The sequence below is a fragment of the Streptosporangium sp. NPDC005286 genome, assembly GCF_040607515.1.
GTDB lineage: Bacteria > Actinomycetota > Actinomycetes > Streptosporangiales > Streptosporangiaceae > Streptosporangium.
Genome location: NZ_JBEXGU010000014.1, coordinates 1 through 91358, shown reverse-complemented (window position 1 = coordinate 91358; position 91358 = coordinate 1). Strand labels below are relative to the sequence as shown.

Annotated in this window: 82 protein-coding genes; 41 read left to right on the top strand and 41 right to left on the bottom strand. The window is 70.6% G+C overall.

What is annotated here, in order from left to right; genetic code table 11:
• Positions 1–43 precede the first annotated feature (43 nt).
• Both ABZU75_RS08330 and ABZU75_RS08325 read right to left on the bottom strand, forming a co-directional pair.
• On the bottom strand, positions 44–1498 hold the full coding sequence (locus ABZU75_RS08330) for a leucyl aminopeptidase (protein WP_355550831.1): 1455 nt from the start codon (positions 1496–1498) through the stop codon (positions 44–46).
• 193 nt (positions 1499–1691) lie between these two features.
• Positions 1692–1859, bottom strand: a complete 168-nt coding sequence (locus tag ABZU75_RS08325; protein ID WP_084195322.1) for a DUF3117 domain-containing protein — start codon at positions 1857–1859, stop codon at positions 1692–1694.
• A 189-nt stretch (positions 1860–2048) separates the two neighbouring features.
• On the opposite strand from ABZU75_RS08325, the gene ABZU75_RS08320 reads away from it, so the two are divergent.
• Together ABZU75_RS08320 and ABZU75_RS08315 are read left to right on the top strand one after the other, a co-directional pair.
• Positions 2049–2831, top strand: coding sequence for a PaaX family transcriptional regulator C-terminal domain-containing protein (locus tag ABZU75_RS08320; protein ID WP_355550828.1), 783 nt, complete (start codon positions 2049–2051; stop codon positions 2829–2831).
• A gap of 33 nt (positions 2832–2864) precedes the next feature.
• Entirely contained in the window at positions 2865–3647 is a 783-nt protein-coding gene (locus tag ABZU75_RS08315) for an enoyl-CoA hydratase-related protein (protein ID WP_355550826.1), read from the top strand.
• A gap of 115 nt (positions 3648–3762) precedes the next feature.
• On the opposite strand, the gene ABZU75_RS08310 is transcribed toward ABZU75_RS08315, so the two are convergent.
• A complete protein-coding gene (locus tag ABZU75_RS08310; RefSeq protein ID WP_355550824.1) occupies positions 3763–4341 on the bottom strand; it encodes a DNA-3-methyladenine glycosylase I in 579 nt (192 codons plus the stop codon).
• Positions 4338–5093, bottom strand: a complete 756-nt coding sequence (locus tag ABZU75_RS08305) for a hypothetical protein (protein WP_355550822.1) — start codon at positions 5091–5093, stop codon at positions 4338–4340. Before ABZU75_RS08305 ends, ABZU75_RS08310 begins: the two co-directional genes overlap by 4 nt.
• 41 nt (positions 5094–5134) lie before the next feature.
• Between ABZU75_RS08305 and ABZU75_RS08300 the strand changes: the two genes are divergently transcribed.
• On the top strand, positions 5135–5566 hold the full coding sequence (locus ABZU75_RS08300; RefSeq protein ID WP_355550820.1) for a hypothetical protein: 432 nt from the start codon (positions 5135–5137) through the stop codon (positions 5564–5566).
• On the opposite strand, the gene ABZU75_RS08295 is transcribed toward ABZU75_RS08300, so the two are convergent.
• From ABZU75_RS08295 to ABZU75_RS08280, 4 genes are all read right to left on the bottom strand, one after another.
• A complete protein-coding gene (locus tag ABZU75_RS08295) occupies positions 5543–6130 on the bottom strand; it encodes a TIGR00730 family Rossman fold protein (RefSeq protein ID WP_355550818.1) in 588 nt (195 codons plus the stop codon). The two genes, ABZU75_RS08300 and ABZU75_RS08295, sit on opposite strands and share 24 nt — an antisense overlap.
• Positions 6131–6162: 32 nt before the next feature.
• On the bottom strand, positions 6163–6933 hold the full coding sequence (locus ABZU75_RS08290) for a TIGR00730 family Rossman fold protein (RefSeq protein WP_355550816.1): 771 nt from the start codon (positions 6931–6933) through the stop codon (positions 6163–6165).
• A gap of 258 nt (positions 6934–7191) precedes the next feature.
• Positions 7192–8253, bottom strand: a complete 1062-nt coding sequence (dapE, locus tag ABZU75_RS08285; protein ID WP_355550814.1) for a succinyl-diaminopimelate desuccinylase — start codon at positions 8251–8253, stop codon at positions 7192–7194.
• 123 nt (positions 8254–8376) lie between these two features.
• Positions 8377–9237 carry a 2,3,4,5-tetrahydropyridine-2,6-dicarboxylate N-succinyltransferase gene (locus ABZU75_RS08280; RefSeq protein WP_355550812.1) on the bottom strand — a complete coding sequence of 287 codons (861 nt, stop codon included), beginning with the start codon at positions 9235–9237 and terminating at the stop codon, positions 8377–8379.
• A gap of 69 nt (positions 9238–9306) precedes the next feature.
• Here ABZU75_RS08280 and ABZU75_RS08275 point away from each other — a divergent pair, with 69 nt between their 5' ends.
• A complete protein-coding gene (locus tag ABZU75_RS08275) occupies positions 9307–10128 on the top strand; it encodes a hypothetical protein (RefSeq protein WP_355550810.1) in 822 nt (273 codons plus the stop codon).
• A 45-nt stretch (positions 10129–10173) separates the two neighbouring features.
• Here ABZU75_RS08275 and ABZU75_RS08270 read toward each other — a convergent pair whose 3' ends face one another.
• From ABZU75_RS08270 to fdxA, 3 genes are all read right to left on the bottom strand, one after another.
• Entirely contained in the window at positions 10174–10842 is a 669-nt protein-coding gene (locus ABZU75_RS08270) for a DUF4178 domain-containing protein (RefSeq protein WP_355550808.1), read from the bottom strand.
• Positions 10843–10853: 11 nt separating this feature from the next.
• Positions 10854–11933 carry a succinyldiaminopimelate transaminase gene (gene dapC / locus ABZU75_RS08265; RefSeq protein ID WP_355550806.1) on the bottom strand — a complete coding sequence of 360 codons (1080 nt, stop codon included), beginning with the start codon at positions 11931–11933 and terminating at the stop codon, positions 10854–10856.
• Between the two features lie 296 nt (positions 11934–12229).
• Entirely contained in the window at positions 12230–12556 is a 327-nt protein-coding gene (fdxA, locus tag ABZU75_RS08260; protein ID WP_030910647.1) for a ferredoxin, read from the bottom strand.
• A gap of 160 nt (positions 12557–12716) precedes the next feature.
• Here fdxA and ABZU75_RS08255 point away from each other — a divergent pair, with 160 nt between their 5' ends.
• The 8 genes from ABZU75_RS08255 (at position 12717) to ABZU75_RS08220 (ending at position 23818) form a co-directional block, all read left to right on the top strand.
• Complete coding sequence (locus ABZU75_RS08255; RefSeq protein WP_342666812.1) at positions 12717–12902, top strand: hypothetical protein; 186 nt, start codon at positions 12717–12719, stop codon at positions 12900–12902.
• 112 nt (positions 12903–13014) lie between these two features.
• Positions 13015–14076: an extracellular solute-binding protein gene (locus ABZU75_RS08250; RefSeq protein ID WP_355550803.1), complete on the top strand. Its 1062-nt coding sequence runs from the start codon at positions 13015–13017 to the stop codon at positions 14074–14076.
• 126 nt (positions 14077–14202) lie between these two features.
• Positions 14203–14958, top strand: coding sequence for a methyltransferase domain-containing protein (locus ABZU75_RS08245; RefSeq protein WP_350921759.1), 756 nt, complete (start codon positions 14203–14205; stop codon positions 14956–14958).
• Positions 14959–15069: 111 nt separating this feature from the next.
• Positions 15070–17331, top strand: coding sequence for a hypothetical protein (locus ABZU75_RS08240; RefSeq protein WP_355550801.1), 2262 nt, complete (start codon positions 15070–15072; stop codon positions 17329–17331).
• 3 nt (positions 17332–17334) lie between these two features.
• The gene (locus ABZU75_RS08235; RefSeq protein ID WP_355550798.1) at positions 17335–19392 is read left to right on the top strand and encodes a UvrD-helicase domain-containing protein; all 2058 of its coding nucleotides are present in this window, start codon (positions 17335–17337) and stop codon (positions 19390–19392) included.
• A gap of 49 nt (positions 19393–19441) precedes the next feature.
• Complete coding sequence (locus ABZU75_RS08230) at positions 19442–21289, top strand: sigma factor-like helix-turn-helix DNA-binding protein (protein ID WP_355550796.1); 1848 nt, start codon at positions 19442–19444, stop codon at positions 21287–21289.
• Between the two features lie 103 nt (positions 21290–21392).
• Positions 21393–22772 (top strand): cysteine--tRNA ligase, encoded by a 1380-nt coding sequence (gene cysS / locus ABZU75_RS08225; protein WP_355550794.1) that lies wholly within the window; start codon positions 21393–21395, stop codon positions 22770–22772.
• 134 nt (positions 22773–22906) lie between these two features.
• Entirely contained in the window at positions 22907–23818 is a 912-nt protein-coding gene (locus tag ABZU75_RS08220) for an aldose 1-epimerase family protein (protein ID WP_355550792.1), read from the top strand.
• A 102-nt stretch (positions 23819–23920) separates the two neighbouring features.
• On the opposite strand, the gene rraA is transcribed toward ABZU75_RS08220, so the two are convergent.
• Positions 23921–24400, bottom strand: coding sequence for a ribonuclease E activity regulator RraA (gene rraA / locus ABZU75_RS08215; protein ID WP_355550790.1), 480 nt, complete (start codon positions 24398–24400; stop codon positions 23921–23923).
• A gap of 108 nt (positions 24401–24508) precedes the next feature.
• Between rraA and ABZU75_RS08210 the strand changes: the two genes are divergently transcribed.
• Positions 24509–27043 carry a penicillin acylase family protein gene (locus ABZU75_RS08210; RefSeq protein WP_355550837.1) on the top strand — a complete coding sequence of 845 codons (2535 nt, stop codon included), beginning with the start codon at positions 24509–24511 and terminating at the stop codon, positions 27041–27043.
• Positions 27044–27100: 57 nt separating this feature from the next.
• Here the strand turns inward: ABZU75_RS08210 and ABZU75_RS08205 are convergent, their stop codons facing one another.
• From ABZU75_RS08205 to mshB, 4 genes are all read right to left on the bottom strand, one after another.
• Positions 27101–28297 carry an MBL fold metallo-hydrolase gene (locus ABZU75_RS08205; protein WP_355550788.1) on the bottom strand — a complete coding sequence of 399 codons (1197 nt, stop codon included), beginning with the start codon at positions 28295–28297 and terminating at the stop codon, positions 27101–27103.
• A gap of 68 nt (positions 28298–28365) precedes the next feature.
• A complete protein-coding gene (locus ABZU75_RS08200; protein ID WP_355550786.1) occupies positions 28366–28791 on the bottom strand; it encodes a hypothetical protein in 426 nt (141 codons plus the stop codon).
• 82 nt (positions 28792–28873) lie between these two features.
• Complete coding sequence (locus tag ABZU75_RS08195; protein WP_355550784.1) at positions 28874–29365, bottom strand: DUF6113 family protein; 492 nt, start codon at positions 29363–29365, stop codon at positions 28874–28876.
• A gap of 14 nt (positions 29366–29379) precedes the next feature.
• On the bottom strand, positions 29380–30285 hold the full coding sequence (gene mshB, locus ABZU75_RS08190) for an N-acetyl-1-D-myo-inositol-2-amino-2-deoxy-alpha-D-glucopyranoside deacetylase (protein WP_355550781.1): 906 nt from the start codon (positions 30283–30285) through the stop codon (positions 29380–29382).
• Positions 30286–30383: 98 nt separating this feature from the next.
• Between mshB and ABZU75_RS08185 the strand changes: the two genes are divergently transcribed.
• The 3 genes from ABZU75_RS08185 (at position 30384) to ABZU75_RS08175 (ending at position 35038) form a co-directional block, all read left to right on the top strand.
• Positions 30384–32444: a prolyl oligopeptidase family serine peptidase gene (locus ABZU75_RS08185; protein ID WP_355550779.1), complete on the top strand. Its 2061-nt coding sequence runs from the start codon at positions 30384–30386 to the stop codon at positions 32442–32444.
• Between the two features lie 546 nt (positions 32445–32990).
• The gene (locus ABZU75_RS08180; protein ID WP_355550777.1) at positions 32991–34094 is read left to right on the top strand and encodes an FAD-dependent oxidoreductase; all 1104 of its coding nucleotides are present in this window, start codon (positions 32991–32993) and stop codon (positions 34092–34094) included.
• A 122-nt stretch (positions 34095–34216) separates the two neighbouring features.
• On the top strand, positions 34217–35038 hold the full coding sequence (locus ABZU75_RS08175) for a L,D-transpeptidase family protein (RefSeq protein WP_355550775.1): 822 nt from the start codon (positions 34217–34219) through the stop codon (positions 35036–35038).
• A 36-nt stretch (positions 35039–35074) separates the two neighbouring features.
• Here the strand turns inward: ABZU75_RS08175 and ABZU75_RS08170 are convergent, their stop codons facing one another.
• Both ABZU75_RS08170 and ABZU75_RS08165 read right to left on the bottom strand, forming a co-directional pair.
• Entirely contained in the window at positions 35075–36820 is a 1746-nt protein-coding gene (locus ABZU75_RS08170; protein WP_355550773.1) for an ABC transporter ATP-binding protein, read from the bottom strand.
• Positions 36817–38508 (bottom strand): ABC transporter ATP-binding protein, encoded by a 1692-nt coding sequence (locus tag ABZU75_RS08165; RefSeq protein ID WP_355550771.1) that lies wholly within the window; start codon positions 38506–38508, stop codon positions 36817–36819. Before ABZU75_RS08165 ends, ABZU75_RS08170 begins: the two co-directional genes overlap by 4 nt.
• A gap of 115 nt (positions 38509–38623) precedes the next feature.
• On the opposite strand from ABZU75_RS08165, the gene ABZU75_RS08160 reads away from it, so the two are divergent.
• Positions 38624–38857 (top strand): RNA polymerase subunit sigma-70, encoded by a 234-nt coding sequence (locus tag ABZU75_RS08160; protein WP_350921694.1) that lies wholly within the window; start codon positions 38624–38626, stop codon positions 38855–38857.
• 2 nt (positions 38858–38859) lie between these two features.
• Positions 38860–39411 (top strand): Clp protease N-terminal domain-containing protein, encoded by a 552-nt coding sequence (locus tag ABZU75_RS08155; RefSeq protein WP_355550769.1) that lies wholly within the window; start codon positions 38860–38862, stop codon positions 39409–39411.
• 252 nt (positions 39412–39663) lie between these two features.
• On the opposite strand, the gene ABZU75_RS08150 is transcribed toward ABZU75_RS08155, so the two are convergent.
• From ABZU75_RS08150 to ABZU75_RS08140, 3 genes are all read right to left on the bottom strand, one after another.
• Positions 39664–40401: a succinate dehydrogenase/fumarate reductase iron-sulfur subunit gene (locus tag ABZU75_RS08150; protein WP_355550835.1), complete on the bottom strand. Its 738-nt coding sequence runs from the start codon at positions 40399–40401 to the stop codon at positions 39664–39666.
• 84 nt (positions 40402–40485) lie between these two features.
• Positions 40486–42414 (bottom strand): fumarate reductase/succinate dehydrogenase flavoprotein subunit, encoded by a 1929-nt coding sequence (locus ABZU75_RS08145; RefSeq protein ID WP_355550766.1) that lies wholly within the window; start codon positions 42412–42414, stop codon positions 40486–40488.
• 56 nt (positions 42415–42470) lie between these two features.
• Positions 42471–43232, bottom strand: a complete 762-nt coding sequence (locus tag ABZU75_RS08140) for a succinate dehydrogenase cytochrome b subunit (protein ID WP_355550764.1) — start codon at positions 43230–43232, stop codon at positions 42471–42473.
• 198 nt (positions 43233–43430) lie between these two features.
• Here ABZU75_RS08140 and ABZU75_RS08135 point away from each other — a divergent pair, with 198 nt between their 5' ends.
• The 8 genes from ABZU75_RS08135 to ABZU75_RS08100 all read left to right on the top strand — a co-directional run bounded on the left by ABZU75_RS08135 (position 43431) and on the right by ABZU75_RS08100 (position 51942).
• Positions 43431–44363: a LysR substrate-binding domain-containing protein gene (locus ABZU75_RS08135; RefSeq protein ID WP_355550762.1), complete on the top strand. Its 933-nt coding sequence runs from the start codon at positions 43431–43433 to the stop codon at positions 44361–44363.
• Between the two features lie 149 nt (positions 44364–44512).
• Complete coding sequence (locus ABZU75_RS08130; protein ID WP_355550760.1) at positions 44513–45667, top strand: SpoIIE family protein phosphatase; 1155 nt, start codon at positions 44513–44515, stop codon at positions 45665–45667.
• Positions 45664–47268, top strand: a complete 1605-nt coding sequence (locus ABZU75_RS08125; protein WP_355550758.1) for an ATP-binding protein — start codon at positions 45664–45666, stop codon at positions 47266–47268. Before ABZU75_RS08130 ends, ABZU75_RS08125 begins: the two co-directional genes overlap by 4 nt.
• Positions 47268–47717 (top strand): response regulator, encoded by a 450-nt coding sequence (locus tag ABZU75_RS08120; protein WP_350921681.1) that lies wholly within the window; start codon positions 47268–47270, stop codon positions 47715–47717. Before ABZU75_RS08125 ends, ABZU75_RS08120 begins: the two co-directional genes overlap by 1 nt.
• A 361-nt stretch (positions 47718–48078) precedes the next feature.
• Positions 48079–48864: a hypothetical protein gene (locus ABZU75_RS08115; RefSeq protein WP_355550756.1), complete on the top strand. Its 786-nt coding sequence runs from the start codon at positions 48079–48081 to the stop codon at positions 48862–48864.
• Between the two features lie 9 nt (positions 48865–48873).
• Positions 48874–50766, top strand: coding sequence for a fumarate reductase/succinate dehydrogenase flavoprotein subunit (locus tag ABZU75_RS08110; protein WP_355550754.1), 1893 nt, complete (start codon positions 48874–48876; stop codon positions 50764–50766).
• A 2-nt stretch (positions 50767–50768) separates the two neighbouring features.
• The gene (locus ABZU75_RS08105; RefSeq protein ID WP_350921675.1) at positions 50769–51530 is read left to right on the top strand and encodes a succinate dehydrogenase/fumarate reductase iron-sulfur subunit; all 762 of its coding nucleotides are present in this window, start codon (positions 50769–50771) and stop codon (positions 51528–51530) included.
• 49 nt (positions 51531–51579) lie between these two features.
• On the top strand, positions 51580–51942 hold the full coding sequence (locus tag ABZU75_RS08100; RefSeq protein WP_355550751.1) for a hypothetical protein: 363 nt from the start codon (positions 51580–51582) through the stop codon (positions 51940–51942).
• Between the two features lie 128 nt (positions 51943–52070).
• Here ABZU75_RS08100 and ABZU75_RS08095 read toward each other — a convergent pair whose 3' ends face one another.
• The 12 genes from ABZU75_RS08095 to ychF all read right to left on the bottom strand — a co-directional run bounded on the left by ABZU75_RS08095 (position 52071) and on the right by ychF (position 69806).
• Positions 52071–53576 (bottom strand): hypothetical protein, encoded by a 1506-nt coding sequence (locus ABZU75_RS08095; protein WP_355550749.1) that lies wholly within the window; start codon positions 53574–53576, stop codon positions 52071–52073.
• Positions 53577–53693: 117 nt separating this feature from the next.
• Positions 53694–55832, bottom strand: coding sequence for a hypothetical protein (locus tag ABZU75_RS08090; RefSeq protein WP_355550747.1), 2139 nt, complete (start codon positions 55830–55832; stop codon positions 53694–53696).
• A gap of 77 nt (positions 55833–55909) precedes the next feature.
• Positions 55910–56308 carry a (deoxy)nucleoside triphosphate pyrophosphohydrolase gene (locus tag ABZU75_RS08085; RefSeq protein WP_350921668.1) on the bottom strand — a complete coding sequence of 133 codons (399 nt, stop codon included), beginning with the start codon at positions 56306–56308 and terminating at the stop codon, positions 55910–55912.
• Positions 56309–56485: 177 nt separating this feature from the next.
• On the bottom strand, positions 56486–57583 hold the full coding sequence (locus tag ABZU75_RS08080) for a bifunctional lytic transglycosylase/C40 family peptidase (RefSeq protein WP_355550744.1): 1098 nt from the start codon (positions 57581–57583) through the stop codon (positions 56486–56488).
• 13 nt (positions 57584–57596) lie between these two features.
• Positions 57597–58265, bottom strand: a complete 669-nt coding sequence (locus tag ABZU75_RS08075; RefSeq protein ID WP_355550742.1) for a hypothetical protein — start codon at positions 58263–58265, stop codon at positions 57597–57599.
• A gap of 2 nt (positions 58266–58267) precedes the next feature.
• Positions 58268–60583, bottom strand: a complete 2316-nt coding sequence (locus ABZU75_RS08070; RefSeq protein WP_355550740.1) for a type IV secretion system protein — start codon at positions 60581–60583, stop codon at positions 58268–58270.
• Positions 60580–63072 (bottom strand): ATP-binding protein, encoded by a 2493-nt coding sequence (locus ABZU75_RS08065; protein ID WP_355550738.1) that lies wholly within the window; start codon positions 63070–63072, stop codon positions 60580–60582. The genes ABZU75_RS08070 and ABZU75_RS08065 overlap by 4 nt, the downstream gene beginning before the upstream one ends.
• Before the next feature lie 106 nt (positions 63073–63178).
• Positions 63179–65590 (bottom strand): TcpE family conjugal transfer membrane protein, encoded by a 2412-nt coding sequence (locus ABZU75_RS08060; protein ID WP_355550736.1) that lies wholly within the window; start codon positions 65588–65590, stop codon positions 63179–63181.
• Between the two features lie 47 nt (positions 65591–65637).
• Positions 65638–65913, bottom strand: coding sequence for a hypothetical protein (locus tag ABZU75_RS08055; protein ID WP_037970213.1), 276 nt, complete (start codon positions 65911–65913; stop codon positions 65638–65640).
• A 151-nt stretch (positions 65914–66064) separates the two neighbouring features.
• Positions 66065–67096: a conjugal transfer protein gene (locus ABZU75_RS08050; protein WP_355550733.1), complete on the bottom strand. Its 1032-nt coding sequence runs from the start codon at positions 67094–67096 to the stop codon at positions 66065–66067.
• A 451-nt stretch (positions 67097–67547) separates the two neighbouring features.
• On the bottom strand, positions 67548–68237 hold the full coding sequence (locus ABZU75_RS08045) for a hypothetical protein (protein ID WP_355550731.1): 690 nt from the start codon (positions 68235–68237) through the stop codon (positions 67548–67550).
• Positions 68238–68717: 480 nt separating this feature from the next.
• Entirely contained in the window at positions 68718–69806 is a 1089-nt protein-coding gene (ychF, locus tag ABZU75_RS08040) for a redox-regulated ATPase YchF (RefSeq protein ID WP_355550729.1), read from the bottom strand.
• Positions 69807–70052: 246 nt separating this feature from the next.
• On the opposite strand from ychF, the gene ABZU75_RS08035 reads away from it, so the two are divergent.
• Complete coding sequence (locus tag ABZU75_RS08035) at positions 70053–71357, top strand: DNA recombination protein RmuC (protein WP_355550833.1); 1305 nt, start codon at positions 70053–70055, stop codon at positions 71355–71357.
• 128 nt (positions 71358–71485) lie between these two features.
• Complete coding sequence (locus tag ABZU75_RS08030) at positions 71486–72010, top strand: DUF6542 domain-containing protein (protein WP_355550727.1); 525 nt, start codon at positions 71486–71488, stop codon at positions 72008–72010.
• Between the two features lie 102 nt (positions 72011–72112).
• On the opposite strand, the gene ABZU75_RS08025 is transcribed toward ABZU75_RS08030, so the two are convergent.
• The gene (locus ABZU75_RS08025) at positions 72113–73081 is read right to left on the bottom strand and encodes a 4-hydroxy-3-methylbut-2-enyl diphosphate reductase (RefSeq protein ID WP_355550725.1); all 969 of its coding nucleotides are present in this window, start codon (positions 73079–73081) and stop codon (positions 72113–72115) included.
• A 112-nt stretch (positions 73082–73193) separates the two neighbouring features.
• Between ABZU75_RS08025 and ABZU75_RS08020 the strand changes: the two genes are divergently transcribed.
• Entirely contained in the window at positions 73194–74414 is a 1221-nt protein-coding gene (locus ABZU75_RS08020; protein WP_355550723.1) for a hypothetical protein, read from the top strand.
• A 27-nt stretch (positions 74415–74441) separates the two neighbouring features.
• On the top strand, positions 74442–75650 hold the full coding sequence (xseA, locus tag ABZU75_RS08015; protein ID WP_355550721.1) for an exodeoxyribonuclease VII large subunit: 1209 nt from the start codon (positions 74442–74444) through the stop codon (positions 75648–75650).
• On the opposite strand, the gene ABZU75_RS08010 is transcribed toward xseA, so the two are convergent.
• Positions 75628–76098 (bottom strand): GNAT family N-acetyltransferase, encoded by a 471-nt coding sequence (locus ABZU75_RS08010; protein WP_355550719.1) that lies wholly within the window; start codon positions 76096–76098, stop codon positions 75628–75630. The two genes, xseA and ABZU75_RS08010, sit on opposite strands and share 23 nt — an antisense overlap.
• 138 nt (positions 76099–76236) lie before the next feature.
• On the opposite strand from ABZU75_RS08010, the gene ABZU75_RS08005 reads away from it, so the two are divergent.
• Entirely contained in the window at positions 76237–76467 is a 231-nt protein-coding gene (locus ABZU75_RS08005; protein WP_355550717.1) for an exodeoxyribonuclease VII small subunit, read from the top strand.
• 127 nt (positions 76468–76594) lie between these two features.
• Here the strand turns inward: ABZU75_RS08005 and ABZU75_RS08000 are convergent, their stop codons facing one another.
• Entirely contained in the window at positions 76595–78013 is a 1419-nt protein-coding gene (locus ABZU75_RS08000; RefSeq protein WP_355550715.1) for a PLP-dependent aminotransferase family protein, read from the bottom strand.
• An 82-nt stretch (positions 78014–78095) separates the two neighbouring features.
• On the opposite strand from ABZU75_RS08000, the gene ABZU75_RS07995 reads away from it, so the two are divergent.
• The 3 genes from ABZU75_RS07995 to ABZU75_RS07985 all read left to right on the top strand — a co-directional run bounded on the left by ABZU75_RS07995 (position 78096) and on the right by ABZU75_RS07985 (position 80287).
• Positions 78096–78668: a TIGR03086 family metal-binding protein gene (locus ABZU75_RS07995; protein WP_355550713.1), complete on the top strand. Its 573-nt coding sequence runs from the start codon at positions 78096–78098 to the stop codon at positions 78666–78668.
• Positions 78665–79510, top strand: coding sequence for an SGNH/GDSL hydrolase family protein (locus ABZU75_RS07990; protein ID WP_355550711.1), 846 nt, complete (start codon positions 78665–78667; stop codon positions 79508–79510). The genes ABZU75_RS07995 and ABZU75_RS07990 overlap by 4 nt, the downstream gene beginning before the upstream one ends.
• A 447-nt stretch (positions 79511–79957) precedes the next feature.
• Complete coding sequence (locus tag ABZU75_RS07985) at positions 79958–80287, top strand: hypothetical protein (protein WP_355550709.1); 330 nt, start codon at positions 79958–79960, stop codon at positions 80285–80287.
• Between the two features lie 78 nt (positions 80288–80365).
• On the opposite strand, the gene ABZU75_RS07980 is transcribed toward ABZU75_RS07985, so the two are convergent.
• Together ABZU75_RS07980 and ABZU75_RS07975 are read right to left on the bottom strand one after the other, a co-directional pair.
• Positions 80366–80899 (bottom strand): DUF4245 domain-containing protein, encoded by a 534-nt coding sequence (locus ABZU75_RS07980; protein ID WP_355550707.1) that lies wholly within the window; start codon positions 80897–80899, stop codon positions 80366–80368.
• A 38-nt stretch (positions 80900–80937) separates the two neighbouring features.
• The gene (locus ABZU75_RS07975; RefSeq protein ID WP_355550705.1) at positions 80938–81543 is read right to left on the bottom strand and encodes a TetR/AcrR family transcriptional regulator; all 606 of its coding nucleotides are present in this window, start codon (positions 81541–81543) and stop codon (positions 80938–80940) included.
• 82 nt (positions 81544–81625) lie between these two features.
• On the opposite strand from ABZU75_RS07975, the gene glpX reads away from it, so the two are divergent.
• A complete protein-coding gene (gene glpX, locus ABZU75_RS07970; RefSeq protein ID WP_355550703.1) occupies positions 81626–82660 on the top strand; it encodes a class II fructose-bisphosphatase in 1035 nt (344 codons plus the stop codon).
• Positions 82661–82669: 9 nt separating this feature from the next.
• On the opposite strand, the gene ABZU75_RS07965 is transcribed toward glpX, so the two are convergent.
• Positions 82670–83275: a DUF1707 domain-containing protein gene (locus ABZU75_RS07965; protein WP_355550701.1), complete on the bottom strand. Its 606-nt coding sequence runs from the start codon at positions 83273–83275 to the stop codon at positions 82670–82672.
• 268 nt (positions 83276–83543) lie between these two features.
• On the opposite strand from ABZU75_RS07965, the gene ABZU75_RS07960 reads away from it, so the two are divergent.
• From ABZU75_RS07960 to ABZU75_RS07945, 4 genes are all read left to right on the top strand, one after another.
• A complete protein-coding gene (locus ABZU75_RS07960; RefSeq protein WP_355550700.1) occupies positions 83544–83906 on the top strand; it encodes a YbaB/EbfC family nucleoid-associated protein in 363 nt (120 codons plus the stop codon).
• A gap of 55 nt (positions 83907–83961) precedes the next feature.
• Positions 83962–84867, top strand: coding sequence for a hypothetical protein (locus tag ABZU75_RS07955; RefSeq protein ID WP_355550698.1), 906 nt, complete (start codon positions 83962–83964; stop codon positions 84865–84867).
• A 21-nt stretch (positions 84868–84888) separates the two neighbouring features.
• Complete coding sequence (locus tag ABZU75_RS07950) at positions 84889–85323, top strand: WXG100 family type VII secretion target (protein WP_355550696.1); 435 nt, start codon at positions 84889–84891, stop codon at positions 85321–85323.
• A gap of 166 nt (positions 85324–85489) precedes the next feature.
• On the top strand, positions 85490–86626 hold the full coding sequence (locus ABZU75_RS07945; RefSeq protein WP_355550694.1) for an MFS transporter: 1137 nt from the start codon (positions 85490–85492) through the stop codon (positions 86624–86626).
• Here ABZU75_RS07945 and ABZU75_RS07940 read toward each other — a convergent pair.
• The gene (locus ABZU75_RS07940; RefSeq protein WP_355550692.1) at positions 86579–88120 is read right to left on the bottom strand and encodes a PLP-dependent aminotransferase family protein; all 1542 of its coding nucleotides are present in this window, start codon (positions 88118–88120) and stop codon (positions 86579–86581) included. The genes ABZU75_RS07945 and ABZU75_RS07940 overlap by 48 nt on opposite strands.
• A gap of 67 nt (positions 88121–88187) precedes the next feature.
• Between ABZU75_RS07940 and ABZU75_RS07935 the strand changes: the two genes are divergently transcribed.
• Positions 88188–89117, top strand: a complete 930-nt coding sequence (locus ABZU75_RS07935; RefSeq protein WP_355550690.1) for a DMT family transporter — start codon at positions 88188–88190, stop codon at positions 89115–89117.
• Here the strand turns inward: ABZU75_RS07935 and ABZU75_RS07930 are convergent.
• Positions 89044–89391 carry a hypothetical protein gene (locus tag ABZU75_RS07930; RefSeq protein ID WP_355550688.1) on the bottom strand — a complete coding sequence of 116 codons (348 nt, stop codon included), beginning with the start codon at positions 89389–89391 and terminating at the stop codon, positions 89044–89046. The genes ABZU75_RS07935 and ABZU75_RS07930 overlap by 74 nt on opposite strands.
• 251 nt (positions 89392–89642) lie before the next feature.
• Between ABZU75_RS07930 and ABZU75_RS07925 the strand changes: the two genes are divergently transcribed.
• A complete protein-coding gene (locus ABZU75_RS07925) occupies positions 89643–91295 on the top strand; it encodes a fumarate hydratase (protein ID WP_350926667.1) in 1653 nt (550 codons plus the stop codon).
• Positions 91296–91358 lie beyond the last annotated feature (63 nt).

Genomic DNA, 91358 nt, shown 5'->3' with positions numbered 1-91358 from the left:
GGACGGTGACACCGTCGGTGACACCGTCCCGCCCGCCGCGCGATCACCGCTCCTGGAGCCCCGCCAGCCATTCGAGCAGCAGGCGCACGCCGTATCCGGTGGCTCCCTTGCTGAACAGGCCCTCGTCCGCGCCGCTACGGCCGACGCCGGCGATGTCCAGGTGTGCCCAGGGCCGCCCGCCGGTGAACTCGCGCAGGAACAGCGCCGCGGTGACGGAACCCGCGCCGTAGGTCGATCCGGCCTCGATGTTGGTCAGGTCGGCCACCGACGAGTCGAGCGCGGGAAGGTAGTCCTCGATCAGCGGCATCCGCCAGAGCCGCTCCCCACTGACCTCCCCCGCCTCGACCAGCGCGCCTGCCAGCGCGTCCTCGGAGGCGAAGACCGCGCCGAGACTCTTGCTCAGGGCCACGCTGATCGCCCCGGTCAGCGTGGCGATGTCCACCATGACGTCCGGGTCCAGCTCCGCGTCGGCGTAGGCCAGCGCGTCGGCCAGCACCAGGCGGCCCTCGGCGTCGGTGTTGAGCACCTCCACGGTCCGGCCGCCGTACTGCGTGATCACGTCCGAGGGGCGCTGGGCCGTACCGGAGAAGGAGTTCTCGGCGGCGGCGATCAGGCCGGTGACCCGGATCGGCACGCCGAGCGAGGCCAGCGCGCCCAGGACCGCGATGACCACCGCTCCGCCGGCCATGTCGGTCTTCATGAACACCATGCCGGCGGTCGGCTTGAGCGACAGGCCGCCGGTGTCGTACGTGATGCCCTTGCCGACCAGGACCACGTGGCGCGTCGCGCCCTCGGGCCGGTAGGAGAGCTGGATCAGCCGGGGCGGGTTCACCGACCCCTTCCCGACGGCGAGGATGCCGCCGAACCCGCCGGAGCGCAGCTCCCGCTCGTCCCACACCCGCGCGGCGACGCCCTGCTCGGCGGCGCGCTCGGCGAGCCAGGCCGGTGACTTCACCGAGGAGGGGGTGTTGGTCAGGTCCCTGGCGAGCGCGACGGCCCCGGCGATCACCTCCGCGCCGGCGACCTCCGCCTCGACCCCGTCTCCGACGAACTCGAGCGTCGTCACGGGGGACTTCGCCTCGCCGACCCTGAAGGTGTACGTGGCCAGCAGCGCGCCCTCCACGAAGGCGGCCACCGGCCCGCCGGGCAGCACGATCCTGATGGCGTCCTTGCCCTTACCGCGCCGCGCCACCGCCGCGCCGGCCTTGCGCAGGGCCGTCGCCGAGCCGTCTCCGACTCCGTAGAGGAGCACCCGGCCCACGGCGTCGCCGTTCGCGACGGGAACCTCGACGATCTCACCCGCCTCGCCCTTGGCCTGGTAGTGGGCGAGCAACGCCGCCACGGGCACCGGCAGCTCGATCTCGGGTGCGAGATCCTCGGCGAAGGGAACGGCGAGCAACTCGGCGTCGCCGAAGGACTCGGTCTCAGCGTCCTCCCCGGCGGACAGCCCCTGGGCATAGGGCACGCGGGGCAGGAGCAGGTAGGGGGAGATGGGCATGGGTGACTCCAGTCGTCAGGCCCGGCAGGAGAGAAACGCCGGGGAGAACACCGCGGCCCTGGCGCGAGCCGCCGCAAGGCGGTCCGACGGCCAGGGCCGTGTTCATCGTCGGTCGCGCGGGCCATCGCAGGTGTCATGCTCCCCGAGCAAGCTCAAATAGGGCCCGGCTCCGCCACTCTGTCTTAGATCGGTATTAACCGACGATTTTCTTCAGTTCCTCACCAAGGGCGCTTGCCTCGTCCGCGGAGAGCTCAACGACGAGACGGCCGCCACCCTCCAGAGGAACCCGCATGACGATCCCCCTGCCTTCCTTGACGACCTCCAGCGGACCATCACCGGTCCTCGGCTTCATAGCCGCCATGCGTGTATCCCTTCCTGCTTCGGGCTCCGGATCTCCGACTGACCCGAGGGTGGCCGACGCATTCACGTCTTCTGTGATGTCCTATTATCCCGCCTCCGCACGGAGAATGGGAACGATCAGTCTCAGCGTCGGCTCATCCGGCGATCAAGACCGTTGTCCGAGACCCCCCGGACGGCCAAACTTGTCCTCGTGAACGCCCGCGCCGCGCTCTTCGATCTGTACGGGGACCACCTCAGATCCCGAGGCGGCCGCGCGTCCGTGGCCGCCCTCGTCCGCCTGCTCGCCCCGCTGGACATCGCCGCTCCGGCCGTGCGCACCGCCATCTCGCGGATGGTACGGCAAGGCTGGCTGGCGCCCGCCCGGCTGCCCGGAGGCCCCGGCTACGAGGTCACCCCCAAGTGCGTGCACCGTCTCGACGAAGCCGCGTTGAGAATTTACCGAGTTGGGACGATCACCTGGAACGGCCGGTGGCACGTCCTGGTGCTGGAGCCCGTGCGCGAGCGGTCCAGGAGGGAGCGCCTCCGGGCCGAGCTGTCCTTCATCGGGTACGCGCCCCTGTCCGAGACCACCTGGATCGGCCCCCGCCCCTCCCCCGAGCTGGAGACGATCCTCAGCGGCGAGGGCGTCGGCGCCGAGCGGTTCGACGCGGTGCTCGACGGCGACCCCGCGGCACTGGCCGCCAGGACATGGGACCTGGGCGGCATCGGTGCCGCCTACCAGAGATGGCTGGCCCAGGCGATGGACCTGGTCGGCGAGCTGCCCGGCAACGCGAGCGACGCCCGGGTGTTCGCCGTCCGCAGCAGGCTGCTGCACGGCTGGCGCAACTTCCTGTTCCGCGACCCCGGGCTCCCAACCGAGCTCCTGCCGCGAGGCTGGCCGGGGGAGCAGGCCAGAATCTACTTCGAACACGAGGCCGGACGGCTGCTCCCAGCCGCCGCCGCCTTCGTCGACCGCCACCTCGGCGAGCCGTAGCACGCGGAGCCGGGAAGCCTGAAGGAGCCCTTGTTGAACGACGTTCTCTACTCCGTCGATGACGCCGTCGCCACCATCGTCATCAACCGGCCGGAGGCGATGAACTCGCTGACCTCCCGGGCGAAGACCGCCCTGCTCGAGGCGGTGACCGCGGCGTCGCGGGAGCGCGCCGTGCGGGCGGTGCTGCTGACCGGGACGGGGCGGGCGTTCTGTGCCGGCCAGGACCTGAGCGAGCACGCCGCGAACCTGGAGGCCGGGCGGGGCCTGGACGACACGGTACGTACCCAGTACAACCCGATCGTCCGCACGATCACCGAGATGGACAAGCCGGTCGTCGCGGCGGTGAACGGCGTCGCCGCGGGCGCGGGCGCCGCGCTGGCCTTCGCCTGCGACCTGCGAATCGCCTCGGAGAAGGCCAGGTTCGCGATGGCCTTCTCCGGCATCGCCCTGGCCCCGGACTCGGGCGCCTCCTGGACCCTGCAGCGCCTGGTCGGCGCGGGCCGCGCGGCGGAGCTGCTACTGCTCGGCGAGCCCATCGGCTCGGCCCGCGCGCTCGAACTCGGGATCGTCTCCCAGGTCGTCCCCGCCGACGAGCTGGACATCGCGGCCCGCGCACTGGCCGTACGGCTGGCACAGGGGCCCACGAGCGCCTACGCGGCCACCAAGCGCGCCCTGCGGTTCGCCTCGACCGGTTCGCTGGCCGAGGCCCTGGAGCTGGAAGCCGACCTCCAGGACGCCTGCGCCAAGACCGACGACCACCTGAACGCGACCCGTGCCTTCCTCGCCAAGGAGCGCCCGGTCTTCCAGGGCCGCTGACGTCCCTTGGCCGGTCTCGGGGGATTCCGCGAAACCGCCGCGTACGTGCGGGGACTTCCGGCGTCAGCGGGGCCCGGCCGCGCGGAGTTCCCCCTCGCCCGCGAGGGGGAGGCCGTCAGGCCCGGCGCGTCCAGCAGTCGGCCAGGTGGTCGTTGACGAGGCCGATGGCCTGCATCAGCGCGTAGGCGGTGGTCGGGCCGACGAAACGGAAGCCGTGTGACTTGAGCTCCCTGGCCAGCGCCTTGGAACCGGGGGTCTGGGCGGGCAGGTCCGCCGGGGTCTTCGGAACCGGCGAGCCGGGGTCCGCGTGACTCCAGACGAGGTCGGACAGGCCGATGCCGAGCGCGGCCCTCGCGTTGGCGATCGTCGCCTCGATCTTGGCCCGGTTCCTGACGATGCCTGCGTCGCCGAGCAGGCGTTCGACGTCCTGCTCGCCGAAGGCGGCCACGGCCGGAATGGAGAACCCCTCGAAGGCGGCGCGGAAGTTCTCCCGCTTGCGCAGGATGGTGATCCAGGACAGGCCGGACTGGAACGCCTCCAGCGTGATCCGCTCGAACACCCGGTCGTCGCCGGTGACCGGGCGGCCCCACTCCTCGTCGTGATAGGCGATGTAGTCGGGGGCCGCGCTCACCCACCCACAGCGCACGAGCTCCACGGGTGCCGCGGGCACGACGGGTCGCGAGGTCTCGGTCAACGGGACTCCTCCTTGTTGTCCTTCCCCGGCCGCTCACCGAGGTGGACGCCGACGGTACCGGAGGACGGCTCCGGCGAGGCCCCGGAAGGGGACGGGGAGTCCGGCACCTGGGACGGCTCGGACGGCGAGGAGACCCGCGACGCGCCGGGCGGCTTCTCCGCCACGGAAATCTCATCCGCCTCGGGGAGCCCATCGGCCCCCTCCGGCCCGTGCTCGACCCGTGGAACGGCCGGTGACCCGCCGGAATCCCCTCCGTCCGGCACGGGGTCCGGCACGGGCTCGGCCGCGTCGGGGAGCCGGTGCGGCGCCTCGCGCTCGGTGAGTGAAACGGCGGACGACCCGCCGGACCGCTCCTTGCCCGCCGCGGGCCTGCCGTGGCCGGAGAGCTCGTACGGCGCCTCAAGCTCGCGCAGGGTGGCGGGCAGGCCGCCCTTGAGCTCGTGGCGGGCCTGGAGCCTGCCGGCGAGCAGCTCGGCCACCCGCTGCTCCAGCACGGCGATCCTGGTGTCGCGCTCGCTCAGGGCTCCGGCGACCCGGTTCAGCGCCTCGTCCACGCTCTGGGTGTGATAGCCGACGAGGCTCACCGGGAGCTGGAGCGCCATGAAGTCGACGGCACCGAGCTGGCCGCCCTTGGGCAGGTCCAGCGGAGGCACGTCGGGAGCGAACTCGCTCAGCTCACCCCCCCGCCCCATGGCGACCACCGTGACACTGGCGATGACGGCTACGGCAGCGAGGGCTAATACGACCAGCACATACGAATCGTGCCACAACTCCGCTGACCTAGGATCAGGTCGTGACTCCTCCGTTCCCTGAAGAGAGCAGCCTCCCGCCCGCCTCCGCCGAGGTGGGCGACGGCCGGGCTCCGGCCTCTCCGAGCGGGCGGACCGGGGCGGTCCCACCGGTCCCGCCGACGGCCCCCCTCGTGCTCGGACCCGGCGATCCGGGCGAACCCCGCTGGGTCGAGGCCCACTCGATCGGGGAGGTCGAGGAGCTCGTCCGCGCCGGGCGCACCGTGGTCGTCACCCCCGCCAGGCTGGCCGCCGCCACCGCCGGAGACGAGCGGGACGCCGAGGCCGCGGAGCTCACCGCGGCCTCGATCTGTGCCTGGGCGGGTGCCCGCGTGTTCCGTACGGATCGCCGGGAACAGGTGCGACTCGCGGTCGAGATGACCGACTCCCTCGCCGGGCGGCGTCCACCCGCGCTAACCCGCCGTGGCCTCGCCTAGTTCCTCGGCGCTCGGTTCCAGATGCCTGGTCGACTTCTCCAGCAGCCGGAACGCCTCGTCGACCGTGGCGGTCCAGGAGATGGCGTCGAAGACGTTCGGCCGGGTGAAGCCCGCCTCCTGCATGCCATCGACCAGGTCCCGCAGCGGCCGGTAGATGCCCCACGGGTCGAGGACCACCAGGGGCTTGTCGTGCAGGCCCAGCGTGCGGGACGTCCAGATCTCGAACAGCTCCTCCAGCGTTCCGATGCCGCCCGGCAGCACCAGGAAGGCGTCGGAGCGGGCGTCCATGACCCCCTTGCGCTCGCGCATGTCGCCAGTGATCACCAGCTCGTCGGCGTGCTCGTCCGCGAGCTCGATGTCCACCAGTGACTGGGGGATCACGCCCACGGTACGGGCGCCGCCCGCGCGGGCCGCTCGGGCGATCGCGCCCATGCAGGAGACCTTGGCCCCTCCACTCACCAGGTCGTGCCCGCGCCTGGCGAGTTCCGCACCGACCTCCTCGGCCAGCTCCTGGTACTTCTTGTCGATTCTCTGACTAGACGCGAGGAATACACATATGAACACGCCCCGACCTTATTCGGCATCGCCGGCCAGGGTCATGGGCTTCTCCGCTCGTCCCTGGCCCGCCCGCCCCTGGTGCGGTCGGCCTCCACGATGATCCGGACCGCCTCCTCCACGTCGTCGGTGACGTGGATGAGATCCGCGTCCCGGGCGGAGATCTTGCCGGTCCGCACGAGGGTGTTCCTGATCCAGCCGATCAGGTCGCCCCAGAACTCGGTGCCCATCAGCACCACGGGGAAGGAGGTGACCTTCCCCGTCTGGACCAGGGTGAGTGCCTCGAACAGCTCGTCCAGGGTGCCGAACCCGCCGGGCAGCGTGATGAAGCCGCAGGAGTACTTCACGAACATGGTCTTGCGCACGAAGAAGTAGCGGAACTCGATGCCGAGGTCGACGTACTCGTTCATGCTCTGCTCGAAGGGCAGCTCGATGCCCAGGCCGACCGAGACACCGCCGGACTCCGCCGCCCCCTTGTTGGCGGCCTCCATGCAGCCGGGGCCACCACCGGTGATCACGGCGTAGCCCGCCTCGGAGAGGCTCTTGCCCAGCTTGATCCCCATCTCGTACTCGGGGGTGCCCGCGGGGGTGCGCGCGGATCCGAACACGGTCACCGCCTGGGGCAGCTCGGCGAGCTGTCCGAAGCCCTCCACGAACTCGGCCTGGATCCGCATCACCCGCCAGGGGTCCATGTGCAGCCAGTCGGCCGGCCCTCTCCGGTCAAGAAGCCGCTGGTCGTAGGTGGAGTCGGAGACGAGGTCACCGCGGACCACCGCGGCTCCCTGGCGGCGTTCAGGACGTGTTTTCTTCATGCGGGACACCGTAGTGCCGTCCCAGAAAAATCTTGAAAAATCTCTATGAAAACATGGAACCGAATTTTGACGAGGGCGCGTCTAACTGCCGAGGGTGCTGCTCGGGACTGAAAGTGGCTTTCCCCGCCAAATGGCCGGCGAGGAAAGCCACTTTCATTTGCGCCCGGCACCGCTCCGGCCCCTCGTGGGGTAACCGCCCACGTCAGGGCGGAGCGGATCCGCCGTGAGCGGCACACCTGACCGGATGACTCCGGCCTTTCACGACAGCCAGCCGAGCATTCCGCGCTCGCAGTCGGCGATCTTCTTCAGTGAGACGAACTCCCCCTGCTGGTGCGCCATATTCGGGTCTCCGGGGCCGTAGTTGACGGCGGGCACGCCGAGACCGGCGAAGAGCGAGACGTCGGTCCAACCGAGCTTGGCCCTCGGTGTGCCGCCCACCGCGTCGACGAAGGCCGCCGCCACCGGATGGGTCAGGCCGGGCCGCGCGGCGGCCGCGCCGTCGGTGAAGCGGACCTCGTACCCCTCGAACACCTCGCTCACGTGGGTCCGCGCCTCCTCCAGCGACAGGTCGGGGGCGAAGCGGTAGTTCACCGTCACCACGCACTCGTCCGGGATCACGTTGCCCGCGACGCCACCGCCGATGCCCACCGCGTTCAGGCCCTCGTGGTACTCCAGCCCGTCGACGACGGGCAGCCTCGCCTGGTAGGCGTTCAGGATCGCGAGCACCGGCTGGGCGGCGTGGATCGCGTTGACCCCGAACCAGGACCTGGCGCTGTGCGCCCGCTTGCCCCGGGTGACGATCTGGGCCCTGAGCGTGCCCTGGCAGCCGCCCTCGATCGTGCCGTCGGTGGGTTCCATGAGCACCGCGAAGTCCCCGGCGAGCCAGTCGGGGTGCCTGCGGCTGAGCCTGAGCAGGCCGTTGCGCTCGGCCTCGATCTCCTCGCAGTCGTAGAAGACGTAGGTCACGTCCCTGCTGGGCTCCGGGAGGGTCGCCGCCAGCTTCAGGGCGACCGCGACGCCGGCCTTCATGTCCGAGGTGCCGCAGCCGTAGAGCAGGTCGCCCTCGACCCGGCTGGGCAGGTTGCCCGCGACGGGGACGGTGTCCAGGTGTCCGGCGATCACCACCCGCTCACCGCGGCCCAGATGGGTACGGGCCACGATCGACTCGCCGTCGCGCTCGACCGTCAGGTGCGGGAGGAGCCGGAGGGCCTCCTCCACGGCGTCGGCCAGTGCCTTCTCGTCGCCGCTGACCGACTCGACGTCCACGATCCGGGCGGTGAGCTCCCCGACATCCTGTGTGAGATCCAGACGCGTACTCATGCCCGCGACCCTAGTGCCCGCGCGGGATCCGGACGAGCCCGCCCCCGCCGCCGCCAGCCGTGTCCGCGCGGCATCCGGTCGAGTTCGGCACGGGGGCCGGACGACCCCTGCCGGGCGGAGCGCCTATCCGTGTCCGTGCAGCATCCGGTCGAGTTCGGCCCCGCCGGGCCTGCGGCCCTCCTCCAGGCGCTCAAGCACCAGCACGCAGCGCAGCCCGAAGGTACCGCCGGGAAACTCGCGCCGCCGGGTCCCCCCTGCCACCACACACCAGTCCGGGACGCGACCACGGCCGAGTTCCTCTCCCGTCCGCACGTCGACGACAGGGGTCGAGCCCGACAGGATCGTCCCGGCGCCGACCACGGCGCCCCGGCCCACCCGGGCCCCCTCGGCGATCACCGCACGGCGGCCGATCAGCGCGCCGTCCTCGACGACCGCGGGTGCGGCCCTCGACGGTTCCCCCGCGGCGCCGGAGCCCTCCTCGCCGTCCTGGCCGCCCGCCGCTCCGACGCCGACCCCGCCGGCCAGGTGGACGTTCTTGCCGATCTGGGCGCACGAACCGATCGAGACCCAGGTGTCCACGGTGCTGCCCTCGTCCAGGTGGGCGCCGATGTCGACGAACGAGGGCATCAGCACCACGCCTCGCGCCAGGTAGGCGCCCCAGCGGGCGATCGCCCCCGGCACGACGCGTACCCCGTCGACGGAGGTCTTCAGCGGAAGACGGTCATGGTGATGGAAATCACCCACCTGGGACCTGGCCATGCCGAGCACCCGGAAGGCGAGCATGACGGCCCGCCGGGCGCGCTCGTCCACGACCACCTCGCCGGTGGGGGAAACCTCCGCCACCCGGGCCTTTCCGCCGTCGAGCATGTCCACCGCGCTCACCACGACGGCGCGGGCCTCGGCGTCGGCGGGGCTCAGTTCGGCCCGGCGTCGCCACAGCTCGTCGACGGCCGCGGGCAGCGGGCTGGCATCGCTCTGGGTCATGGCCCGGAGCCTAGTGTTCACAGCGTTATCACAGGCTGAGCAATCGCGGGGACCGGTAGGTTCTTGACCGTGCGAGGGCGCTTCTCAAAAGGGGTTATCGCGATCATCGCGATCGTGGTCGTGCTCGTGGTGGCCATCACCGCGGGTCTGTTCACCCTGCTCAAGCGGGCGAAACCGTTCGTCGACCTCGGCGAGGGGTGCAGGATCACGACTCCGGAGGGCTCGCTGGACCTGGACATCGCGCAGGCCCAGGTGGCGGCGGCCATCGCGGCCGTGGCGGCCCGCAGGAAGCTGCCCGAGCGGGCCGCCGTGATCGCCTACGCCACCGCCATCCAGGAGTCGAAGCTGGAGAACCTGAGGGGCGGCGACCGCGACTCGGTCGGCGTGTTCCAGCAGCGGCCCTCCCAGGGTTGGGGAAAACCCAGCCAGCTCATCGATCCCGTCTACGCCTCGGAGAAGTTCTTCGCCGCGCTGGTGAAGGTGAAGGGATACCGGAAGCTGCCGCTGCACGAGGCGGCCCAGGCGGTGCAGCGCTCGGCCGACGGGTCGGCGTACGCCCAGCACGAGGAGGACGGGAAGATCCTCGCCGCGGCGTTCACCGGACGCGTCCCCAAGGCCGTGCACTGCTGGTTCCCCGTTCCCTCGGGCAAGAGCCCGCGCCCCGACACGGGTGCGGCGAAGAGCGAGCTCACCAGGGCGCTCGGGGCCGCGTTCGAGGCCCCGTCGCGCAGGCGCGGCTGGCTGGTGGCCGGCTGGTCGATCGCCCACGCCAAGGAGTTCGGGCTGACCAGGATCCGCTACGACGGCCAGTCGTGGGTCTCCGCGAACGGCCACGACGGCTGGAAGGCCGACCCCAAGGTGCCCGCGGGGAAGGTCGAGATCTCCCAGTGATCCGGTGCCGCCTCCGGATCACTCCCCTGCTCACGCCCGCGGGGCTCAGCCCTTCTTCTCGATCCTGATCGTGCCGGGGGCCAGGGGCTGGGCGTGTGAGGCTCTCCAGCGCTGGCCCTGCAGGCGTTCGAAGCTGAGCAGGCGGCCGTCGGCCGCCCGGTAGTCGGCGAAGTCGAGCAGGCCCCGCTCGGGCATCGAGGTGACGCCCTCGCCGCGGAAGGCCGCGGTGCCACGGTCGATGGGGAGGAAGTCGACCCCCTCAACGCTCAGGGTGGTCTTGGCGGGGATCATGCCCTCGGTGGGCACCTGCGTCCACAGCAGCACCTCCAGGTGCGGCGGTTCGCCGGTCGTCAGGCCGTCGTGCATCTGGATCGAGAGCCACTGGTAGCGGCGGGTGCCGTCGTCGAGAAGGTACTCGGTCCACTGGGTGCCCTGCCACGACAGGTACAGGGCGCCGAGAACGCGGCTGCGCACCCCCTGGCATTCGATCGTGTCGCCGACCTTGATCGTACGGGGGTCGGGATAGTCGATACCGACATGGCCCATGGCCGGTTGGGGCGGCTGCGCGGCCCCAACCGAGGAGGGGTGGGTCTCGCCGGGAGGCTCGGGATCGTCGGCCCCCCTGTCCTGACGCGTCGTCGCGAAGAACGCGCCGAGCAACAGGACAAGGGTGACCACACTCAAACCGAGTATCACGGCGACCTCGGGGGTCATGCCGCGCGATCCTACTGGAGGCGGCGCACCGCCGCACTGATGCGTTCGTCACCGGCCGTCACGGCGACCCTGACGTGCCCCTCACCCGCGGTCCCGTAGAAGTCGCCGGGGGCGACCAGGATCCCCCTGTCGGCCAGCGCGCGGACCTGCTCCCAGCAACCCGTCCCGTTGGACGCCCACAGGTACAGACCCGCCGTGGAGTGCTCGATCTTCCAACCGGCCGCCTCCAGGGCGGGACGGAGCGCCGCGCGGCGGGCGGCGTAGCGGGCCCGCTGCTCCTCGGCGTGCTCGTCGTCGTCCAGCGCGACGGCCATCGCCGCCTGGACCGGCGCGGGCATCATCATGCCGGCGTGCTTGCGTATCTCCAGCAGCCGCTTGATCAGCGCGGGGTCGCCGGCGACGAACCCGGCGCGGTAGCCGGCCAGGTTGGAGCGCTTGGACAGCGAGTGCACCGCCAGCAGGCCCTCGTGCGAGCCGCCGCAGACGTCCGGGTGCAGGATCGAGACCGGCTGCTCCTCCCAGCCCAGCTCGATGTAGCACTCGTCGGAGGCCACGACCGCGCCGTGCTCGCGTGCCCACGAGACGACCTTGCGCAGGTGCTCGGCGGGCAGGACCTTACCCGTCGGGTTGGACGGGGAGTTGACCCAGACCAACGGCACCCGCTCCGGCCCGAGCGCGAGCAGCCCGTCGGCGGCGTACGGCTCGGCGCCCGCGAGGCGGGCCCCCACGTCGTAGGTGGGGTAGGCCAGCTCGGGGAAGATCACTCGTTGCCCCGCCCCGACACCGAGCAGTGTCGGCAGCCAGGCCACCAACTCCTTGGAACCGATCAGCGGCAGCACGTTCGCCTGATCGAGGATCACTCCGTGCCTGCGCCGCAGCCATCCGGCCGCGGCCGAGCGGAGGCGCTCGGAACCGTGGGTCTGCGGGTATCCGGGGCTGTCCGAGGCGTCCGCGAGCGCCTGGCGCACGATGGCGGGCACCGGATCGACGGGGGTGCCCACCGAAAGGTCGACGATCCCGTCGGGATGCGACGCCGCCAGTTCCTTCAGCGGCGTGAGCCGGTCCCACGGAAAGTCCGGCAGGCCGATCATCGGAGCCTCGCGGGCACGTTCGGGTTCTCTGACCGGTTAGGAGTGGCGCTCACTTGATTCAGCCGTCGTCTTTCGCTCTGTCGGATCTGCCGGTGACACGCACCGGAGGAGCGATTTCTCACCCCTCCGGCATCGGACCCCGGGCACCGTCCTTTGGATCTTTCGCCCACCGCGGCCGGTCAGGCGGCACCCCGCCGCGTTGTCGCCGGTCGCCGCGGCACGCCGCGGCGACCTCCTTCGCTCCACGAGGCGGCAGCCGACCGATCCTCGCCGCGGCAAGATCTGCCCGACAGGACCTAGTGGCTCTCGGCCTGCGGGGGCAGAGCCTCGACGACCGGGTGGTCCTTCTCGATCTTGCCGACCTTGGAGGCGCCGCCGGGCGATCCCAGGTCCTCGAAGAAGTCCACGTTCGCCTTGTAGAATTCCTTCCACTGCTCGGGAAGGTCGTCCTCGTAGAAGATGGCCTCCACCGGACAGACGGGTTCGCACGCGCCACAGTCGACGCATTCGTCGGGGTGGATGTAGAGCATCCGTCCCCCCTCGTAGATGCAATCGACAGGGCACTCCTCGATGCATGCCTTGTCCAGGACGTCCACGCAAGGCTGCGCGATGACGTAGGTCACCTCGGGCTCCTTCTTCTTTACGCACCTAGGCACGACTTCGACCGCGGGTTGCTTAGCCCTAGTATTGCCGGGCCTGCCACGTGTCTGAAACGGGAGGGGGCAAAAGTCGATGGCCCTTGGTTTCGGTGCTCGCCTAAATATCACCATAACCCCCTCTGACGTGGGCAAAAGAGTCACCACGCGGAGACGGGTTCCCGAGGGATTCCGGGACGCGGTGGGCGAGTTGGAGTTCTGGCGGGACGGCGTGCTCGGCGTACGCAAACGGGACGGCACGCTGGTCGAGATCGGCGAGGAGACGCTCGCCGCGGCGAAGGTGGTCCAGGAGCCGCGACCCCCGCGCGCGTGAGGCGCCCACCGGCACGTTCGGGTAAGCCGCTCGCCAAGACACGTATAAGCCGTCCGGTAGGAAGGGCCGCGCCTGCTCGACCGGACGAATGACAGCGGAGAGTATTTTCTCCGTGACCGTACGTACCAGCGCCGCAGCCGCCGTGATCCTCACGGCCACGATCGCCGGATGTGGCGCCCCGGCTCCTCAGAACATTCAACTCCCGCCGGTCAACACCCGGGCCGCCTCCATGAAGGAGGGCTTCTCGACGATGGAACGCCTCGTCGAGGCGGCCAAGAAGGAGGGGACCCTCACAGTGATCGCGCTACCGCGCGACTGGGTGAACTACGGCGAGATCATCGACACCTTCGCCGAGGAGTACGGAATCAAGGTCGACCAGCTGGAACCCGGCGCGAACAGCGCCAGGGAGATCGCGGCCATCCCCGCGCTCAAACCCGACGTGTTCGACCTGAGCATGGACGTCGCCGTGTCCAAGTCCGACCTCTTCGCCCCGTACCGGGTCCAGGGCTGGCAGGACATCCCCGACCATCTCAAGGATCACCGGGGCACCTGGTACGCCGGGTACGGCGGCTACATGTCCATCGGCTACGACCCGAGCAAGGTCGCCGCCCCCGCCTCCTTCTCCGACCTGCTGAAGCCCGGTCACAGCGTCTCGCTGCCCGGCGACCCCCGGGAGGTCTCGGCGGCCTTCAACGGGGTGATGGCCGTCTCGCTCAGGGGCGGCGAGGCAAGGGCGGAGCGGGGCGTTGAGTTCTTCCACCGCCTCAAGGGCGCGGGCAACCTCGCGGCGACCCCCAAGGCGGCCTCGGTCGTCGTCGACTGGGACTACCACAACGCCGAGCGGGCGGCCGCCGGCAAGGACTGGAAGGTCGCGATTCCCGGCGACGCCGTGCTCGGCTCGTACTACGTCCAGGCCATCAACAAGCAGGCCCCGCACCCTGCCGCCGCCCGGCTCTGGCAGGAGTTCCTGTTCTCCGACAAGGGCCAGAACCTCTTCCTGAAGGGCTATGCCCGCCCGATCAGGATGGAGGCCCTCCAGATGCGCGGCACCCTGGACGACGAACTCGCGGCCAAGCTCCCCGCCACCAGCGGGAGGCCCGTGATCCTCACCGTCTCGGAGATCGACAGGGCCAGGGCCTACCTCCAGCGCGAGTGGGCCAGAAAGGTGAGATGAGGGTGGGGCTGATGAGACTGATATGTCGTGACTTCCCAGAGGCTCTAAAGTGTCTGGAGAGTACCGATAAGAGACCTTGGCGTCTCAGAATGTGAGCTGATCGTCTTGCGATACGACGCGCCTAGCTTGACGAGGTGGAACGCTCGCGCCTACGACAGCAGCTTCGGGTACGTTTCAGCACATGGCGCCCCCCTGGTCGAACTACTCGACCCGCAGCCGGGCGAGCGCATCGTGGATCTCGGCTGCGGCACGGGGACGCTGACCGCCGAGATCACCTCCCGGGGCGCGCACGTCCTGGGGATCGACGGATCGCAGGCGATGATCGAAAAAGCCCTGGCGCAGTACCCGGGGCTGGACTTCATAGTCGGCGACGGCCGCGACTTCACGGTGGCCCAGCCCTACGACGCGGTCTTCTCCAACGCGGCCCTGCACTGGATGGGCCAGGAGCCGGACGCGGTGATCACCAGTGTCCGCGAGGCCCTCGCACCCGGCGGACGGTTCGTGGCCGAGATGGGCGGCGCGGGCAACTGCGCCGCGCTGACGGCGGCGCTGTCCACCGCCTGGCGGGAGTACGGGCTCCGTGAGCCCGGCCTGCCGTGGTACTTCCCCACCCCCGCCGAATACGCCACAAGGCTGGAGAAGGGCGGCTTCACGGTCCGCCTGCTGGAATACTTCGATCGGCCGACCCCGCTCGACGAGTGCCCCAACGGGGCGGCCGACTGGGTGCGGATGTTCGCCGGTTCGCTGCTCCAGGAAGTGCCGATGGAGATGGTCGACTCGCTGCTCCACCGGGTGAACGAGCTGGCCGCCCCCGCCCTGCGGCGGGAGACCGGCTGGATGGCCGACTACGTGCGACTGCGGTTCGCGGCTGTACGCCGCTGAACCGACCCAATGCGCCGTGGCGATTTGCCAGACTATGGTCTGTTCCATGAGTCTCGTTCCCCGGCCACATGGAGTGTCTCGGGCGGCTTAAGGGGCTGGTGAAGGGAACGGATGAACTTCTGTCTGAGTGACCTCGTGCCGCCGCTACGCTGGAGCGACGCGGCCACGATCCCACTTCTGCGCGACCAGCCTGACCTGCCGGACGCCTGGTGGCGGAGCCTGCCGATGGCCCGCGTGCTCGCCGTGCTGCCTCCTGAGCGGCTGGCCGAGATCCTCACCGCGCTCGCCCTGAACCACTGGCCTGCCGCTACCGTGGGCGACGTGCTGCCCGCACTGCACGTCCTGGACCCGGACGAGGCCGACGAGCCCTGTACGGCCATAGCCCTCGACCGCGCGGGATCCTGGCCGGGTCTCCTCGCGCTGACCGGCCACGACCTGCGCGACCAGCCGTTCATCCAGCCGGTCCCGCTACTGCACGCCCTCTTCACGGCGGTCTTCGCACGCCTGGCGACCCCGCTCCCGGCGGCTTCGGTTCAGGCGGTTTTGGTTCCGGTGGCTTCGGTTCCGGTGGCTTCGGTCCAGGCGCCCGCCGCGCGGAGCGAGTCGGCCCCGGGCGAGTCCGATGCCATACCGGATGAGTCTGAAGCCGTCCCCGCGCCGGAGACCGCGCCGGGGACCGGGCCGGGTGTCGTGGCGGAGTCCCCCGCAGAACCCGCTGCCGAACCCGCTGCCGAACCCACTTCAGGGCCCACTTCAGGGCCCACTTCAGGGCCCACTTCAGGGCCCACTTCAGGGCCCACTGCCGAGAGCACGGCCGAGAGTGTGGAGAGCGCCGGGGACGCCGTGCCGGAAGCCCTGCCGGTGCCCGAGGCACGTCGTGCGGCTGAGGCTGAGGCTGAGCCCGCCGCCGTCCCTGAATCGCTCTTCCAGCCGGCCCCGGCGAGGAGCGATCCGCCCGTGACCGACGCGGAGGCTCAGGCCGCCGCGCCCGGCGCCGCGTTCGAAGAAGTCCGGGAGTCCCCCGCCGAGAGCGTGCCCGAGGCCGAGGCGGCTGCCGCCGCTCCGGTTGAGGCGGTCGCCGAAACCGGCGACGACCCCATCGACGACCCCATCGACGACTCCGCACCCGCCGCCGCCCCGGAGGCGGCGGGCGCCCCCGAGCCGGAGGAGGCCGCGCGGAGTCATCGGGCCGGGCAGCCTGTGGAGAACCTGCACGCGCTGGTGGACGGTGTCTTCGCCAACGTGGAGGACAAGCGCTGGGCGGTGGCGCAGAACAGGCTGTTCAGCGACACCCCGGCGAGCGCGGAGGCGCTGGCCAAGCTCTTCGCGGTGCGGCCGGAGGTCATCTTCGGCATCGAGGTCGACCTGCGCCGGGAGCTCGGGGAGTGGATCGCCTCCGACGAGGCCGCCCCGTACCGGGAGCACCTGGAGGAGATGAGAAGGGTGCTCGGCAGGGCGGCGCCCAAGGAGCGGCTGATCAACGCCGCCGACTGGCACACCCTGGAGCTGCACTCTCTCGACATCCCGGCCTGGCAGTTCGTGCTGGCCACGCTCCCCGGTTACCACCTGGTCGACGAGTGGCTGGTGGAGGGCGACATCGCCGAGCTCCGCCATCGCACCCGCGACATGCTCAGCGACGCCCAGCCGCCGCTGACCATCAACAAGGCCCTCGACATGGTCTCCTCGCTGGGCATCCACCCCGAGGTGTCCAAGGAGTGGCTGGAGAACGTTCCGCAGCTCCGCATCCTCGGCGCGGGCGAACGGCCTCCCCAGCGCCCGAACGGCGCCCCGGCCCTGATCGCGGAGAAGCCGCCCGGCGCGCCGCGGGAGAACGGGGAACCGGCGAAGGCCCCCTTCCGCCCGCTGAAGGACGTCTCGCTGACCAGGCGCTGCTTCCGCCAGCCCGACGGCCGCTGGTGGCTCCGGATCGACGTCACCTCCGACCACCTGCGAGGCGCCGAGTGCTCGCTGCCCAGCGGGTTCGCCGCCTACCTCGGGATGTCACCCGGTGAGGGCCGCACGGTCAGCAGCGCGGTCGGCGATCTGGTCCTCAGCTGGCACGACAGGCCCGTGCTCGAGTCGCTCAGAACGCTCCTGGAGGACGTGGGGGCCAAGGAGGGCAGCCACCTGTTCCTCACCCTCTCCGACGAGGGAGTCCTGCGGGCCAGGCACCTACCGTCCGCCGGGGGCGAGGGGGAGGCGACAGCCCAGGCGCTGAGACTCGTCGGCTACACCGCCTCGGGCGGCACCCCGGAACAGGCCGGGCGGGTCATCGCCACCCGGGTCGGCATGACGGGCCCCGTGGGCATACCCGACCTTCTCACCCGGCTACGAGAACGCGGGGACCGCGATCTCCTGTCACTGTTGGCCTAGCTCATGCCCCGCCTCGCCATCTCCCCGGACTTCCCCGTCGAACTCGGCGCCCTGGCCCAGCCGGTGCGCCGGGACATCGTGGTCTCGGCGCGCAGGTTCCTGCAGAACGTGGCGGGTGCTCCGCACCCCGAGCGGGTCAGGGGGGCCAGGGACCCCCGGGTCGCCACCCTGAGGCTGGCCGACCGGTACCGGGGCGTCGTGGTCAAGCAGCGGGACGTCTACTGGCTGCTGACCGTGCTGCCGGACGCGGAGGCGTGGGCGTACGCCCAGCGCTACCGGTTCGGCGTCAACACCGCGCTGGGCGTGGTCGAGATGTGGGACGCCGAGGCGCTGGACCAGGTACGGCCCGCGGTGCGCAGGGCGGCCGAGGCGTCCACGACGCGGCTGTTCTCCGAGATCTGCGACAGCGACCTGGCCGAACTGGGGGTGGACGGCCGGTTCCTGCCGCTGGTCAGGCAGATCACCGACCAGCTCACCCTGGAGGCGCTCGAACCGCTGCTGCCCCCCACGCAGTACGAGCCGCTGGCGGCGCTCGCCAGGGGCGAGTCGATGGCCGGGGCCTGGCGGGAGCTGGAGAACTGCCGCGCCGTCGCCGCGGGACCCGAGCCGATCAACCCCGAGGACTTCGGCGCCGCGCTCCTGCGCAGCCCGGACCGGGCCGTCTTCACAGACCACCCGCGCGAGCTGAACCGCGTGCTCGACGCGCCCGGCTGGTGCGTGTTCCTGCGGCCGCCGCAGCACCGGCTGGCGTACTGGGAGTCCTACCAGCAGCCGACGCTGATCACCGGTGGCGCGGGCACCGGAAAGACGCTCGTCGCCCTGCACCGGGCGGCCCACCTGGCCAGGCGCGCGAGCGGCCAGATCCTGCTCGTCACCTTCTCCCAGGGGCTGAGCGCCGAACTCGCGACCAGGCTCGACCTGCTGGTCGAGGACGAGACGATCCGCAAGCGGATCGAGGTCGGCAACGTGGACCGGCTGGCCCACCGCATCGTCGCGGAGGCCGAGGGCCGTCCGCCCTCGCTGGTCGGCGCCGCCGAGCTGACGGCGCTCTGGGAGGAGACGGCGGCCGGCCACAGCCCGGCGTTCCTGCTGCGCGAGTGGGAGCAGGTGGTGCTGGCGCAGAACCTCCGGACCCTTGAGGAGTACCTGGACACCCCCCGCTCGGGCCGCGGCGTCGAGTTGTCGGCCGAGGAGCGCGGCGCCGTCTGGGACGCGATCGGGCACGTCACCGGACGGCTGCGAGAGCGCGGCAAGCGGACCCTGCTGCAGCTGGCCTCCGAGGCGTCGGTGCTGCTCGGCCAGACCACGGGAGACCTGCTGGAGGAGGCGGAGCCCATGCGGGAGCCGTACCGGCACATCGTGGTGGACGAGGCGCAGGACCTGCACCCCGCGCAGTGGCGGCTGCTGCGGGCGGCGGTGCCGCACGCCCGCGACGACCTGTTCATCGTGGGCGACCCGCACCAGCGCATCTTCGACACGAGGGTGACGCTCAGCGCCGTCGGGATCGACGCGATCCAGCAGCGTCTGCAGGTGTCGTACCGGCTCCCACAGGAGATCCTGTCCTGGGGAGTCCGGTTACGCGGAGGCGGTCCCGCCGACGGGCTCGTCGACGGTGTGCAGGAGCTCTACGGCTTCCGGAGCACCCGGCACGGGCTCAGGCCGATGGTCCGAGCCTACGATTCACCGCAGGATGAGCTGACGGGGCTGGTGGCACAGGTGGGAGAGTGGGTGAATGAGGGCGTGATGCCCGAGGAGATAGCGGTGGCCGCCAGGACCGCCGGCCTCGTGCGTGACGCGCGGACCGCTCTGCGCGAGCTGGGGGTGCGAGTGACGACGCTGCACGGCATGAAGGGACTCGAGTTCCGGCGGGTCGCGGTGATCGGCGTGGGCGAGGGAATCGTGCCCGCCCCCGACTCGCTGACCCCTGTCGGCGAGGATCCGGCGGCCAGGGCCCACGATCTCCAGCGGGAGCGCGGCCTGCTCTATGTCGCCTGCACCCGGGCACGAGAACTCCTTTACGTATCCCATTCCGGACGGGCAAGTCCCTTCCTTCCCAACTGACCACATAGTCTGAACTGCGGATGTAATCCCCTTTGCCGGTTGGACCTCAATGAACCTCAGCCTGAGCGACATCGCGCCACCTTTGCGCTGGACCTCTCCCGGCCAGGTAGCGCCGATCGCAACCGATCCACGCCTCCCAGAGGCGTGGTGGCAGGCGCTTCCGCTCGACAGGGCCTGCTCCACCATCGGGACGTCCGAGGTCGCCGGACGCCTGACCGACCTCGCCCTGGCGTGCTGGGGTCACCTGATGCTCGGTGACGTCCTCCCGCTGCTCAGGTTCGCCGACCCCGCCTCGAGCGTACGCACGCCCGAAGGGCTCGGCCGCGAGACGGTGCACAAGCTGTTCACCGGGGTGCTGGAGCGGCTACTCGAACCGGTCACCGAGGAGAGCGTCGCCCGGACCCGCCCGGCAAAGCCCGACCGGCCACTGCCCGAGCTGATCGACGAGGTCTTCGCCACGCTGGACGAGCGGCAGCGGGCCATCGCCAGGGACCGGCTCTACGCCTCCCAGCGGGCCACCCTCGACGACCTGGCCCAGCGCTTCTCCGTCACCAGGGAGCGCATCCGGCAGATCGAGCGTGACCTGCGCGACCATGTCGAGGCCTGGCTCGCCAAGGATGACGCGGCCCCGCTGACCGGCCACGTGTCCTGGCTGCGGGGCCGGCTGGGCTCCGCCGTGCCCGCCGACGACCTGGCCGCGGCGGTGCCCTGGCACCGCACCGACCTGGCCACGCTGGGCATCCCCTCCTGGCGGTTCGTGAGGACGCTGCTGAGCGGCTACGAGCAGGTGGACGGCTGGCTGGTCGCGGGCGGTGCGGACGAGCTCAGGGAGAAGACCAGGCAGCTGTTCACGGACGGGCCGCGCCCGCTGGACGAGGCCGTCACGCTGGTCAGCCAGCTCGGCATCCGCGAGGACGTGGCCGAGCGCTGGCTCATCGCGGTGCCCCAGCTGCGGGTGCTGGAGAACCACGTGGTGCCCTGGCCGCGCAGCGTCAACGACAAGGCCGAGGCCGTGCTCGCGGTGGCGGGCAACCCGCTGACGCCCGAGGAGATCCAGGAACGCATCGGCGAGGACTACAGCCTCGTCGGCATCCGCAACCAGCTCACCGCCGACGACCGGTTCCTGCGGGTCGACCGGAACAAGTACGGGCTGTCGCGCTGGGGTGGCGAGCAGTATCTGGGCATCCGGGAAATGATCGTCAGGGAGATCGAACGCGCCAACGGCGAGGCGTCCGTCAACACGATCGTCACCAACCTCACCGGGCGCTACGACGTGAGCGAGAGTTCGGTCCGCGCGTACGCCGGCGGCCCCGGCTTCGAGCGCACGCAGCGCGGGTGGATCCGGGTGGCCGGAGCCGAGCAGGCCGACTACCAGCCGCGCCGCGACGTCTCGGAGACCCGGCGCTGCTTCCGCAGCCGCGACGGGCGCTGGTGGCACCGGGTGGACGTCAACGCCGAGCACCTGCGCGGCTCCGGCTCCCCGCTGCCGACCGGCTTCGCCGCGCACCTCGGCATGGCCCCCGGCGGCCAGCTGACCGCCTCCACCCCCTCGGGCGACGTGGTGATCAGCTGGCACAACCAGCCGACCATGGGCTCCATCCGCCCCGTCCTGATCGCCACCAACGCCTCCGAGGGTGACCACGTCTTCCTGACCGTCTCCGACGGCGGCGAGTTGCTGACCCGCTACCTGCCCGCCGCCTCACCGGCGCTGCCCGCCCTGAACCGGGCGCTGCACCTGATCGGCTACACGGCGCCGGTGGCCTCGGAGGCCGAGGGCATCCGGCTGATCGGCGCCCGCATCGGCCTCTCGGACGGCTGCACCCGCGAGGAGGTGATCGCCCGCCTGCGCGACCGGGGAGACCGCGAGATCCTCGCCTTCCTGGAAGGCAGTGTCTGATGGCGCTCGCTCCGCTCCCGTAGGCTCGGCCGAGTCGGCTCCCATCGCGTGTGTGTGGAGCCCGTCCGGTGTGGCGTCGGGGTTGATTGCGTAGGCTCGGCGTATGTTGCGCCTGTATGACACGCGGAATCGCCAGGTCGAGCGGATCGTTCCCGAGGGGAGCCGCTCGCTGCGGATGTACACCTGCGGACCGACCGTCTACAGGTCGGCCCACGTGGGCAATCTCCGGTCATACCTGCTGTCCGACCTGATCAGGCGGGTCAGCGAGCGGCAGCGGGTCCGGGTGGTGGTCTGCCGCAACATCACGGACGTCGGTCACCTGGTCGACGACGCCGAGATCGACCCCTCCGGCGAGGACAAGGTGCTCGCCCAGGCGAGGGCCGAGGGGCGCAGCGCCCTGGAGATCTCGCGGTTCTACGAGAACGCCTTCCTCGCCGACACGGCCGCGCTGAACATCCGGCCGCCCGAGCACTCGCCCCGGGCCAGCGAGACGATCGACCTGATGATCGAGATGATCGCCAAGCTGATCGAGAAGGGGCACGCGTACGCGGTGCCCGACGGGTCGGTCTTCTTCGACGCGGCCTCCTTCCCGACGTACGGTGAGCTCTCCGGCAACCGGCTCGACCGGCTGAGGCCGGGCCACCGGGTCGAGGGCGTCGATCCGCGCAAGCGCTTCCACGCCGACTGGGCGCTGTGGAAGCCCTCGGACCGGGAGCTGACCTGGGAGACGCCGTGGGGCCGGGGCTTCCCCGGCTGGCACATCGAGTGCTCGGCCATGTCGCTGCACCTCCTCGGCGAGCGCATCGACGTGCACACCGGCGGGATCGACCTGCGTTTCCCGCACCACGAGGACGAGCGCGCCCAGTCCGACGCCACCGCCGGACACGAGGTGGTGCGGCACTGGGTCCACGGCGAGCACCTGCTCTTCGACGGGCGCAAGATGTCGAAGTCCACCGGCAACGTGGTGCTGCTCAAGGACGTGGCGGACGCGGGCCTGGACCCGCTGGCCGTGCGGCTGGCGCTGCTTGAGCACCGCCACCGCCAGCAGATGAACCTCACCTGGGACACCCTGCGGGCCGCCGACAGGACCCTGCGGCGCTGGCGGAGCCAGGTGGCCGAGTGGTCGGAGTCGCCGAGCAGCCCGATGCCCGCCGATCGGGTCTCCCGGATCGAGGCGGCCTTCGACGACGACCTCGACACCCCGCTGGCGCTCCGGCTCCTGCGCGAGCTGGAGCGCGACGGCTCGGTCGCCCCCGGTTCCCGCTTCGAGGCGTTCCTGCACCTCGACCAGATCCTCGCCCTGGACCTCTCCCTCGACATCGGCAGGTCGAGGAGCCTGCCCGGGGGTGCCGCGGAGCTTGTCGAGCAACGCGCCCGAGCCCGCGACGCCCAGGACTGGGCCACCTCCGACCGCCTCCGCGACGAGTTGGCCGCCCTCGGCGTGAAGGTCGTCGACACCCCGGAGGGCCAGACCTGGTCCTGACATCCCCCTGACCGGCCCTCGGCGCGGGCCGTGTCAGAAACCCGGTCCCTGACACGGCCACGGAGCGGCCCGCGCCGGGGACAGCCCCTGACACGACCCGCCACAGAGCTGTCTCATAGGTGTTGAATTACCGGGTGACAAACATCGCGCCCACCGGGACTCAGTACACCATCGCGGCCGACGGTTTCCAGGCGGTCATCACCGAGGTCGGGGCCGGCCTGCGGAGCCTCACCCTGGACGGCCGGCCGCTCGTCGTCGACTTCCCCGAGGACCTGTCCCCGATCGGCGGCGCGGGGTTGCCGCTGCTCCCCTGGCCGAACAGGATCGAGGACGGCCGCTACACGTTCGACGGCGAGGAGCGGCGGCTCGCGCTGAGCGAGCCGCAGACCGGCAACGCGATCCACGGCTTCTCCCGGTCGTTCCCCTGGCGTGTCCTCTCCCACGACGACGCCTCGATCCGGCTGGGGCTGCGGCTCTTCCCCCAGCTCGGCTATCCGCACATCCTGGATCTGTCCATCCGGTACGCGCTGGGCGCGTCCGGCCTGGAGGTCGAGGTGGCCGCGGAGAACATCGGCACCACCGACGCGCCGTACGGCTTCGGGGCCCATCCCTACCTGACGCTCGGCACCCTCGACGACGCGCTTCTGGAACTTCCCGCGAGCCAGTGGCTCGCGGTGGACGACCGGAAGATCCCCACTGACCGCCAGGACGTCAAGGAGACCGAGTACGACTTCAGGACCGCCCGCCCGATCGGCCGGACAGTGCTCGACACCGCGTTCACCGGCCTGGCGCGCGGCGCCGACGGGCTGGTACGGGTGCGGCTGAGCGACGCGGACGGGACCCGCGGGGTCCAGCTGTGGGCGGGTGAGGGGATCGAGTGGCTCCAGCTCTACACCGGTGACACCCTCCCCGAGGAGCACCGCCGCCAGGGGCTGGCGGTGGAGCCGATGAGCTGCCCGCCGAACGCCTTCCGCAGCGGTGAGGACGTCATCCGGCTCGTTCCCGGAGACCGCGCCGTCCACCACTGGGGAATCGGCCCGATCTGACCTGCCGCCAGGACCGGGGCCGCCTCCTCCCCCGGTCGCTCCCGGTCCCGGCCGCGGGGCGGCACTCCGGGCCGGGACTCCTCGGCGACCGGGAACGGCACGTCAGGAGAGCTCGACGGGGCTGACGAGGATGCCGTCCTCGTCGCTGTAGAGCCAGGCGCCGGGGGTGAAGACGACCTCGCCGAAGGTGACGGGGACGTCGAGCTCGCCGGTGCCCTCCTTGGCGCTCTTGGCCGGGTTCGATCCGAGGGCCTTGATGCCCAGGTCCAGGCCGGCGAGGGCGGCGGTGTCGCGGACGGCGCCGTTGATGACCACGCCTGACCAGCCGGAGGAGACGGCCGAGGCGGCGATGAGGTCGCCCATCAGCGCGGTGCGCAGTGAGCCCGCACCGTCCACCACCAGCACGCGGCCCGCACCGGGGGTGGCCAGGACCCGCTTGACGAGGGCGTTGTCCTCCAGACAGCGGACCGTCGCGATCGGGCCCGCGAATCGGGTGCGCAGGCCGTAGGACCGGAACTGGGTCAGGCAGCTCGCGACCGCGGCGCCGTGGGCGTCGACCAGATCGGCCGTGGAAAGTGTCATACCCGCATCTTCGCTAATGACCACAATGCCGGGACCTCTGGGGTGGTGCCACACTTGCTGGAGCATGTCGCCTAGGAGGTTTTTGTGAGGTTCCGCCCGTACGCCTGGATGCCCCGTCCGTTCAAGTGGCTGGCACGCGTACTTTCCGTCCTCGTCGTGCTCGGTCTGCTGTTCGCCGGGGCCGGCGTGTGGAGTGTACGGGCGTCCTTCCCCCAACTCGAAGGCGAGCTCAAGGTACGTGGCCTCACCGGGAAAGTCACCGTATATCGCGACAAAACGGGTATCCCGCATATCTATGCGGACTCCCCCGACGACCTGTTCCTCGCCCAGGGCTACGTGCACGCGCAGGACCGCTTCTTCGAGATGGACTTCCGCCGCCACGTGACCGCCGGCCGGCTGTCGGAGATGTTCGGCTCGGCGACGCTGACCGAGGACAAGGTCATCCGGACCATGGGCTGGCGAAAGGTGGCGGAGAAGGAGCTGCCCCTGCTCGGCGAGCAGACCCGGCGCTACCTGGACGCCTACGCCGGCGGGGTGAACGCCTGGATGGAGCAGAACAACGGCTTCGCCGCCCGGAGCCTGGAGTACGTGCTGCTGCGGGCGACCAGCCCCGGCTACAGCCCCGAGCCGTGGACCCCGGTCGACTCGCTGGCCTGGCTCAAGGCCATGGCCTGGGACCTGCGCTCCAACCTGACCGACGAGATCGGCCGGGCCCTCGCGGCGAGCAAGCTGCCCCGCGGGCGGGTGGAGCAGCTCTGGCCCTCCTACCCGTACGACACCCACCAGCCGATCGTCACCCGGGGCTCGGTCGGCGAACGCGGGTTCGACCAGGACGAGGAGCCGAAGAAGAGCGTCACGGAGCCGCCGGGGACACCGGCCACCGGGGCGCTGGTCCGGGCGGCGGCGGCCATCCGCGCGGTGCCGAGTCTGATGGGCGACCCGGCGGGCGGCAGCGGCATCGGCTCGAACTCGTGGGTGGTCGGCGGCAAGCACACCAAGTCGGGCAAACCCCTGCTCTCCAACGACCCCCACCTGTCCGCGAGCATGCCCTCGGTCTGGTACCAGACCGGACTGCACTGCCGCGCCAAGGGTCCCGAGTGCCCGTTCGACCTCACCGGGTTCAGCTTCTCCGGCGTGCCCGGCGTGATCATCGGCCACAACGACAGGATCTCCTGGGGCTTCACCAACCTCGGCCCGGACGTCGCCGACCTCTACCTGGAGCGGATCAAGGATGATTCGTACCTGTTCATGGGCGACTGGAAGCCGCTGACCACCAGGACTGAGACGATCAAGGTGGCCGGAGGCGCCGACGTACAGCTCAAGGTGCGCGACACCATGCACGGGCCGATCATCTCCGACGTCCTGCAGAGCACGAAGGACACGCTGCCCGGCATGGACGCGGTCTTCGAGGAGAAGGCCGACGCGGTCGCGCTCAAGTGGACGGCCCTGGAGCCGGGCAGGACCGCTGACGCGATCTTCGAGCTGAACACCGCGCAGGACTGGCAGCAGTTCCGGGCGGCGGCGAGCAGGTTCGAGGTGCCCGCACAGAACCTGATCTACGCCGACACCGCGGGCAACATCGGGTACCAGGCCCCCGGGCGGATCCCGGTGCGGAGCCACGGCGACGGCACCTGGCCGGTGCCGGGCTGGACCGGCGAGTACGCCTGGCAGTCGACGATCCCCTTCAACGAGTTGCCCAGCGTCTACAACCCGCCGGAGGGCTACATCGTGACCGCCAACAACGCGGTCATCGACCCCACCCGCTACCCGTACAACCTCACCAAGGACTGGGCGTACGGATACCGCTCCCAGCGCATCCTGGACCGCCTCCGCGACGCGGTGAAGGACGGCAAGGTGGACGTGGCGGCGATGAGCGCGCTGCAACAGGACACCGACAACGGCTTCGCCGACCTCCTGGTGCCCAGGCTGATGGACGTCAAGATCGCCGGGCCCGCCGAGGACGCTCGCGAGCTGCTGCGGAAGTGGGACCGCTCGCAGGGTGAGGACTCGGCCCCCGCGATGTACTTCAACGCCGTCTGGCGGCACCTGCTCATCGAGACCTTCAACGACGACCTGCCCGAGGGAGCCTGGCCCGGCGGCGGCGACCGCTGGTTCGAGGTCGTCCGGGTCATGCTCGACAAGCCGAACGACGCGTTCTGGGACGACAGCGGCACCCCGCGTACCGAGACCCGGGACGACATGCTGCGACGGGCGATGGCCCTGGCCTACGACGAGCTGAACGCCCGGCTCGGCCCGGACGTCAAGGACTGGCGCTGGGGAGACCTGCACTCGCTGAAGCTCGTCCACCAGACCTTCGGAACCTCGGGGATCGGCCCGATCGAGTGGCTGTTCAACCGGGGCCCGTTCCCGGTGGCCGGCAGCGACGACGCGGTCAACGCCGCCGGCTGGGACGTCCAGTCCGACTACACGGTGGGCTGGCTGCCGTCCATGCGAATGGTGGTCGACCTGGGGAACCTGGACGAATCCCAGTGGATCAACCTGACCGGCGCCTCCGGCCACGCGTTCCACGACAACTACTGGGACCAGGCGCCGCTCTGGGCGAGCGGGAAGACCGTCCCCATGCTCGCCCGCGAGGAGTCCGTCAAGAAGGCGGCCACCAACGTCCTGACGCTCAGCCCCTGATGATCCGAGGCGGGCGCCAGGAGGCGCCCGCCCACCGGGACGCCGAGTCGCAGGTCGTCAGGTGGTCAGCACGCGGGACTCGCCGACGGCGAGGTCCCACAGGTCGGCGCGGTCCCGCCCCGCCTCCGCCCAGGCCGCCCTGGCCTCCTCCACCGGCGCGAGGAGCGACTCTCCTGACAGTACGAACGTGCCCCAGTGCATGGTCGCCATCCGGCGCGCCCCGACGTCCTGGCAGGCCCGTACGGCCTGCGCGGGGTCGACGTGCACGGCCTTCATGAACCAGCGGGGCTCGAACGCGCCCACCGGCATCAGGGCCAGGTCGATGCCGCCCGGATAGCGCGCCCCGATCTGGGCGAAGCGCTCGCCGTAACCGGTGTCCCCGGCGAAGTAGATCGTCTGGTCGTCGGAGGCGATCACCCAGCCGCCCCAGAGGGTCCTGCAGGTGTCCCAGACCGTGCGGCGGCTCCAGTGGTGGGCGGGTACGAAGTCGAAGCGGACACCGCCCACCCAGGTGCTCTCCCACCAGTCGAGCTCGATGACGTGGCGGAACCCGCGTCTGGTGAACCAGGACCTGAGCCCGGCCGGGACGAGGACCGGCGTGCTCCGCGGCAGCCGCCGCACGGTCGGCGCGTCCAGGTGGTCGTAGTGGTTGTGGCTGATCACCACGGCGTCGATCCGGGGCAGGTCCGCCCACGCGACGCCGGGCGGGGTCAGGCGGGGCCGGGTGCCGGGGATCTTCCTGGCCCAGACCGGGTCGGTGAGGATGGTCAGCCCGCCGATCTGCACCACGTACGTCGCGTGGCCCACCCAGGTGAGGACCGCGTCGGTCCCCGTCGGGCGGGGAAGCCCGTCCCGGTGGACCGGGATGCGGTCCGCGTCCCCGACCCCTGGGCGGAGCCTGCCGTGCCACATGATCGCCAGCAGCTCCTGGAAGGTCGGGACCGGCGAGGTCAGCCGGTCCCTGAAGCCGCCCGGCCACGACCGCCGGGGCGCGGGTGCCGGGCGGCCCGGCGGACGCGCCGGCCGCGGCGCCGGTCGTACGGGCGGCTCCGGTCGGGTGGGGGCTTCCGGGAGCGTGGCGGAACCGGCCGCCGCCTCGGCCACGGCCATTCGTTTGGGAGCCCGGCCCAGCTGTCTCAGCGCGCGCGCCGGCCGCGTGGCGAACCGGGCCGACCACCCGGAACGGCGGGGCGGCTCTTCGACAGGGCTCGTGAGTTCTGTGGCGGCGGCTTCGGGGTGGGACGTCTGCGACATGGGCGGTCCCCTTCTGTCATCGTCAGCTCACCCCCTGTTGATCCCCCCACAGAGAGATCCATTCCCTTTTAAGAGGATTTAGTACGAAACCGCCACGGGGATCTGCGGGCGTAGTTGCCGTCCTCCAGGTTCGCCAGCCGCTCGAAGAGGTTCCACGAGGCGTGGTCACCGCAGATCAGCATGGAGACCGCCACCGCCACGACGTAGAGCGGGAGCATCGGCAGGCCCACGCAGAACATGTACTGGGAGGCGTGCCGGTCCTCGTGCCTGAGCAGGGCTCCGGTGAGGAAGCCCTCCTCGTGCTTGGTCAGCACCACGTTGCCCACGGTGAACGCCGAGGCGATCGGGAACCGGAAGCGGTAGCCGTACGCCAGGATCAGCCCGTCGGGCCCGGCGGCCACCCTGGCCCGCCCGAGGCGCGCCAGTAGCAGCCCCAGGGGCGTGGACAGGTTGATGTGGTTAACAGTCCGCCGTACCCGATGTAACCGCCGCATACCGGGATTGTGCGTCATCCGGACGGCTCGCGGTAGCGGTCCTCACCGCGCGGGGTCCGGGCAGAACCCGGCCGGGCGAGCCTCAGGTGCCGGGCGGGACCTGCGGGCCCGGCGGGGGCTGCGGGCCCGGCGGGGCGGGTGAGGGCTGCGGGCGAGGACCGTACCCGTGCTGGGTGAGCAGCCACGAGCCGCCCTCCGCGGCCGGTGGCGCGAGCAGGACCCCCACCGCGACCGCCGCGAGGCCCCCGTAGAGGTAGACGTAGCCGGACAGGTCGTTGGCGATGACCAGGTCGCCCTCCGGCCGTCCGGTGATCCAGATCATGGTGATCAGCGCCCAGCCCATCGCGAACGACAGGGCCGCCGCCTTGCCGCGGGTCATCCGGCCCGCTCCGTAGGTGATCGCGAACAGCAGGGCGACGCAGACGAGGGCGGAGACCGGGACGGGCCTGATGTACCAGGAGTGCTCGAACCCGCCGAGGACGCCCATCAGCAGCCCGAGCATGACGAGCACCGCGTTGACCGCCACGGTGACAACCGTCTCCGAGGGTTCGCGTGTCGCGGGAACCTGCTCCATCACAAACATCGAGGCTAACCGATCCCGGCGAAGAGGTCGTCCTCGCGGCCATAAGGCTCGCCGAGACCTCCCACCTCGATCGGCGCTCCCGGCCCCGCGGGACCCCGCGCGCCGGAGCGGAGAATGAAGTGCTCGATCCCGAGCAACTCCTGGCCGACGTCGTTGGACAGGGCGAACCAGGGCGGGCTAACGCTGATCTGGGTGGCGTGCGCCCGCATCGCGTCGATCTTCCGTTCGAGGTGGGCACGGGCGTCGATCTCGGTGGTGACGTCATCGTCCGCGCAGCCGAACGGCAGGTCGGCGACCGGCTCGACCAGGAAGGGGACGCCGTTCTCGCGCATCGCCTCCTCGCCCCTGATCATCACCGACCTGGGCATGGCGGTGTGGTAGAACTTCGAAACGCGCCACGGGCCGCCCTCGCCGAACGCCGGGTCCGCCGCCAGCTCGAAGGCCCGGCAGGTGACCCGGTGGGCCTGGATGTGGTCGGGATGGCCATAGAAGCCGTTCTCGTCGTAGGTGACGAGCACCTGGGGCCGCACCTCGCGGATGATCCTGACGAGCTCGCCCGCCGCCTCGTCCAGATCGGCCTGCCAGAAGGCGTTCGCGGCGTGGTTGGAGACGACGCCCATCATGCCGGAGTCGCGCCAGCGGCCCCGGCCGCCCAGGAACCGGTGGTCGGTGACGCCGAGCGCGGCGCAGGCCGCGGCGAGCTCGGAGACGCGGTGCTCTCCCAGGGTGTCGTCGTGATCGGCGGTCAGGTGGGCCAGCTCAGGCGGGATGACCTCGCCCTCCTCCCCCAGGGTGCAGGTCACCAGCGTGACGTGCGCGCCCTGGGCCGCGTACCTGGCCATGGTGGCCCCGCTGCCGATCGTCTCGTCGTCCGGATGGGCGTGCACGAGCATCAGGCGCCGGTCAGTCATAGGTTCGAGGGTATCGATGCCAGGGATCGCCCAGAACCTCCGAATTCACCACTTCTGGAAAACAGGACAGCCGATGCGGAACTGGCAAGATGGCTCGTATGAGTGAGAGCTTTCCTCGCCTGCACGCCAGAACCCGCCGATTCACCCTCGGAGTGCCCCGCGGTTTCACGATCGCTCCGGGCGGTGATCGCGTCGTCTTCCTACGGACCAGAGGCGGCTCCGACCCGGTGACCTGCCTGTGGGAGTACGACGTCCTCAGCGGCGCGGAACGGCTCGTCGTCGACCCGCGCGCGCTGGCCGCGGACGACGAGAACCTGCCCCCCGAGGAGCGGGCGCGCCGCGAGCGGAGCAGGGAGCAGGCCGGCGGCATCGTCGGATACAGCACCGACGCCACGGTGACCACCGCCGCGTTCGCGCTCTCCGGTGGCCTCTACGTCGTCGACCTGAAGACCGGGTACATAAGGAACCTGAAGACCCCCGGACCGGTGATCGACCCTCGGATGTCCCCCACCGGAGAACACGTCGGCTACGTGACCGGCGGCGCCTTCCACATCCAGGACCTGGCGGACGAGGTCGACCACGCGCTGGCCCGCCCCGAGGCCCCGGAGGTGACCTACGGCCTGGCCGAGTTCATCGCCTCCGAGGAGATGGACCGCATGCGGGGCTACTGGTGGTCCCCGTCGGGGGACGCGATCCTGGTCGAGCGGGCCGACGAGTCGCCGGTCCAGCGGTGGCACATCTCCGACCCGGCCAACCCGGCCCGGCCCGCCGCCGAGCAGCGCTATCCCTCCGCGGGAACCGCCAACGCCGGGGTCGAGCTCTTCGTACTGACCCTCACCGGGGCCCGCGTCCCCGTGCCCTTCGACGACGAGTACCTGGTCAACGCCGCCTGGGACGCCCACGGCCTGTCGATCGTCACCATGACGCGCGACCAGCGCACCATGCGGCTGCTCGCCGTCGACCCGGCCACCGGCACCTCCACCCCGGTGCGCGAGGACACCGACCCCGCCTGGGTCGACGTCGTCACCGGCGTGCCCGGCCACCTGGCCGACGGCAGCCTCGTCTGGGCCGCCACCTCCGAGGGCGGCCACCGCCTGATCGTCGGCGACGACCCCGTCACGCCGCCCACCCTCCAGGTCCGCGAGATCCTCGACATCGACGGCGAGACCGTGCTCTTCCGGGCGAGCGGGGAACCCACCGAGATCGCGGTATGGGCGTACCGGAGGGGTCAGATCACGCTCGTCAGCCCGACCGAGGGCGGCGTCTACAGCGGCCACACCGCGGGCGGCACCCTCGTGATCACCGGTCAGACCCTCGAAAGCGAGGGCTCCGTCACCCGGGTCCTGCACAACGGCACGCCCCGCGGCCACATCACCTCGTACGCCGAGCGCCCCGGCCTGGACCTGCGAGTCTCCCTGATCAGGGCGGGCGAGCGCGACCTGGCCACCGCGGTGCTCCTGCCCTCCGGTCATGTGCCGGGCTCTGCGAGACTGCCGGTCCTCATGGACCCGTACGGCGGACCGCACGCCCAGCGCGTCCTGGCCGCGGCCGGGGCGCACCTGACCAGCCAGTGGTTCGCCGACCAGGGTTTCGCGGTGGTCGTGGCCGACGGCCGCGGCACCCCGGGGCGGGGCCCCGAGTTCGAGCGGGCCATCCTGCACGACCTGGCCACCCCGATCCTGGAGGACCAGATCGACGCCCTGCACGGCGCCGCCGCGCGGTTCCCCGACGACCTGGACCTGACGCGGGTCGGCATCCGTGGCTGGTCCTTCGGCGGCTACCTGGCCGCCCTGGCCGTGCTCCGCCGCCCCGACGTGTTCCACGCGGCCGTCGCGGGGGCCCCGGTGACCGACTGGCGCCTGTACGACACCTGCTACACCGAGCGCTACCTCGGCCGGCCCGACGAGGGGCACTACGACTCCTCGTCCCTGTTCGCCGACGCCGAGAAGCTGGACCGTCCCCTCCTGCTGATCCACGGCCTGGCCGACGACAACGTGGTCGCCGCCCACACCCTCCGCCTCTCCTCGGCTCTGCTGGCCGCCGGTCGCCCGCACAACGTGCTGCCGCTGTCCGGGGTCACCCACATGACCCCGCAGGAGGTCGTGGCGGAGAACCTGCTCCTGCTCCAGGTCGACTTCCTCAAGAAGGCCCTGGTCTGAGCCGGGGCCATTCCCGTCAGAGGGTATGACGCCGTGCCGGTGCGGCACAGAACCGCTCACCGGCACGGCGTCCCCCATCGGACGCGCGGCTGAATTCCCCCGGTCGCCACGTTCTGGAACAAGTACGACTCGACCGGCCAGCTACCCCCAACAGTCCCACCGGGGATATATAGGCGAGTCCCCAGGGCAACGTAGGCAATCCAGCCCGCCATGCCCCCGATCGGCCCACCGCGCCCGCCGGGGAACGGCCAAGAATGCGCCGGTATTCTCCCGAGCCGATCCATGGATTGGCGATGAAAATCCGGCACGCCGCCAAACGCTCGTCATCATGGGATTTGGGGCGCGTATGGCTTTTCCCCGTTCGGTACTTTTTTCCCATTCGCCGGTGGCCATCCGTCCCCCATCCCGGATTCGCCGCCATTCCGGGGTTCACCGGTGCCTCGATTTACCCTGGAGAAGTTTCAGCGCTCGTCGTGACGGCCTTCCTCGGTCGGCCACGCCGAAAATTGATCGAGCTGGACGGATCCAGAAAGAAGGCGTTCCCAGGTGCGCGCGAATTCAGAGAAGGTACTTGTCGTCGGAGCCGGTGTGAGCGGGTTGACGACCGCGCTGTGTCTGGCCAGGGAGGGATTCCGGGTCACCGTCATCGCGGACAGGTTCGCACCCGACATCGTCTCGGTCGTCGCGGGCGCGCTGTGGGAGTGGCCGCCCGCGGTCTGCGGTTACCACCACGACCAGGTCTCGCTCGCCCGCTCCAAGAGCTGGTGCGTCACCTCGTACCGGATATTCGAGGAGCTGGCCCGGTCCGGAGTTCCCGGGGTGGCCATGCGGAGGTCCAACTTCTATTTCAAGCACCCCGTCGAGGAGAATCCCCACGATCTCCACAAGATGCGGGAGCTCGCGGGGAAGGTGCGCGGCTTCGTCCGCGACCGATCGCTCGCCGAGCGGAACGGCATCAGCCCCGGCTACGGCGTGGTCGACGCCTACTCCCACCTGGCGCCCATGATCGACACAGACCGGTACATGCTGTGGCTGATGCGGCAGGTCAAAACGCACGGGGTGCGGGTCAGACGGCATCGGATCGAGGGGACGCTGACCGAGAGGAAGGCCGAGCTCCTCGACCGGTTCGACGCCGAGGTGATCGTCTGCTGCGCGGGGCTCGGCACCGCCGAGCTCCGCGGTGTCAGCATGTATCCACTCCGCGGTGCGCTGGTGCGGGTCCGCAACGACGGGATCGACGAGGCCCACTGCGTCTCCCACGACGAGGCGAACAACGGCGAGCAGGACATCGTCTTCATCGTGCCGCGCAGTCCGCAGATCCTTGTTCTCGGCGGGCTGGCGGAGAAGGACGAGTGGGACACCGGAATCAACCTGGAGAACCACCCTCCGGTGCGGGACATGTACGAGCGCTGCCTGGCCTTCATGCCCGCGCTGCGAAGTTTCGAGCTGGATCCCGATGAGCCGGTACGGGCCGGACTGCGGCCGTTTCGGAAGGAAAACGTCTGCCTCGAATGGGACGAGGAAGGGCGGATCATCTACAACTTCGCACACGGCGGGGCCGGATTCAGCTTTTCCTGGGGCTGCGCCCAGGAGGCCGTCGGCCTGGTGCGCGCGGCCGTGGAGGACCGTACGTACTCCTACTCCTGCTGAGCATTCTCCTTTCTTCCCGGAGTCGACGCGAGACGGCCTGAATACGGTGAGGTGGCCCGGTGCCTCCATCACCGCATATCACCCTGCCCGGTCGCGACGACAGACCAAAAAGGCTCACTGAAATGCAGAGAATCGTCAAGTGCCTTCTGATCGCGAACACGGCCCTCGCGCTCACCTCGTGCCTGCCGTTCGGCATCGCGAACACCGGCGTCGCGTCACCGAGACGCTCCGAACCCGCCGTCGCCGATGACCACCCGCCCCGTTCCGAGCACACCCCACTGTCGCGTTTCCCCGTCCTTCGCCCCGGTGACCGGGGAACCCAGGTCCAGGAGATCAAAAAACGTCTCGACCGGCTGGGGTTCAACACAGGATCTTCCAGCCAGGAGTACAACCCCGCGCTGCGCGCGGCCGTATGGGCCTTCCAGAAGGCCAACGGACTGCCCGCCGTCGACGAGATCGACCCGCCGACCTGGAAGGCCCTCGCCGACCCCGCGCGTCTCAGACCGCTGGTGCCCTGGGGAGAGCCCACCAGAGTGGAGATCGACCTGCGTCGCCAGCTGCTCACCGCCTGGCGGGACGGCAAGCCGGCCCTGGTCACCCATATCTCGACCGGTAACGACAAGCACTACTGCAAGAACGGCCACTGCGGGGTCGCCGTCACGCCCGTCGGAGACTTCCGCTCCTGGTGGCGGACCACCGGATGGACCCACGGGCCGCTGGGCGACCAGTTCTACACCATCTACTTCAACGGGGGCATCGGCTTCCACGGCTCGGAGAGGGTCCCGCTGCACCCCGCGTCCCACGGCTGCATCCGGGTCCCGCTGCACAACGCCAAGCCCCTGTTCGACATGATCCCGACAGGAACGCCGGTCCACGTCCGCCGCCCGGCCCCTCCCGAGCCTCCGAAACAGGACGCGGCCCGGCCGAAGGCCCTCCGAGACTGACTCCCGCGGCGCGGCCGGGGCGGTCTTCGGCACTCGTCACTTGGAGGTGCCGTGCCAGCTGCTCCACAGCGCCGCGTATGAGCCCCCCGCCGCGACCAGTTCCTCGTGGGAGCCGAGTTCGCTGATGCGGCCGTCCTCCACCACCGCGACGCGGTCGGCGTCGTGGGCCGTGTAGAGCCGGTGGGCGATGGCGATCACCGTACGGCCGTCGAGGACGGCGGCCAGTGAGCGTTCCAGGCGGCGGGCCGCGCGGGGGTCGATCAGCGAGGTGGCCTCATCGAGGACCAGGGTGTGCGGGTCGGCCAGCACCAGCCGGGCCAGGGCCAGCTGCTGGGCCTGGGCGGGGGGAACGTGCTCGCCGCCGGAGCCGACCGCCGTGTCGAGCCCCTCGGGCAGGGCCTCGACCCAGTCCCAGGCGTCCACGGCCTCCAGCACCTCGCGAACCCGCGCGTCGTCGGCGTCGGGCCTGGCGATCAGCACGTTGTCGCGCACCGTGCCCCGGAAGATGTGGTGCTCCTGGGTCACCAGGGCGACCTGGCCGCGCAGGTCGTTCAGGGGTAGCTCGACCAGGGGGACGCCGCCCACGGTGACCGAGCCGGTGCGGGGGCCGTGGATGCCGGCGAGCAGACGGCCCAGCGTGGACTTGCCCGCCCCCGACGGGCCGACCATGGCCAGCCGCTCGCCCGGCTCGACCAGCAGGTCGATGCCGTGCAGCACGTCGTGGCCCTCGCGGTAGGCGTAGCGGACGTCGTCGGCCGCCAGCGCACTGCCCTCGGGAGCGGCGGAGGTGGCCTCGCGGTCGTCGGGCACCTCGGCGACGCCGAGCAGCCGGGCCATGGAGGCGCCGCCGACCTGGAGCTCGTCGATCCACATCAGCAGCCGGTCGAGCGGGTCGATGAGCTGCTGGACGTAGAGCGTGGCCGCGGTGACCTGGGCCAGCGAGACCCAGCCCTGGACGTAGAACAGACCGCCGATGACCAGCGTCGCCACGATCGGGATCACGTAGCCGAGCTCGACCGAGGGGAACCAGACGGTGCGCAGCCCCAGCGTGTAGCGCTCGGCCGCCCACGAGCGGGCGATGTCGGTGTCGGTGCGACGGTGCCGCCGCTCCTGCAGGCCCAGGGCCTCCACCGCGCGGGCGCCGCCGACCGTCTCGGCCAGCCCGTCGGTCATGTCGGCGTACGCGGCGCTCTCGCGCAGGTAACCGTCCCTGGCCCGGTTGAGATACCAGCGGGTGGAGATCCACAGGATGGGGACGGCCAGCAGCGAGGGCAGCGCGAGCAGCGGCCCGACCAGTACCAGCGCGCCGACGGTGATCAGGCAGGTGACCAGCGCGATCATCGTCTCAGGCACGGCGTGCCGTACGGTGCGCGACAGCGAGTCGACGTCACGCGAGGTCCGCGAGATCAGGTCGCCGGATCCGGCCCGCTCGACGACGGACAGCGGCAGGCCGAGCACCCGCCCGACGAACTCCTCGCGCAGCTCGGCGAGGACCTTCTCACCGAGCCTGGCCGAGGCGTAGACGGCGAACCTGACCAGCACCGCCTGGGCGACCAGGAAGCCGCCGATGGCCAGCGACACCATGGTGACGTCGGTCCCGGTGCCGTCCTGGACGCCCTGGACGAGGCCGCCGAGCAGCCACGGCACCGCCAGGCCGGCGACGGCGGCCAGGCCGTGCAGGCCCAGCGCCACGGTGAGCCCTCCGGGATATTTCAGGGTGAGCCTGCGGGCGTACGCCCGAACCTGCGCGGTGTCGGCGACGGGCAGGATCTGCCTGCTCATGACTCCTCACCCCGGGTCACGACGGCGGTGTAGCCCGGGTGGGTGGCCAGCAGTTCCCGATGCGTGCCCTCGGCGCGCACGACGCCTCCCTCGACGTAGATGACGTGGTCGGTGCGGTCGAGCACCAGCGGGCTGGTCGTGCAGACCAGCGTGGTCTTGCCCGCGCGGGCCTTGGCCAGCCGGTCGGCGATGCGGGCCTCGCTGTGCGCGTCGACCGCGCTGGTGGGCTCGATGAGGATGAGCACCTCCGGGTCGAGGGTCAGCGCCCTGGCGAGCCTGAGCCGCTGCTGCTGACCGCCGGAGAACTCCCGGCCGGCCTCGGCGACGCGCCCCTCCAGACCGCCGGGCAGCGCCTCGACGATGTCGACGGCGCACGCGGCCTGCAACGCCCGGGTGATCTCCTCGTCGGAGGCGCGGCCGGTGACGTCCAGTTCGTCCCTGAGCATCCCGGCGAACAGCTGGGCCTCGTTGTCGGCGACGAGGACGCGGCGGCGGACCTCGGAGATCGGCAGGGCGTCGAGCGCCACGTCGCCGAAGTCGACGTCGCCGTCGCTGTAGCGGCCGAGCCGGTCGGCGATGGTCACGGCCTCCTCGGGGACGGCCGCCGCGACGGCGGTGAGCATGCCGGGGCGCACCGCGACCCCGGAGGTCACGTCGCGCAGCAGGCCACCCTCCGAGCGGCCGGTGCCGCCCTCCACCTCGGGCTTCAGCGCCAGGATGCGCACCACCCTGCGGGCGGCGACGTGCCCCTTGGTCAGCTTGTCGGCCGCCTCGGTGAGGGTGCGCACCGGGGCGATCAGGAAGACCGCGTAGCCGTAGAAGGCGACGAGCTGGCCGGCGGTGATCTCGCCGCGCATCGCGAAGGTCGCGCCGAGCCAGGTCACCCCGGCGATCAGCAGTCCGGGCAGCAGGACCTGCGCGCCCTCCAGCATCGACTCGACGGAGGCCACCCGCACGCCGGCGTGACGCACTCGCTGCGACTCGGCGCCGTAGCGGTCGGCGAAGACCCGCTCACCGCCGATGCCGCGGAGCACCCGCAGGCCCGTGACGATGTCGGCGGCACGGGTGGCGAGGTCGCCCTGCAGGTCGCGGTGGTCGTTCTGGCGGCGGTGCAGTGGCTTGAGCAGGGGGGCGACGGCGACCGCCACGAGGGGCAGGCCGACCAGCACCATCAGTCCCAGTTGCGGCGAGGCGTCGATCAGGATGACGGTCACGACGGCGATGGCGACGACGGCGCCGCAGCCGCGGAGCAGGATGTCCATCGCGTTGCCGATGTGGGCGATGTCGGAGTTGCCGACGCTGACCACCTCGCCGGTGGACATGCGTTTGGGCAGGGTCGCGCCCAGCCGGGTCGACTGCCTGACGGTGACCTGGACGGTCCGGTAGGCGGCACTCAGCCAGTTGTAGACGGCCATCCGGTGCCGCAGGATGCCCGTGACGGCCTGGGTGATTCCCAGGGCGAGCACCACGGCGCCCCAGGTGACCAGGGCCGATAGGTCCTTAGCTGTGATCGCGTCGATGCCGTTGCCCATCGCGGCGGGGACGAGCGCCATCGCCAGCCACCACAGGATGGCGTAGCCGATGCCGAGGAGCAGTGGGCCTCGCTGCATGCGGGCCACCCACAACAGGTAACGGATCGGGCTGCGGGCATCGGGAAGGCCGGGGTCGGCGGCTGGTAAGGAGCGCATCTCACAACAAGGGTCACAAACTCCGACCTGGCCCGGCAAACGATTTTCGGCCTCCCCGGCGTGTCGCCGTCAATCAGGGTTGACAGATGGGCCTCGTCAACCTAAATTGACAGACATGAGTGATACGGCGCAACTGGCATCCGACGCCGGTAGCCGCGATCCGGCCGTCGGCCTGCGGGCCGTACGGGCACTGCGGACGCTGGTCGACCGGCTGGAGGCCCTCCAGGTGGAGAACGCCAGGGACCAGGGCTGGTCCTGGCAGGAGATCGCGCACTGTCTGGAAGTGAGCCGGCAGGCGGTGCACAAGAAGTACGCGGGCGGCCGAGGGCTGCTGAGACGGAGGGACTGACCATGTTCGAAAGGTTCACCGACAATGCCCGGCAGGTGACGGTCCTCGCCCAGGAGGAGGCGCGGCGCCTGCGGCACGGCCACATCGGCACCGAGCACCTGCTGCTCGGCCTGCTACGCCAGGGCGACAGCGTCGGCGCCCAGGTGCTGACCGGCCTAGGCCTCACCCACGAGCGGGCCGACGAGGCGGTCGGCCGCACTCCCCGCGCCGGCGAGCTCGACGCGGAGGCCCTGGAGACCATCGGCATCGACCTCGACGCGATCCGGGAGAAGGTCGAGGCCGCCTTCGGGCCCGGCGCCCTGGATCGCCCCCGCGACCGCAAGGCACCCCGGGGCCACGTTCCCTTCACCCCCGGCGCCAAGAAGGCCCTGGAGCTGTCACTGCGGGAGGCCCTGCGGCTGAAGGACAAACGCATCGGCACCGAGCACATCCTGCTCGGCCTGGTCCGCGCGGGCGCGGGGCCCGGAATGCGGGTCATCACCCAGGCGGGCCTCACCGCCGACGAGGTCCGCCACGAGATCGCCCGCCACCTCGGCCGGCCGGACCGGCACTGATCCGAAGGAACCGGCCGGAGTCCTCCGGCGGTCGAATCTGCCGCACCACCACCCTGAGCACGTCAGGAGGCGACAGAACGCGCTCTCGGCCGAACGGTCATCAGCCCCTCATCGGCCGGATGGATCACGCCGGGACGGCGCGAGCCGTACATCACTTCGGATGTACGGCTCGGTGAACCCGGGAAGGCCCGGATGATCGATCGGGGCATCCGGCCCCGGGGGACGGGACCGGATGCCCGGCGACCACCTGGTCTACTTGGCGGCCCGCAGGTAGTCGTGGTTCATCTGGGCGATGGTGTCCAGCGGGATGCCCTTGGGGCAGACCGCCGTGCACTCACCGGTGTTGGTGCAGCCACCGAAGCCCTCGGCGTCCATCTGCTCGACCATCGCGACGGCACGGGAGTCGCGCTCGGGCTGGCCCTGCGGCAGCAGGCTCAGGTGGGTGATCTTGGCCGCGGTGAAGAGCGAGGCCGAGCCGTTCGGGCAGGCGGCGACACAGGCGCCGCAGCCGATGCAGGTGGCCGCGTCGAACGCCGCGTCGGCGTCGACCTTCTTCACCGGGACGCTGTGCGCGTCGGGGGCCGAACCGGCCGGGACGGAGATGAAGCCACCCGCCTGGATGATCCGGTCGAACGCCGAGCGGTCCACGACCAGGTCCTTCACCACCGGGAAGGGCGCGGCGCGCCACGGCTCGATGGTGATGACCGCGTTGTCCTCGAAGTGACGCATGTGCAGCTGACAGGTGGTGGTGGCCACCTGCTCACCGTGCGCGACGCCGTTGATGACCATGCCGCACATGCCGCAGATGCCCTCGCGGCAGTCGTGGTCGAAGGCGATCGGGTCGTCGCCCTCCAGGATGAGCCGCTCGTTGAGGACGTCGAGCATCTCCAGGAAGGACATGTCCGGTGACACGTCCTCGACCCGGTAGTTGACCATCCGGCCCCCGTCCTTGGGGCCCTTCTGACGCCAGACCTTGAGAGTGAGGTTCATACTCATGGTTCGCTTACCTCTCCTCATTCGCCGCGCGGATCGCTCGTTCCTCGCCGACCGCTCCGCTCACTGCGTCGGGTGCGCTCACTTGTAGCTCCGCTGGCTCATCTTGACGTACTCGTAGTCGAGGTCTTCCTTGTGCAGGATCGGGCCCTGCTCGCCGTACTCCCAGGCCGCGACATAGGAGAAGTTCTCGTCGTCGCGCAGGGCCTCGCCGTCGGCGTCCTGCGACTCGGCGCGGAAGTGGCCGCCGCACGACTCGGTGCGGTGCAGCGCGTCGATGCACATCAGCTCGGCCAGGTCGAAGAAGTCCCCGACCCGTCCGGCCCGTTCCAGCGCCTGGTTCAGCTCGTCGGCCTCGCCGGACACCTTCACGTTCCGCCAGAACTCCTCGCGCAGCTCGGGGATCCGCTCCAGCGCCTTGCGGAGCGACTCCTCGGTGCGCTCCATGCCGCAGTACTCCCACATGATCTTGCCGAGTTCACGGTGGTAGGAGTCCGCGGTGCGGTCGCCGTTGTTCGTCAGCAGCTTGTCGATCTTCTGGCGCACCTCGGCCTCGGCCTCGGCCACATCGTCCTCGTCGACCTCACCGTAGGGGCCGTTCGCGAGGTAGTCGCCGATCGTGGTCGGCAGCACGAAGTAGCCGTCTGACAGGCCCTGCATCAGCGCGGACGCGCCGAGACGGTTGGCGCCGTGGTCGGAGAAGTTGGCCTCGCCGATCACGAACAGGCCCGGGATCGTGGACTGCAGGTCGTAGTCCACCCACAGGCCGCCCATCGTGTAGTGGACGGCGGGGTAGATGCGCATCGGCTGGGCGTACGGGTCCTCGCCGGTGATGCGCTCGTACATCTCGAAGAGGTTGCCGTACTTCTTCTCCACCGCATCGCGGCCCAGACGGCGGATCGCGTCGGCGAAGTCGAGGTAGACGCCCAGGCCGCCGGGGCCGACACCGCGGCCCTCGTCGCAGACGTTCTTGGCCGCGCGGGAGGCGATGTCACGCGGGACCAGGTTGCCGAACGCCGGGTAGATCCGCTCCAGGTAGTAGTCGCGCTCCTCCTCGGGGATCGCCGAGGCCGGACGGGCGTCGCCCGCCTTCAGCGGCACCCACACGCGGCCGTCGTTGCGCAGCGACTCCGACATCAGGGTCAGCTTCGACTGGTGGTCGCCGCTGACCGGGATGCAGGTCGGGTGGATCTGGGTGTAGCAGGGGTTGGCGAACATCGCGCCGCGCCGGTGTGCCCGCCAGATCGCCGTGGTGTTGCAGCCCTTGGCGTTCGTCGACAGGAAGAACACGTTGCCGTACCCGCCGCTGGCCAGCACCACCGCGTCGGCGACGTGCCGCTCGATCTCGCCGGTGACCATGTCACGGACGATGACGCCGCGTGCCCGGCCGTCGGAGACGATCAGGTCGAGCATCTCGTGACGGGTGTGCATCTTGACGGTGCCGGCCGCGATCTGGCGCTCCAGCGCCTGGTACGCGCCGAGCAGGAGCTGCTGACCCGTCTGGCCTCGGGCGTAGAAGGTACGGGAGACCTGCGCGCCACCGAAGGAGCGGGTGTCGAGCAGACCGCCGTACTCGCGGGCGAACGGCACGCCCTGGGCCACGGCCTGGTCGATGATGTTCACACTGACCTGGGCGAGCCGGTAGACGTTGGACTCGCGGGCGCGGAAGTCACCGCCCTTGACCGTGTCGTAGAAAAGCCGGTAGATCGAGTCGCCGTCGCCGCGGTAGTTCTTGGCCGCGTTGATACCGCCCTGGGCCGCGATGGAGTGCGCGCGGCGGGGCGTGTCCTGGTAGCAGAACGAGGTGACGTTGTAGCCGAGCTCGCCGAGGGTCGCGGCGGCCGAGCCGCCCGCCAGCCCGGTGCCCACGACGATGACGTGGAGCTTGCGCTTGTTGGCCGGGTTGACCAGCTTCGCGGAGAACTTGCGCTTCTCCCAGCGGTCCTCGATCGGGCCGTCGGGGGCCTTGGTGTCACGGATCGGCTCACCTTCGGTGTACCCCGTGCTCATCGCGGTCCTCACCCCTTGTTCTCCGTGCGGAAGACCCGCCGGGTTCGAGCTCTTGCTCACTTGATCACTCCGATCGCGACCGCCACCGGGACCGCGAGGAAGCCGATGACCAGCAGCGCCGACAGGCCCGCGGCGACGGCCTTCAGCGGGCGGTAGCTGCGGCTGCTCGCCAGGCCGAGCGTCTGGAAGGCGCTCCACAGGCCGTGGCGCAGGTGCAGGCCGACCATGACGAGGGCGAGCACGTAGAACAGGGTGACCCACCAGCGCGACGGCGCGAAGCCCTCGACCAGGCGGTCGTAGGGGGTGGCGCCGCCACCGGCCGGGTTGACCGCGCCGAACGTCAGGTCCAGCAGGTGGTAGATCACGAACAGCACGATGATGACGCCGCCGTAGCGCATGGTGTGGACCGCGTAGCCGTTCGCCCTGGACTTGCGCCTGGCCGCGTACTTGACCGGGCGGGCCTTGCTCGCCCGCCGGGCCAGGGAGATCGCCGACCACATGTGCAGGGCGACCGCGACGACCATCACGACCTCGACGACGGTCAGCAGGACCCGGTGCGGGAAGATCGGCTCGCCCATGGTCCGCAGGAAGGCCGCGTAGGAGTTGAACGACTCGGCACCGGCGAAGCTCTTGAGGTTTCCGGCCATGTGGCCGATCAGGAAGAGCACCATCACGGCGCCCGTGATGGCCATCACGGCCTTCTTGCCGTTGGAGGAGCCCAGGAAGCCGCCTTTTCGCCTGGGCTTCGCGGTCTTCGCGGTGTCCGCGGGGGGTTTCACAGACGCGGTGGCGGATCCGCGCTCAATCGTGGCAGTCACCCCTGTGACGCTAGGTAAGGGGATTTATCCAAGTCCAAGTCATCGCGGATGTGGTTTCCATAGCCTGCGGCTATTACCTCTGCGTCCCCGCTGCTTCCGGTGTCGCGTCTCGCCGCGTGGTGCGAGCAATCTCACATTGTCTCTCCCACCACCACCCGCCCCGAATCCGCGGTCGGAGGGTCCGTACGCTAGGGAAACGTGCAGCTCCAGCAACTCGCCTATTTCGTGGCGGTCGCCGAGGCTCGGCACTTCACCCAGGCCGCCGAGCGGATGCGCGTAGCCCAGCCCTCGCTGAGCAAGCAGATCAAGGCCCTGGAGGCCGAGCTCGGCGCGCCGCTGTTCAGTCGTGCCCGGGGAAACGTCACGCTGACCCCCGCGGGCGAGGCGTTGCTACCGCTGGCCCGCCGCATGCTGGCCGACGCCGAGACCGCCAGGAGCGAGGTCGGCGAGCTGGCCGGGCTGCGCCGCGGCCGGGTCCGGCTGGGCGCCACGCCCTCGCTCTGCGCGGGGCTGCTCGCCGACGCGCTGGCCAGGTTCCACCACACCTACCCCGGCATCGAGCTGTTCGTGGAGGAGGGCGGCTCCCGCGACCTGGTCCGCACCCTCGCCCGGGGCCAGCTCGACCTGGCGCTGATCATCATGCCGCTGCACAGCGACGACCCCGCCCTCGTCACCGAGGAGGTGCTGCGGGAGAACCTCGTCGTCGCCTCTCCCTCGACCACTCGCGTCCGCAAATCGTACGTGCGCATCGAAGAGTTGCGCCGCCGGCCGATGGTGATGTTCAGGCGCGGATACGACCTGCGGGAGGCCACGCTCAACGCCTGCCGGCAGGCCGGGTTCGAGCCCAGGTTCGCGGTGGAGGGCGGCGAGATGGACGCCGTGCTGCGCTTCGTGGAGGCCGGGCTGGGGGTCGCGCTGGTGCCCTCGATGGTCCTGGACGGCCGTCCGGGACTTTCCGGGACACCCCTGGCTCCTCCCGGGCTGCGCCGCACCATCGCCATCGCGCACCGCAAGGACGTCGAGCCCACCCGCGCGGCCCAGGCCTTCCGCGCGACCCTGCTCCTCTTCCTCGCCGAGGCCGCCCACGAGGGCAGCCTCCCCCAGGGACTGGACCTGATCATCCAGGGTTGACTCCCGGCGAGGACACCGCCGGCATCCCGCGCCCGCTCCGCGCCTCCCGGCGGGCGGTGAATCACCTCGCACCGGCATCCCAGTAGCTGAAGTGTCGCACTATTCTACGTAGCGTCGACAGGTTCTCCCGAGCTCACGAAGAGGCGTCAGTGACCGCCCCCGCCAACGAAACGCTCACGCTTCTTCTTATCGAGGATGACGCGGGCGACGCCTTTCTCGTGGAGGAGTTGCTCGGCGAGGCGGACAACCCACCGAAGATCATCTGGGTGCGGAGCCTGGCCGAGAGCAGGGTCCGGCTGACCTCCGACGTGCAGTGCGTGCTCGTCGACCTCTCCCTGCCCGACGCGACCGGCCTGGAGGCACTGGAGCAGGTGCTCTCGATGGCGCCGCATGCCGCCGTGCTCGTGCTGACCGGCCTGAACGACGCCCACGTCGGCGTGGAGGCGGTCGCCGCGGGCGCCCAGGACTTCCTGGTCAAGCAGGACGTGGAGGGTCGCCTGCTGGCGCGGGCGATCCGCTACGCGATGGAGCGCAAGCGCGCCGACCTGGCCCAGCGCAGGCTGGTCGAGGCCGAACTGCTCACCAAGGAGAACTCCCGCCTCGAACGCGGGCTCCTCCCGGTCCCGCTGCTGACCACGGAGGTTCTGGAACACCACTCCCGCTACCTGCCAGGACGCAGGCGCGCCCTGCTCGCCGGTGACTTCTGGGACACCGTGCAGAGCCCCGACGGCGCCGTCCACGTGGTGGTCGGCGACGTGTGCGGGCACGGTCCCGACGAGGCCGCGCTGGGGGTCGCGCTCAGGATCGCCTGGCGGACCCTGGTCCTGGCCGGGCACACCGGCAACGAACTGCTCGGCACGCTGGAGTCGGTGCTCCGCCTGGAACGCAAGTCGGCGGAGATCTTCACCACCCTGTGCATCGCCACCATCGACCCCGCGCTCAGCCACGCGCGGATGCACGTGGTCGGCCACCCGCCGCCGCTGCTGATCCGCGACGGCGCGATCGGCGTGGTGCCGGGCACCCCCTCGGGACCGCCACTGGGCATCTTCCAGGACGTGCACTGGTCGGAGATCGACGTCGCGCTCGGCGACGACTGGTCGCTGCTGCTCTACACCGACGGGCTGATCGAGGCCACCGTGGGCGGCGGACCCGACCTGCTCGGCACCGAGGGCCTGCTCAGGCTCGTCCAGGAGCAGGGCGGGATCGAACTCGACCGCCTCATCGAGCGCGTCATCGAACTGAACCGCGACGCGCTCAGCGACGACCTGGCGACCGTGCTCATCTCCCGGAACGGAAAACGATGACCGAGCGCTCGGATCGCGGCACCAGTCCCAAGCCTCTGCCCGCGCCCACCCCTGCGCAGGGGTTCGGGAGGCTCCCGCTGGGGCGCTGGTTCATGTTCGCCGGGGTGGGCATCGCACTGATCTTCATGATCTCGGCCGTCGTCACGATCAGGTCGATCGAGGACGCGCGCCAGGCCAGGGAGACCCTGGTCGACGTCATCGATCCGGCGACGCTGCGCACCCTGGAGATCTCCAACGCGCTGACCTCTCAGGAGAGCTCGGTGCGGGCGTACGGCAGGACCAACGAGGACACCTCCCTGAACGACTACCGGAAGGCGCTCGCCGAGGAGGACAGAGCGATGGCGGCGCTCACCGCGCTGGTCCCCCGGATGCCGGAGCGGCCGGCGATCAGCGCCGAGGTGGCCCGGCTGAAGGCCGGCGGAGACGCCTGGCGGCGCGACTACGCGGAGCAGGTCATCGCCTCGGTGCCGACGCTGAAGACCGACGCCGCCCGGCAGAACGCCACGGTCAACGCCACCCGGTTCACCGAGATCCGGCAGTCCCTCTCGGATCTGCAGAGCCACCTGAGCCGGCTGCACGAGATCGGCAGCGCTCAGCTCGACCGCGGCTGGCAGGCCCTCTACATCGCGCTCATCGGGGTGGCCGGGGCACTGGTCGCGGCCGCGATCGTCTCGGCCCTCATCGTGCGCCACGCGGTGCTCCGCCCGCTGGCGGAGCTGAACGAGCAGGTGCGCGCGGTCGCCCAGGGGGACTTCGACCACAAGCTCGGGGTCGAGCACCCCGCCGAACTGGCCGAGCTGTCCGGCCACGTCGACGCGATGCGCCGCCGCATCCTCGCCGAGTGGCACCGGGCCTCGGAGACGCAGCGCAAGCTGGAGGACCAGGCGACGGAGCTGAGGCGCTCCAACAGCGAGCTGGAGCAGTTCGCCTACGTGGCCAGTCACGACCTGCAGGAGCCGCTGCGCAAGGTGGCCAGCTTCACCCAGATGCTGGAGCAGCGCTACGGCGACCAGCTCGACGATCGCGCCAAGCAGTACATCGCCTTCGCGGTCGACGGCGCCAAGCGCATGCAGATGCTGATCAACGACCTGCTCGACTTCTCCCGGGTCGGCAGGATGGGCGGCGAGCGCACCGGCATCGACGCCACGGTGCCGCTCAAGGCCGCGCTGAACAACCTCGCCGCGCCGATCGAGGACGGTGGGGCGACGGTGACCTACGACGAGCTGCCCCGGGTGCACGGCAACCGGGTGCAGCTCACCCAGCTCTTCCAGAACCTCATCGGCAACGCGATCAAGTTCCACTCGCAGGATCCGCCGGAGATCCACATCGGGGTGCGGCGCGACGGGGACATGTGGGAGTTCTCCTGCACCGACAACGGCATCGGCATCGACAGTAAATACACTGACCGCATCTTCCTGATCTTCCAGCGCCTGCACGGGCGGGACGTCTACGCGGGTACCGGCATCGGGTTGGCTCTCTGCAAGAAAATCGTCGAGTACCACGGCGGTCGCATCTGGCTGGACACCGAGGACGGCGGACCCGAGAACACCACCAGAACCGGTACGACCTTCCGCTGGACCCTTCCCTCAGGAGATATCTGATGAATGATCTGCGCTGGATCGACGTCCTGCTGGTCGAGGACGACCCGGGCGACGTCCTGCTGACCCGGGAGGCGTTCGAGCTCAACAAGGTCCGCAACAAGCTGCACGTGGTCAACGACGGCGAGCAGGCCATGTCCTTCCTCCGCAAGGAGGGCGAGTACGCCGACGTGCCCCGGCCCGACCTGATCCTGCTCGACCTCAACCTGCCCCGCAAGGACGGCCGGGAGGTGCTCCAGGACATAAAGGCCGACGAGAAGCTCCGCGGGATCCCGGTGGTGGTGCTGACCACGTCGGAGTCCGAGGAGGACATCCTGCGCAGCTACAACCTGCACGCCAACGCCTACGTTTCCAAGCCCGTCGACTTCGACCAGTTCATCAGCGTGGTCCGGCGGATCGACGACTTCTTCGTGACCGTCGTCAAGCTGCCCAACTCCGGCCAGCACTACTGACGGCACGCCACGCCCGGCGGCGGGATCTCCCGGTCCGCCGGGTGTCGTCCATCCGGGCGAGATCCCCGCGGGCGGGATTCCCGTGCCCGTTTTCACGCCCCCCGAGACCTCCCTGTGATCGTCCACCTCTTGAGACGTCGCAGGCAGGACACCTCCGCGCGCCAACGTGACAGGAATCACACCTGGCTAGTGAAATTACCAGTGACCTCGCTCACCTAACCCCCGGGCTCCGTCGTAACGTATCCCCCACCAACATGCGCGCGCACGTGTGAGCCGGCGCGACCATGGCCCAGCGCGCGGCACAACTGAAACGACCCGGACCCCAAGGCGAGCGGGGTTCGCGGGAGGTGGAGAGGTCTCGATGACCCAGACAACGGCCGAGAGCCCGGCCAGAAGGCAACGTGCGCAGATCAAGGAGCGCACCCTGCGAACCGACCCGTGGTGGCGCTATCCACTGGTCACATTCATCATCTTCACGGCATTCCTCGTCTACGCCACGTGGGCGATCTTCGACGCGAACTACTTCGTGTCCCCATATCACGCGCCGTTCGCGTCGCCCTGTCTCGCGACGAGCTGCCCGGAGGAGGCGCGACTGTTCGGCCTCGCCCCGTTCGGCGACTGGTACGCCCTGCCCCCGGGACTGCTGATCCTCGGCCTCCCCGCGGGGTTCCGCTTCACCTGCTACTACTACCGCAAGGCCTACTACCGGGGGTTCTGGCTCTCGCCCCCGGCGTGCGGGGTGGCCGAGCCGCACAAGAAGTACACTGGTGAGTCGCGCTTCCCTCTGATTCTTCAGAACATTCACCGTTACTTCTTCTACGCGGCGATCGTCATCGGCCTCATCCTGGCGTACGACGCGGTGAAGGCGCTGATCGCCAAGCCGACCGGCCTGGGCACGTGGATCCTGATCGTCAACGCGATCCTCATCAACCTGTACACGCTGTCGTGCCACTCCTGCCGGCACATCACGGCCGGGCGCCTGAACCACTTCTCCAAGCACCCGGTCCGCTACCGGGCCTGGGGCATCGTCTCCAAGCTCAACGCCAAGCACCAGGAGCTCGCACTGATCTCCATGTTCAGCGTGATGGGCGCCGACATCTACGTCCGACTGGTCGCCAAGAACATCATTCCCTTCCCGTTCGCATAAGGATCACCAGTGGAAATCGAGCGTCACGAATACGACGTCGTCGTCATCGGCGCCGGCGGAGCGGGGCTGCGGGCGGCCATCGAGGCCCGCCAGCAGGGCAAGCGTACGGCGATCGTCTGCAAGTCCCTGTTCGGCAAGGCGCACACGGTCATGGCCGAGGGCGGCGCCGCCGCGGCCATGGGCAACGTCAACAGCGACGACAACTGGATGGTGCACTTCCGCGACACCATGCGGGGCGGCAAGTTCCTCAACAACTGGAGGATGGCCGAACTGCACGCCAAGGAGGCGCCCGACCGGGTCTGGGAGCTGGAGGCGTGGGGCGCGCTGTTCGACCGCACCAAGGACGGCAAGATCAGCCAGCGTAACTTCGGCGGGCACGAGTACCCGCGGCTGGCCCACGTCGGCGACCGCACGGGCCTGGAGCTGATCCGCACCCTGCAGCAGCGGGTGGTCGCGCTCCAGCAGGAGGACGAGAAGCTCCACGGTGACGCCGAGGCGTACATCAAGGTCTTCCAGGAATGCACGGTGACCCGCCTGCTCAAGGACGGCGACGCCATCTGTGGCGCCTTCGGCTACTGGCGGGAGAACGGCAAGCTCATCCTGTTCGACGCCCCCGCGATCGTGCTGGCCACCGGCGGCATCGGCAAGTCGTACGTGGTCACGTCCAACTCGTGGGAGTACACCGGCGACGGCCACGCGCTGGCCCTGCTGGCCGGGGCGAACCTGATCAACATGGAGTTCATCCAGTTCCATCCCACCGGGATGGTCTGGCCGCCCTCGGTCCGGGGCATCCTCGTCACCGAGTCCGTCCGCGGCGACGGCGGGGTGCTGAGGAACTCCGAGGGCAAGCGCTTCATGTTCGACTACATCCCCGAGGTGTTCAAGGACAAGTACGCCACCTCCGAGGAGGAGGGCGACCGCTGGTACACCGACCAGGCCAACAACCGCCGCCCTCCGGAGCTGCTCCCCCGCGACGAGGTCGCGCGGGCCATCAACTCCGAGGTGAAGGCGGGACGCGGATCGCCCCAGGGCGGCGTCTACCTCGACGTCTCCACCCGCCTCCCGGCCGCCGAGATCATCAAGCGGCTGCCGTCGATGCACCACCAGTTCAAGGAACTGGCCGACGTCGACATCACCAAGGAGGCCATGCAGGTCGGCCCGACCTGCCACTACATCATGGGCGGCGTCGAGGTCGACGCCGACACCGGCGCGGCGGCCGTACCCGGCCTGTTCGCGGCCGGTGAGGTCTCCGGCGGCATGCACGGCTCCAACCGGCTGGGCGGCAACTCGCTGTCGGACCTGCTGGTGTTCGGCCGCCGCGCGGGCATGGGAGCGGCCTCGTACGTGGACGGCCTGGCCGCCCGGCCGAAGATCTCCGAGGAGGCCGTGGCCAAGGCGAGCACGGAGGCGCTGGCCCCGCTGGAGCGCTCGGGCGAGAACCCGTACGAGGTCCACCACGAGCTGCAGCGGACGATGAACGAGCTGGTCGGCATCATCCGCAAGTCCGAGGAGGTCTCCGAGGCGCTGGAGGCGGTGGAGAAGCTCAAGGAGCGGGCCCAGAACGTCGGCGCGGCCGGCAGCCGGATCTACAACCCGGGCTGGCACCTCGCCCTCGACCTGCGCAACATGCTCCTGGTCTCGGAGTGCGTGGCGAAGGCGGCGCTGCTGCGCGAGGAGAGCCGCGGCGGCCACACCCGTGACGACTTCCCGGTCATGTCCGCCGAGTGGCGGACCAAGATCCTGCGCTGTGCCCTCACCCCGGACGGCTCAGGCATCACGGTCGAGGAGCAGGTCCAGACCGCGATGCGGGACGACCTCATCACGCTGTTCGACCGCGACGAGCTGAAGAAGTACATCACCGAGGAAGAGCTGGCTGCCTTTGACGCGCTGGCCAAGGAGTAACCATGAGTTACAAGGCGAAGTTCCGCGTCTGGCGGGGCGAGGGCGGCGAGGGCAAGCTTGAGGACTTCACCGTCGAGGTGAACGAGGGCGAGGTCGTTCTCGACATCATCCACAGGCTCCAGGCGACCCAGGCCCCCGACCTCGCCGTCCGCTGGAACTGCAAGGCCGGCAAGTGCGGCTCGTGCTCCATGGAGATCAACGGCAGGCCGAAGCTCGGGTGCATGACCCGGATGTCCACCTTCAGCGAGGAGGAGACGATCACCGTGACGCCCATGCGGACGTTCCCGGTGATCAAGGACCTGGTCACGGACGTCTCGTACAACTACCAGAAGGCCAGGGAGATCCCGTCCTTCACTCCTCCGGCCGATGTGAAGCCGGGCGAGTACCGCATGCAGCAGATCGACGTCGAGCGGTCCCAGGAGTTCCGCAAGTGCATCGAGTGCTTCATGTGCAACAACGTCTGTCACGTCATCCGTGACCACGAGGAGAACAAGCCCGACTTCGCCGGTCCGCGCTTCCTGATGCGGATCGCCGAGCTGGACATGCACCCGTACGACGTGGCCGACCGCAAGGACTCCGCTCAGGAGGAGCACGGCCTGGGCTACTGCAACATCACCAAGTGCTGCACCGAGGTCTGCCCCGAGCACATCAAGATCACTGACAACGCGCTGATTCCCATGAAGGAGCGCGTCGTCGACCGGAAGTACGATCCGCTGGTCTGGCTGGGCAACAAGATCTTCAAGCGTTCCGGCTCGAAGAGCTGACCCCTGCACGGCGGCGCCGCCCACGGGACTCTCCCCGGGCGGCGCCGCCGTGTTTCCCCAGCGTTTCAAGCCCGCGGTTCACTTCCACCGCTGGAGGCTTCTGGTCGTATCTCGGCTGAACCCGGCACTCGGCAGCCTGAACCGGCGGTCGCAGCGAACTGGTCGCAGCGATCGGCGAGCACGCCCCGACCACGAGCTGGCGGGACTCGCCGCGGGCTTCCACGCCGTCGCCCGGCTTCCCGAGGGAGCCGACGAAGCGGAGATCGTCGACGCGGCGGCCCAGCGCTCCGTCGGGCTGCAGGGGCTCGGTCGATACCGCTCGCCGGGGATCGTGTTCGGCTTCGGAGACGTCAACGAGGACGCGATCAGACACGGGATCGCGGCCATTGGCGACCTACTGCGGCAGGGATGAGACACGTGATAGCGGTGGCCGCCGCTTCCGCGTATCCACACATCAAGTCCGCGCGCAACAGCGTGCTCGGAGGCGAGGACGGTTCCAGAGGCTGGGAACGCCTCCACCACCCGCCGGGCCGGTACGGGTCAGGTGGAGCGGCGGAAGAGACCGCGCTTCTTCTTGCCGACGTCCTGACCGGGGAGCGGGTAGACCGCCGTCGGGGCCGGCCCCATGGGGGGCTGCTCGCCGGCGTCCGGCCGATTACCGGGGCCACCGTAGGTTCCCGGACCACCGGGGCCGATCAGCGTCGCCGGATCACCGCCGGGGCCACCGGGACCACCGTGAACCGGCGGGCCGCCACTGCCGTGAGCCCCACTGCCGTGAGCCCCGCCGACGGGACCCCCGTGGCCGCCAGGGCCGCCTCGGGAAGGCTCCTGCGGGAACGGCGCCCCGGGGAACTCGGGCTGCCCCTGCGGGAAACGCCCCTCGCGAGGCTCGGGGCCGAGGTTCTCCGGCCGGCCGGGCTGGGTACGCTCGTCCGGCCCACCCTGACCCGGAGCGCCCTGCGACTCGGGTCCGAAGGACTGGAAATCGCCCTGGGGGCGGCCCGGCAGGTTCCGATCATCCTGCGGTTCCTGGCCGAAGGGCTGGGTGCCGTGGAACGCGGCCGCCGAGCCGTCCTGGCCCACCGGGCCGTAGGGCACCTGCCCCTGGACGGTCTGCCGGCCGTACGGGTCACTGTGGCCGGTGGCCTGCTGCTCGTAGCCGGGCGCGGGCATGTACGCCGTCGTCTGCTCGTAGCCGTAGGGGTACTGCCCGGGGGCGTAACCCTCCGGGTAGACCGGAGAGTACATCTGCATCGGGACGAGGCTGATGATCGGCGCGTAGGCCGTGCCGCCCTGGTAGGGGCCGGGAACGAAACCGGGTCCGGCGGCGTAGCCGGGACCGCCGTGATAGGCCATCGGGTCCATCGAATCGACGCGGGGACCCATTCCCCGGGGACCGGCCCGGCGGATGGCCGCGGCGTGGGCCAGGCGGCGCAGCCTGCCCTCGAAGATCAGCACGGCGAACAGCACCAGCAGCACCAGGATCAGCGCCGGGATGCCGAGCTGGCGGCTCAGCGTGGCCCCGTCGAACTCGGCGTTCGCGTTGCGGATCTCGGCCACGGAGGAGCCGGGGGCGTTCTCGTCGAACGTGGCGCTCTCCTGGGGGGTGGGCGTGGCGGAGGGAAGCGTGTCCGACGGGGTGCTGGCCGGGAACTGGACCTCCGCCTCCTCGGACGCCGAAGGGCTGGTCTCGGTCTCCGGCGGAGCGATCGGGGCCGTGGTCTCCTGAGCCGGCGGAGCGACCGGCTCCTGCGGGGGCGGCGGGGCCGTGGTCTTCGGAGGCTTCGTCGTCGGCGGGACGGTCACCGTGGTGGTCACGGTCTTCTGCGGGACCGGGGTCTCCCCCGGAGCACCGCCCCCGGGATCCTCGGTGACCGTGACCGTGACGATCGGCGTGGGTTCCTCACAGGGCCCCGCCGGATCGACGTCACATCCGGGGATGGACGACGGGTCGGCGACCATCGTCCTGACCGTCGCGCCGGCCACGGAGGAACCGGTGAGCGGTGCCACGGCGACCAGGAAGGCGCCGCTGATCCCCAAAGACATCACAACGGCGGAGACAGCTGCCCTGAGCCGTGCTCGCGTCACCGGTGCCCTCCGTGCAATCAACCATGAACACGTCAAAGAAATACTAGTTGGGCAAAAGTAACAGTAAATCGCCTTTTACAAAACGTGTCGCGAACGACGGCGGCGCTGGATCCTCCGCTGCAGCCAGAGGAGGCCGAGGAGTGCTCCCACCGCTGCTCCCACCGCTGGTAGGCCCCGTACTCCGGTCAGCAGCGGGCTTGACTCGGCGACCGCCTGGACCTGGGTGTTCGGACCGTCGAGATCCTGCGGGAGGGGCGCACCCTGCGGTACGGGGACCTGTGCGGCGGCTGGGAAGGATCCCGCCGGCGGCAACTGGAGCTGGGGCCCGGTTCCGAGACCGGGCCCCGCCATCCCCGCGGAGGCCGGCGGCACCTGCGACGGTACGCCCGGCACCTGCCCCATGGGCAGCGGCGGTACCTGCTGCGGCACCATCGGTGCCTGGCCGCCCGGCGGCTGCGCCATGGGCACCTGCTGTCCCGCTCCCGGGAAGCCGGTCCCCGGGTAGCCGGTCCCCGGGTAGCCCGTCCCCGGGTAGCCGGGACCGACCGGCCCGCCCGCTTCCCGTTGCGGCGCACCGGGCCGGCCGGCCTTTCCCTGCCCGCCTGCCCCCGGATGGCCCGGAAGCATCGGCTGCCCCATCCCCTGCGGCTGCGCGCCGAGCTGACCGGGCTGGACGAGCATGCCCTGACCGAGCTGACCGGGCATACCCTGGCCGGGCTGGACGAGCATGCCCTGTCCCGGCTTAGCCGGCCGGCCAGGCATGCCCTGACCGGGCTGGATGAGTTGTCCGGCCGGCCACTGGACGGCCCCCGGATAACCGGGCCCCATCGGCGCCACCACCGGGCGGCGCGCTCCGGGCTTGCCGATCATCGTCTGGCCGCCTGCCGGATAGCCGGGTCCCACGGGCCCGGGCATCGGCCGGCCCGCCCCCTCGCGGCGCGCGCCGGACCGGCAGGCCGCCCGCTGCTTCCCGGACATCTTCCGCCCGGCCGCCTCGCGTCCCGCGTGAGACCCCATGACCGGATGGTTCCTGCCGTTCTGCCGCTGAAGGAGATGTTCCTCAGGTGTTTTCACCGGCTTCGGTACGGCGACGGCCGGGCCATGGCCGGCCACACCGCCACTCGTCTCCGGTGCGGCGCCCGGAATGGCGGCGTCGGCGGGAAGCCGCGTTCCCGGCTGAACCGAGCCCTCGGGAGCCACCGGGGCCGAGGGAGCAGCCGGGGCTGCGGGAGCCACCGAGGTCGAGGGCACGGCCGTGCTCCCGCCCATGCCCGTAGTGGAACTGCCGCCCGTACCCGCCACGACCGATCGCGGTACCTCGGGGCCCGACGGCCTTTCCAGAACATCAAAAAGGAACGCCAGCGTGCGCTGCTCGACCTTCTCCGCCTCCGACGCGTCGGGGGCGATCTTCGGAACCCAGCCCCGCTCCCCGACTGCCTGGGGAGCGTTGAGGACCAGGTCGACGCCACCGAGCGTCTCCACGCCCGCGTGCGGATCCGCGGGCCAGGCCGAGGCGGCATCTCCCAGATAAATCCTGGAAGGGCCGGAGATCTCCGGAGCACCGGAGACGGGCAGAGTCTGCCTGACCTCCCTCTGGGCGTGGGCCGGCTCCGGGCTCCCCGCGGCGCCCCGGATCTGCCGCGTCACCGCGTCCGGCCCCCCGGCGGTGCCCCCGGCGGTGCCCCCAACGATGCCCTCGACAGTGCCCCCGATGGTGCCCCGCACCTGCCGGGTCACCACATCCGAGCCCTTGAGCGTGCCCTGACCCTGCTGCACCGTCTCGCCACCGGGTCCGCGCATCCGGGCCATCGCGGTCAGCGTGATGTCCCGGGGACGCTGCGGCGCGGCGAGCAGCACGTCGACGAGCCCGCCGTCGGCGGGCAGGTCACCGACCGAGCAGACCGCCGTCCCCTTGGGGAGCGGTGTCGCGGGCCTGGTCGCCACCGGGCACTCGATGCTTCTGAGGGCATCGGCGGGGGTCGTCACGACCGCCAGCCGCGCGCCGGTGCCCGGCCCTCGCAGGCGGATGCGGAAGCGGATCACCTCGCCGGTGCGGCTCCACCGCGACCACGTACCGGGGGCGGCGGCCAGGTCGAGGGGCGACTCGGCCGACTCGGCCGGCTGGGCGGCGTACACCCCCGAGGCGCCGCCGAAGATGAGCACCCCCGCGCCGACCGCCGACACGATCCGAGTACCACGCCACCATACGGTCACCGCATATCTCCGTTCCCCGGGTACGGACCCGCGACATCGCCACGTCCAGTAGCAGTTATGTCACGGTGCGGAGTCGATCAATCCTTATTGAACCGACCTTGCCCATCGTTGAGACGACCTTGTACCGCCCGCACGATTGGAAGGTCCGCGGGCAGCCACGCCACGTCGTAGAGCTCGTCCACCTCCAGCCAGCGCAGATCCAGGTGCTCCCTGGTCTCCGGCCTGCCCTCGGCGATCACCGCGAACCAGACCCGCAGAACGTAGCCGCCGGCGAGCGCCCAGTCGCCGCCGACCCGCTCGCCCACCTCGATCAGTACGCCGAGCTCCTCCTGGCACTCCCTGACCAGCGCCGTGTGCTCGTCCTCGCCGGGGTCGACCTTGCCTCCCGGCAGCTCCCAGCCGCCGGCCAGCTCGGGAGGGTCGGCGCGCTGGGCGGCGAGCAGCCTGCCCTGGCCGTCGACGATGGCGGCGCCCACAACGACCTTTTCCGTGACTCCTCCGCTCCCCGAGAAAAGCGGCTGCTCGCTTTCCCCGGCCGAGTTGGGCGATGGTCAAGCCCTGACCGCTTGGAACACAGGAACCGTAACAGGAAGCGATTCACCTGCCGGGTAGGCCAGGCCGTCCCCTTTTCCAAACGTGACGCCCCGATTCTGTCAGCCCTGCTCCCTCAACTTGAGTTGCTCCAGGATCTGGGGGTGTTGCAGCGGCCGGGTGAACCCCACGATCCCGGTGCGTTCCCGGTAGGTGGTGACCTTGATCGGCCCGCAGAGCCGGCATCTCGCCTCGACCATCTTGCCCGGCGACACCACCAGGCCCACATGCCCGGGACGGTCGGGACCGGTGCCGGGACCCGCGTTGAAGAAGACGAGATCACCCGCCTGCTCCTGCCCCGCAGAGACCTTCACGCCGAACGGCCACTGGCCGAACGTGGTCCGCGGGATGGTCAGGCCCACGCTCCGGTAGGCCATGTAGATGATCCCCGAGCAGTCGTAGCCGGCGGGCCCGGTGCCGCCCCAGATGTAGGGCTTGCCGCGCTGGGCCAGCGCGTACTGCAGGATCGCGGCCACCGTGCCTGTCGGCGCCGCCTCCAGCATGGGTTCGTCGCAGCTGTCGTCCGTCTCGGGCGGGGTGGTGACCTCGCCGTCCTTGGCGTACTTCTTGGCGATCTCCATGACCTGGTCGACGTACCACCAGGCACGGTTGTAGACGAACAACGAACGCCGTACGTTCTCCGGCGCGCCGTTCCGCTTCAGCATCTTCGCCGCGCCTAGGATGGCGTCAGCCGGGTTGTACACGTCGGCCCAGCCGTCTCCGTCGCCGTCGGAGGCGTAGCCGTTGAACGTGGACGGGATCTTGATCTTGGCCTTGCCGCCCCAGGTGCTGATGAGAAACTGCATCGGCCCGGCGGCGCCCGCGTAGTTGACGCCGCTGCGCACGCCGGGGAGCGTGGAGCGGCCGTGGTCGGTCTCGCGCTTGCCGACCCCGGCGAGCACGTTCCACTGCACGCCGACCTTCTGCCCGTGCTCGCGATAGAGCTTCAGATACTCCTCGGGGATGTCGGACGTCGCGGTCTCCGACTCGTCGCCCACCGTCTGGACGTTCTTCCCGCAGTCGGGTTGCGCCTGCCCGGTGATGGAGGGGAACGAGGGAAAACCGCTGATCATCATCATCGGCGCCATGATCAGCGTGATCATGCAGAGTCCGGCGACTCCGAGGATCAGCGCGAGGCGGAGGTGTCTGTTCTCCCTCATGAGGTTCCGCCGTTCATCCGGCCGCGCCGGTCTCGGAAGGCTGTTCGTCTCCCTCCTGGCCGGAATCCGCCGGCTGGAGGTCGTGGACACGCCATTCGGCACCGACCTGGATGAGCGTGACGGCGTACTCCGCGGTCCTCTCGTTCACCCCGCTCTTGGCCGTGACGTTCTGGGTGCCGACGACCACGAACACCACCGAGGCGCTGTTGATCTGCCGGATCTCCTTCACCCGTGCCGCGCCGACCGAGACGACCTCGTCGGCCTTGTTCGCCTCGACGGTGCCCGGCGAGGTGACCGTGCGCAGCAGCACCCCGGAGAACTCAGCCGTGGTGTAACCCTTGAGGCGGTCGCCGTAGACTGCCGGGTCCTCGTCGTAGCTGAACGTGCCGTACTCGGCGGTGAAGCGCTGCGCGTAGTCGGCGGCGGCCGCCAGCTCCTGCTTGGTCATCGGCAGGTAGGAGTAGACGTCGAAGGGCGCGTTGCTGGCCGTCGCCTCCGGGCGCGTCGGCTCCGCGACCGGCTCCTGTCCCGATGCCACGGTACGGGTGGCACCCGCGGGCTCTGTCGGGTTCTCCACCCCGCCGCCGCTCTCCGGCCACATGGTCAGGTAGACGCCGACCGCCGCGAGCACCGCGACCAGCACCGCGAAGACGGCTCCCCGCCGGTTGCCTCCCTCGGTCAACGTCAGTCCCTGTCCGGGTTGGACGGGCGGAGCCAGAACGGTGGCGGCTCACCGGCATCACCACCGCGCTCCGCTCGCCTGGTGATCCAGAGCGGTGGCGCCTCGGACGACCTGCCCCCGGCGTCCCGGTTCCGCGAACCGCCGGAGGAACTCCGCGAGCCGCCGAAGATGCTCTCGCCCGACCTCGAACCGCCCGAGCCCTTCGACCCCGAGGAGCCGCCGTTACGCGACCCCGAGCCGGAGCCGCCTCGCGAGGAGCCGCCGAAGATGCCGCCGCCCGACCGGCCGCCGCCACCCGAGGATGGCGCGGCGGGCCTGACCGCCGAGGGGCCGGACGACCTGCCCGCCGAGGACCCCCCGTTGCCCGAGGAGCCGCCTTGCGGCGCCCAGCCTCCCGACGAGCCGCCGAACCAGCCGCCGGAGCCGCGCCCCCCACCAGGTCCCGCGGAACCTCCGGACCGGGTGGGGGGCGCGCCGCCGCCCGTACCGGCACCGGAGAGGTTGAGCGGTGGCGCCGCGCCCGGGCGGGCCGCGGTGACCGGGCGGCCGGTGCCCTTGCGCCGCCCTGCCGCCTGGGAGTCGGTGTCGAGCGGCGCCGGTTGCGCGCCGACCGGGACCCGGGTGCCCGACGGGGTGGCCGGCGTGGCGCCGTCCTCGCCGCGTCCCCTGCCCTGGGCGACCGTGGCGGCGGCCGCCGCGCCGACGGAGGCTCCGCCGGCCATCGCGGCCGCCTGGAGCATCGGCTCCGCCTTGCGCATGCCCCAGCGGCCCACCCTGGCCGCCGCGACCGGCGGCAGCGCGGACGCGGCCCGCTGCAGGGTCGGCGCGGTGGCCGCGTCGCCGAGCATCCTGGTGGTGAGCGTGTGCCCGTCCATGGAGGCGAACAGGTGCTGGAAGGGCCGCCGGTAGAAGAACACGGCGATCGTCAGGATCGCCATGAACATGACCTGCATGCCCCACGGCATCGCGGTGGAGATGATCAGCGCGTAGCCGTACACGAGCACGCCCAGGACGAGGGCCAGCACCGCCTGTCTGAGCAATGTGCCGATCAGCATCTCCACCCAGCGCATGGCGATGATCCGCCCGGATCCCGGATGGACGCCGATCAGCAGGAAGACCGGCGCGAGGATCAGCAGCAGCAGGAACCCGACCTTGAGCACCAGCAGCGAGACCGCCACCAGGAAGATCAGCAGCCCCGCGACCACCGCGGCCATGAAGGCGCCGATCGCGACCCCCAGCCGGTTCGTCCAGTCCTTGCCCTGGAAAAGGGGGAAGATCGGCGTGTTCTGCAGCTTGTCGGCGACCTCTGTCTCGTATCGTGCCTGGTGAAAGCCCGCTTCGGGCGCCTGCTGCGCCTTCATCTCGGCCGCGTCGATCGTCTGGATCTCCAGCAGTTTGGCGCCGAACGCCTTGATGACGGGGGCGTCGGCGTCGGCCGTGCCGAACTGGCCCATCAGCCACGGCTTGCAGACCAGGGTGGACCAGAGCGCGTCGGAGTTCTGCTCGACTCCTGGCACGCCGCTCTGACCGTATCCGCCGCCCTGGACCTGCGGATTGGCCTCGCCCTTGGCCGGCAGGCAGGAGGTGCCGCCCGCGCCGGGCAGTCCGGAGAAGGCGGAGTTGACCACCTCGCCGGTCTTGTCGGTGACGATCTTGCCCAGCCCCGTGAGGTCTCCGGGGCGGCTGAAGAACCAGACGGCCACGGTGACCGCGAGGACCATCCAGATGACGCCCTCGGCGGTGGTGGTGGCGCGCTTGCGGATCAGCCCGTACCAGGCCAGCCAGATGGCACCGAGGATCACCAGCGGCCGCAGGTACGGCCAGTACATGGCGTCGGCCAGGCGGACCACGATGTCGTCGACGACGTTCTTGATCGACTCCAGCGGCCCCTCGGTGGCGGCCGCCTGGTAGGTCGTGATGGTCAGCCGGTCCAGCGCCTTGGCCCACAGGAAGACCGTGTTGGCCATCGCGTTGCCCATCACCGCCGCGATGTCGTCACAGCCGAGCTGGTGGGTGTGCCAGAACTGGCCGCTCATGCCGTAGGTCGCGTAGTTGCCCTGAACCGCGGGGACCTCCGCCTGGGCACCCGGCTGCGCGGAGTCGGGGACCGGCGGCTTGATCAGGCCGTCCACACCTCCCGCGACGATGTCGGGGGACAGGTCGGGCGACATGTCGCAGGGAGCGGCTGCGACGGCCGTGGACGCGTCGTCGGGGAACACCATTGGCAACGCGAGGAACGCGGCCAGTGCCACCAGCCCGATGGCGATCCGCCTGCCCAGCCTTCCCCTGCGGGAACCCCTCTTGCGAGAGCCCTTCATGACCGCACCTCCAGCGCCGCAGCCCCCGGCCCACCGACTCTGTCGCCCCCAGGAAGATCATGCACTTTCTCGTCGGGTTTGTCGTGGGTAGGGTTCGTATCCAGCCAGCGCAGCAGCTCATCCGAGATCAGGTCCACCCCGATACGGCCTGCTCGGCCGTCCAGATCCCGGAAGACGCACTCACCGTTACCGAGCGAGCGCAGCACCGCCTTGTGTTCCTCGGACGCCTCGACGCCGAGCAGCGCCATCACGTGCTCCACCTCGACCCGTTCGGTGGAGCGGAACGCGAACACCGAGGAGAGGCAGTTCGTCACCTGCTCGCTCAGCAGGTCACCGGCGTTCTGCGAGACCAGCACCAGCGCCGTGTTGCGGGAGCGGCCCATCCTGCTGACCTCGGGCACCAGCTTGGCGCCCTCGGGAGTGGAGGTGATCGCCCATGCCTCGTCCAGGAAGATCGCCTTGGGGGTCCGCCGGTCCAGGCCGTTCATCAGACCCCGCGCGAACTGCGCGACGAGGTAGAGCAGCGCCACCGACAGCCGCTGCTCGTAGGAGTAGTCGTCGCGGCCGGTGGAGGCGTCGGGCAGCGTCAGACCGCCCAGGGTGAAGACGGTGGTCCAGCCCTCGGTGTCGATCTGGTCGCCGCCCGAGGGATCGAAGCAGAGCCTGGCCAGATGCATGTCGGACATGGAGCGGAGCACCGCGCCCAGGTTCTTGGAGGCGGCGTCGTCCGTCTGCTCCAGGAAGTCGACCACCTTGCCCAGCGACGGGTCCTCGGCGTTGGAGACCGCGGCGACCGCCTGGATCATCGCCGACTCACGCTCCTCCGACATCCGCGGCAGCAGCAGGCGCAGGGTCTCGGTGGCCATCGTCTTCTTGGCCGCGAGGTCGTCGCCGAAGGAGAACGGGTCGAGCAGGCCCGGTGCCGCGGAGCCGAGCGGGATGATCCGCGCCTTCCTGCCCCGCTTCCGCAGCAGCTGGACCAGCGAGTCGGCGTCGCCCTTGGGGTCGATGACCGCGACCGTCACCCCGCGCAGCGCCATCTGGTAGATCATCAACAGCGCCAGCGTGGTCTTGCCACCGCCGGGTTCGCCGGTGATGGCGATGGCCGTGGGCCGGTTGCGCGTCGCCGCCACCAGCGGGTCGAAGTGCACGATGCTGCGCGCCCGGCCCAGGGTCTCCCCTACGTACGGCCCCATCCAGCCCGAGCCACCCTCGTCCGTCCGGTCGCCCAGGTCGACGGTGGCGGTGGCCATGCCGCCGGCGATGGTGCGCAGCGGCTGCCGCTGCGCGTAGGCGTTGACCCTGACCCGCTCGCCCGGCAGCGTCTCGCAGAACAGCGAGAACTGGTCGCCGGTGGAGTTGACGATGTCGATGCCCATGTCGCGGTAGTGCTCCACGACCGCCTCGACCCGCTGCACGCAGATCTCCTCGGTCGGGGCCGACACGATCAGCCGGTGCCAGCCGTACACGAACGGCAGACGCTCCTTGGTGATGCCGTGCTCCAGCATCCGGGCCGCGTCGATCTGCTCGGCCAGGGCCAGCGGCGCCTCCGCCCCGGCCTCGCGGATGTGGATGTCCATGTCACGGGCGTGGGCGAGCTGGCGCGCCACGTCCTTGCTCGCCTTGACCGGCGGGATCAGCCGCATCCTCGAACTGATCTCCACCGGGAAGGGCAACTGGTCGGCGAAGTGCATCCAGGGCTCGCCGTCGGGGAAGGGCATCAGGTCGGGGAAACGGGCGAAGGACATGTGCGCCACGTAGGAGTCACCGTGCGGCTGCTCGATCCGGAGCAGCGCCCTGCCGTTGTGGATCTGCCCCTCGACCAGGGACTCGATCTCCCCCTGCCCCCACCGCCGTTTGGGGCTGGCCGAGGCCGGAGGGTCGCCGAGGGAGCCGGTCGTGGCGTGCTGGAACAGCCAGGCGAGCTCGACGGAGCTGGCGTGCCTGGCGTACAGGGCGCTGGCCGACAGCGCCCTGCCCAGCCGCTCCGCCTGCTCGGACCACTTGGCGATCTCCGCCTTGGGGACGTGGTCGTCCTCGATGCCCAGGGCCTTCTCGCTGCGCTGGTAGAAGCCGAAGAGCTGGGAGAGGACCCCGGTGCCCAGTTGCCTGCCGCGCGTGCCGAGCCGCACGCCGAGGTAGACCTCCTTGGTCCAGAAGTCCTTGGCCCAGACGTGCCGGTACATGTCCTCCAGGTAGTCACGCCAGCCGGGGCCCTCGTCGGAGGTGGCGTTCAGCGCCATCGCCCATTCGGCGGCCGGGTAGGTGCGGTGCGCCACCCGCAGGTGCACCTCGGCGTCCGGCATCCGGATGGCGGCCAGCGCGATCGTGATGTTGGTGGCCAGCGCCTCCCGCTCCTCGGGAGTGATGAACTCGTAGCTCACGGTGGGAAGCCTGAAATAGGCCCAGACCGACGAGTCGGTCAGCAGGATCCGGTCGTCGAAGTACCGGACGGCGAGGCGGCTGCGCGCTCGGGACGCACGACTCACAGGCCCTCACCCACCGGTCGTACGGCCCTGCCTGCACGGCCTCCGGCCCGCCCGCTCACCCGCACCTCGTCACGCCCGTTCACCACGTCTTCTCGCGCCCGGGGGATCACTGAGCTAGTTCCTCCTCGCTGGGTCGACCCGCCTGCACCGTTCCGAAGCCCGCCACCACGACACCCGCCAGGGCCAGGTACGCCCGGCGGCCCGGCGCCCTCAGGTGGGACGGTTCCACCCGATCGGCCCTGCCGGGAGCCAGCGCGTCCTCCCAGGGGACCCTGACGATCGCCCGGCACCTGCCCCGCGCGACCGCCTCCGCCTGCTCCACGTCCTCCATGCTGCGGCGGCTCACCCCGTTGACCACCATGACCGCCCGGCGACGGAGGTCGGCGCAGCCGTGCCCGTCGAGCCACTCGTAGGTCATGGCCACCGCGTCGGGCCCGTCCTCACTGGCCGGGACGACGAGGACGAGCTGGTCCGCGTAGGGGAGCACCCGCGCGGCCAGGGCCGCCGCCGGGTCCATGACGATCATCTTGTAGTACCGGTCGAGCGTGTCCATCGTCTGGCCGAGCCGCCGGTCGGAGAAGAGCGTGCGGTCGGACAGGCGCTGCTCGGCACCGGCGTCGGTGTCCCCGGCGAGAACCTCCAGCCCCGAGGCACAACGGCTGGTGTAGGCACGCATGCCCAGGTATCCCTGGACGTTGTCGAGGCCGGCGAGCAGGGAGCTCAGGGTCTCGGGCGACTCGCCCTGGATCCGGCTGGACAGGGCGTGCGAGCCGGTGCTGGCGTCGACCGCGAGAATCCGGTCCTCCCGGTAGCGGGCGAGGGTGTGGCCGAGCATGAGCGCGGTCGTGGTCTGCCCGGCACCGCCGGTGCATCCCAGCACCACCACCCGGCGGCTGCCGCTGAACACCGCCCTGGCCCGCGCCTCGTCGATCTCCGAGCCGTCCGTACGGCCGCCCCCGGGCCCGATCACCACCTGGGCCAGCCGCCGCCAGCCGCCCGAGGAGTCCCGGCCGACCACCGACTCCACCCGGCGGACCCTGGCCCCCGCCTCGCCGGCCGAGGAGGTGGGCACCGGCACCACGGGGGCCACCGGATCGGCCTTCGCCGCTCCCGAGGGGACCGCGCGGATCGACATGCCGGCACCTGTCTGGACGCCGGTGTCCCCCGGGATGCCGGGACCCGCCTGCGTCCCGGCGGGCCGCTCGGGTGGCCATGCCTTCGCGGTGTCGGCTGCCCGGCCGATCGGCGTGGGCCGCCCCCTGCGGTGCTGGCGCCGGGCGCTCCTGTCGTCCGGCGAGAGTTCGGCCGCCTCAGCGTCACGGCGTCCTGCCGGCGCCGGTCCGACGAACCTGGGCACGAAGGACGGAACGGTCGGGGTGGAGGGCTTCTCCACGGGGTCGGGCACGACGGCCGGCCTCTCGGCGGGCACCGTACGGCCCTTGGCGGGTGTCTCCCCCCGGGCCGGCTCCGGAGCCGAGGGCGAGGGCGGCGGCACGGCCGGGGCCTCGGGACGCTCCCGGACGGGAGAGCGCGAGGCGGGCACGGAGATCTCCGGAGACGCCTCGGGCTCGGACGGGGCGGGCTGCTGCGCGGACGGGGCGGGTTGCGCGGCGGCGCGCTGGGCCTCGGCGGAGGCGGCGAGCCTGCGCAGCCGCCGCAGCGCCTCGGTGCTGATCGGAGCGGCCGGAGCCTCGGGGGTGTCCGGCGTGTCGGGCGTCGCCGGAGTGTCCTCGGCGTCCTCCCGTACGGGAGGACGGTCCTGCTGGACCTTGGGCCGGCCGGCGGAGCCGTCGGCGGTCGGCCGCGAGGACGGGCCCGGGACCGGCGTATCCGGCAGGGAGGTGACGGTCTCGGCGGGAGCCGGCTCCGGGGGCACGACGGGCAGCGAGGCGCGGGGCACCGCGGACAGGACGGGGACGGCGACCGGGGTCGGCCGGGCGGCCTCGCTCTGGGCGAGGGCCGGGGCGGTGCCCTGACGGAGTGCGCGGGCCTCGCCCCAGGCGACGCGCTCGCGGGCGACCGGGGCAGTGGCGGCGGCCGCCGCCGCGGCGGCCACGGCTGGACGCACCTCGCGCGAGCGTGCGGCGGCGCGCTTGGACTGGGCGTGGCGGGCCTTGCGCGACGCCTTGACCCGGACCGAGGCGGGCTGCGGCGCGGCCCGCCAGACCCGGCCGTTCAGCGCGACCTCGGCGGGCTCGGAGATGGGAGCCATCCGGCACCAGGTGCGCGGCTCGCCCATGTAACGCATCTGCGACTGGAGCAGCTCGGTGAGCCGCTTGCTCTCGATCACCGGCCGGGTGGAGAGCCAGGTGACGACACCGGGCGGCACCAGGTAGAGCACGTGCCAGGGGGCCGCGAAGGGCAGGCCGAGCAGGTAGAGCAGGAGCGACCACGGGGCCAGCACTCCCACGAACCCACCGATCCAGACGATCGGGAGCGGCGTCGGCAGCCGTAGGTCGTACAGCTTGTAGAGCCGCTTCTCAATCCTCCAGATATTGGTGTACGTGGGCAGATCCACGTGATCCTCCTCTCCGCCTCTCCTTGTTTGACCGTTTGGAGGCGGTCTCAACCCCCCGAGATGCCCAGTGCGCCCGCGATCGCCTTGGCAGTCACCTCGATGATGTTCGGCACGTAGAAGATCACTCCGATGGCGATCGCCAGGATGATGAACTGAACGAATCTGGTGATCTCACGGGTGAAGAGGAAGAAGAGGGCCACCACCGAGACGATGACGAGGAAGAGCGGTGCGAAGAAACTGCGGAGGAAGTCAGCGAGGCCTTCTGTGTTGACGCCTGCCGGAGGGGCTGTGGGCTGAGCGAACTCCATGGCGCTCAGCAGCATGGTCTTGAGAATCACTTCTTGTCCTCCGTACTCACGATCGCGGCCCCCGGGCGGCGACGGGTCCGCGACGCACTCGCGCGCGAACCCGAACCGGCGGCTCATCGATCAGGGGGGGTCTGCTCACCGTGGATCGGCACCATTCGATCATGCGTTACCTCGCCACAGATCGATACGCACCGCGAATGTCCTTGACGAACCACTTGTCGCCTTGCTTGACCACGGTGAGCAGATAGGCCTGCTCGAGCTTGCCTTCCATCTGGCCGGGATCCGCGGGTTCCGGGTCGGTGGACTGCCTCGCCTTTGACGGCACCCCCCACAGGACCGTCGCGGTCACCTCGCGGGCGGCTCCCCCTCCAAGGGGCACGGCGAGCTCTTTGAGCTGCAGGAAGGTGAACGCGCCGCCGAATCCCTCCAGGGTGATCCCGGCGTCGGCGTAACGCTGCAGCGAGGCGGTGTCGCTCGCCGCGTAGGCCTTGAAGAAGTCTTCCAGCGGGGTGCGCAGTTCCTGCTCCGCGGCGCGGTCACGCTCGGGTGCGGCCTTGGGCGGCAGGTTGGCCGCCTTCGGCGCCGGCAGGATGCCCGGACGCCCCGCGACGACGAACCTCTTCGTGGACCGGTCGTGGTAGACGGGCACCGACAGGAGCTGGCGGCGGTTGTCCGACTGGTAGAGGACGGTGACGACCGCGTTGTCCGCGTCCACGACCTCGATCCCGTACGGCTCCACCGCGCCGGCGCTCATCCGGCCGAAACCGTCCCAGCCGAACTGCGGCTCCGTGCCTTCGGGCAGGTAGGGGGCGAGCCGCGACCTTCTCTCCTCAAGACGGGCCCCGTCGAAGTTCAGGTAGACCTCGGCGAACTGGGTCGCGAAGGCGGACCCCTGGGCGGCGGGGAACCCGTTGTCGGAGGCGGGTGCCGCGCCCGAGGGGGCGTTCTGCTGGGTGAAGCGCTCGAAGGGCGCGCGGACCCCGTTCACCACGATGACGACTATCAGCGCCCAGAGCACGGCGCGGCCGGTCCACACCAGCCAGCGACCGCCTCCACCGGACCAGCGGCCACGCGACGTGCCCCGCCCGCGCGCCGGGGCGCGTCCGAGATCGGGGTCGTCGGGGAAGTCCGGGTATGCCGACAGCTCAGGGTCGCCAGCGATCCGGGGATCACGCTGGACCGTCGACCTTCGAGCCATCACGCCTCCGCTCGCGTCAATCCTCGGCCGCACGGTGTCGTATCGCCGCCGATCCCGTTGGCCATGGTGACGCACTTACTCTAGCCGCCCCGCCGATTCTTCCAGGAAAGCCACGCCTATGCTGCAGGCATCGTGATGACTGAGCAAACCCGGTCTGGAACCCCGGCGAGACCGGCGATGCCGCCGATGCCCAATGAAAAGCGCATTACCCCTGGCCAGCGCATGGGTCGATTACTCAAACGCCACGCATTGCTAACTAGACGGTCCCCGGACTGTCGCGACCTGCGCATTTAACACGAAATGCGTCACCCAGTGTCACACCCCCCGGAATAGCCCACCCTCGCGGCCCCTCGCCCGCCTTCGACGCCCTGCCTACCCGACAGAGACGGCGACGCCTGGTCCGATGAGGCCGGCCCGTACGCGCGCCATCGGTTCCGCGGACCGGCTTCGATCAGCGAAGGGACCCGGCCCGCGCGATCTCGTGCTCTTCCGAGGTGGTCACCGAGGCCGTACGCCACAGGGACACCGCCGGCCAGAGAGCCCCCGCCGCGATCAGCGCGCCGTGCGCGATCCTGAGTGCCGGGGTGCCGAAGAACTGCGGGATGAAGAGGGCGAAACCGAGAGCGAGCGGGACCCCGCTCCACCGGGGCAGGGTGCCGGACCGCCAGACGGCGGCGGCGGCCAGGATCGAACCGGCTGCCAGCAGCAGGAGCCCGGCGATGAACATGGCGCCCGAGACCACCCCAAGACGGATCACCTCGGCCAGTTCCAGTAGCCCGGGATCCTGCTCCTGCAGGGCTCGCTGCGCGAGGGCGTTCAGCCCGAAGACCTCGGCTCCGTAGTACGGCAGGGTGAGCCCCACCCCTATCCAGGTCACCACGACCGCGCCCGAGGCGAGCCGGTCCCTCAGCACGGTGCGCAGGCCCAGCAGGCCCAGGGTGAGGAGGATGAAACCGCCCACCGCGAACAGGTGCGCCGCGATCCAGGCGCCGGACGCCATCGCCTCCGCACCGCGCAGCGTCGTCTCGTCGGCGTACGGCCGAACCACCGGATACAGCAGGAAGAGCGCGCCGGCCATCGCGAAGGACAGGGCGCTCAGCCGTGCCCGGCCGGTCAGAGGAGAGAAACTGCCGGTGTTCACGAGGTTCTCCGAATCACAGGTGGGAGAGGCACTCGACCCGATCAGAACGGTGCCCTAATTCGAGAGCAATGCTCTTTTATATGAGCAGCGATGTCAAGAGCAGTGCTCTCTTTTTGGAGTGGAGCTCTTAGATGATCGGCCGGGCGGCCCGAGAAGAAGAGCGGTGGCCGGCGTACAGATCGCCTGCCCGCCGAAGAGCGCCACCTGACTCGTCCCGAGCCCGGAAACCGGAGAGCATCTCGTCGAGTCCGGCGGCGAACGCATCACTCTGGGCGCCGAAGCCCTCCGTGGTCGCCGGGGAGTCATGTGTCGCCCACCCGGCCGTTCGACCGCGACGAGGCCGGTGCGCGACGCGGGAGGGACGGACCTGTTCCCCCGAAATCACGGCACCCGCGCCGGCGAGGTGGCGACAGAGGCGGGGTGAAAACACCCCGGGCCAAGGAGACGGGAGGTCTCCTTGGCCCGGGGAACGCGGATCGGTCAGACGTTGAAGCGGAACTCCACCACGTCGCCGTCGCGCATGACATAGTCCTTGCCCTCGATGCGGGCCTTGCCGGCCTGGCGGGCGGCGGCGATGGAGCCGGTCTCCACCAGCTCGTCGAAGGAGACGATCTCGGCCTTGATGAAGCCGCGCTGGAAGTCGGTGTGGATGACCCCGGCCGCCTCGGGGGCGGTGGCGCCCTTGGAGATCGTCCAGGCCCTGGTCTCCTTGGGGCCGGCGGTCAGGTAGGTCTGCAGGCCCAGGGTCTCGAAACCCACCCTGGCCAGCTGGGCCAGGCCCGACTCCTCCTGGCCGACGGACTGCAGGAGCTCCAGCGCCTCGGAGTCGTCGAGCTCGACGAGCTCGGACTCGATCTTCGCGTCGAGGAAGACGGCCTCGGCCGGTGCGACGAGCGCCGAGAGCCGGGCCCTGAGCTCCTCGTCCACCAGCTCGTCCGCGTCGAGGTTGAAGACGTACAGGAAGGGCTTGGCGGTCAGCAGGTGCAGCTCGCGCAGGTCCTTCGGGTCGATCCCGGCACCGGAGGCTCCGGCGTACAGGGTGGTGCCGCCGTCGAGGAGCTTGAAGGCCGCCTCCGCCGCGTCCAGCGCGGACTTGCGGTCCTTGTTGGTCCGAGACTCCTTCTGGAGGCGGGGAATCGCCTTCTCCAGGGTCTGCAGGTCGGCGAGGATCAGCTCGGTGTTGATCGTCTCGATGTCGCGCCCGGGGGCGACGTCGCCGTCCACGTGGGTCACGTCGGGGTCGTTGAAGACCCGGATGACCTGGCAGATCGCATCGGTGTCGCGGATGTTGGCGAGGAACTGGTTACCCCGCCCCTGTCCCTCCGAGGCGCCGCGGACCAGCCCGGCGATGTCCACGAACTCCACCTTCGCCGGCAGGATCTTCGCGGACCCGAAGATCTCGGCCAGCTTCTCAAGACGTGGGTCGGGAACGCCGACGATGCCCACGTTGGGCTCGATGGTGGCGAACGGGTAGTTCGCCGCCAGGGCGTTGGCGGTCTTCGTCAGCGCGTTGAAAAGCGTTGACTTGCCGACGTTGGGCAATCCGACGATGCCGATGCTCAGGCTCACGTGAGCCGAGTTTACGCGGAATGACCCACTGCTACCTGCCACGGGCAGGTCACAGGGTGGTGGACATCCCGTTCAGGCGCCCGCCGCCGGTGGTTCGGCACCGATCGGAGCCGTCCAGGTGGCTCTCCCCGGTTCGGCCAGGTTCGGACACGATTCCGCAGCTCCCCGTCCGGCCCCGGGCGCCTTCGGAAGGCGTGTCGGCGCGCCAGGAGTGACCGGGCCTGGAATCATGCCGGGGTGGACGTCATGGCGCTCTCCTTCCAGCTCGCGGTGGGCCTCGCCGCGGGGCTCGCGATCGGCTTCCTGCTGGGCCGGGCGCGCGCCTCCTCGGGAGCCGCCGACGTCATCGCGCGTCTGGCCGACGCCGAGGCCCGCGCGAAGATCGCCGAGGAGAAGGTCGTCTACATCGAGGAGCAGCTCTCCGAGCGGTTCCAGGCCCTGTCGAGCCGGGCGCTCGACGTCAACAACCTGCGGTTCCTGGAGCTGGCCGAGACGAGGCTGGCCGCCAACCGGGCCGAGGCGGCCGGTGAGCTGGAGCAGCGCAAGCAGGCGGTCGAGCACCTGATCGAGCCGTTGAAGGACACCCTGGCCCGCGTCGAGACGCAGCTGCGCGACACGCAGACGGGCCAGCGGGCCGCCCACGCGGAGCTGGCCAAGCACATCGACGTCGTCCGCGAGAGCAACGAGCAGCTCCGCGCCCAGACGAGTTCCCTGGTGCGGGCCCTGCAACGCCCCGAGGCCCGGGGCCGGTGGGGAGAGCTCCAGCTCCGCAGGGTCGCCGAGATCGCCGGGATGCAGCGGTTCTGCGACTTCGACGAGCAGGTGAGCGTCACCACGCCGGACGGCGTGCTACGGCCCGACATGGTGGTACGGCTGGCCGGCGGCAAGAACATCGTGGTCGACTCCAAGGTCTCCCTCGCCGCCTACCTGGAGGCCGCCGAGTCGGCCGACCCCGACCACCGGTCGGCCCGGCTCGACTCCCACTCCCGTCACGTGCGCGAGCACGTGGACCGGCTGGCCTCCAAGACCTACTGGCAGGCGTTCAGCCCGGCACCGGAGTTCATGGTGCTGTTCATCCCCGGCGAGGCGTTCCTCGCCCCGGCGCTGGAGCGCGACCCCGCCCTGCTGGAGTACGCCATGCGGCGGCGGGTCCACATCGCCACCCCCACCACGCTGATCACCATGCTCCGCACCGCGCAGTACGCCTGGCAGCAGGCCGCGCTCAGCGAGAACGCGCGGGCGATCTTCGAGGTCGGCAAGGAGCTGTACGAGCGGCTGAGCAGCATGGGGCGTAACGTCGACGCTCTGGGCCGCTCGCTGAACCGGGCCGTGGAGTCGTACAACAGGACTGTCGGCTCGCTGGAGACCCGGGTGCTGGTGAGCGCACGCAAACTAAACGATCTGGGACTGGTCGAGACCGATCTGGACAGGCCGCAGGCGATCGAGGACCTGCCACGCGCGCTGACCTCGCCGGAACTGCTCGCGGAAGAGGAGCCAAGCTCGCCTCTCGTATCCCGCCTGAACGGTAGGTTGGCCAACGACCTGCCCTGAAACTGTTCTCCCACGGCGCCGACGGCCGGACACTGGAGGCGACGGAGTTGACGACGTGGGGGCCGAGGTCATAGGGGGCGAGTGGTGGACGAGCGAGGCGGCGTACAGCCGGCCGGCGGGGTGATCGTATGAGTGAACTTGGCCGGGCCGCCGGCGGCATCCGGCTGACCGTCCGGGGCGCGCTGGCCCTCGTGCTGGCGTCCACGCTGGTGGGCAGCGTGCTGCAGGCGCTGTTCGGGGTGGCGGCGCTGACCGGGGCGGCGTTCGTGGCCGGCTGCGTGGCCGCGGCGGTGCTGGTGAACCGCAGGGACCTGCTGTCGCTGGTGGTCTCTCCGCCCCTGGTCTTCTTCGTGACCACCGTGCTCATCGAGGCGGTCCGTTCCCTGTTCGCGTCCACGCCCATCCAGGCCTTCGGTCTGGGCATGTACACCGCGCTCTCGCAGGGTGCCCCGTGGCTGTTCGGCGGCTCGCTCCTGGTGCTGGTCATCGCCTGGCGCCGCGGTCTGACCCGCTGCGTCCGTGAGCTGCGCGACGAGCTCAGGGTCGGCAAGGCCTCCGTTCCCGCGCCGAGGAGCGGCGACTCCGCCTTCGCCCCCGAGCCCGAAGGGTACTTCGAGCCCAAGGTGTACGGCACACCGCGCGAGGGCTCGTAACCGCCGGGCAGGAGATCTCACAACCGGCCATGGCCGGCCGCAACGGGCCGGGGGCGGCATCATGCCCGTAGCGGCGGCGGAACTCCGCGAACAGCGGTGCGGTCAGACCGTGGCGCGCAGGTCCTTGCGCAGCTCGTGCGGGAGCGCGAAGCGCACGCTCTCCTGGACGGACTCGACCTCTTCGACGTCCTCGAAGCCATGCCCGGCGAGGCGGGCCAGGACTTCGGTGACGAGCTCCTCCGGCACCGAGGCGCCGCTCGTCACGCCGACCGTGGTGACACCGTCGAGCCAGGCGTCCTCGATGAGCGAGGCGTCGTCGACGAGGTAGGAGGCGTCGGCCCCGTGGTCGAGGGCGACCTCGACCAGCCGCTTGGAGTTGGAGGAGTTCTCCGAGCCGACCACGATGACCAGCTCCGCCTGTGCGGCGATCTCCTTGACGGCGACCTGGCGGTTCTGGGTGGCGTAGCAGATGTCGTCGCTCGGCGGGTCGATCAGGTTCGGGAAGCGCTCCTTGAGCCGGGAGACCGTCTCGACCGTCTCGTCCACGGAGAGCGTGGTCTGCGACAGCCAGACCAGCCGCTCGGGGTCCTTGACCCGCACGGCGCCGACCGACTCCAGACCGTCGACGAGCTGGATGTGGTCGGGTGCCTCGCCCGCGGTGCCCTCGACCTCCTCGTGACCCTCGTGGCCGATGAGGAGGATGTCGTAGTCCTGGGAGGCGAAGCGCCTGGCCTCGTTGTGCACCTTGGTCACCAGCGGGCAGGTGGCGTCGATCGTCTTGAGGCTGCGCCGGGCGGCCTCCTGGTGGACCGCCGGTGAGACGCCGTGGGCGGAGAAGACCACGATGGCCCCCTCGGGCACCTGCTCGGTCTCCTCGACGAAGATCGCTCCGCGCGCCTCCAGCGTCTTGACCACGTGGGTGTTGTGGACGATCTGCTTACGGACGTAGATCGGGGCACCGTACTGCTCCAGCGCCTTCTCCACGGCCTGCACGGCGCGATCGACCCCCGCGCAGTAACCGCGGGGCTTCGCCACCAGTACGCGTCGGGTCGCGGAGGTCTTGGAAGTCATGCTCTTATGCTACGTGGAGACGCCCGCGAGACAGCCCATACGTCCCACAAGCTCATGCGGCACAGTCTTGCCACACTAGCCTTTCTCGATACAGACCTCCCAGGGAGACGATATGTCAGTCCCCGACATGATCCGCAATGTCACACAGAAGGCAAAAGACCTGCCGCTGCACATGCTGCAGACCGCGCTGAGCGGGGTGGGCCAGGCGCTGCTCCTCGGCGACCGCGTACGGTCCAAGATCAAGGGTACCTCCGGCCAGGGAGAAGAGCCCGACGGGTCCCCCGAGACGCTCGGCGGCCAGTCGGCGGAGACCGCTGAGAAGGCCGCGGAGCAGGTGGAGAAGCCCGCCCGCCGCGCGCCCGTCATCTTCGCGCCGCGCCCGGAGAAGGCCGCGGACAAGGCGACCACCGCCGAGAGCAACGGCGCCAGGACCACCCGCGAGCCGGTCATCTTCAGCCCCGCCAAGCCCAAGGCGGCGGAGCCCTCCGCCACCGAGGCCAAGACCGAGGCCGTCGAGACCCCGGCCGCCACCGAGGCGCCGGTCACCGCCCCGGAGCCCAAGGCCGCCGAGCCCAAGCCCGCCGAGGCCCCCATCGCGGAGCCCTCCACCACGGAGGCCCAGGCCACCACCGAGGCAGAGGCCGCCAAGACCCCGGCCGTTGTCGAGCCGGAAACCGCGGAGGCCCCCGCCGCCGTCGAGCCGGAAGTCGCGGAGACCCCCGCCGCCGCGGCGAAGACCGTGGAAACCCCGGCCACCGTCGAGCCGGAGGCCGCCGAAACCCCCGCCGCCACCGTCGAGCCCGAGGTCGCGGAGGCCCCCGCCACCGAAACGAAGGTCGCGGAAACCCCGGTCGCCGAGGCCCCCGCCGCGAAGAAGCCCAGGGCCACCCGGGCCAAGGCCAAGGCCGCCGAGTCCGTGGAGTCCGTGGAGTCCGAGGCCGCCGCCCCCAAGGCCGCCCCGAAGGCCAGGACGACCAAGGCACGCAAGACCGCCAAGGCAGCCGCCCCGGCGACCCCGGTGGCGGAGAGCGCCACCCCCGTCGAGACGCCCGCGGCGGTGCAGGTCGAGGTCGAGCGGGTCGAGACCGCGAAGCCCGAGAGCACCGACGCCGCGGCGGTCGAGGTGACCGAGACCAGGGTCGCGGCACCCGAGGCGGCCGAGCCGCTGCCCGGCTACGCGGAGCTGACCGTCGCGTCGCTGCGGGCGCGGATGCGCGGCAGGACGTCCGAGCAGATCCGGGAGCTGCTCGCCTACGAGCGCGCCACCGCAGGCCGCGAGGCCGTCGTACGGATGTACGAGAACCGCCTGGCCAAGCTGGCGGCCGCGGAATAGTCGCCTCCGGCGCGTAGGCTCCCGGCCATGAGCTCGAACACCACCCCTGAGCAGCCCCTCCCGGTTCGCACGGTGTTGCAGATGGTCGGCGGCTGGATCGGCAAGCTCGGCACCGTCTGGGTCGAGGGACAGATCACCGAGCTGACCGCCCGAGGCGGCACGGTGTTCCTGACGTTGCGTGACCCGGTGGCCAACGTGTCGGCCCGGATCACCTGCCCGCGTGGTGTCTACGAGGCGACCGTCCCCCGGCCGGTCGACGGCGCGAGGATCGTGGCCCACCTGAAGCCCGATTTCTGGGTCAACAAGGGCTCGTTCGCGTTCACCGCGCTGGAGATGCGGCCGGTCGGGGTGGGCGAGCTGCTGGCGCGGCTGGAGCGGTTGCGCCGGTTGCTCGCCTCCGAGGGGCTCTTCGGCGTCGACAGGAAACGGCGGCTGCCGTTCCTGCCGGGCACGGTCGGCCTGATCTGCGGCCGGGACTCGGCCGCCGAGCGCGACGTGCTGGAGAACTCGCGGCGCCGCTGGCCGGCGGTGCGGTTCAAGGTCGAGCCGGTGGCCGTGCAGGGACCGTACGCGGTCGGTGAGGTCATCGAGGCGCTGCGCAAGTTCGACGCCGACGCCGAGGTCGACGTCATCGTGGTCGCGCGGGGCGGCGGGTCGATGGAGGACCTGCTGCCCTTCTCCGACGAGGCGCTCGTCCGGGCGGTCGCGGCCTGCCGCACGCCCGTGGTCAGCGCGATCGGCCACGAGCAGGACAACCCGCTGCTCGACCTGGTCGCCGACGTGCGCGCGTCCACGCCCACGGACGCGGCGAAGAAGGTGGTGCCGGACGTCGGCGAGCAGATGACGCTGATCCGCCAGCTCAGGGACCGGGGCCGCAGGGTGGTGGGCGGCTGGCTGGACCGCGAGACGGCCTGGCTGTCCGCGGCCCGCTCCCGCCCCTCCCTCGCGGACCCGGTGCGTGAGATCGAGCGCAGGGCCGAGCAGGCCGAGCAGCTCAGGGACCGGGCACGACGTTCCCTCACCGGTTCCCTGGACCGCGCCGCCGATTCGCTGGAGCACCTGCGCGCCCGCCTGGTCTCGCTCTCTCCGGCCGCCACGCTGGAGCGCGGCTACGCGATCGTGCAGCGCCCCTCGGGCGATGTCGTACGGCTCGCGAGCGAGGTCTCCCCCGGCGACGAGCTGACCGTGCGCTTCCCCGACGACCGGGTGCGGGTCAGGAGTGATCCCGCCAGGTGAGCGAGGGGTAGCCGTCGTCGACGAACCCCAGCCGCCGGTAGAGCGACTCGGCGTCCGAGGTGGCGTGCAGGTCGACCCTGCGGATCCCGCTGTCGCGGTACCACTCCAGGAGGGCCCCCATGATGGCCCGGCCATGCCCCCTGCGCCGGTGGCGCGGGTCGGTGGTCATGCCCTGGATGTAGCCGTAGCGGCCATCGGGAAGGCTGGGTCCGGGAAAGCGGTCGAAGATGAGGCCGATCCCGCAGGCCGCCAGCCCCTTTTCCGGGGAGTCCACCACGTAGACGGCGGTGTCGAGGCTGCCCAGCCGCTCTTCGAGGCTCTCTGCGTAGGCCTGCTGCCACTCCTCCTCGATGGGAAGGTTGCCGTCCCTTGCCATCCGGTCGGCCAGGATCTCACGGAGGCGCACCAGCTCGGGGATGTCCCTGGCGGTCGCGTCACGAACATTCACCTGGGCATTCTTCCAGCCGTACTCCCCTGCGAAGCGACCGGGGAGGTGCCTTGTCGATCACGCCGTCGCGGGGAGGCGCCGCGACTCCCGGTACGGCACGGCGTCACCGGGTGGGCGTCACGATCTAAGGTGGGGTGCGTGGCCGATGAGAAGAGACCGTCGTACGAGCAGGCGCGCGAGGAGCTGACCGAGGTGGTCCGCAGCCTTGAGGCGGGCGGACTCACCCTGGAACAGTCGATCGAGCTCTGGGAGCGCGGCGAGATGCTGGCCGCGGTCTGCGAGGAGTGGCTCCAGGGTGCCCGGGTGAAGCTCGCGGCCGCCATGGCCCAGCGGCGGCACTCCGACCCGGCCGGAGAGACGCCCTTCTAGACCCGCCCTCGGCGACCGGCTGACGCCGGCCGAGTGGTTCCGACGGCATCCAGGTCCCCACGGTCTTCTTCAACGGCGCCCAGCCGACCGATGACCCCGGCGCGACCGTTCGACGCCGACCGTATGCCTACCTGCGGGTACCGGCGCGAACTCGTGACTCCTCGGTGTCCATGATCGAGAGGAGCCGGGTGAGCCCGTCGTCGATCTGGTCCAGCGGGATGGCACCGTAGCCGATGACCAGGCCCGGACGGGTCGGGCGTACCGCGAAGTCGGACAGGGGCATCAGGCCGATCCCGGCGTCGCGGGCGCGGTGGGCGATGCCGCGGTGGCCGGTCGGCAGGAAGCCGCTGGTGTGCAGCCCGGCGGCGGAGGTCACCAGGTCGAGCGGACCGGCCAGGCGCTGGACGACACGCCGATGACGGGCCTCGTACTCGGTTCGCATCCTGCGGACGTGCCGGGCCAGCAGTCCCTCGTCGATGAAGCCGGCCAGTGCCGCCTGGCCGGGGAGCGAGGTGTGCCAGTCGGTGACGTACTTGGCCGCGCTGAGGGCCGGCAGCAGCGCGGGCGGCGCGACGAGGAAGCCGAGCCGCAGCGTCGGCAGCATGACCTTGGAGAACGAGCCGACGTAGAGCACCCGGCCGGACCTGTCCAGATTCTGCAGCGGCTCGATGGGCCGCCCGCCGTACTTGAACTCGCTGTCGTAGTCGTCCTCGATCACGGCGGCCCCGCGCTCCTCTGCCCAGGCGAGCAGCGCCATCCGGCGAGCCAGCGACATCGGCATGCCCAACGGGAACTGGTGGGAGGGCGTGACGTAGACCGCGCGGGCGTCGGCGGGCAGCGCGTCCACCACCAGGCCCTCACCATCGACGGGGACCGGCGTGACCCGCAGGCCCATCGACTCGAACAGCCGCCTCGGCGGCGGGTAGCCGGGATCCTCGACAACCACCCGGTCACCGGGTTCGAGCAGCACCCGGCCGATCAGGTCGAGCGCCTGCTGCGCGCCCGAGGTGACGACGATGGCGCCGGGATCGGCGAGCACGGCGCGGGAGACGCCCACGTGCCTGGCGATGGCCGCGCGCAGCCCGGCGTGGCCGAGCGGGTCGCCGTACATGCCACTGCCCACGGCCGAGCTCCGCAGCTCCCGGGAGACCAGCCGGCGCCACGCCTCGTAGGGGAACATCCGAACGTCGGGCAGGCCGGGACGGAAGTCGTAGCGGGGCCGCCAATCCAGGCCGCGCGGCATGGAGATCCCCTGCCAGACGGCGCGCGGCCGAAGCCGGCTGTGGCCCATCCGGGGACTCGGAGGCGGCAGGGCGTCGGCGCAGACGAAAGTGCCGGCGCCGATCCGGCCTTCGACGAAGCCCTCGGCGGCCAACCGGTCGTAGGCGGCGCTCACGGTGTTCCGCGAGACTACGAGCTCCCGGGCCAGTTCGCGGGTGGCGGGCAACGGCTCACCGTGCCGTAGCCGCCCGTCGAGCACGGCGGTGCGGATCTGCTGGTAGATCTGGCCGGCCAGGTCGGTGCGCCCTTCCAAGCTCACGTGCACGAGGGCAAGTCTAGAGTGGCCCAATCAGTTTGGCCGTTTTTGGCACTGAGATAGGGCCGCTCCCGCTCCTAGGGTGAGCCGCATGGACATTCTCGAACTCGACCGGCGGGCGAGCGACGCGTTGGGGAAGGTCGTCGCCGCTGTCACTCCTGAGGATCTCAGGCGGCCCACACCGTGCGCCGACTGGACCCTGCACGGGCTGATCCGCCACCAGGTCTGCGAAAATCTCGGCTTCGCCGCCGCCGCGAGCGGCACTCCCCCCGACCGTTCGGTGTGGGACAGCGGCGTGCTCGGTGCGGATCCCCACGAGGACTTCCAGCGGTCCGTCGACCTGGTGACAGAGGCGTTCGCCGCTGAGGGCATGCTCGAACGGCAGGTGGAGGTGCGCGAGTTCGGTGTCTTCCCCGGCGCGTTCGCCGTCTCCATGCACTTCATCGATGGCGTCGTGCACGGCTGGGACGCAGCCCGTGCTCTCGGCCGGCCCGGCGACCTGGCCCCGGATCTGGCGGAGGCCGCGCTGGAGATGGTGCTCCAAATGCCGCTGAGCCGTGGACCGGGGCAGGCGTTCGGCCACCTGGTCGAGGTCCCTGACAGCGCATCGGTCTATCAGCGGCTGGCCGCCCACCTTGGACGTGACCCGCAGTGGACCCCGTGACGAGTTTCGTCGCGCTCGGCGACAGTTTCACCGAGGGGGTCGGCGACCCGCTTCCCGACGGCACGTTCCGCGGGTGGGCGGATCTCGTGGCAGCGGATCTCAGCTCGCCGGGTTTCGGCTACGCGAACCTGGCCGTCCGGGGGCGCAGGTTCGACGATGTCGCCGCAGAGCAGGTAGAGGCGGCGGTCGCGATGAGCCCATCGCTCATCAGCGTCGCCGCGGGCGGCAACGACGCGCTGCGGCGCGGCTTCGACGCGGCCGCGATGCACGACCGCTTCGACCGGGTGGTCGGCCGCCTGCGCACGTCGGGCGCGGACGTGGTGCTCTTCCGGTTTCCCGACATGAGCGTGCGACTCCCACTGCCCCGGGTGCTGCGGCCCCGCATCATCGCGATGAACGACCTGGTCACGGAGGTGGCCGAGCGGCGCGGGACCTACCTGGTCGACCTGTTCGGCGACCGGGCGTTCGACGGTCACGAGCTGTGGAGCGAGGATCGCCTGCACCTCAACCCGCTGGGCCACCGCCGGGTCGCCGACCATGTCCTGGCCACTCTCGGCCGCGCCGCCGCCCCGCCCCCTGCCGACCCGCCCCGGAGCAGAACGGCGTTGCTCGCCGATCTCCGCTGGGCGGCGACACATCTCACCCCCTGGCTGCGCCGCCGCCTGACGGGCCGCTCCTCAGGCGACGGGATCCTTCCCAAACGCCCCGTCCTGACGGGCGGATTCGAACACGTGCGGGATCGTGCCGGTGAGCAGGGCGACCTTGTAACCGGTCCGGGCCGGCGGACCCCAGCGGGCCTCGGCCCGGCCGGCCACCTCGGCGAAGGGCTCCCCGGCGATTAGGACGGTCTCGACCTCTGGCCATCAGGTTCATGCAGGAAGGTGGTGAGTGCCGGCACGGCCATCGCGAGCGCGGCCTGGGCCCGCGGTGGGCCGTAGCCGTCCGCGCCGGCCTGCTCGGTGGAAGCGGCCGGCGCCGCGATGGCGAACCTCACGAAACCGGTCGTTCACGAGAGTTGTGGATTGCCGGCAGAGCGTTCGCCGGGCTTGTCGTCGGTGTCGCTTCCCATCGGGAGAGTCTGGACGGGAAGGAGGCATGGGCGTTTGATGGACTTGGTCGTGTCTGCTCCGTGCAATGCGCCGGCGATGCTCCCGTCGGCGGAGCATGGCCCTCAGAGCACATCGCAGTCGTCGCTGACCTGGCATCGGACACCCTTGATGTTCCCTGACCGATGTCGAACCGCCCAGCTCGAAGCCGACCAGATCTGCACCGAAGGGTAGGACCACCTCATGGCGGCCCGAGACCATGAACTTCTGCAAGCTGCCAAACACATCGCCGCCGCGCTGGGCTTTGCCCCCGATGAGGTCATGCGGCACGTCGTGGAACTGGGCCGCGGCGACCGCGCCGACTGGTCCAGCAGCGAACTCCTGCTGCTCGCTCTCGCTCAGCTGGCGACCGAGCGGCCGACCTCTCCTGGAGCGACCGGGCACGCTGAGACGATCGAGAACGTCGAGGCACCAAGCCTCGGCGTCATCCCGAGCAGGTCCGTCTCGACCGAGGAGGGAAACATCAAGAACTCGACAAGGCGCCGCGCAGCCGAGTCATCGAGCACGGTATGAACGCAGACGGCACGTGGCCGGTCACGGCGGCGATCCCCGGCGCCCGGGCCGCCCGCTGATCACTTCGGAACCACTCGGCTAGGAGTCGTTCCTCGGCTGCTGCTTGAGGGAGCCCGCCAGGGCGGACAGTTCGTCCCAGGGGGCGGTGCCGGTGACGACGATCGTGACGTCGGGCAGGAACCGTACGAGGGAGCGCTGGTTCTTGTCCTCGCGGACCCGCTGCTCCCAGGTCACGCCGTCGATCTGGACGGTCCCGGTGACCGTGGAGGTGTTGGAGAGCCTGTTGGCGAACTCGGCCGCGGGCTTCTCGTCGCTCTGGGCGAGCATCGCGTGGAAGCGCTTGGCGGTGGCGAAGCCGAGCTTCCAGGTGGTGGCGCCGTTCTCCCGGGTGCTCCGGGAGCTGTTCGGGACCCATCCGGCGGCGACGGGCTCGGGGGCCCACATCTGGAAGGGCGCCGTACGGCGCAGGTCGGCCAGCGCGATCGAGTAGTCGACCCTGGGGATGTGCTCGGTCCTGCTCTGCGGTGTGACCAGCAGGAACAGACCGACGGCGGCCAGGCAGACCGCCATCGCGACCACATAGCCGTAGAAGCCCTGAGTGAACCTTCGCACGACTGTCGACACTATCTGTTCAGGGAGGTGGTTCGCCCTCAGGGGCGGCGGATCTGGGCGATGATGGCCAGCACGTCCTCGACGAGCGCCCGTGAGGCGTCCTCGTCGTCGGACAGGGCGACCTCGGAGACCGCGGCGGCGAGCGCCCCGGTGAGGACCACGACCAGCGCTCCCTCGTCCCCCTCGAACAGGGCGGCGTTGCGCTTGGCCCACTGCCGGAGCCGGTCGCGCACGATGACCTCGAACCCCGGCGGCCCGTCACCACGCAGGAACAGCGCGGAGATCTCCCGTTCGGCCAGGCAACCCTCCAGGTAGGCGCGGGCCCCGGCGATGAACAGCCGCATCGGATCGCTCTCGCCGGCCGCCCTGGCCTCACCGACCGCCTGCTTGGTCCGCTGGGTCTGCCGGACCTGGAACTCGTCGAAGAGCGTGAGGTAGAGGTCGGCCTTGCCGGAAAAATGATGGTAAAGACTTCCGACACTCGCTCCCGCGCGGGCGACCACGTCGGTGACCCCGGCCTCGGCGAATCCGCTTGTGACGAAAATCTCCCTGGCGGCGGACAGCAACGCGGCGCGCGTGGCGGCACCCCGCTCGGAGGTCCGCGCGCCCACGCCTTTCACCAGCCGTTCTGCGTCGCTGCTCATGGTGGGCACATTATCCTCCGCCGACCGGTCAGAGGGGCGCCAACTACGATCGTTGCATTAACCACGAGAGGGGTTTCCCACCATGTCCGATCAGACGTCCGTTCCTGCCGCCCTCGCCACGGGCGAGCACGCCCCTGATCGCAACCTCGCCCTGGAGTTGGTCCGCGTCACGGAGGCGGCCGCGATGGCCGCGGCCCGCTGGGTCGGGCGGGGTGACAAGAACGGCGCCGACGGCGCCGCGGTGAACGCGATGCGCCAGTTGATCAACACGGTGTCGATGCGCGGCGTGGTGGTGATCGGCGAGGGTGAGAAGGACAACGCGCCGATGCTCTACAACGGCGAGCAGGTGGGTGACGGCAGCGGCGCGGCGTGCGACGTGGCCGTCGACCCGATCGACGGCACCCGGCTCACCGCGCTCGGCATGCCCAACGGGATCTCGGTGATCGCGGTCAGCGAGCGCGGCTCGATGTACGACCCGTCCGCCGTCTTCTACATGGACAAGCTGGTCACCGGCCCCGAGGCCGCCTCGTCCGTGGACATCAACGCGCCGGTGGCCGACAACATCGCCGCGGTGGCCCGCGCCAAGGGCGGCGAGCCCTCGGACGTGACCGTGGTCATCCTCGACCGGCCCCGCCACGAAAAGATCATCCGGGAGATCCGGGAGACCGGCGCCCGGATCAGGCTCATCACCGACGGCGACGTGGCCGGTGCGATCATGGCGGCCCGGGTGGGCACCGGTGTCGACCTGATGCTCGGCATCGGCGGCACGCCGGAGGGGATCATCGCCGCGTGCGCGCTCAAGTGCCTGGGCGGCGTCATCCAGGGCAGGCTCTGGCCGCAGGACGACGCCGAGCGCCGCCGGGCGCTGGACGCGGGCCTCGACCTCGACGCCACACTGAGCACCGACGACCTGGTCAGGTCCGACGACGTGTTCTTCGCCGCCACCGGGATCACCGACGGCGAGCTGATGCAGGGCGTCCGCTACCGCGCGGGGCGGGCCGTCACCAACTCCCTGGTCATGCGCGGCCGTTCCGGGACGATCCGGAAGATCGAGAGCGAGCACCAGCTCTGGAAGCTGCGGGCGTACAGCGCGATCAACTTCGACAGCGCCAGCTGAGGGCGGTGGTCAGCGACGGAACCAGGGGCGGCGAGGGCGCTTGGGGGACTTGGCCACGATGTTCCCGAGCGTGACGACGCCGGTGATCTCGATGACCGGGCCGTCGGGCGAGGCCGGGGGGACCTGGTTCTTCTTGCCCCCCATGAAGGACGAGGCGGGCATCTCGATCCGCACGCCCTCGGGGACGATCAGGGTGAGGGTGCCGCCCACCACGGTGACCTGCAGGGTCACCCGGCTGGACTGGAGCAGCGCCTCGCACAGGTCGAGCTTGACGTTGGCGCAGATCGCGGTGGCGGAGAAGCTGGTCGGCACGACCCAGCGGCCGCTGCGCTCCTGGGAGCCGAACAGGGCCGTCACCGGGCCGACGTCGGTGCGGAGCGGCTGTGCCTCGGGCGGGAGCAGGTCGGCGGTGAGTGCGGAGAGCTCTCCCAGCGTGCGGGCACGGTAGAGCGCCTCGGCGCGCTCGTCGTACTCGTCGTGGCCGAGACGTCCGTCGGCGAGCGCGTCGCCCAGTACGGCGGCCACCCTCTCTCGATCGGCATCTCCGGCTCTCAGGTCGGCGGGAGCAGGTTCACGGTTGTGACGGCGGTTCGCGGGCGGGCGGGGACTCTCCACCCCCCGACCCTAATCCCTGCGGGGCCGCCCTGAGCGCCCCCTCGCCCCCGGCCTGCGCGGCCCCCGGAGCATCTCCGGCGAACCGGTGGAGCCATGCCTCGTCGCGGACCCCGGCCAGAAAACCCGCTTTACCTACCGGTTAAATTGCTAAATCTCGTTTTCGTGATCTACATTGGGCGGGCCAGAGCCGGAGCCCCCGGCGGGCCGCCTCGCCACGTCACCCGTTTGGTCACTCCAGGCACTCGACTGCCCGACGTTCAGGAGCGCTATGAGATCCCCCATGGAAATGCTCGGCCGGAACGGCGACGAAGAGCTCAACAGGCTGCTGGAGCGGTTCCACGACGAGGTCACCGGGCTTGAGGAGCTTCAAAAAGGCGTCTCCGAGGTCCGCGGCCGAGGCGAGGCGGCACAAGGACGCGTCACCGCCGAGACATCGCTGACGGGCGCACTCACCAGCCTCACGATCGACCCCCGTGCCATGCGACTGGGCTCCGGCGAGCTGGCGGAGGCCGTCCTCCAGGCGGCCGACGAGGCGGCCCGCGACGCCGGGAACCAGATGAGACGACTGGTGGACCCATTCGTCACCGGCACCCCGCTCGAAACCGTCCTGCCGCCTCAGGACAGGCGATGAGCGTGGTACGGCCCTCTCCCCACGTGACGGCCGCGAGCCCCCCGGTTGTCCTTCGTTGAACATCAATCCCGGACGCGCCTCGATATACGGCACCGGAGTGCTGGGCATCGCGGGCTTCGTCTTCACGATGCTCGCGGTCGAATATCCGGACGGTGACCCGGCCGGCGCTCGCCAGGCCCGCGATGTGTGGGCACGGCTCGCCGACCGGTTCGAGAAGAGCCCGGACAACACCTACCCGTTCGCCGAGGCGATGTGGAAGCGGAACGGAGGCGAGGGCGTGGAGGCGTTCAAACAGGCCGTCGTCTCCGGCCTCTACACACACCCCCAGACGGCGAGCTTCCCCGGCCGGCTCGCCCTCGCCTGCAGGCAGAACAGCGAGGCGTGCGACGAGTACGCCGAACTCATCGAGACGGCGCAGCACGCGTACTACACGGCGGCCCTGGCCAATCTCGCCAGCTTCGTCTTCCTCACCACCTTTCCCTGGCAGGCCGGAGCGGCCTATCAGTTAACACAGTTCCTCATCCGGCGGGCACAGGCGAAACTCCTCGCCAAGCTGCTCGAACACGCCATCGCGAAGATCGTGCTGACCAAACTCACGGAGTACACGATCGGCAGCACGTTCTTCGCGGTGGGGGACGTCGCCGTGGTGGCCGGTGTCCGCGCCCTGCGGGGCGAGGACCCGGGTTCGCTCGGCGACAACGCGAAACAGGCGTTGAAGGAATTCGCCGCCTCGGTCGTCTTCTACGGCGTGTTCGACGCGGCCAGGCCGGGCGTTCAGGCGATCAGCAAAAACGCCGATGTGCAGGCGTTCCTGTCCAGGATGGCCGGAGGCTCGATCGGCTACGGCCCCACCTACGACCTCCTGAACGGGCAGAGCGGCATGGAGCTCGTCCCCACCTTGAAGGAGACCTTGGGCAGGACCCTGCTCTATTTCACGATGGCTCACAAACCAGCGGGCTGACCTCGCGGAAAGTGACACCGGATGTCCGTACCGGACCCGCGGGAACCCACGGCGCCCATCGGCGGCTCCCGCCCGCCCCTGAAGATCTCCTCAGACCACCTCAGGTCCGTCGCGAACGCCTTCGACACCGAGAAAGAGGAGCTCGCCGACATCGTCAGGCAGGCGGCCGCGGAGCTGAACGACATCGGAGACTTCTGGGGCGGCGGCCCCGAGGGGAGGAAGTTCTTCAAGGGACAGGGCGGCGGCACGGGGTACGAGGCCGTCTCCAGCCAGGTCATGAGGGGGACGGACGCGCTGCTGCAAGCCCACGAGGACATCCCCGCACTCATCCGCCTCATGAACGACACGGTCAAGACCGCCGACTGGGCCGGCGTCACCGCGATCCTTTCCGCCCTCCCCGCTCCCGATGTGAGCCGCCCGGTATGGGGGGAGCCGAACGACGCCGACGACCGGTGATGACGCGAGACGAACGCGACATCCACGGTGGGTGTCGGGACTGCGGAGCCCGAGCGCCGCGGGGCATTGACCGCCGGGGGCGGCACACCTAACCTGACGAGAACTTGAACCCCCCTCATGTTCTCCGGAGGTCGTCGTGCCCCTCCCGCGTGACAGACAGGCGCGCGTGGCGACCTGGGCGGCCTTCTTCGTCCAGGGCCTCTGCTTCGCCACCCTGCTCACCCATGTGATCGACCTCCAGCACAAGTTCGGGCTCAGCGACGGCGACCTCACCCTGGTCCTGCTGCTCGTGCCGGTGATCGCCGGTGCGGGCAGCGCGATCGCGGGCCCGCTGGCGAGCCGGTACGGCAGTGCCCCGATCCTGCGCGTCTCCCAGGTCGGCGTCTGCGTCATCGTGGCGCTGTCCGGCTGGAACGGGCAGCTCGCCGGGCTGTACGCGCTCAGCGCCGCGTTCGGCCTGTTCGTCGGCGCGGTGGACGCGGCGATGAACATGCAGGCGGTCGCGGTGGAGCGCCGGTACGGCATGAGCGTGCTGACCGGCTTCCACGCCGTGTGGAGTGTCGGCTCGATGCTGGGCGCCGGATTCAACTCCGCCTTCAGCGCGCTCGGCGTCGAGCTGGGCTGGTCCTTCTCCGTCCCGGTGCTGATCGGCGCGGTGATCTCCGTGGTCATGCTCCCCCGCCTCTACGGGCGGGACGCCGAAAAGGCCGGTGAGCAGGCCGCTCAGGTGGCGGCCAGGGTGCCGTGGCGGCCGATCATCCCGCTCTGCCTGGCGATGGCGTTCCTGTACGTCGGGGACGCGGCGGTCTCCAACTACGGCACGATCTACATGGAGAAGGCGCTGGCGGCGAGCGGCTGGCTGGTTCCGTTCGCCTACCTCGTCTACCAGGCGACCATGCTCCTGGCGCGGGTCCCCGGTGACCTCGCGGTACGCAGGTACGGACCCGCGCCGGTCGTCCGCGCGGGCGCGGTGATCGCGGCCGTGGGCACGCTGGGCGTCGTCGTCGCACCCGGCGTCGTGGTGGCCGTCGTGTCGTTCGGCCTGATCGGCATCGGCCTGTCCGTCATCGCCCCGCAGTCGTTCTCGGCCGCCGGGCGCCTCGGCGCCGGGGCGGAGACCGCGATCGCGCGGGTCAACATGTTCAACTACGTCGGCTTCCTGGTCGGCGCCGCCGTGGTCGGCACCCTCAACGACACGGTGAACGTCCGCGTGGCGTTCCTACCCGCCGTGGTCCTGGTGGCCCTGATCGTGTTCCTAGCCAGGGGTTTCCAGCCGGAACCGGAACTCGCCGCGCGCCCCTAGGGCACTGGCGAGGGCGCGGACCGCCTGGTCCGCGCGGCGTCCGGGCAGACGGGCGAAGCCCATCAACAGCGCGGGCGGACCGGGGGCGTACCGCATCGGCCCCACCGGCTCGACCGCCAGCCCGCACTCCTCGGCCCTGTCCACCACCGATGCCTCGTCCCAGCCGTACGGCAGCTCGGCGAGCAGGTTGAGCCCGGCGGAGACGCCCCGCACGGTGAACTCGGGAAGGTGCTCGCCGAGGGCCAGCACCAGGGCGTCGCGGCGGGCGCGGTACTGCCGGCGCATCCTCCTCAGGTGCCGGTCGTAGTCGCCGGTGGCCACGAAGTCGGCCAGGACGTACTGCTCCAGGACGGGCGACCCCATGTCCAGCTCACCACGGGCCAGCCGCAGCGACTCGGCGATCCGGGGCGGGGCGACCGCCCAGCCCAGGCGGAGCCCGGGGGCCAGCGACTTGCTGACGCTCCCGACCAGGACCACCCGGTCGGCGGCCAGCCCCTGCAGGCAGCCCACCGGGTCGCGGTCGAAGCGGAACTCCGCGTCGTAGTCGTCCTCCAGGATCATCGCGCCGGTCGCGACGGCCCACTCGATCAGCTCGGCGCGGCGGCGGGGCGAGAGCACGACCCCCGTCGGGTACTGGTGCGCGGGAGTGAGCATCACCGCCCGCGCCCCGGTCTCGGCCAGTGCCCCGACATCGATGCCCTCGTCGTCCACGGGGACGGCGACCAGGTCGGCTCCCGCCGCGCGGAGCAGCGGGAGCTGGCGCACCCCGGCCGGATCCTCGACCGCCAGCAGGATCCGGCCCGGGGAGGGCACCGGGTACTCGACCCGCTGGACGAACCAGTCGAGGTCGTGCCGCGCCCGGACCCGGGGAAGCCTCCCCGCGAGCGCCTGGACCGTGAGGCTCAACCCCTGAGCCACCCCGCCCACGATCACCAGGTTGTCCGGGACCACATCGGCCGCCCGGACCCTCCCGAGGTAGGCGGCCAGTTCCTCGCGGAGCGCGAGGACACCGCCGGGGTCGCCGTAGTCCAGGGCCTCGACGGGCAGCGTGGCGAGCGTACGCCTCATCGAGGCCAGCCACCGCTCCCTGGGGAACGCCCCCAGGTCGGGCGCGGTGGAGCGGCGCCCGTGATACGGCTCGCGGCCCTCCGCAGGACTCGTCGGCCCGGGATCGGCGGGTGAGGGCGCACTGTCCTGCGGCTGGGAAAGGCCGCCGGAAAGACCACCGGGAAGGGCCGCTGGGCGGCCGGCGGCCGGGGCCACCGTGGTGCCCACCCCGGTCCTGGAGATCAGGAAGCCCTCGGCGACGAGTTGCTCGTACGCCTCGACCACCACCCCCCGGGAGAGCCCGAGGTCCCTGGCCAGTTCACGGCTGGCGGGCAGCCGGACCCCGGCCGCCAGGCGTCCACGCCGCACCGCCTCGCGGAGCTCGCGGGCGATCTGGGCGGCGACGCCGCCCGCCGCACGGTCGACGACGAGATGCAGATCGGCCAATTGGTCCTCTGTTTCGATGCTTCATTGGACCCGACAGGGGAGCCATTGGCTTCCTAGCATTCCGCACATGAACGTGGATGTCAGCACCGCCTCCCGGCCGGAGTCACGCGGCCTGAGCGAGGCCGCGGGAGCGATGTTCCTGGTGGGAACCCTGGCGGGGGTCTCCGGGGTGATCGGGGACTATCCGGTCTACGGCGGCCAGGCCATGCGCTACCTGCTGGCGGCCGCGGTCCTTCTCGCGGTCACCTGGATGGCGGGGCTGCGGTTCGTGCGGCTCACGCCTCGTGAGACGACACTGCTGGCGGCACTCTCCCTGACGGGGCTGGTGATCTTCAATGTGTGCGTGATCGAGGCCACCCGGCACGGCGGCCCGGCCCTGGTCGGCACCGTCCTCGGCACCGTGCCGCTGGCACTGGCCCTGCTCGGCGGGCGCCCCTCACCCCGGCTCCTGCTGGCGGCGGCGGTCGTCGTCACCGGAGCGACGGTGGCCACCGGGCTGGGCAGCGGTGACCTGGCCGGACTGCTCTGGTCGCTGGGCGCGCTGGGCTGCGAGATCTGCTTCTCCATGCTGGCCATCCCGCTGCTGCCGAAGCTGGGCGCCGTGCGCGTCTCGGCCTATTCGGCGGCGCTGGCCGTGCCACTGCTGGTCATCGCGGGCCTGCTCGCGGACGGCACCGCGATGATCCGGGTGCCGACCGCACCCGAGATCGCGGGCCTCGGCTACCAGTCGCTGATCGTGACCACCGTGGCGTTCCTCCTCTGGTACGACGCCCTGCCCCGGCTCGGCCCGGGGACCGCGGGACTGTTCGCCGGGCTGATCCCGGTCGGCGCCATCGTCACCGGCGCGATCCTAGGCCTCGGTGCGCCCTCGGTGCCCGACCTGCTCGGCGCGGCGCTCGTGGTCACCGGCATCGTCATCGGCCTCAGAGCGGGTGCACCCGCTGCCGGGGCAGGTTCACCGCCTGCGAGGACGCGTCGTCCTGCGGGGGCAGGCTGATCCGCTCGGTGAGCTTGTCGGCCCGTTGCAGGGGCACCGCCCCCTGGTGCGGGGGCAGGATCGCCTGTCCGGACTCGGCGCTGATCCGCTGCCTGGGGACGGTCCGCTGAGAGTCCGGCCAGCTCACCGGCCACTGGGGAGTCCGCCCGTTGCCCTCCTTGATGCTCGTCAGCGTGATGGCTATCAGTGATATGGCGAGACCGGCCACCACGAAGACGGCCACGAGGATCAGCAGGATGATGTCACCGGTCATGATGGTGTTTCCGATGTCCATGATGCCTCCCAACCTCCACCGGACGCTCGGCCCGGCCCCTTTCCAGCTTCTCTCGTTTCTTCGGACATGTGTGGACAAAAGACGCATATGCCATTAATGCTTGTCCCAAATATGTAGTTTTCATACGATCTGACCCCTGGCGCTCGGATGGAGCAGGGGAGAGTCGCCTCCCGCCCGACCGCGAAGGTCGGGCACGATCGCGAGGGCCGTACCCTCTAGGAAAACGGCGCCCGCACGGAGGACCTACGACGATGCCCGAGTTCGACTACACCGACCTGCTTCCCATGGGACCGGACGAGACGGAGTACCGCCTGATCACCACCGAGGGGGTGCGGGTCGTCGAGGCCGCGGGGCGCAGGTTCCTGGAGGTCGAGCCCGAGGCACTGCGACTGCTCACCGAGACCGCCGTCCACGACATCTCCCACTATCTGCGGTCGTCCCACCTGGCCCAGCTCCGCAAGATCATCGAGGACCCCGAGTCGAGCGGGAACGACCGCTTCGTCGCCCTCGACCTGCTGAAGAACGCCTCGATCTCGGCGGGCGGCGTGCTTCCGATGTGCCAGGACACCGGCACCGCGATCGTGATGGGCAAGCGCGGCCGCCACGTGCTCACCGACGGCGCCGACGCCGAGCACATCTCCCGCGGCGTCTACGACGCCTACACCCGGCTGAATCTGCGCTACTCCCAGATGGCCCCCATCACCATGTGGGAGGAGAAGAACACCGGCTCCAACCTCCCCGCGCAGATCGAGCTCTACGCCGAGGACCCGCTCGGCCACCCCGACGAGTACAAGCTGCTGTTCATGGCCAAGGGCGGCGGCAGCGCCAACAAGTCGTTCCTGTACCAGGAGACGAAGGCCGTGCTCAACGAGAAGCGGATGCTCCAGTTCCTGGAGGAGAAGATCCGCTCCCTCGGCACCGCCGCCTGTCCGCCGTACCACCTGGCGATCGTCGTCGGCGGCACGTCCGCCGAGTTCGCCCTGAAGACCGCCAAGTACGCCAGCGCCCGCTACCTGGACTCCATCCCCACCGAAGGCTCCCCCGCAGGTCACGGCTTCCGGGACACCGACCTGGAGGCCAAGGTCTTCGAGCTCACCCAGAAGCTCGGCATCGGCGCGCAGTTCGGCGGCAAGTACTTCTGCCACGACGTCCGCGTCATCCGCCTCCCCCGGCACGGCGCCTCCTGCCCCGTCGCCATCGCGGTCTCCTGCAGCGCCGACCGCCAGGCCCTGGCGAAGATCACCCCCGAGGGGGTCTTCCTGGAGCGGCTGGAGACCGACCCGGCCAGGTTCCTGCCCGAGACCACGGACGAGCATCTGTCGGACGACGTGGTGAAGATCGACCTCAACCGCCCGATGCAGGAGATCCTCGCCGAGCTGACCAGGTACCCGGTCAAGACCCGTCTGTCGCTGACCGGACCGCTCGTGGTGGCCCGCGACATCGCGCACGCCAAGATCGGCGAGCTCCTGGACGCGGGCGGCGAGATGCCGCAGTACCTCAAGGACCACGCGGTCTACTACGCCGGCCCCGCCAAGACCCCCGAGGGCTACGCCTCCGGCTCCTTCGGCCCGACCACCGCGGGCCGGATGGACTCCTACGTCGAACGCTTCCAGGCCGCCGGCGGCTCCAAGATCATGCTTGCCAAGGGCAACCGCTCCAAGCAGGTCACCGACGCCTGCAAAACCCACGGCGGCTTCTACCTCGGCTCCATCGGCGGCCCCGCCGCCCGCCTCGCCCAGGACTGCATCAAGAAGGTGGAGGTCCTGGAATATCCCGAACTGGGCATGGAGGCCGTCTGGAAGATCGAGGTCGAGGACTTCCCCGCCTTCATCGTGGTCGACGACAAGGGCGAGGACTTCTTCACGGACACGACCGGGCCCGTCCTGAGCATCGGCCGTCGCTGACCGCCACCGGCCTTCCTCGGACTCCGTCGTACCGGCGCCCGAGGTCGACGAACTCGACCTCGG

Excerpts from the sequence above, each read along its gene's own strand:
- ABZU75_RS08330 (WP_355550831.1), bottom strand. The coding sequence starts at position 1,498 with ATGCCCATCTCCCCCTACCTGCTCCTGCCCCGCGTGCCCTATGCCCAG.
- ABZU75_RS08325 (WP_084195322.1), bottom strand. The coding sequence starts at position 1,859 with ATGGCGGCTATGAAGCCGAGGACCGGTGATGGTCCGCTGGAGGTCGTC.
- ABZU75_RS08290 (WP_355550816.1), bottom strand. The coding sequence starts at position 6,933 with ATGAAGAAAACACGTCCTGAACGCCGCCAGGGAGCCGCGGTGGTCCGC.
- dapE (WP_355550814.1), bottom strand. The coding sequence starts at position 8,253 with ATGAGTACGCGTCTGGATCTCACACAGGATGTCGGGGAGCTCACCGCC.
- ABZU75_RS08280 (WP_355550812.1), bottom strand. The coding sequence starts at position 9,237 with ATGACCCAGAGCGATGCCAGCCCGCTGCCCGCGGCCGTCGACGAGCTG.
- ABZU75_RS08270 (WP_355550808.1), bottom strand. The coding sequence starts at position 10,842 with ATGACCCCCGAGGTCGCCGTGATACTCGGTTTGAGTGTGGTCACCCTT.
- dapC (WP_355550806.1), bottom strand. The coding sequence starts at position 11,933 with ATGATCGGCCTGCCGGACTTTCCGTGGGACCGGCTCACGCCGCTGAAG.
- ABZU75_RS08240 (WP_355550801.1), top strand. The coding sequence starts at position 15,070 with ATGAACTTCTGTCTGAGTGACCTCGTGCCGCCGCTACGCTGGAGCGAC.
- ABZU75_RS08235 (WP_355550798.1), top strand. The coding sequence starts at position 17,335 with ATGCCCCGCCTCGCCATCTCCCCGGACTTCCCCGTCGAACTCGGCGCC.
- ABZU75_RS08230 (WP_355550796.1), top strand. The coding sequence starts at position 19,442 with ATGAACCTCAGCCTGAGCGACATCGCGCCACCTTTGCGCTGGACCTCT.
- cysS (WP_355550794.1), top strand. The coding sequence starts at position 21,393 with ATGTTGCGCCTGTATGACACGCGGAATCGCCAGGTCGAGCGGATCGTT.
- rraA (WP_355550790.1), bottom strand. The coding sequence starts at position 24,400 with ATGACACTTTCCACGGCCGATCTGGTCGACGCCCACGGCGCCGCGGTC.
- ABZU75_RS08210 (WP_355550837.1), top strand. The coding sequence starts at position 24,509 with ATGCCCCGTCCGTTCAAGTGGCTGGCACGCGTACTTTCCGTCCTCGTC.
- ABZU75_RS08205 (WP_355550788.1), bottom strand. The coding sequence starts at position 28,297 with ATGTCGCAGACGTCCCACCCCGAAGCCGCCGCCACAGAACTCACGAGC.
- ABZU75_RS08200 (WP_355550786.1), bottom strand. The coding sequence starts at position 28,791 with ATGCGGCGGTTACATCGGGTACGGCGGACTGTTAACCACATCAACCTG.
- ABZU75_RS08195 (WP_355550784.1), bottom strand. The coding sequence starts at position 29,365 with ATGGAGCAGGTTCCCGCGACACGCGAACCCTCGGAGACGGTTGTCACC.
- mshB (WP_355550781.1), bottom strand. The coding sequence starts at position 30,285 with ATGACTGACCGGCGCCTGATGCTCGTGCACGCCCATCCGGACGACGAG.
- ABZU75_RS08185 (WP_355550779.1), top strand. The coding sequence starts at position 30,384 with ATGAGTGAGAGCTTTCCTCGCCTGCACGCCAGAACCCGCCGATTCACC.
- ABZU75_RS08175 (WP_355550775.1), top strand. The coding sequence starts at position 34,217 with ATGCAGAGAATCGTCAAGTGCCTTCTGATCGCGAACACGGCCCTCGCG.
- ABZU75_RS08170 (WP_355550773.1), bottom strand. The coding sequence starts at position 36,820 with ATGAGCAGGCAGATCCTGCCCGTCGCCGACACCGCGCAGGTTCGGGCG.
- ABZU75_RS08165 (WP_355550771.1), bottom strand. The coding sequence starts at position 38,508 with ATGCGCTCCTTACCAGCCGCCGACCCCGGCCTTCCCGATGCCCGCAGC.
- ABZU75_RS08160 (WP_350921694.1), top strand. The coding sequence starts at position 38,624 with ATGAGTGATACGGCGCAACTGGCATCCGACGCCGGTAGCCGCGATCCG.
- ABZU75_RS08155 (WP_355550769.1), top strand. The coding sequence starts at position 38,860 with ATGTTCGAAAGGTTCACCGACAATGCCCGGCAGGTGACGGTCCTCGCC.
- ABZU75_RS08150 (WP_355550835.1), bottom strand. The coding sequence starts at position 40,401 with ATGAACCTCACTCTCAAGGTCTGGCGTCAGAAGGGCCCCAAGGACGGG.
- ABZU75_RS08145 (WP_355550766.1), bottom strand. The coding sequence starts at position 42,414 with ATGAGCACGGGGTACACCGAAGGTGAGCCGATCCGTGACACCAAGGCC.
- ABZU75_RS08125 (WP_355550758.1), top strand. The coding sequence starts at position 45,664 with ATGACCGAGCGCTCGGATCGCGGCACCAGTCCCAAGCCTCTGCCCGCG.
- ABZU75_RS08120 (WP_350921681.1), top strand. The coding sequence starts at position 47,268 with ATGAATGATCTGCGCTGGATCGACGTCCTGCTGGTCGAGGACGACCCG.
- ABZU75_RS08115 (WP_355550756.1), top strand. The coding sequence starts at position 48,079 with ATGACCCAGACAACGGCCGAGAGCCCGGCCAGAAGGCAACGTGCGCAG.
- ABZU75_RS08105 (WP_350921675.1), top strand. The coding sequence starts at position 50,769 with ATGAGTTACAAGGCGAAGTTCCGCGTCTGGCGGGGCGAGGGCGGCGAG.
- ABZU75_RS08095 (WP_355550749.1), bottom strand. The coding sequence starts at position 53,576 with ATGTCTTTGGGGATCAGCGGCGCCTTCCTGGTCGCCGTGGCACCGCTC.
- ABZU75_RS08080 (WP_355550744.1), bottom strand. The coding sequence starts at position 57,583 with ATGAGGGAGAACAGACACCTCCGCCTCGCGCTGATCCTCGGAGTCGCC.
- ABZU75_RS08070 (WP_355550740.1), bottom strand. The coding sequence starts at position 60,583 with ATGAAGGGCTCTCGCAAGAGGGGTTCCCGCAGGGGAAGGCTGGGCAGG.
- ABZU75_RS08055 (WP_037970213.1), bottom strand. The coding sequence starts at position 65,913 with ATGCTGCTGAGCGCCATGGAGTTCGCTCAGCCCACAGCCCCTCCGGCA.
- ABZU75_RS08050 (WP_355550733.1), bottom strand. The coding sequence starts at position 67,096 with ATGGCTCGAAGGTCGACGGTCCAGCGTGATCCCCGGATCGCTGGCGAC.
- ABZU75_RS08035 (WP_355550833.1), top strand. The coding sequence starts at position 70,053 with ATGGCGCTCTCCTTCCAGCTCGCGGTGGGCCTCGCCGCGGGGCTCGCG.
- ABZU75_RS08030 (WP_355550727.1), top strand. The coding sequence starts at position 71,486 with ATGAGTGAACTTGGCCGGGCCGCCGGCGGCATCCGGCTGACCGTCCGG.
- ABZU75_RS08025 (WP_355550725.1), bottom strand. The coding sequence starts at position 73,081 with ATGACTTCCAAGACCTCCGCGACCCGACGCGTACTGGTGGCGAAGCCC.
- ABZU75_RS08020 (WP_355550723.1), top strand. The coding sequence starts at position 73,194 with ATGTCAGTCCCCGACATGATCCGCAATGTCACACAGAAGGCAAAAGAC.
- xseA (WP_355550721.1), top strand. The coding sequence starts at position 74,442 with ATGAGCTCGAACACCACCCCTGAGCAGCCCCTCCCGGTTCGCACGGTG.
- ABZU75_RS07995 (WP_355550713.1), top strand. The coding sequence starts at position 78,096 with ATGGACATTCTCGAACTCGACCGGCGGGCGAGCGACGCGTTGGGGAAG.
- ABZU75_RS07985 (WP_355550709.1), top strand. The coding sequence starts at position 79,958 with ATGGCGGCCCGAGACCATGAACTTCTGCAAGCTGCCAAACACATCGCC.
- ABZU75_RS07975 (WP_355550705.1), bottom strand. The coding sequence starts at position 81,543 with ATGAGCAGCGACGCAGAACGGCTGGTGAAAGGCGTGGGCGCGCGGACC.
- glpX (WP_355550703.1), top strand. The coding sequence starts at position 81,626 with ATGTCCGATCAGACGTCCGTTCCTGCCGCCCTCGCCACGGGCGAGCAC.
- ABZU75_RS07960 (WP_355550700.1), top strand. The coding sequence starts at position 83,544 with ATGAGATCCCCCATGGAAATGCTCGGCCGGAACGGCGACGAAGAGCTC.
- ABZU75_RS07950 (WP_355550696.1), top strand. The coding sequence starts at position 84,889 with ATGTCCGTACCGGACCCGCGGGAACCCACGGCGCCCATCGGCGGCTCC.
- ABZU75_RS07935 (WP_355550690.1), top strand. The coding sequence starts at position 88,188 with ATGAACGTGGATGTCAGCACCGCCTCCCGGCCGGAGTCACGCGGCCTG.
- ABZU75_RS07930 (WP_355550688.1), bottom strand. The coding sequence starts at position 89,391 with ATGGACATCGGAAACACCATCATGACCGGTGACATCATCCTGCTGATC.
- ABZU75_RS07925 (WP_350926667.1), top strand. The coding sequence starts at position 89,643 with ATGCCCGAGTTCGACTACACCGACCTGCTTCCCATGGGACCGGACGAG.